82 protein-coding genes and 6 pseudogenes (1 of these 88 only partly in view) are annotated in these 112539 nt (G+C 71.5%); 51 read left to right on the top strand and 37 right to left on the bottom strand.

The genetic code is table 11. The annotated features are described in order from the left end of the window. Positions 1-96, top strand: the end of a protein-coding gene (locus ACWCPF_RS24350; RefSeq protein ID WP_451047181.1) for a hypothetical protein. It extends 960 nt beyond the left edge of the window; 96 of the gene's 1056 nt are visible here — the last part of the coding sequence; the start codon falls outside the window, past its left edge; its stop codon occupies positions 94-96. A gap of 376 nt (positions 97-472) precedes the next feature. On the opposite strand, the gene ACWCPF_RS24355 is transcribed toward ACWCPF_RS24350, so the two are convergent. Next, positions 473-1642, bottom strand: coding sequence for an acyl-CoA dehydrogenase family protein (locus ACWCPF_RS24355; protein ID WP_451047258.1), 1170 nt, complete (start codon positions 1640-1642; stop codon positions 473-475). 774 nt (positions 1643-2416) lie between these two features. Here ACWCPF_RS24355 and ACWCPF_RS24360 point away from each other — a divergent pair. Both ACWCPF_RS24360 and ACWCPF_RS24365 read left to right on the top strand, forming a co-directional pair. Then, a complete protein-coding gene (locus ACWCPF_RS24360) occupies positions 2417-3634 on the top strand; it encodes a type III PLP-dependent enzyme (protein ID WP_451047259.1) in 1218 nt (405 codons plus the stop codon). After that, the gene (locus ACWCPF_RS24365) at positions 3631-4188 is read left to right on the top strand and encodes a GNAT family N-acetyltransferase (RefSeq protein ID WP_451047182.1); all 558 of its coding nucleotides are present in this window, start codon (positions 3631-3633) and stop codon (positions 4186-4188) included. The genes ACWCPF_RS24360 and ACWCPF_RS24365 overlap by 4 nt, the downstream gene beginning before the upstream one ends. A gap of 110 nt (positions 4189-4298) precedes the next feature. Here the strand turns inward: ACWCPF_RS24365 and ACWCPF_RS24370 are convergent, their stop codons facing one another. After that, positions 4299-5639: a glutamine synthetase gene (locus tag ACWCPF_RS24370; protein ID WP_451047183.1), complete on the bottom strand. Its 1341-nt coding sequence runs from the start codon at positions 5637-5639 to the stop codon at positions 4299-4301. Between the two features lie 408 nt (positions 5640-6047). Between ACWCPF_RS24370 and ACWCPF_RS24375 the strand changes: the two genes are divergently transcribed. From ACWCPF_RS24375 to ACWCPF_RS24405, 7 genes are all read left to right on the top strand, one after another. Further along, the gene (locus ACWCPF_RS24375; RefSeq protein WP_451047184.1) at positions 6048-6362 is read left to right on the top strand and encodes a DUF5132 domain-containing protein; all 315 of its coding nucleotides are present in this window, start codon (positions 6048-6050) and stop codon (positions 6360-6362) included. A 261-nt stretch (positions 6363-6623) separates the two neighbouring features. Continuing rightward, positions 6624-8870: an ATP-binding cassette domain-containing protein gene (locus ACWCPF_RS24380; protein WP_451047185.1), complete on the top strand. Its 2247-nt coding sequence runs from the start codon at positions 6624-6626 to the stop codon at positions 8868-8870. Between the two features lie 103 nt (positions 8871-8973). Next, entirely contained in the window at positions 8974-32898 is a 23925-nt protein-coding gene (locus ACWCPF_RS24385; RefSeq protein ID WP_451047186.1) for a non-ribosomal peptide synthase/polyketide synthase, read from the top strand. A gap of 3 nt (positions 32899-32901) precedes the next feature. After that, positions 32902-33117 carry an MbtH family protein gene (locus ACWCPF_RS24390; protein ID WP_451047187.1) on the top strand — a complete coding sequence of 72 codons (216 nt, stop codon included), beginning with the start codon at positions 32902-32904 and terminating at the stop codon, positions 33115-33117. Between the two features lie 10 nt (positions 33118-33127). Next, positions 33128-34357 carry a cytochrome P450 gene (locus tag ACWCPF_RS24395; RefSeq protein WP_451047188.1) on the top strand — a complete coding sequence of 410 codons (1230 nt, stop codon included), beginning with the start codon at positions 33128-33130 and terminating at the stop codon, positions 34355-34357. A 3-nt stretch (positions 34358-34360) separates the two neighbouring features. Then, positions 34361-35131: an SRPBCC domain-containing protein gene (locus tag ACWCPF_RS24400; RefSeq protein ID WP_451047189.1), complete on the top strand. Its 771-nt coding sequence runs from the start codon at positions 34361-34363 to the stop codon at positions 35129-35131. A 35-nt stretch (positions 35132-35166) separates the two neighbouring features. After that, positions 35167-35358: a hypothetical protein gene (locus ACWCPF_RS24405; RefSeq protein WP_451047190.1), complete on the top strand. Its 192-nt coding sequence runs from the start codon at positions 35167-35169 to the stop codon at positions 35356-35358. Between the two features lie 73 nt (positions 35359-35431). On the opposite strand, the gene ACWCPF_RS24410 is transcribed toward ACWCPF_RS24405, so the two are convergent. The 5 genes from ACWCPF_RS24410 to ACWCPF_RS24430 all read right to left on the bottom strand — a co-directional run bounded on the left by ACWCPF_RS24410 (position 35432) and on the right by ACWCPF_RS24430 (position 42437). Continuing rightward, a complete protein-coding gene (locus ACWCPF_RS24410; protein ID WP_451047191.1) occupies positions 35432-36796 on the bottom strand; it encodes an NAD(P)/FAD-dependent oxidoreductase in 1365 nt (454 codons plus the stop codon). After that, the gene (locus ACWCPF_RS24415; RefSeq protein WP_451047192.1) at positions 36793-37857 is read right to left on the bottom strand and encodes an oligopeptide/dipeptide ABC transporter ATP-binding protein; all 1065 of its coding nucleotides are present in this window, start codon (positions 37855-37857) and stop codon (positions 36793-36795) included. The genes ACWCPF_RS24410 and ACWCPF_RS24415 overlap by 4 nt, the downstream gene beginning before the upstream one ends. Continuing rightward, complete coding sequence (locus ACWCPF_RS24420; protein ID WP_451047193.1) at positions 37854-39713, bottom strand: dipeptide/oligopeptide/nickel ABC transporter permease/ATP-binding protein; 1860 nt, start codon at positions 39711-39713, stop codon at positions 37854-37856. The genes ACWCPF_RS24415 and ACWCPF_RS24420 overlap by 4 nt, the downstream gene beginning before the upstream one ends. Positions 39714-39801: 88 nt before the next feature. Next, positions 39802-40788, bottom strand: coding sequence for an ABC transporter permease (locus tag ACWCPF_RS24425; protein WP_451047194.1), 987 nt, complete (start codon positions 40786-40788; stop codon positions 39802-39804). A 50-nt stretch (positions 40789-40838) separates the two neighbouring features. Continuing rightward, positions 40839-42437, bottom strand: a complete 1599-nt coding sequence (locus tag ACWCPF_RS24430; protein ID WP_451047195.1) for an ABC transporter substrate-binding protein — start codon at positions 42435-42437, stop codon at positions 40839-40841. A gap of 155 nt (positions 42438-42592) precedes the next feature. On the opposite strand from ACWCPF_RS24430, the gene ACWCPF_RS24435 reads away from it, so the two are divergent. From ACWCPF_RS24435 to ykgO, 5 genes are all read left to right on the top strand, one after another. Further along, positions 42593-44326 (top strand): DUF885 domain-containing protein, encoded by a 1734-nt coding sequence (locus ACWCPF_RS24435; protein ID WP_451047196.1) that lies wholly within the window; start codon positions 42593-42595, stop codon positions 44324-44326. Between the two features lie 165 nt (positions 44327-44491). Beyond that, the gene (locus ACWCPF_RS24440) at positions 44492-44869 is read left to right on the top strand and encodes a DUF5132 domain-containing protein (RefSeq protein WP_451047197.1); all 378 of its coding nucleotides are present in this window, start codon (positions 44492-44494) and stop codon (positions 44867-44869) included. 9 nt (positions 44870-44878) lie between these two features. Further along, positions 44879-45646 carry a thioesterase II family protein gene (locus ACWCPF_RS24445; RefSeq protein WP_451047198.1) on the top strand — a complete coding sequence of 256 codons (768 nt, stop codon included), beginning with the start codon at positions 44879-44881 and terminating at the stop codon, positions 45644-45646. A 277-nt stretch (positions 45647-45923) separates the two neighbouring features. Beyond that, entirely contained in the window at positions 45924-47093 is a 1170-nt protein-coding gene (locus ACWCPF_RS24450) for an alpha/beta fold hydrolase (RefSeq protein WP_451047199.1), read from the top strand. A 262-nt stretch (positions 47094-47355) separates the two neighbouring features. Next, the gene (gene ykgO / locus ACWCPF_RS24455) at positions 47356-47478 is read left to right on the top strand and encodes a type B 50S ribosomal protein L36 (protein ID WP_358807815.1); all 123 of its coding nucleotides are present in this window, start codon (positions 47356-47358) and stop codon (positions 47476-47478) included. Positions 47479-48051: 573 nt separating this feature from the next. Here the strand turns inward: ykgO and ACWCPF_RS24460 are convergent. The 3 genes from ACWCPF_RS24460 to ACWCPF_RS24470 all read right to left on the bottom strand — a co-directional run bounded on the left by ACWCPF_RS24460 (position 48052) and on the right by ACWCPF_RS24470 (position 51028). Beyond that, complete coding sequence (locus tag ACWCPF_RS24460) at positions 48052-48921, bottom strand: universal stress protein (RefSeq protein WP_451047260.1); 870 nt, start codon at positions 48919-48921, stop codon at positions 48052-48054. Positions 48922-49464: 543 nt separating this feature from the next. Continuing rightward, complete coding sequence (locus tag ACWCPF_RS24465; protein WP_451047200.1) at positions 49465-50211, bottom strand: NAD(P)-dependent oxidoreductase; 747 nt, start codon at positions 50209-50211, stop codon at positions 49465-49467. Between the two features lie 34 nt (positions 50212-50245). Next, a complete protein-coding gene (locus ACWCPF_RS24470) occupies positions 50246-51028 on the bottom strand; it encodes an MBL fold metallo-hydrolase (protein ID WP_451047201.1) in 783 nt (260 codons plus the stop codon). A gap of 130 nt (positions 51029-51158) precedes the next feature. On the opposite strand from ACWCPF_RS24470, the gene ACWCPF_RS24475 reads away from it, so the two are divergent. The 4 genes from ACWCPF_RS24475 (at position 51159) to ACWCPF_RS24490 (ending at position 55023) form a co-directional block, all read left to right on the top strand. Beyond that, positions 51159-52091: an AraC family transcriptional regulator gene (locus ACWCPF_RS24475; protein WP_451047202.1), complete on the top strand. Its 933-nt coding sequence runs from the start codon at positions 51159-51161 to the stop codon at positions 52089-52091. A gap of 203 nt (positions 52092-52294) precedes the next feature. Further along, positions 52295-53569 (top strand): glycosyltransferase, encoded by a 1275-nt coding sequence (locus ACWCPF_RS24480; RefSeq protein WP_451047203.1) that lies wholly within the window; start codon positions 52295-52297, stop codon positions 53567-53569. Positions 53570-53617: 48 nt separating this feature from the next. Next, positions 53618-53899 carry a hypothetical protein gene (locus tag ACWCPF_RS24485; protein WP_451047204.1) on the top strand — a complete coding sequence of 94 codons (282 nt, stop codon included), beginning with the start codon at positions 53618-53620 and terminating at the stop codon, positions 53897-53899. Next, positions 53896-55023, top strand: coding sequence for an ArnT family glycosyltransferase (locus tag ACWCPF_RS24490; protein ID WP_451047205.1), 1128 nt, complete (start codon positions 53896-53898; stop codon positions 55021-55023). Before ACWCPF_RS24485 ends, ACWCPF_RS24490 begins: the two co-directional genes overlap by 4 nt. A 484-nt stretch (positions 55024-55507) precedes the next feature. Here the strand turns inward: ACWCPF_RS24490 and ACWCPF_RS24495 are convergent, their stop codons facing one another. The 9 genes from ACWCPF_RS24495 to ACWCPF_RS24535 form a co-directional block, all read right to left on the bottom strand. After that, positions 55508-56584, bottom strand: coding sequence for a maleylacetate reductase (locus tag ACWCPF_RS24495; protein ID WP_451047206.1), 1077 nt, complete (start codon positions 56582-56584; stop codon positions 55508-55510). A gap of 1 nt (position 56585) precedes the next feature. Continuing rightward, positions 56586-57491 (bottom strand): dioxygenase family protein, encoded by a 906-nt coding sequence (locus tag ACWCPF_RS24500; RefSeq protein WP_451047207.1) that lies wholly within the window; start codon positions 57489-57491, stop codon positions 56586-56588. After that, on the bottom strand, positions 57488-59077 hold the full coding sequence (locus ACWCPF_RS24505; RefSeq protein WP_451047208.1) for an MFS transporter: 1590 nt from the start codon (positions 59075-59077) through the stop codon (positions 57488-57490). The genes ACWCPF_RS24500 and ACWCPF_RS24505 overlap by 4 nt, the downstream gene beginning before the upstream one ends. Positions 59078-59089: 12 nt before the next feature. Further along, a complete protein-coding gene (locus tag ACWCPF_RS24510; protein WP_451047209.1) occupies positions 59090-59536 on the bottom strand; it encodes a hypothetical protein in 447 nt (148 codons plus the stop codon). Then, positions 59529-60521, bottom strand: coding sequence for an alpha/beta hydrolase fold domain-containing protein (locus ACWCPF_RS24515; RefSeq protein ID WP_451047210.1), 993 nt, complete (start codon positions 60519-60521; stop codon positions 59529-59531). The genes ACWCPF_RS24510 and ACWCPF_RS24515 overlap by 8 nt, the downstream gene beginning before the upstream one ends. Further along, on the bottom strand, positions 60511-60912 hold the full coding sequence (locus ACWCPF_RS24520; RefSeq protein WP_451047211.1) for a metal-sulfur cluster assembly factor: 402 nt from the start codon (positions 60910-60912) through the stop codon (positions 60511-60513). The genes ACWCPF_RS24515 and ACWCPF_RS24520 overlap by 11 nt, the downstream gene beginning before the upstream one ends. Next, positions 60912-61988, bottom strand: coding sequence for an amidohydrolase family protein (locus ACWCPF_RS24525; RefSeq protein ID WP_451047212.1), 1077 nt, complete (start codon positions 61986-61988; stop codon positions 60912-60914). The genes ACWCPF_RS24520 and ACWCPF_RS24525 overlap by 1 nt, the downstream gene beginning before the upstream one ends. Positions 61989-62144: 156 nt before the next feature. Continuing rightward, entirely contained in the window at positions 62145-62567 is a 423-nt protein-coding gene (locus ACWCPF_RS24530) for a GlcG/HbpS family heme-binding protein (protein ID WP_451047213.1), read from the bottom strand. Then, positions 62564-64237, bottom strand: coding sequence for a GMC family oxidoreductase (locus ACWCPF_RS24535; RefSeq protein ID WP_451047214.1), 1674 nt, complete (start codon positions 64235-64237; stop codon positions 62564-62566). Before ACWCPF_RS24535 ends, ACWCPF_RS24530 begins: the two co-directional genes overlap by 4 nt. A gap of 460 nt (positions 64238-64697) precedes the next feature. On the opposite strand from ACWCPF_RS24535, the gene ACWCPF_RS24540 reads away from it, so the two are divergent. From ACWCPF_RS24540 to ACWCPF_RS24550, 3 genes are read left to right on the top strand one after another with little or no spacing between them, the layout of a single operon-like run. After that, complete coding sequence (locus tag ACWCPF_RS24540; protein WP_451047215.1) at positions 64698-65999, top strand: Rieske 2Fe-2S domain-containing protein; 1302 nt, start codon at positions 64698-64700, stop codon at positions 65997-65999. Further along, positions 65996-66976 (top strand): PDR/VanB family oxidoreductase, encoded by a 981-nt coding sequence (locus ACWCPF_RS24545; RefSeq protein WP_451047216.1) that lies wholly within the window; start codon positions 65996-65998, stop codon positions 66974-66976. Before ACWCPF_RS24540 ends, ACWCPF_RS24545 begins: the two co-directional genes overlap by 4 nt. A gap of 14 nt (positions 66977-66990) precedes the next feature. Then, a complete protein-coding gene (locus ACWCPF_RS24550; RefSeq protein ID WP_451047217.1) occupies positions 66991-67377 on the top strand; it encodes a nuclear transport factor 2 family protein in 387 nt (128 codons plus the stop codon). 53 nt (positions 67378-67430) lie between these two features. Here the strand turns inward: ACWCPF_RS24550 and ACWCPF_RS24555 are convergent, their stop codons facing one another. Further along, positions 67431-68126, bottom strand: a complete 696-nt coding sequence (locus tag ACWCPF_RS24555) for a TetR/AcrR family transcriptional regulator (RefSeq protein WP_451047218.1) — start codon at positions 68124-68126, stop codon at positions 67431-67433. A 4-nt stretch (positions 68127-68130) separates the two neighbouring features. Between ACWCPF_RS24555 and ACWCPF_RS24560 the strand changes: the two genes are divergently transcribed. Further along, positions 68131-68295, top strand: a complete 165-nt coding sequence (locus ACWCPF_RS24560; protein ID WP_451047219.1) for a hypothetical protein — start codon at positions 68131-68133, stop codon at positions 68293-68295. Further along, positions 68292-69059, top strand: a complete 768-nt coding sequence (locus ACWCPF_RS24565; RefSeq protein ID WP_451047220.1) for an IclR family transcriptional regulator — start codon at positions 68292-68294, stop codon at positions 69057-69059. Before ACWCPF_RS24560 ends, ACWCPF_RS24565 begins: the two co-directional genes overlap by 4 nt. Before the next feature lie 105 nt (positions 69060-69164). Here ACWCPF_RS24565 and ACWCPF_RS24570 read toward each other — a convergent pair whose 3' ends face one another. After that, entirely contained in the window at positions 69165-70367 is a 1203-nt protein-coding gene (locus tag ACWCPF_RS24570) for an FAD-dependent monooxygenase (RefSeq protein ID WP_451047221.1), read from the bottom strand. A 163-nt stretch (positions 70368-70530) separates the two neighbouring features. Here ACWCPF_RS24570 and ACWCPF_RS24575 point away from each other — a divergent pair, with 163 nt between their 5' ends. From ACWCPF_RS24575 to ACWCPF_RS24615, 9 genes and pseudogenes are all read left to right on the top strand, one after another. Then, positions 70531-71304, top strand: a complete 774-nt coding sequence (locus ACWCPF_RS24575; RefSeq protein WP_451047222.1) for an IclR family transcriptional regulator — start codon at positions 70531-70533, stop codon at positions 71302-71304. 348 nt (positions 71305-71652) lie between these two features. Then, on the top strand, positions 71653-72660 hold the full coding sequence (locus tag ACWCPF_RS24580; protein ID WP_451047223.1) for a PDR/VanB family oxidoreductase: 1008 nt from the start codon (positions 71653-71655) through the stop codon (positions 72658-72660). 57 nt (positions 72661-72717) lie between these two features. After that, a complete protein-coding gene (locus ACWCPF_RS24585) occupies positions 72718-73938 on the top strand; it encodes a cytochrome P450 (RefSeq protein WP_451047224.1) in 1221 nt (406 codons plus the stop codon). A 19-nt stretch (positions 73939-73957) separates the two neighbouring features. Next, positions 73958-75041, top strand: a pseudogene (locus ACWCPF_RS24590) (S-(hydroxymethyl)mycothiol dehydrogenase). Continuing rightward, positions 75038-75166 (top strand): annotated as a pseudogene (locus ACWCPF_RS24595) (MBL fold metallo-hydrolase); the annotation flags it as partial. The pseudogenes ACWCPF_RS24590 and ACWCPF_RS24595, both read left to right, overlap by 4 nt. A gap of 420 nt (positions 75167-75586) precedes the next feature. Beyond that, positions 75587-76075, top strand: coding sequence for a hypothetical protein (locus tag ACWCPF_RS24600; protein ID WP_451047225.1), 489 nt, complete (start codon positions 75587-75589; stop codon positions 76073-76075). A 78-nt stretch (positions 76076-76153) separates the two neighbouring features. After that, a pseudogene (locus ACWCPF_RS24605) lies at positions 76154-76702 on the top strand (thioesterase II family protein); the annotation flags it as partial. 34 nt (positions 76703-76736) lie between these two features. Continuing rightward, positions 76737-77201 carry a hypothetical protein gene (locus ACWCPF_RS24610; RefSeq protein WP_451047226.1) on the top strand — a complete coding sequence of 155 codons (465 nt, stop codon included), beginning with the start codon at positions 76737-76739 and terminating at the stop codon, positions 77199-77201. A 49-nt stretch (positions 77202-77250) separates the two neighbouring features. Further along, positions 77251-77781: pseudogene (locus tag ACWCPF_RS24615) on the top strand (hypothetical protein); the annotation flags it as partial. Positions 77782-77822: 41 nt separating this feature from the next. Here the strand turns inward: ACWCPF_RS24615 and ACWCPF_RS24620 are convergent. Next, complete coding sequence (locus ACWCPF_RS24620) at positions 77823-78485, bottom strand: O-methyltransferase (protein WP_451047227.1); 663 nt, start codon at positions 78483-78485, stop codon at positions 77823-77825. A gap of 66 nt (positions 78486-78551) precedes the next feature. Between ACWCPF_RS24620 and ACWCPF_RS24625 the strand changes: the two genes are divergently transcribed. From ACWCPF_RS24625 to ACWCPF_RS24640, 4 genes are all read left to right on the top strand, one after another. Beyond that, positions 78552-79202: a TetR/AcrR family transcriptional regulator gene (locus tag ACWCPF_RS24625; protein WP_451047228.1), complete on the top strand. Its 651-nt coding sequence runs from the start codon at positions 78552-78554 to the stop codon at positions 79200-79202. 588 nt (positions 79203-79790) lie between these two features. Continuing rightward, on the top strand, positions 79791-80177 hold the full coding sequence (locus ACWCPF_RS24630) for a nuclear transport factor 2 family protein (protein WP_451047229.1): 387 nt from the start codon (positions 79791-79793) through the stop codon (positions 80175-80177). A gap of 334 nt (positions 80178-80511) precedes the next feature. Then, positions 80512-81066 (top strand): GNAT family N-acetyltransferase, encoded by a 555-nt coding sequence (locus tag ACWCPF_RS24635; RefSeq protein ID WP_451047230.1) that lies wholly within the window; start codon positions 80512-80514, stop codon positions 81064-81066. Between the two features lie 308 nt (positions 81067-81374). Continuing rightward, positions 81375-81614 (top strand): hypothetical protein, encoded by a 240-nt coding sequence (locus ACWCPF_RS24640; RefSeq protein WP_451047231.1) that lies wholly within the window; start codon positions 81375-81377, stop codon positions 81612-81614. A gap of 364 nt (positions 81615-81978) precedes the next feature. Here ACWCPF_RS24640 and ACWCPF_RS24645 read toward each other — a convergent pair whose 3' ends face one another. The 4 genes from ACWCPF_RS24645 to ACWCPF_RS24660 all read right to left on the bottom strand — a co-directional run bounded on the left by ACWCPF_RS24645 (position 81979) and on the right by ACWCPF_RS24660 (position 84912). Then, entirely contained in the window at positions 81979-82566 is a 588-nt protein-coding gene (locus ACWCPF_RS24645) for an exonuclease domain-containing protein (protein ID WP_451047232.1), read from the bottom strand. 441 nt (positions 82567-83007) lie between these two features. Continuing rightward, positions 83008-83703 (bottom strand): hypothetical protein, encoded by a 696-nt coding sequence (locus ACWCPF_RS24650; protein ID WP_451047233.1) that lies wholly within the window; start codon positions 83701-83703, stop codon positions 83008-83010. A gap of 40 nt (positions 83704-83743) precedes the next feature. After that, on the bottom strand, positions 83744-84277 hold the full coding sequence (locus ACWCPF_RS24655) for an isochorismatase family cysteine hydrolase (protein ID WP_451047234.1): 534 nt from the start codon (positions 84275-84277) through the stop codon (positions 83744-83746). Positions 84278-84387: 110 nt separating this feature from the next. Further along, the gene (locus ACWCPF_RS24660; RefSeq protein WP_451047235.1) at positions 84388-84912 is read right to left on the bottom strand and encodes a hypothetical protein; all 525 of its coding nucleotides are present in this window, start codon (positions 84910-84912) and stop codon (positions 84388-84390) included. A 205-nt stretch (positions 84913-85117) separates the two neighbouring features. Here ACWCPF_RS24660 and ACWCPF_RS24665 point away from each other — a divergent pair, with 205 nt between their 5' ends. Together ACWCPF_RS24665 and ACWCPF_RS24670 are read left to right on the top strand one after the other, a co-directional pair. Next, entirely contained in the window at positions 85118-85360 is a 243-nt protein-coding gene (locus ACWCPF_RS24665) for a nucleotidyltransferase domain-containing protein (protein ID WP_451047261.1), read from the top strand. Between the two features lie 284 nt (positions 85361-85644). Continuing rightward, on the top strand, positions 85645-86418 hold the full coding sequence (locus tag ACWCPF_RS24670; protein WP_451047236.1) for a cupin domain-containing protein: 774 nt from the start codon (positions 85645-85647) through the stop codon (positions 86416-86418). Between the two features lie 238 nt (positions 86419-86656). Here the strand turns inward: ACWCPF_RS24670 and ACWCPF_RS24675 are convergent, their stop codons facing one another. Further along, complete coding sequence (locus tag ACWCPF_RS24675; protein ID WP_451047237.1) at positions 86657-87508, bottom strand: helix-turn-helix transcriptional regulator; 852 nt, start codon at positions 87506-87508, stop codon at positions 86657-86659. A gap of 85 nt (positions 87509-87593) precedes the next feature. On the opposite strand from ACWCPF_RS24675, the gene ACWCPF_RS24680 reads away from it, so the two are divergent. The 5 genes from ACWCPF_RS24680 (at position 87594) to ACWCPF_RS24700 (ending at position 92120) form a co-directional block, all read left to right on the top strand. After that, positions 87594-88376 carry an SDR family NAD(P)-dependent oxidoreductase gene (locus ACWCPF_RS24680; protein ID WP_451047238.1) on the top strand — a complete coding sequence of 261 codons (783 nt, stop codon included), beginning with the start codon at positions 87594-87596 and terminating at the stop codon, positions 88374-88376. 288 nt (positions 88377-88664) lie between these two features. Next, on the top strand, positions 88665-90080 hold the full coding sequence (locus tag ACWCPF_RS24685) for an amidase (RefSeq protein ID WP_451047239.1): 1416 nt from the start codon (positions 88665-88667) through the stop codon (positions 90078-90080). 105 nt (positions 90081-90185) lie between these two features. Next, the gene (locus ACWCPF_RS24690) at positions 90186-90929 is read left to right on the top strand and encodes a class I SAM-dependent DNA methyltransferase (protein ID WP_451047240.1); all 744 of its coding nucleotides are present in this window, start codon (positions 90186-90188) and stop codon (positions 90927-90929) included. 114 nt (positions 90930-91043) lie between these two features. Beyond that, a complete protein-coding gene (locus ACWCPF_RS24695) occupies positions 91044-91301 on the top strand; it encodes an nSTAND1 domain-containing NTPase (RefSeq protein ID WP_451047262.1) in 258 nt (85 codons plus the stop codon). Between the two features lie 159 nt (positions 91302-91460). Then, complete coding sequence (locus ACWCPF_RS24700) at positions 91461-92120, top strand: WD40 repeat domain-containing protein (protein WP_451047241.1); 660 nt, start codon at positions 91461-91463, stop codon at positions 92118-92120. Between the two features lie 85 nt (positions 92121-92205). Here the strand turns inward: ACWCPF_RS24700 and ACWCPF_RS24705 are convergent, their stop codons facing one another. Then, positions 92206-92844: a TetR/AcrR family transcriptional regulator gene (locus ACWCPF_RS24705; protein ID WP_451047242.1), complete on the bottom strand. Its 639-nt coding sequence runs from the start codon at positions 92842-92844 to the stop codon at positions 92206-92208. A gap of 77 nt (positions 92845-92921) precedes the next feature. Between ACWCPF_RS24705 and ACWCPF_RS24710 the strand changes: the two genes are divergently transcribed. After that, positions 92922-94379 carry an amidase gene (locus ACWCPF_RS24710; RefSeq protein ID WP_451047243.1) on the top strand — a complete coding sequence of 486 codons (1458 nt, stop codon included), beginning with the start codon at positions 92922-92924 and terminating at the stop codon, positions 94377-94379. A gap of 164 nt (positions 94380-94543) precedes the next feature. On the opposite strand, the gene ACWCPF_RS24715 is transcribed toward ACWCPF_RS24710, so the two are convergent. Further along, positions 94544-95494, bottom strand: a complete 951-nt coding sequence (locus tag ACWCPF_RS24715) for an amidohydrolase family protein (RefSeq protein WP_451047244.1) — start codon at positions 95492-95494, stop codon at positions 94544-94546. 191 nt (positions 95495-95685) lie between these two features. On the opposite strand from ACWCPF_RS24715, the pseudogene ACWCPF_RS24720 reads away from it, so the two are divergent. Further along, positions 95686-96601 (top strand): annotated as a pseudogene (locus ACWCPF_RS24720) (sensor histidine kinase). Between the two features lie 18 nt (positions 96602-96619). Here ACWCPF_RS24720 and ACWCPF_RS24725 read toward each other — a convergent pair. From ACWCPF_RS24725 to ACWCPF_RS24735, 3 genes are all read right to left on the bottom strand, one after another. Then, positions 96620-97354, bottom strand: coding sequence for a class I SAM-dependent methyltransferase (locus tag ACWCPF_RS24725; protein WP_451047245.1), 735 nt, complete (start codon positions 97352-97354; stop codon positions 96620-96622). A 232-nt stretch (positions 97355-97586) separates the two neighbouring features. Next, the gene (locus ACWCPF_RS24730; protein ID WP_451047246.1) at positions 97587-98495 is read right to left on the bottom strand and encodes a GNAT family N-acetyltransferase; all 909 of its coding nucleotides are present in this window, start codon (positions 98493-98495) and stop codon (positions 97587-97589) included. A gap of 59 nt (positions 98496-98554) precedes the next feature. Then, positions 98555-99880, bottom strand: a complete 1326-nt coding sequence (locus ACWCPF_RS24735; RefSeq protein ID WP_451047247.1) for an MFS transporter — start codon at positions 99878-99880, stop codon at positions 98555-98557. A gap of 748 nt (positions 99881-100628) precedes the next feature. Between ACWCPF_RS24735 and ACWCPF_RS24740 the strand changes: the two genes are divergently transcribed. Next, the gene (locus ACWCPF_RS24740) at positions 100629-103376 is read left to right on the top strand and encodes an AAA family ATPase (RefSeq protein WP_451047248.1); all 2748 of its coding nucleotides are present in this window, start codon (positions 100629-100631) and stop codon (positions 103374-103376) included. 112 nt (positions 103377-103488) lie between these two features. On the opposite strand, the gene ACWCPF_RS24745 is transcribed toward ACWCPF_RS24740, so the two are convergent. From ACWCPF_RS24745 to ACWCPF_RS24755, 3 genes are all read right to left on the bottom strand, one after another. After that, positions 103489-104637 (bottom strand): RNA polymerase sigma factor, encoded by a 1149-nt coding sequence (locus ACWCPF_RS24745; RefSeq protein ID WP_451047249.1) that lies wholly within the window; start codon positions 104635-104637, stop codon positions 103489-103491. A gap of 197 nt (positions 104638-104834) precedes the next feature. Continuing rightward, the gene (locus ACWCPF_RS24750) at positions 104835-105494 is read right to left on the bottom strand and encodes an MSMEG_1061 family FMN-dependent PPOX-type flavoprotein (RefSeq protein ID WP_451047250.1); all 660 of its coding nucleotides are present in this window, start codon (positions 105492-105494) and stop codon (positions 104835-104837) included. 75 nt (positions 105495-105569) lie between these two features. Next, complete coding sequence (locus ACWCPF_RS24755; protein WP_451047251.1) at positions 105570-106250, bottom strand: cysteine hydrolase family protein; 681 nt, start codon at positions 106248-106250, stop codon at positions 105570-105572. Between the two features lie 660 nt (positions 106251-106910). Between ACWCPF_RS24755 and ACWCPF_RS24760 the strand changes: the two genes are divergently transcribed. Both ACWCPF_RS24760 and ACWCPF_RS24765 read left to right on the top strand, forming a co-directional pair. Then, positions 106911-107843, top strand: coding sequence for a LysR family transcriptional regulator (locus ACWCPF_RS24760; protein ID WP_451047252.1), 933 nt, complete (start codon positions 106911-106913; stop codon positions 107841-107843). Positions 107844-107948: 105 nt separating this feature from the next. Then, positions 107949-109109 carry an NAD-dependent formate dehydrogenase gene (locus ACWCPF_RS24765; RefSeq protein WP_451047253.1) on the top strand — a complete coding sequence of 387 codons (1161 nt, stop codon included), beginning with the start codon at positions 107949-107951 and terminating at the stop codon, positions 109107-109109. Between the two features lie 113 nt (positions 109110-109222). Here ACWCPF_RS24765 and ACWCPF_RS24770 read toward each other — a convergent pair whose 3' ends face one another. Continuing rightward, positions 109223-109705, bottom strand: a complete 483-nt coding sequence (locus ACWCPF_RS24770; protein WP_451047263.1) for a winged helix-turn-helix transcriptional regulator — start codon at positions 109703-109705, stop codon at positions 109223-109225. 164 nt (positions 109706-109869) lie between these two features. Here ACWCPF_RS24770 and ACWCPF_RS24775 point away from each other — a divergent pair, with 164 nt between their 5' ends. Then, positions 109870-110295 carry a tautomerase family protein gene (locus tag ACWCPF_RS24775; protein ID WP_451047254.1) on the top strand — a complete coding sequence of 142 codons (426 nt, stop codon included), beginning with the start codon at positions 109870-109872 and terminating at the stop codon, positions 110293-110295. A 144-nt stretch (positions 110296-110439) separates the two neighbouring features. Continuing rightward, positions 110440-112101 (top strand): acyltransferase, encoded by a 1662-nt coding sequence (locus ACWCPF_RS24780; RefSeq protein WP_451047255.1) that lies wholly within the window; start codon positions 110440-110442, stop codon positions 112099-112101. 138 nt (positions 112102-112239) lie between these two features. Here the strand turns inward: ACWCPF_RS24780 and ACWCPF_RS24785 are convergent. Beyond that, positions 112240-112539, bottom strand: a pseudogene (locus ACWCPF_RS24785) (hypothetical protein); the annotation flags it as partial.

Genomic DNA, 112539 nt, shown 5'->3' on the forward strand with positions numbered 1-112539 from the left:
CTCGACCGACTCTGCGACGAGCCACAACAATCCGAGGTAAGGCACGCGGCGACGGCCCTACGCGACCTGCTCCTCCCACAGACCCCTGACCGGTAACCGCCGACACGCGCACTCAGTTGCGGCACTCCATCTTCCGCCCTGCGGCACGACGGCCCGGAGCAGCACCACAGCTCCCTGGCCGGCTCTGCCGCGGCGTCGGCGCTTCACCCTCGGCGGGCCGGGTGTTGCTGATGTCGGTCGCGCTTCCCCTCCCCGACCAGGCTGCAGTCTCGCGCACTGCATCCGGTCGTCCTCGGGCCGGCCGGACCGCGCCCTCGGCGAGGCCGCGAACGTCGCTGCCCGCACGGGCACCGTCCTCGGCGCGTGCGACCGTCGCATCGTCGGGCGCCGCGGCCATGCCGAAGCCGTCGTCGCCGTCGCCCGCTCGGCACTCGTCACGACATGGATTTTCCGATCGGCTTCAGAGTCAGGTTCAGGGGGCCAAGGTGAGGTCGCCGTGGTCGGACTTGGCCAGCGACCGTCCGATGACCATGCGCTGAATCTGGTTCGTGCCTTCGAAGATCTGAGTCACCTTGGCCTCCCGCATGTACCGCTCGGCCGGGAACTCGCGCGTGTAGCCGACCCCGCCGAGCACCTGGACCGCATCGGTGGTGACACGCATCGCGTTGTCGGTCGCGACGAGTTTCGCGACCGACGCCTCACGGCTGAACGGCAGTCCCGCGTCCTTCAACCGGGCGGCATGGAGCGTCGCAGCACGCGCTGAGAAGACCGCGGCCTCCATGTCGGCGAGCAGGAACGCGACTCCCTGGTGGTCGATGATGCGTGATCCGAACGTCTCCCGATCGCGCGCATAGGCGACCGCGCAGTCAAGCGCGCCCTGGGCGAGACCGACCGCGACGGCCGCGATACCGAGCCGGCCGGAATCCAGGCTCGCGAGAGCGATACGCAGGCCGTCGCCCTCGGCGCCGATGCGCCGCTCGACGGGGACACGGACGTCCCGGAGCACCATGGTCGCGGTCGCGGACCCGGTGAGGCCCATCTTCCGTTCAGGCACATCAGCGGTGAGGCCCTCGGCGCCAGCGGGGATCATGAAGCACGAGACACCCGTGCGATCTTCCGAGGTGCGGGCCATGACCTTGTAGTAGTCCGCGTGGCCGCCATGGGTCGTCCAGGCCTTCGCGCCGTTCAGGACGTAGTGATCGCCGTCCAGACGGGCCCGGGTCCGCATCGCGGCCGGGTCCGAGCCGGCGTGCGGCTCCGAGAGGCAGTAGGCGCCCAGCAGCTCGCCACCGAGCATCGCGGGCAGCCACTCCTGCTTCTGCTCCTCGGTACCCATCGTCGCCAAGCCGAAGCACGACAGCACATGCACCGAGACGCCTACACCGACCGTAACCCACACGGACGCGAGCTCTTCGACGACCTGTAGGTACACCTCGTAGGACAGACCGCTGCCACCGTAGGCCTCGGAGTACGGCAGACCGAGCAGGCCGACGCGTCCGAGGAGCCGGAAGACGTCACGAGGGAACGCCTCGTTCGCCTCATCGGCATCCACCCGCGGCGCGAGTTCATCGGCCGCCAGCTTCCGGACCAGCCTGATGAGGTCAAGGGACTCCTCGTTCGGTAACAGACGACGCGCGCTCATGGCACCTTCCAGCTGTCGGGGCGAAACATCGTGCGGCGGTGCAGAACGCGCCGATGCCCGCGGCGTCCGCGCGTTCGATCGCGCAGGCGGCCTGCCGCAGGGACCGGACGTGCCCTCGTGCACCACCACGCGCTGCAACGCAGCAGCCGCAGCACCTCATCACAGCTCATCCGACCCACCTCTCACGCCGGCTGATCAACCAGCTACCGCAACGAGACGGGCAAGACACCGGACACGGGCGACCTCGCCAACCTCACTGAACGAGAACGCACCGGCATCCGTCGACACCTGATCGTCAAGGCCATGGAGGCTCACACCGACGCCGTTTGGGTGGATGAGGCCGGGCTGTGGTCGCATCCCGACCAGGTCGACATCCGTACTCCCAGGACGAGACGGGACGAGCCAGGACAAGACGGGGCAAGAGGCGGCGCGGCTCATTCGGGGACGCGTTCTTCACCTGGCTGGGGTTCCTGCCCGGGACCGGCTAGGGCGCGCTGCGGGCGGGCCGCGCAGGGTGCACAGCAGGTGCAGGAGCAGGCCCCAGAAGTGCATAGAGTGCGGCGTGGAGGGAGTCCAGGTCAGGCGTCACAGCCGACCTTCGGGCTCCCTCGCTTCATCTCATGCGTGCCAGCAGGCCCTTGGCATCATTCATCCAGCCGGACCGGGAGTTCAAACGTGAGGCCTCAGACCACCGACGTGCGCCAGATCGCCGAACCACGCCGGACGGCCGACCACGGCAGAACCGGCCATCACACCCCGACCGCGCCGGCCTCCGTGTACGCATCCACCGCGCCCTTCCCCGACCCGCGCGGACACCCTGCCCTGCGCGCCGCGCTCGCCGCTGCCGTCGAGGACACCATCGTCTACGACCTGAGCGGCATCGGCCGCCAGTACGCCGCCCTGTGCGCCGAACTGCCCGGCGTCGCAGTCCGGTTCGCGATGAAGGCCTGCCCGGTGGACGAGGTCCTCGGCCACCTCGCCCGGCTCGGCTCCGGCTTCGACGCGGCGAGCCCGCAGGAGATCGCCCAGGCGCTGCGTACCGGGGTGGCCCCCGGGCTGATCCACTACGGCAACACCGTCAAGTCCGACCGCAACATCGCCGAGGCCTACCGGCTGGGCGTGCGCGACTTCGCCACCGACTGCCTGGAGGACGTCGCCGCGATCGCCGAACACGCCCCTGGATCACGGGTGTTCTGCCGGATCGCGACCACCGGCGAGGGCGCGCTGTGGGGCCTGAGCCACAAGTTCGGCTGCTCGCCCGAGGACGCCCCGCGGGTGCTCGGCGCCGCCCGGAGCGCCGGGCTGGTGCCCTCCGGCCTGTCGGTGCACGTCGGCTCCCAGCAGATGACCGCCGAGGCCTGGGTCGCGGCGATCGACTCCCTCGCGGCGGTCCTGGAGGCGCTCGGCCGGCACGGCATCACCGCGGACCTGATCAACCTCGGCGGCGGACTGCCCGCTCTCGGCGTCCTCGACCGGCGCGGCCGGCCGCTGGAACCGCCGCTGGACAAGATGTTCGTGGTGATCCGCGAGGGCATGGAACGGCTGCGCGCCGTCAACGCCGCTCCGCTGGACTTCCTGGTGGAGCCCGGCCGCCACCTGGTCGCCGACCACGGCGCGATCCGCGCCCACGCGGCGCGGCTCACCTCCCGACACCGGCTCGACGGCACCCGCGAGGACTGGCTCTACCTGAGCTGCGGCAAGTTCAACGGCCTCTACGAGATGGACCAGTTGCAGTACCGCCTGGAGTTCCCCACCCACCCCGGCGGGCCGTTCGCCGACGCTGTGGTGGCCGGCCCGACCTGCGACAGCGACGACGCGTACGCCAAGGTCGGCACGGTGCGCGTTCCGCGTGCGATCGCCTCCGGCGACCCGGTGTGGGTCCACTCGTGCGGCGCTTACGCCGTCGCCTACGCCACCCGGGGGTTCAACGGCTTCGCGCCGCTGCCGTACACCTGCGTCGGCGGCCCGGCTGCGGACGGAGGAGGCGCATGACCGACAACCGGATCCGGCTGCTTCAGGAGGAGGACTGGGACGAGGTGGTCGCGCTGGAGGAACGCGCGTACGCCGCGAGCGGTCTGTCCGAGGGGCGGGAGGCGCTGCGCTCCCGGCAGCGCGCCTCGCCCTCGACCTGCTTCGTGCTGGAGCACGCGGGTGGCTTCGGCGGCTACCTGCTCGCCTTGCCGTACCCGCTGTTCCGCTGCCCGGACTTGAGCCGGGCCGAGGAAAACGAGGCACAGGACAGCGACGGGACGAGCAACCTGCACACCCATGACCTGACGATCGCCGAGCGGGCGCGCGGCCGGGGCCTGGCCCGCCGGATACAGCGGCATCTGGAGGAGATCGGGCGGGCGGCCCGCTACCGGACCCTCTCTCTGGTCGCCGTACGTGGCTCCGAGGCGTTGTGGTCCCGGCTGGGCTACCGAGCCCGCCCCGAGATCGGGCTGCCCGCGAGCTACGGCGCCGAGGCGGTCTACATGGCGAAGCCGCTGGAACCTGCTGTCACCGCTCCGACGCTTAGGTCCTCCCCCAGAGTTCAAGTGGACTGATGCAGACCATGCTTCTCACGGTGGCCGGCACCGTCACCCATGCACGGGCACGGCCGAGGAACTGCTCCTCACGCGCTGCGGCCGCATCCTGCTGTGCTCCGTGAAACCTGTCAGTAGCGCCAGCGGACGGCGTCGATGACGGCCGCATCCGTGTGCCCCGCGAACAGCTCGGCCTCCGCCCGTCGGACGGCCAGCACGGCCTCGTACAGCTCGGGACCGAGCGCCTGCCGCAGCAGTGCGGACTTCTCGTACGCGTCGATCGCCTCCGGCAGGCTCGCCGGGAGGCGCTCGACGGCGCCGAGGACGGCGGGGTCGCTCGGAGTCTCGGGCGGCAGGGGCAGGCCGGACTCCAGGCCGGCGAGTCCGGCGGCCAGCACGGCGCCGACCTCCAGGTACGGGTTGGCGGCGGCGTCGAAGCACTTGAGCTCGGCGTTTGCCTGCCCGGCGGCGGAGCCGGTGATCAGGCGAAGCGCCGCCTCACGGTTCTCCAGGCCCCAGCAGCGGTAGGCCCCGGCAAAGCGGGAGGGGACCAGCCGCAGGTAGGAGGCGACGCCGGGCGCGCCGAGGGCGAGCAGCGCGGGCAGCTCGGCCAGCACGCCCGCGAAGAACTGCTCGGCCTCGGGGTGCAGCCCATGGCGGCCGGGGCCGCCGTGCCCGAGGTTCTGCTCCTGTCGCCACAGGCTGAGGTGCAGGTGGCCGCCGTTGCCGACCGAGCCCTCCGTGAAGACGGGCGCGTACGAGACCCGCAGGCCGTGCCGGGCGGAGACGGCCCGGATGGTGTGGCGCACCAGCATCGTGGTGTCGGCCGCCTCGACCGGCCCCTCCGCGCCGACCGAGACCTCGAACTGCCCGGCGGCGTACTCGGGGTGGAGCTGGAGCACGGCCAACCCCTGGGCGGTGAGGGCGCGCAGCACCTCCCGCAGGTAGTCGGAGTGCTCGACGAAGCGGGTCATCCCGTACCCGGGCCCGAGCGCCGCGGGGGTCCCAGCGGCGTCGGCCACCACCCACTCGACCTCGATCCCGGCGCGCACCGAAAGCCCGCGCCGCTCGACGTCCTCGGTGACCCGGCGGGCGAACCCGCGCTGGCAGCCGGGGTGCGGGGCGCCGTCCTGGGCGTAGCGGTCGGCCGGGGCCCAGGCCCAGCCGGGCTGGGCGGCGAGCGGGGTGAGCCGGTCGAGGTCGGGGACGAGCCGCAGGTCGCCCACCGGGCCGGTGCTCGAAGACGCCACGGTGAAGGAGTCGTCCACCAGGGAGACGTCGAAGCACGGGACGGCGCCGACGCCGTACTCGGCGGCGTGTTCGAGCTGGGCGAGCGGGACGGACTTCACCCGGGTGAGCCCGGCGTTGTCGACCCAGCCGAACACCACCCCGTCGATTCCGTCGGCGGCGAGCTGGGCTTGGGCCGCCCGGGCCTGGGCGGCCCGCTCGGCTCGGGGGTGCGTGGTGGCCATGGCGGCCATGCTGGCGTTCGCGGCAGCCGGTGTGCCAGTGGCCGGCTGGGAGTTCACTCGTCCGTGAACCGTCGGAGCCGGATGTCGGTGACTCGCCGCGGCACTGCTTGGTGAATGCACTCACCGCAATACGTAGCGGTCCGAAGAGGGATAGCACTCGCATGAGTGAAACTCGCTGGCACCGTTTGGCCTCGATGGACATGACTGGACTACGGTGACCGAGGAGCGGACGGTTTATCCCATCGACTTGTCCCATCGACAGTAAATTCAGCCCGACAGGGAGCCCCGCACGGGCTTATCGAGAATTCCGGAAATGGGTGCCTCCGCCTTCCCCGCTGTGCGTGCTCCGGCGTTCGCAGTGCCCTGGGTTTCCTCTGTCATACATCCGCGTAGAGAAGTGGGAGCATCATGCCGCCCGTCGTTCCGCCGTTTCTGATCGGTCTCCTCGTCGCGCCACTGGCCAAGCGTGTCCTCAGGCCGCTGGTGCGCGGTGTCGTCACGACGTCCGTCGGTCTTGTCATGGAGGTGAAGAAGGCGGCCCAAGAGGCCGGAGAGAACATTCACGACCTCGCGGTCGAGGTGGCTGCCGAGATGGTGGCGGCGCAGATCGCCTCCGGTGACGACCACCGGCCCACCGAGGGTGCGGCCTCGCACGGCGAGAAGGAAGAGGCCAGGACTCCGAAGATCCGTACGACCGCGGCCGCCGCCGCGAAGGCGCAGTGACGCGCTGATGCGCGGCCCGGCCCGCCGCCTGAGCGCGTCTTCCGCCGACCTCGGAAGACGGGTCCTCGCGGCGGTCGGCCTCGGGCTTTTCGACCACGCCTCCGCCCTCTCTCGGACTTTCCGCTCCGTCGCGGTAATCCGCCGTGCGCCGAATTCCGCCGCGCTCGTCGACGGATTACCCGTGACCTCCGCAAACAGGTGATCGTACGCATGTCATCGCTACTGGGTGCCGCAGCCGGATTCCGGTCCGCGGAAGGGGACGTGAGCCCGCGCTCGGTCACTCCGGGCCGCCAGCGCTGGGACGTCAAGCCGGTGCTCGGACGGCCACGGACGGCCGAGATCCTCGCCGCCGCGCTGCGCCGCATTCCCGGGATCACCGAGGCCCGGGCCAACCCGGTCACGGGCGGGGTGCTCGTCCGGCACGATGCACGGCTGCGTGCCGCGGACGTCGGCCGGATCGTCCGCAGAGCCGTCACCCTGGTCGCGCAGGATTCGACCGGAGCGGGACGCCCGGCACCGGCCCCACCCGTCGCCGCACCGGTCCCGCAGGCGGACCGCGGCGGGGTCGTGCGACCGGTGCTCGCCGTCGGCGGCGGGGTCGCGGCCGGGATCGCGTTGATCAAGGGGTCGGCGCTGAGCAGGCAACTGGTGGCGGTGGGCGGGGTGGCCGTGCTGACCACGGCCGTCCTGCGCAAGGCCTGGCGCAGAACGGTCGACGCGTCCCGGGAAGCGGCCGGGCCCGGCGTCGAACGCCACCCTCTGGTGGAGATCGTCGGACCGCACCGACGCCGTCTCTACGGGGCCGTTGCCCTGTCCGTCGCCTGCCAGGCCTCGGAGATGGCGCTCGGTACCTTCCTCGGCTGGACCGGACTGGTCCTCATCAAGGGGCAGGCGGCTCCGCTGGTCCACCTCGGCCTGACCACCGCGTCCGCCCAACTCTTCGGTCTGGCGGGGCTGATGACCGTCGCCTGTGCCGCCGTGGCGGGCCTGTCGTACGCCTCGAACCTCCAGTGGCGCCGGCTCGGCCAGGACATCGAGCACGACTGGCGCAACCGGACGTACGCACATGTGCAGCACCTCGAACTGCGGCACCTGGAAGGCGAGCGGACCACCCGGATCGCCGGCGCGCTCACCGACGACGTCCGTCAGCTGGGCACCTTCTTCGCGGGCTCGGCGGGCGACCTGCTCCAACTCGGCACCAGCATGGCCCTCCTGGTGCCGCTCTTCCTGCTGCTGGCACCGCAGATCGCCTGGATCGCGTTCCTGCCCATCCCCGTCATCGCCTGGCTGTCGTTCCACTACCAGGACCAGGTCGCGGCCGACTACGCCGTCTCCGGCGAGCAACGGGCCAAGCTGCACAGCCAGTTGGTGAACACGCTGGAGGCCGGCGCCACCGTCAAGAGCTTCTGCACCGAGGACTACGAGGCCGAGCGCATCGACCGGCTGAGCGGGGAGGTCCAGGACAGCAACGGGCGTACAGACCGGAGCACGATCCGCCACGCCGAGATCGTCCGGGTCTGCACGACCAGCTCGATGGCCGGAACCCTGCTGATCGGCGGCCGGGCGGTGCTCGACGGCAGCCTGCCGTTCGAGGTGTTCAGTCCGCTGATCGGGCTGCCTCAGATGGTGCTGCTGCGGATGAACCGGCTCGGCGGCATCGTCGACCAGTACCAGCGCACGATCACCGCCTACGACCGGGTCCAGCGGCTGCGCGCCCTCCCCGTCGAGCCCGACGGCACCGGCGGACCGCTCGACGCCGAGAAGGTGCGCGGGGAGATCGTCCTCGACAAGGTGACCTTCGCCTACCCCGACCGGCCACCGGCGCTGAAGGACCTCTCGCTGACCGTCTCCGCCGGGCAGGTCACCGCCCTCGTCGGCGCCACCGGCTCCGGCAAGACGACGATCGCCAAGCTGCTGATGCGATTCCAGACCGCGGACGTCGGCAGCGTGCTGCTCGACGGGCGGGACGTGCGCGAGCTGTCACGGCACGACCTGCGCCACGCGATCGGGTTCGTCGCCCAGGACCCTTTCCTCTTCGACGGCACCGTCGCCGACAACATCCGCTACGGCAGCTTCGGAGCCTCGGACGAGGCCGTGACCGAGGCGGCCATGAAGGCCGAGGCGCACACCTTCGTCGCGACGCTGCCGGACGGCTACGACACGGTGATCGGCGAGCGCGGCGCCGCGCTGTCCGGCGGCCAGCGACAGCGGATCGCGCTGGCACGCGCGATCCTCAAGGACGCGCCGGTCGTGATCCTCGACGAAGCCACTTCCGCCGTGGACAACGAGACCGAGGCCGCCATCCAGCGCGCGCTCCGCGTCTTCGCGGCCGACCGGACGGTGATGATCATCGCCCACCGGCTCTCCACGGTCCGCCACGCCGACCTGATCTACGTCATGGACAAGGGCGGCGTCGTCGCCGAGCAGGGCACGCACGACGAACTCCTCGCCCAGCACGGACTCTACGCATCCCTCTGGCAACTCCAGGCCGGCGAACCCGCCGCCTGACCGCAGCAGCCGCCCTCGGCCGACCGACCGTGTGACGACACCACGGTCGGCACGGTCCTGCGTGCCCCCCACCACGCCTGCCCAGACCTTCGGAGGTACCCCCATGTCCCGTCGCGATGGTGACGCCCTTCCCCTGACAGCGGCCCAGCGCGAGATCTGGCTGGCCGAGCAGAGCTCCCGGACGCCGATCCCGGGCTACCGCGTCGGCGAGTGCCTGGAGATCCACGGGCCGGTGGACCGGGAGCTGTTCGAGACCGCGCTGCGCCGGGTGGTCGACGAGGTCGACGCCCTGCACGTGACGTTCGTCGACGACGGCGAGGGCCCGCGCCAGGTCCTCCGGGAGAGCTGGGACTGGGCTCCGGCGCACCTCGACCTCAGCGCGGAGCCCGACCCCCGGGCGGCGGCCGTGGCCTGGATGGAGCGGGACCTGCTGCGCCCGCTGGACCTCGCCCGTGACCCGCTGTTCGGCCACGCGCTGATCAAGGCCTCGCAGACGGAGTACCTCTGGTACCTCAACTACCACCACGTGGTGCTGGACGCGATCAGCAGCTCCATGCTCCGGCAGCGGGTCGGCGAGGTGTACTCGGCACTGGCCGAGGGCGGCGCCGTGCCGCCCTGCCCGTTCGGCTCGCTGCGGGACCTGGTCGACAGCGACGCCGCCTACCGCGCCTCCGCCGACTTCGCCGCCGACCGCGCCTACTGGACCGAGCGCTTCGCCGACCTCCCCGCCCCGACCCGGCTCACCGACGCCTCCGCGACCGACCCGCACCGCGCCCTCCGGCTGGCCGAGGAGCGGGAACTGCGCCGCCCGGACGCCCTGCGGGCGGCGGCGGGACGCTGCGGCGTGCGGTGGTCCCGGCTGGTGGTCGCGGCGACGGCGCTCTACGCCCACCGGCTGACCGGAAACCAGGACGTGGTGCTCGCCCTGCCCGTCACCGCCCGTCGGGGCGCCGACCGAGACCTGACGGCGGTGCCGGGCACGACGTCCAACGTGGTGCCGCTGCGGCTGACGGTCCGGCCGGACATGCCGTGGCGCGAACTCGTCGCCGAGGCGGCGCGGGAGGTCGAGACGGCCGTCGCGCACGAGCGCTACCGCAGCGAGGACCTGCTGCGGGACCTCGGCGCCCCCGGCAGCATCGGGACGGCGTTCCCGCTGATCGTCAACATCATGGCCTTCAACTCCAGGCCGAGCTTCGCCGGGCACCCGGCCTCCGTGCACCACTTCGTGTCCGGGTCGACCACCGACCTCGCCGTCTGGGTCTTCGACTACCGGGACGGCAACCCGCCGCTGCTCCGGCTGCACGGCTCGCCGCAGGCCTACGGCCCCGACGACCTCGCCGGCCACCAACAGCGGCTGCTCGCGCTGCTGGACACCCTCGCCGACCGCGACCAGGACGAGCCGGTGGGCCGGATCGAACTGCTCACCGCCGAGGAGCGCCGCGAGCTGGCGGAGCTCGGCTCCGGACCGGTGGCGCAGGCCCCGGCCACCAGCCTGCCGGAGCTGTTCCGGGAGCACGTCCGGGCGACTCCGGACCTGGTCGCGCTGGTGTGCGGCGACGTCTCAGTGACCTACGCGGAACTCGACGCGCGGGCCAACCGGCTGGCGCACGCGCTGATCGCCCGGGGAGCGGGCCCGGAGCGGCTGGTGGCGGTGGCCCTGCCACGCTCGGCGGAGCTGGTGGCGGCGATCCTCGCGGTGCTGAAGACCGGCGCGGCCTACGTGCCGGTCGACCCCGAGTACCCGGCCGCCCGGATCGCCTACGTGCTCGACGACGCCCGGCCGGCGCTACTGGTCACGGACTCCCGCAGCGAGGGGCGGCTGCCCGAGGCCGGCCCCTGCGACCGGCTGGTGCTCGACGATCCGGAGACGGCCGCCCTGGTGAGCGACTGCCCGGCGGCCGACCCGATGGCGGCCGTCGACCCCGGACTCCCGGCCTACGTCATCTACACCTCCGGTTCCACCGGCAGGCCCAAGGGCGTGCTGCCGACCCACGGCGGTCTGCTCGACCTGCTCACCGACCTCCGGCAGGTGCACTTCGCGCCGGTGCTGAAGGAACGGCAGCGGCTGCGGGTGGCGCTCACCACCTCGGTGTCCTTCGACGCCTCCTGGAACCAACTGCTCGCCCTGTTCGGCGGCCACGAGCTGCACGTCCTGGAGCACGCGACCTGGACCGACCCCGACGCCCTCGTCGCCTACGCGGCGCGCTGCGGACTGGACTACCTCGAAGCCACCCCGTCCTACCTCCAAGTACTCGTCTCCCACGGGCTGTTGAACGACCAGCAGTGGCGCCCGGCACTGGTCGGGGCGGGCGGCGAGGCCGTGCCGGAGCGGCTGTGGGAGCAACTGAGGGCGGCGGAGGGCGTGTCCTGCCTCAACCTTTACGGACCGTCCGAATGCACCGTCAACTCGGTGGTCGCGCCGTTGGAGTCGAGCCCACGCCCGGTGATCGGCCGGCCGGTCGCCAACACCCGGCTGTATGTGCTCGACGGGGCCCTGCGGCCGCTGCCGGCCGGTGCGGCGGGTGAGCTGTACATCGCGGGCGCGGGGCTGGCCCGCGGCTACCTGAACCGGCCGGGGCTGACCGCCGGGCGGTTCGTCGCGGACCCGTTCGGACCACCGGGATCGCGGATGTACCGCACCGGGGACCTGGTGCGCTGGGACGCGGCCGGGAACCTGGAGTTCCTCGGCCGCACCGACGACCAGGTCAAGATCCGCGGCTTCCGGGTCGAGCTCGGCGAGATCGAGGCCGTTCTCGCCGAGCACCCGCAGGTCGCCCGGGCCGCCGTGACGGTGCGCACCGAGGAGGAGTCCCGGCTCGTCGCCTACGCGGTGCCCGAGCCCGGCGCCACCGTGACCGGCGCCGCCCTGCGCGACCACCTGCGGGACCGGCTGCCCCGGCAGCTGGTGCCGGCCGCCTACGTGCTGCTGGACGCGCTGCCGCTGACCCCGAACGGCAAGCTCGACCGGCGGGCCCTCCCGGCGCCCGGGCGACAGCCCGCCGCGCCCGGCCGCGCACCGCGCACCGCGACCGAGCACCTGCTCGTCGGGCTGTTCGCCGAGGTGCTCGGCGTGCCCGAACCCGGGCCGGACGACAGCTTCTTCGACCTCGGCGGCCACTCCCTGCTGGCCACCCGGCTGGTCGCCCGGGCCCGCTCGATCCTCGGAGTGGAGCTGCGGCTCGGCGACCTGTTCGACGCGCCGACGCCGGCGGAACTGGCGGCGGCCGTGGATGTCGCGGGCCGGGCGCGTCCGGCGCTGGGGCTGCGCGAGCGGCCCGACGCGATCCCGTTGTCCTTCGCGCAACGCCGGTTGTGGTTCCTGCACCGCATGGACGGCCCGAGCGCCACGTACAACATCCCGCTGACGCTACGACTGTCCGGGAACCTGGACCAGCGGGCCCTGGAAGCCGCCCTGGCGGACGTGGCCGAGCGGCACGAGAGCCTGCGCACCGTCTTCCCGACCGTCGACGACGAGCCGTGCCAGCGGGTGCTGGAGCCGGAGGAGGCCCGGCCGCGGCTGCGGGTGACCGAGCTCGGCGAACGCGAGCTGCCGCAGCGGCTGGCACAGGCGGCCCGGTACGGCTTCGACCTCGCCGAGGAGCCGCCGCTGCACGCCGAGCTCTTCCGGCTGGCGGCCGAGGAGCATGTGCTGCTGCTGGTGGTGCACCACATCGCCGGCGACGGCTGGTCGATGGGGCCGCTCTCGCGCGACCTCACGGCCGCCTACGCGGCCCGCGCCGAGGGCGCGAAGCCGGAGTGGTCGCCGCTGCCGGTCCAGTACGCCGACTACGCCCTCTGGCAGCGCGAGCTGCTCGGCGACGGCTCGGACCAGGACAGCCTGTTGAACAGCCAACTCGCCTACTGGCGCGAGCAGTTGGCGGGACTTCCGGAGCAGGTGGAGCTGCCGTTCGACCGGCCCCGGCCGGCCGCGATGTCCTACCGGGGCGCCCACCTGCCGGTGCGGATCGACGCCGAGCTGCACCAGGGCCTGCGCTCGCTCGCCCGGGACGGCGGGGCCAGCCTCTTCATGGTGCTCCAGGCCGGACTGGCCGCCCTGCTGGGCAAGCTGGGCGCGGGCTCCGACGTCCCCGTGGGCACGCCGATCGCCGGACGCACCGACGAGGCCGCGGACGACCTGGTCGGCTTCTTCGTCAACACCCTGGTACTGCGCACCGACCTCTCCGGCGACCCGTCGTTCACCGAACTCCTGGGCAGGGTGCGCACCGACGCGCTGGCCGCGTACGCGCACCAGGACGTGCCGTTCGAGCACCTGGTCGAGGCGCTGAACCCGGCCCGGTCGCTGGCGCACCACCCGCTGTTCCAGACCATGCTCGCATTGCAGAACGCGCCCCTCGGCACGTTCGACCTGCCCCGGCTGCGGGTGGCGACCGACCTCGTCCACACCGGGACCGCCAAGTGCGACCTGACCTTCATCCTGGCCGAACAGCCGGGTGAGGACGGTCTGTCGGGCGTCGTGGAGTACAGCACCGACCTGTTCGACGAGGCCACCGTGACCGGGATCGTCGAGCGCTGGCTGCGGCTGCTGCGTACCGTCGTCGCCGACCCCGGCCGACGGATCGGACAGGTGGACGTGCTGTCCGCCGACGAGCTCCGCGCACTGTTCCCGGCGCGTACCGACCGGAGCGAGGCACCGTCGGAGAGCAGTCTGACCGCGCTGTTCGAGCGGCAGGTACGGGCGAACCCGGCCGCCGTCGCCCTCACGGACAGCGAAGTCACCCTGACCTACGGCGAGTTGAACGCCCGCGCGAACCGGCTCGCGCACACCCTGATCGACCGCGGGGTGGGCCCGGAGCAACTGGTGGCGCTGGCCCTGCCGCGCTCGGCCGAGCTGGTCGTGGCGGTGCTCGCCGTGCTGAAGGCGGGCGGCGTCTACCTGCCGGTGGACCCGCGCTACCCGGCCGCCCGGATCGCCTACCTGCTCCAGGACGCCCGGCCCGCGCTCCTGGTGACCACGAGCCGGACCGGCGACCTGCCGGGCGCGGACCGGGTGGACCGGCTGCTGCTGGACGCCGCCGACCTGGACGGGCTGCCGGACACCGACCCGGAGGTCCCCCTCGACCCCGGCAACGCCGCCTACGTCATCCACACCTCCGGCTCCACCGGCAACCCCAAGGGTGTAGTGGTCCCGCACCGGAACGTGGTGCGGCTGTTCGGCGCCACCGAGAAGCTGTTCGGCTTCTCCGCCGACGACGTCTGGACGCTCTTCCACTCCTACGCCTTCGACTTCTCGGTGTGGGAGCTGTGGGGTCCGCTGCTGCACGGCGGCCGTCTGGTGGTCGTGGACCACGAGACCAGCCGATCGCCCGGCCGCTTCCTGGAGCTCCTCGCCAGCGAGCGCGTCACCGTGCTCAACCAGACGCCGTCCGCGTTCTACCAGCTGATGCAGGCGGACGCCGAGCAGCCGCGTGAACTCTCCTTGCGGACCGTCGTGTTCGGCGGCGAGGCCCTGGAACACGCCCGGCTGGCGAGCTGGTACGAACGGCACCCGGAAGACACGCCGCGGCTGGTCAACATGTACGGCATCACCGAGACCACGGTGCACGTCACACACGCGGCGCTCGACCGGGCCGCGACCGCCGCCGGCGAGATCGGCGTGGCCGTCGCGGACCTGCGGACCTACGTGCTGGACGCCCACCTGAGGCCGGTGGCGCCGGGCGTGCCCGGCGAGCTGTACGTGGCGGGCGCCGGCCTGGCGCGCGGCTACCTGAACCGGCCCGGCCTGACCGCCGGGCGCTTCGTGGCCGACCCGTTCGGACCGCCGGGATCGCGGATGTACCGCAGCGGCGACGTGGTGCGCCGCGCGGCGGACGGCAGCCTGCGTTACGTCGGCCGGGCCGACCAGCAGGTGAAGGTGCGCGGCTACCGGATCGAGCTCGGCGAGATCGAGGCGGCGCTGGCCGCGCACCCCGGCGTCGCCCAGGTCGCCGTCCTGGCGCGGCAGGACCGGGCCGACGACACCCGGCTGGTCGCGTACCTGGTGCCTGCCGCGGGTACCGCACCGAGTTCGGCCGAACTGCGCGCGCACCTGCGCGAGCGGTTGCCGGAGTACATGGCGCCGTCGGCGCTCGTCGTGCTGGACGCGTTGCCGCTGACCGCCAACGGCAAGCTGGACCACCGGGCCCTGCCCGCCCCCGACCTCGCCCCGGCGGCCGCCGCCCGCGCGCCGCGCACCCCGCAGGAGCAGGTCCTCTGCGAGCTGTTCGCCGAGGTCCTGGGCGTGGCGTCGGCCGGCGTCGAGGACGGCTTCTTCGACCTGGGCGGGCATTCGCTGCTCGCCACCCGCCTGGCCGCCCGGATCCGCGCGACGCTCGGCGTGGAAATGCCGCTGCGCACCCTGTTCGAGGCGCCGACCCCGGCCGGCCTGGCCGCCGCCCTGGTGGCGGCCGGACCGGCGCAGGCCGCCCTGGCGCGGCGCGAGCGCCCGCAGGCGATCCCGCTGTCGTTCGCGCAGCGGCGGCTGTGGTTCCTGCACCAGCTGGAGGGCGCCGGCGCGAACTACCACATCTCCCTCGGCTGGCGGCTGTCCGGGGAGCTGGACCGGCGGGCCCTGGAGGCCGCCGTGGCGGACGTGGTGGCCCGGCACGAGAGCCTGCGCACCGTCTTCCCGGCGGTCGACGGAGTGCCGTACCAGCAGGTGCTGGAGGTCGAGGCAGCCCGCCCGAGGCTGCTCGTCGGCCGGACCACCGAGGCCGAGCTGCCGAAGGTCATGGAGGAAGCGAAGGCCCGCCGGTTCGACCTGGCGGTCGATGCGCCGCTGCGTGCCGGGCTGTTCGAGCTGGCGGCGGACGAGCACGTGTTCCAGGTGGTGCTGCACCACATCGCGGGTGACGGCTGGTCGCTGGGCCCGCTCGCGCAGGGCCTGACCACCGCCTACGCGGCGCGCTGCCGCGGCGCGGAGCCGCAGTGGGAGGAACTGCCGGTCCAGTACGCCGACTACACCCTGTGGCAGCACGAGCTGCTCGGCGACGCCACCGACGGGGACAGCCTGTTCGCCCGCCAGGCGGCCTACTGGACCCGGCAGTTGGCCGGCCTGCCCGAGCAGCTCCAGCTGCCCGGCGACCGGCCCCGCCCGGCGGTCGCCTCGCACCGGGGCGGCTCTGTGCCTGCCGGGCTGGACGCCGAGCTGCACCGCGGGCTGCGCGAACTCGCTCGCGCGCACGGCACCAGTCTGTTCATGGTGCTTCAGGCCGGCCTTGCGGTGTTGCTCAGCAAGCTCGGCGCGGGCGACGACATCCCGGTCGGCAGCCCGGTCGCGGGCCGGACCGACCAGGCGCAGGACGAACTGGTCGGCTACTTCGTCAACACCCTGGTGTTCCGTACCGACACCTCGGGCGATCCGACGTTCGCCGAACTGCTGGGCCGGGTCCGGGAGACCGCGCTCGCCGGCTACGCGCACCAGGACCTTCCGTTCGAGTACCTGGTCGAGGCCCTCAACCCGGTGCGGTCGCTGGCGCACCACCCGCTGTTCCAGGTCATGCTGGTGCTGCAGAACGCGCCCCGGGCCGACTTCGCGCCGCCCGGGCTGCGCGTCGGCGACCTGCCGTCGACGTCGACCACCGCCAAGCTCGACCTGATCTTCACCCTGTCCGAGCGGCACGCGCAGGACGGCACCCCGGAAGGGATCGACGGGTCCGTCGAGTACACCGGCGACCTGTACGACCCGGCCACCGTCGAGACGATGATCCAGCGGTGGGAGCGGCTGCTCCGCGCCGTGGTCGCCGACCCGCGGCTCAGGCTCAGCCGGTTCGGCCTGCTCACCGCCGAGGAGCACGGTGAGCTGACGGCGCTGGGCACCGGCCCGTCGGCCCAGGCCTTCACCGAGAGCCTGCCGGAACTGTTCCGGGCTCAGGTGCGCGCGACCCCGGACGCCGTGGCGCTGGTGGGGCCGGAAGCGTCCCTGACGTATGCGGAGCTGGACGCGCGGGCGAACCGGTTGGCGCATGCGCTGAGCGCGCGGGGCGCGGGGCCGGAGCGGCTGGTGGCGGTGGCGCTGCCGAGGTCGGCCGAGCTGGTGGTGGCCATCCTCGCGGTGCTCAAGACCGGCGCGGCGTACCTCCCGGTCGATCCGGAGTACCCGGCCGCGCGGATCGCGTACATGATCGACGACGCCCGGCCGGTCCTGTGGGTGACCGACGCCCGCACCCGGGGCCGACTGCCGGAGACCGGTCCCGCCGGGTGGCTGGTGGTCGACGACCCGGAGACGGCCGTGCTGGTGGCGGGCTGCCCGGCGACGGACCCTGCGGTGCCCATCGATCCGGGCCATCCGGCCTACGTCATCTACACCTCCGGTTCCACCGGCAGGCCCAAGGGCGTGGTGGCGACGCACGGCGGCCTGCGCAACCTGTTCGCCGACCAGTGTCCGCTCATGTTCCGGACGGGGGAGCGGCTGCGGGTGGGGCTGACGACGTCGGTGTCGTTCGACGGCTCCTGCGACCAGATGTTCGCTCTGTACGCCGGCCACGAGCTGCACGTCCTGGACGAGGCGACCTGGTCCGACCCGGACGCCTACCTGGGGTACGCCGCGCGGGTCGGGCTGGACACCGTCGGCGGCACCCCCTCCTACCTGCAAGTCCTCGTCGCACATGGCCTGTTGGACGATCCGCGGTGGCGTCCGTCGGTGGTCGGGCTGGGCGGGGAGGTCGTTCCCGAGCAGCTGTGGGAGCGGCTGCGGGCGGCCGACGGGGTGTCCTGCCTGAACTACTACGGGCCGTCCGAGTGCACGGTGGACTCGACCTTCGCACCGCTGGAGTCGAGCCCGCGCCAGGTGATCGGCCGACCGCTCGGCGGCGTCCGGCTGCACGTGCTCGACGCCGCGTTGCAGCCGGTGCCCGCGGGTGTGCCGGGTGAGCTGTACATCGCCGGTGCGGGGCTGGCGCGCGGCTACCTGAACCGGCCGGGCCTGACCGCGGAACGGTTCGTGGCGGACCCGTTCGGCCCGGCCGGCACGCGGCTGTACCGCACCGGTGACCTGGTGCGATGGAACCCGGACGGGAACCTGGAGTTCCTCGGGCGTGCCGACGACCAGGTCAAGGTCCGCGGCTTCCGGATCGAACTCGGCGAGATCGAGGCGGCCTTGGCGGAACACCCGCAGGTCGCGCAGGCCGCCGTGATCGTCCGGCAGGACCGGGCAGGGGACACCCGCCTGGTCGCCTACCCGGTGCCCGCCACCGGCGCGGAGCTTCGACCGGAGGACCTGCGGGCGCACCTGCGCGAGCGGCTGCCCGACTACATGGTGCCGGCCGCGTTCGTCACCCTCGACGTCCTGCCGCTGACCCCCGGCGGAAAGCTGGACCGGCGCGCGCTGCCCGAGCCCGAGTACACGGCGTCGCGGGCCGGCCGGGCCCCGCACACTCCTCAGGAACACGTGCTGGCCGGGTTGTTCGCCGAGGTGCTGGGCCTGCCTCAGGTCGGTGTCGACGACGACTTCTTCGACCTCGGCGGGCACTCCCTGCTGGCCACCCGGCTGGTGGCCCGGGCCCGTGCGGCCCTGGGCGTGGAACTGGCACTGCGCACCCTCTTCCAGACCCCGACGGTGGCCGGACTGGCCGCCGGTCTGGGCGGCGCGGACCGGGCCCGGCTCGCCCTGGCGCGGGCGGAGCGGCCCGAACGGGTGCCGCTGTCGTCCGCGCAGCGGAGGCTGTGGTTCCTGCGCCAGCTGGAGAGCGCCGACTCGGTCTACAACATGCCCCTCGCGTGGCGGCTCTCGGGACCACTGGACCTCGCGGCCCTGGAGGCGGCGCTGGGCGACCTCGTCGACCGGCACGAAACCCTGCGCACACTCTTCCCCGCCGTGGACGGCGTGCCCTGCCAGCAGGTGCTGGCCACCGGACAGGCGCACCCGAGCCTGTCGGTCACCCCGGCCGACGAGACGGACCTGCCGCACCTGCTGACGACGGCCGCGGCGCGCGGATTCGACCTCGCGGCCGAACCGCCGCTGCGCGCCCAGGTGTTCGAGGTCTCGGCGGACGAGCATGTGCTGCTCCTGGTGATGCACCACATCGCCGGTGACGGCTGGTCGCTGGGCCCGCTGGCCGCCGACCTGGCCACCGCGTACGCGGCACGCCGCCAAGGCGGGGAACCGCAGTGGGCCCCGTTGCCCGTGCAGTACGCCGACTACACCCTGTGGCAGCACGAGCTGCTCGGCGACCCGGCCGACCAGGACAGCCTGTTCGCCCGCCAGCAGGCCTACTGGACGCGGACGCTGGCGGACCTGCCGGAGCAGATCCGGCTTCCCGCCGACCGCTCTCGCCCCGCGACCCCCTCGTACGCGGGCGGCCACCTCGCGATCGAACTGGACGCCGAACTCCACGCCGGGCTGGTCCGGCTGGGCCGGGAGCACGGCGCCAGCGTGTACATGGTGTTGCAGGCCGCCCTGGCAGCGCTGCTGGACAAGCTCGGTACGGGAACGGACATCCCGGTCGGCAGCCTGATCGCCGGCCGGACCGACGAGGCCCTGGACGACCTCGTCGGGTTCTTCGTCAACACCCTGGTGCTCCGCACGGACACCAGTGGCGACCCGACCTTCGCCGAACTGCTGGGCCGGGTCCGCGAGGGCGCGCTGGCCGCCTACGCGCACCAGGACCTGCCGTTCGAGCAGGTCGTCGAGGCCCTCAACCCGGACCGGTCGCTCGCCCGTCAGCCGCTGTTCCAGGTGCTGCTCGCGCTGCAGAACGTGCCCCGCACCGAGTTCGCGCTGAGCGGTCTGACCGCCGAGATCGTCCTGGTGCGGACGCCGACGGCGATGTTCGATCTCGGCTTCCACCTGCTGGAGCGCGGCGGCACCGGCGGTCCGGCCGAGGGCATCGTCGGGCGGGTCGAGTACAGCACCGATCTGTTCGACCCCGCCACGGTGGAGGCACTGGTCGCCCGCTGGCTGCGGCTGCTGGCGTCGGCGGCCGCGGCGCCGGACCGGCCGCTGAGCCGGATCGACGTCCTCACCCCCGAGGAACGGCACGAGCTGCTGGTCGCGCGCAACGACACCGCCCGCCCGGCTCCCGAGGCCGGCCTGCCCGCTCTGTTCGAGGCGCAGGTCCTGGCGACTCCGGAGGCTCCGGCGGTGGTGTTCGAGGACACCGTGCTGACCTACCGGGAGCTGAACCGCAGGGCCAACCGCCTGGCCCACGCGCTGATCGCGCGCGGAGCGGGGCCGGAGCAGGTCGTCGCACTGCAGCTGCCGAGGTCGGCCGAGCTGGTCGTCGCCGTCCTCGCGGTGCTCAAGACGGGTGCGGCCTATCTGCCGGTCGACCCGGACTACCCGGCGGCCCGCATCGCGTACATGCTCCAGGACGCGCGGCCGGCCGTGCTGCTCGACGACCTCGCGGCCGTCACACCGGACGGGGACCTGCCGGAGCACGATCCGGCCGTCGCCGTGGACGCGCGCCACCCCGCCTACGTCATCTACACCTCGGGCTCCACCGGCCGGCCCAAGGCCGTGGTGATGCCCGCCGCCGGACTGCTGAACCTGCTGGCGTGGCACCACGGCTCCGTCGGCGGTGAACCCGGCACGCGCACCGCGCAGTTCACCGCGATCAGCTTCGACGTCTCGGTGCAGGAGACGCTCTCCGCGCTGCTGTACGGCAAGACCCTCGTGGTGCCGACCGAGGAACAGCGCCGCAGCGCCGAGCTGTTCGCCCGGTGGCTGGACCGGCACGGGGTCGAGGAGCTGTTCGCGCCCAACCTCGTGGTCGAGGCGCTGGCCGAGGCCGCCGAGGAGGCCGGACTGGAGCTGCCGAAGCTGAGGATGATCGCGCAGGCCGGTGAGGCGATGCGCCTCGGCGGTGCCCTGCGCCGCTTCCAGGCCCGTCGGCCGGGCCGGGAGCTGCACAACCACTACGGGCCCGCCGAGACCCATGTGATCACCGCCTACCCGTTGCCGGCCGACCCCGCCGACTGTCCGCTGCCGGTACCGATCGGCCGTCCGATCGCCAACTGCCGGGCATACGTGCTGGATCCGGCGCTGCGGCCGGTCGCCCCCGGCGTGCTGGGCGAGCTGTACCTCGCCGGTTCGGGCCTTGCCCGCGGCTACCTCAACCGGCCCGGGCTCACCGCCACGCGGTTCGTCGCCAACCCGTACGGTCCGGCCGGCGCGCTGATGTACCGCACCGGTGACCTGGTCCGCTGGCGCGCCGACGGCGAGCTGGAGTTCGCGGGCCGGGTGGACCACCAGATCAAGATCCGCGGGTTCCGGGTCGAGCCGGGCGAGATCGAGGCCGAGCTGACCGCGCACCCGGGTGTCGCCCAGGTCGCGGTGCTCGCCCGGGAGGACCGGATCGTCGCGTACGTCGTCCCCCTGGCCGGGGCCGGGGCGACCGCGGCGGCGCTGGCGGCGCACCTGCGTGACCGGGTGCCCGACCACCTGGTGCCGTCCGCGTTCGTCCTGCTCGATGCACTGCCCCTGACGCCGAACGGGAAGCTGGACCGGGCGGCGCTGCCCGCGCCCGAGCCGGTGGCCACGGCGACGGGCCGGGCGCCGCGCACCCCGCAGGAGCAGATCCTGTGCGAGTTGTTCGCCGAGGTGCTGGGCGTGCCGCGGGTCGGGGTCGACGACGGCTTCTTCGACCTGGGCGGGCACTCCCTGCTCGCCACCCGGCTGGTCTCGCGGGTCCGGGCGACCCTCGGGGTCGAGCTGGAACTGCGCAGCCTGTTCCGGGCGCCGACACCCGCCGGGCTCGCGGCCGGACTGCACGACGCCGGCACCGCCCGGCAGGCCCTCGTACCCCGGCCCCGCCGCGAACCGATGCCGCTGTCGTTCGCCCAGCGCCGGCTCTGGTTCCTCCAGCAGTTCGGGGCCCCGAGCGCCACCTACCACATGCCGCTCGCCCTGCGGCTGTCCGGCGCCCTCGACCGAACCGCGCTGAGCGACGCGCTCGCCGATGTGGTGGCCCGGCACGAGACCCTGCGCACGGTCTTCCCGCACACCGCCGGAGTCCCCTACCAGCGGGTGCTGGACACCACCGAGGTCGCCGTCCCGCTGACCGTGCGCGCGGCCGGCGAGGCGGAGCTGCCCGCCCTGCTGCACGAGGCGGCGGTACGGGCATTCGACCTGACCTCGGAAGTACCCCTGCGGGCGGAGCTGTTCGCGCTCGCGCCGGACGAGCACGTGCTGCTGCTGGTCATGCACCACATCGTCGGTGACGGCTGGTCCATGGGCCCGCTGGCCCGTGACCTCGCCACCGCCTACAGCGCACGGCGAGGTGGCGGGGCGCCGGCATGGCCGCCGCTGCCGGTGACTTACGGCGACTACACCGTGTGGCAGCACGAGATCCTCGGCGACGAACACGACACGGACAGCGTGTTCACCCGTCAGGTCGCCTACTGGACCGAGGCGTTGGCCGGGCTGCCCGAGCAACTGCCGCTGCCTGCCGACCGGCCGCGCCCGGCCACCATGTCGTACGGCGGCGACCTGCTGGAACTCCGGATCGACGCCGAACTGCACGCGGCGCTGGTGGAGTTGGCCCGGAAGTCGGGTGCGACCCTGTTCATGGTGCTGCAGGCCGCGCTCGCCGCGCTGTACACGCGGCTGGGCGCGGGCACGGACATCGCGATCGGGAGTCCGATCGCGGGGCGTACCGACGAGGCGCTGGACGATCTCGTCGGGTTCTTCATCAACACACTGGTGCTGCGCACCGACACAAGTGGTGATCCGAGCTTCGTCGCGCTGCTGGGGCGGGTGCGGGAGACGGCGCTGTCGGCGTACGCGCACCAGGACGTGCCGTTCGAACACCTGGTGGAGGCGCTGAACCCGTCCCGCTCGCTGTCGCACCACCCGCTGTTCCAGACCGGGCTGGTCGTGCAGAACGCGCCGGGCGGCGACTTCGAGCTGCCGGGCCTGAAGGTCTCCGGCGTGACCGTGCTCACCGGGACCGCGCGGCTCGACCTGACCTTCGGGTTCGCGGAGGAGCACGGGCCCGACGGCGCGCCGGCCGGGCTCAGCGGCGCGGTCGAGTACAGCACCGACCTGTTCGACCGCCCGACGGTCGAGGCCCTGGTCGCCCGGTGGACCAGGCTGCTGGCCGCGGTCGCCGCCGCGCCCGACCAGCCGATCGGCGGGATCGACCTGCTGTCGGCCGAGGAGCGCCGCGAGCTGCTGGCGGCCGCCGAGGGCGGGGCGGCCGGGGTGAGCCTGCCGGAGCTGTTCGCGACGCAGGTGACGGCGACGCCGGACGCGGTCGCGCTCGTCTGCGGCGAGGTCGAGGTGACGTACCGTCAACTCAACGCTCGGGCCAACCGGTTCACGCATGCGCTGATGGCTCGGGGCGTGGGTCCGGAGCAGGTCGTGGCCGTCGCCCTGCCGCGGTCGGTCGAGTCGGTGGTGGCGGTCCTGGGTGCGCTCAAGGCCGGGGCCGCGTACCTGCCCGTGGATCCGGCGTACCCGCAGGCGCGGATCGCGTTCATGCTGGACGACGCGCGGCCGGCCGTCGTCGTCGACGATCCCGCGACAGTGACCGAAGGGAACTGGCCGGAGACCGATCCGGGTGTCGTGGTGGACGCCCGGCACCCGGCCTACGTGATCTACACCTCGGGTTCGACGGGCCGGCCCAAGGGCGTCATGGTGAGCCACACCGGAGTGTCGGGCCTGGTGGCGGCGCAGGTCGACCGGCTCGGCGTGGCGCCGGGCAGCCGGGTGCTCCAGTTCGCCTCGCCCAGCTTCGACGCGTCCTTCTGGGACCTGTGCGGTGCCGTGCTCACCGGCGCCGCCCTCGTCCTGGCCCCCGCCGAGGCCCCGCTGGAGGCCCTGACGGACCGTCGGCTAGACGTCACCCATGTGACCCTTCCGCCCTCGGCCCTGGCGGCGGTGGAGAGCACCGACCTCACGGCCACCACCCTCGTGGTGGCGGGTGAGGCCTGCGCGCCCGAGCTGGTGGCCCGGTGGGCGCCGGGCCGACGGATGATCAACGCATACGGTCCAACGGAGACGACGGTGTGCGCGACCATGAGCGACCCGCTGTCCCCGGGCTCCGGCGTACCGCCGATCGGCCGGCCGGTCGCGGGCTTCCGGGTGTACGTCCTCGACGAGCGGCTGCGCATCGTGCCGCCGGGCGTGACGGGGGAGTTGTACGTCGCCGGCCCCGGCCTGGCGCGCGGGTACCTGAACCGGCCCGGGCTGACGGCCGGGCGGTTCGTCGCCTGCCCGTTCGGCCCGGCGGGTGCGCGGATGTACCGCACCGGGGACGTGGTGCGCCGCCGGACCGACGGCGAGCTGGAGTACGTCGGCCGGGCCGACGACCAGGTGAAGGTGCGCGGCTTCCGCGTAGAACTCGGCGAGGTCGAGGCGGCGCTGGCCGAACACCCCGCCGTCGCCCAGGCCGCCGTGCTCGCCCGGGACGACCGGCTGATCGGCTACGTCGCGGCCCGTCCCGACGCGGCCGTCCGCCCCGCGGAGCTGGCGGCATACCTGCGTGACCGGCTGCCCGACTACCTGGTGCCGGCCGTCTTCGTGGTGCTGGACGTGCTGCCGCTGACGCCGAACGGGAAGCTGGACCGGGCGGCGCTGCCCGCGCCGGAACCGGGCGCGACCGCCGGCGGCCGGGCGCCGCGCACCCCACAGGAGCAGATCCTGTGCGAGTTGTTCGCCGAGGTGCTTGGCGTGCCGCGGGTCGGGGTCGACGACGACTTCTTCGACCTGGGCGGGCACTCCCTGCTCGCCACCCGCCTGGCTGCACGGGTGCGCTCGGTGCTCGGCGTGGAGCTGGGGCTGCGCGCCCTGTTCCTCGCGCCCACCGTGGCGGGCCTGGCCGAGGCGCTGGCCGGAGCCGGCCGCGTACGCCCGGCGCTGACCACGCACGAGCGGCCCGAGGTGGTGCCGCTGTCCTTCGCCCAGCGTCGGCTCTGGTTCCTGCACCGCATGGACGGCACCGCCGCCACGTACCACATCCCGCTGGCGCTCCGGCTGACCGGGACGCTCGACCGGGCTGCGCTGGACGAGGCGCTGGCCGACGTGGTGGCCCGGCACGAGAGCTTGCGGACGGTGTTCCCGGAGGTCGACGGCGTACCCTGCCAGCTCGTCCTTGACCCGGCCGAGGCCCGGCCCCGGGCGCGGCTGACCGAGGTGTCGGAGGCCGAACTGTTCGAGCGGCTCGCCGAGTTCGCCCGCCGGCCCTTCGATCTGACCTCAGAAGTGCCGTTGCGGGCGGAGCTGTTCGCGCTCGCGCCGGACGAGCACGTGCTGCTGCTGGTGATGCACCACATCGCCGGTGACGGCTGGTCCACCGGCCCGCTGGCCCGCGACCTGGCCGAGGCGTACGCCGCCCGGTGCGAGGACCGTGCGCCGCACTGGCCGTCCCTCCCTGTGCAGTACGCCGACTACACGCTGTGGCAGCGCGACCTGCTCGGCGACGCCGCCGACCCGGAGAGCCGGTTCGCCGAACAACTCGGCTACTGGAAACAGCAGTTGTCCGACCTGCCGGAGTTGCTCCAGCTGCCCACCGACCGGCCGAGGCCGGCCGTCGCCGGCTGGCACGGAGACCATCTCGGCCTGGAACTGAGCCCCGAACTGCACGCGGCGCTGGTGGAGTTGGCCCGAAAGTCGGGCGCGAGCCTCTTCATGGTGCTGCAGGCGGCGTTGGCGGCGCTGTACACGCGGCTGGGCGCGGGCACGGACATCGCGATCGGGAGTCCGATCGCTGGGCGTACCGACGAGGCGCTGGACGATCTGGTCGGGTTCTTCGTGAACACGCTGGTGCTGCGGACCGACACGAGCGGTGACCCGAGTTTCGCCGAACTGCTCGGCCGGGTGCGGGAGTCGGCGCTGTCGGCGTACGCCCACCAGGACGTGCCGTTCGAACACCTGGTGGAGGCGCTGAACCCGTCCCGCTCGCTGTCCCACCACCCGCTGTTCCAGGCCGTCCTGGCGGTGCAGAACGCTCCGATGGGCCGGTTCTCCCTGCCCGGCCTGGACGTCGCCACCTACGCGGTGGCCACCGGAACCGCCAAGTTCGACCTCGGTGTGAGCCTCGTCGAACAGTTCGGTCCGGACGGCAGCCCGGCGGGGATCGTCGGCGCGGTGGAGTACGCCACCGACCTGTTCGACCGCTCGACGGTCGCAGCGCTCGCCACCCGCTGGACGCGCCTGTTGGAGGCGGTCACCGCCGACCCGGACCGGTCGATCGGACGGATCGAGCTCCTCGACGCCGACGAGCGGCACCGTTTGCTGGAGCGGGGCGACGCGACCGCCCGGGGGGTGGCGGCCGTCCCGGTGCCGCAGGCGTTCACGGCGCAGGTGGCGGCGACACCGGACGCCGTCGCGTTGGTGTGCGGCGATGCCGAGTTGACGTATCGGCAGCTGAACGCCCGGGCGAACCGGTTCGCGCATGCGCTGATCGCCCAGGGTGTCGGGCCGGAGCAGACCGTGGCCGTGGCCCTGCCGCGCTCGGTGGAGTCCGTGGTGGCCGTCCTGGGCGTGCTGAAGGCCGGGGCCGCGTACCTGCCCGTGGATCCGGCGTACCCGCAGGCGCGGATCGCGTTCATGCTGGACGACGCCCGTCCGACCGTGGTGATCGACGACCCGGCGACGGTGACCGACGGAGACTGGCCGGACACCGAACCCGAGATCGCGCTCGACGTCCGGCACCCCGCCTACGTGATCTACACCTCGGGCTCGACCGGCCGCCCCAAGGGCGTGGTGGTCGCTCACGGCGGCGTCGCGAGCCTGGTCGCCGGACAGATCGAGCGCTTCGCGATCGAACCCGACAGCCGGGTGCTCCAGTTCGCCTCGCCCAGCTTCGACGCCTCGGTGTCGGAGATCTCCACCGCCCTGCTGCGCGGCGCGGCCCTGGTACTGCCCCCGACGGCCGACCCGGTCGCCGCGCTGACCGACCGGGACCTCGCGGTCACCCACGTGACCGTGCCCCCGTCCGTCCTCGCCGCCGTGCCGGAGGGCTCGGTGCAGGTGTCGACGCTGGTGGTGGCGGGTGAGGCGTGTCCGCCGGAGCTGGTGGCCCGGTGGGCCCCGGGCCGTCGGATGATCAACGCGTACGGACCGACGGAGACCACGGTGTGCGCGACCATGAGCGACCCGTTGTCCCCGGGGGCGGGCGTGCCGCCGATCGGCCGTCCGATCGCGGGCGCCCGGGTGTACGTGCTGGACGAGCGGCTGCGACCGGTGCCCACGGGCGTCGCGGGGGAGCTGTACGTCGCGGGCGCGGGACTGGCGCGCGGCTACCTGAACCGGCCGGACCTGACGGCCGGACGCTTCGTCGCCTGCCCGTTCGGGGCCGGTGCGCGCATGTACCGCACCGGAGACCTGGTGCGCTGGCTGGGCGACGGCGAGCTGGAGTACGTCGGCCGGGCCGACGACCAGGTGAAGGTGCGCGGCTTCCGCGTCGAGCCCGGCGAGGTCGAGGCGGCGCTGGCCGAGCACCCCGGCGTCGCCCGGGCCGCCGTCCTCGCCCAGGACGACCGGCTCGTCGGCTACGTCGTCCCGCGCCAGGACGAGGTCCGCGACAGCGGCCTGGAAGCGGACCACGTGGGCGAGTGGCAGGACATCTACGACGCCCTGCCCATCACCCCCGAGGAAGCCGGCTTCGGCCAGAACTTCGTCGGCTGGAACAGCAGTTACGACGCGAGCCCGATCCCGGTCGAGCAGATGCGGGAGTGGCGGGACGCCACCGTGGCCCGCATCCTGGCCCTGCGCCCCCGCCGGGTGCTGGAGGTCGGCGTCGGCACCGGACTGCTGCTCTCGCAGATCGCACCGCACTGCGAGACCTATTGGGCGACGGACTTCTCCGCCACGGCGGTCGACGCGCTGACCGCGCAGGTCGCCCGACAGGACGACCTGGCCGAGCGCGTCGTGCTGCAGACCCGCCCGGCGCACGACACCGACGGCCTGCCGGCCGGGCGGTTCGACACCATCGTGATCAACTCGGTGGTGCAGTACTTCCCGTCCGCCGACTACCTCGCGGACGTGATCGGGAAGCTGATGCGGCTGCTCGCCCCCGGCGGCACGCTCTTCGTCGGCGACGTCCGCAACCTGCGGCTGCTGCGCCCGCTGGCCACCGCGGTCCAACTGCACCGCACCGGTGCCGACGGCGACCCCGCAGCGGTGCGCCGCGCGGTGGAGCAGGCCGTCAGGGTGGAGAAGGAACTCCTGGTCGACCCGGACTTCTTCACCGTCCTGCGGGAGCACGGCACGGACATCGGCGCGATGGCCGTGGAGGTCAAGCGCGGACGCCACCACAACGAACTGACCCGCTACCGCTACGACGTGACGCTGCACAAGGCCCCGGTCGTTCCGGCGGCCCCGGGCCGGACGGTAGAGCTGGAGTGGGGCCGCCGGCTCGCGGGATTGGCCGAGCTGCGCGAACTCCTCGCCCAGCCGCCCGCCGACGTGCTGCGGATCACCGGAGTGCCGAACCGTCGAGTGCTGCGCGAGGCCGCCCTTTCCCGAGCGGTGCAGGACGGCGACGGCTCGCTCGCCGAGCTGCTGGAGCGGCTGCACGGCCCGGAGGAGAGCGAAGTCCCCGACCCTGAGGACTTCCGGGCCATCGGGCTGGAGTTCGACCGCTGGGTGGGCGTCACCTGGTCGGCCACCGCGCCCGACGCCCTCGACGTCGTCTTCGCCGACCCGCGGGCGCAGCACGGCTCCCCGGTCGAGCCGTACCGGCCGGCCGGGACCGCCGGCAGGCCGCTGTCGTCGCTGACCAACCGCCCCACCGGCAGCCGGGGCGCCGGCGCCCTCATCGGCGAACTCCGCACATGGCTGCGCGGGCGACTGCCCGACTACCTGATCCCGTCGGCGTTCGTGGCGCTGGAGACGTTGCCGCTGACGGCCAGCGGCAAGCTCGACCGACGCGCGCTGCCCGCGCCCGACCTCGGCCCGGCCGGAGCCGGGCGGGCGCCGCGCACCCCGCAGGAACAACTCCTCGCCGAGCTGTTCGCCGAGGTGCTCGGCCTGGCCCAGGTCGGCGTCGAGGACAGCTTCTTCGACCTGGGCGGACACTCCCTGCTGGCGACCCGCCTGGCCTCCCGCGTCCGGGCGACCCTCGGCGCGGAGCTCGAAGTCCGGACGCTGTTCGAGACGCCGACCGTGGCCGGACTGGCGGCCCGCCTCGACGGCTCCGGCACGGCGCGGCCCGCGCTGACCGCCCGGCCCCGACCCGAACTCGTGGAGCTGTCCTTCGCCCAGCGCCGCCTGTGGTTCCTGCACCGGATGGACGGGCCCAGCGCCACCTACAACATGCCGCTCGCGCTGAGCCTGACCGGCGAACTCGACCGCCCGGCGCTGCACGCCGCGCTCGCGGACGTGATCGCCCGGCACGAGAGCCTGCGCACGGTCTTCCGCGAGACGGACGGCGTGCCGTACCAGGTCGTGCTGAGCGCCTCGCAGGCACACCCGGAGCTGCCGGTCGTCGAGCTCGACGAAAGCCGGCTCGCCGAGCGGCTGGCGCAGACGGCCCGGCGAGGCTTCGACCTGGCGGCCCAGCCGCCGGTCCGGACGGAGCTGTACGCGCTCGCGCCCGACCGGCACGTGCTGCTGGTCGTGGTCCACCACATCGCCGCCGACGGCTGGTCGATGGGGCCGCTCTCCGGCGACCTCGCGGCCGCCTACACGGCGCGCTGCCGTGGCGAGGAGCCGCAGTGGTCCCCGCTGCCGGTGCAGTACGCCGACTACACCTGCTGGCAACGCGACCTGCTTGGCAGCTCCGCCGACCCGGACAGTCTGTTCGCCCGGCAACTGGCCTACTGGAAGGACGAGCTGGCGGGCATTCCGCAGCAGGTGCAGCTGCCCGCCGACCGGCCCCGGCCGCCGGTGGCCTCCCAGCTGGGCAGCCGGGTCGTGGTCGGCCTGGACCCCGAACTGCACCAGGCACTGCGGGACCTGGCCGCGGCGCGCGGCGCCAGCATGTTCATGGTGCTCCAGGCCGGCCTCGCCGCGCTGCTCACCCGGCTCGGCGCCGGCACCGACATCCCCGTGGGCAGCCCGATCGCCGGCCGTACCGACCAGGCCCTGGACGACCTCGTCGGCTTCTTCGTCAACACCCTCGTGCTGCGCACCGACACGAGCGGCGACCCCGGCTTCGCCGAACTGCTCGACCGGGTGCGGCAGAAGGCACTCGCCGCCTACGACCACCAGGACGTGCCGTTCGAGTACCTGGTCGAGGTGGTCAACCCGGCCCGTTCGCTGTCGCACCACCCGCTGTTCCAGATCATGCTGGCCCTGCAGAACGCGCCGGTGGGCGAGTTCGCGCTGCCGGGCCTGTCGACCGGCCACCTGGAGGCGTCGACCGGGACCTCCCGGGTCGACCTGACGTTCAGCCTGGCCGAGCAGTTCCGCCCGGACGGCGGCCCCGACGGCCTGGTCGGCGCGGTGGAGTACGCCACCGACCTGTTCGCCCCGGCCACCGTGGAGCTGCTGTTCGAGCGCTGGGCACGGCTGCTGCGCGCGGCGGTCGCCGACCCCGGTCGTCCGATCAGCCGGATCGACATCATGTCGGACGAGGAACGCCGCCGGCGGCTGTTCGAGTCCACCGGCGTCGCGTTCGAGCTGCCCGAGGCCGCGCTGCCGGAGCTGTTCGCCCGCCAGGTGCGCGCCACCCCGGACGCGGTGGCCGTCGTGGCGGGCGCCGGCGAGCTGACCTACCGGGAACTCGACCAGCGGTCCAACCGCCTCGCGCGGGCACTGATCCGCCAGGGCGTACGACCGGAGACACCGGTCGCGGTGCTGCTGGACCGCTCGGCGGACCTCGTCGTGGCGCTCCTGGCGATCATCAAGGCGGGCGGCGCCTACGCGCCCCTCGACTCGCGCTTCCCGCAGTCCCGGATCGACCTGATCCTCCAGGAGGCCGGGGTCGAGCTGGTGCTCACCGAGGAGGCGCTGACCGCGTTGCTCGACGGTGAGCCCGACTCGTCCGGCATCGAAGTGCGCTGCGATCAGCGGCAGTTGGCGTACATCATGTACACCTCCGGCTCGACCGGCCGGCCGAAGGGCGTGGCCGTCACCCACCGCGATGTGGTGGGCCACGCGCTCACCCCCGAATGGCGCGGCGGCGGACACGAACGGGTGCTGATGCACTCCCCGACCGCTTTCGACCTCTCGACCTACGAGCTGTGGGTGCCGCTGCTGAGCGGGGGCCGGGTCGTGGTCGCACCGCCCGAGCGGCTCGACCTCGACCTGCTGCAGCACACGATCAGCACGCACGGGGTGACCGGACTGTGGCTGACGGCCGGCCTGTTCCGGCTGGTCGCCGAGGAACGGCCGGGCCTGCTCGCCGGGGTCCGCGAGGTGTGGACCGGCGGTGACGTGGTCTCCCCGACCGCCGTCGCCCGCGTGCTGGCCGCCTGCCCCGGTATCGAGGTGGTCAACGGCTACGGGCCCACCGAGGCCACGACCCTGGCCACCTGCCACCCGGTGCGCACCCTCCCCGAGCACGCCGCGACCGTGCCGATCGGCGGGCCGATGGCGAACATGCGCGCCTACGTGCTCGACGACCACCTGCGGCCGGTGCCCACGGGCCTGGTCGGCGATCTGTACCTCGCGGGGACGGGCGTGGCCCGCGGCTACCTCGGCCGACCCGGCCTGACGGCTGAGCGCTTCACCGCCGACCTGTACGGGCCGCCCGGGAGCCGGATGTACCGCACCGGCGACCTGGCGTGGTGGCGGGCCGACGGCACACTGGAGTTCGCCGGACGGACCGACCATCAGGTCAAGCTCCGTGGCCTGCGGATCGAGCCCGGCGAGATCGAGGCGATCCTCGCGAGCTGCCCTGGCGTCGCCCAGGCGGCCGTCGTCGCCCGCGAGGACCGGCCCGGCGACAAGCGGCTCGTCGCCTACCTGGTGCCCGCCCCCGAGGGCGCGCCCGAGGCGGGCGAGCTCTCCGGGCGGCTGCGCCGTGAACTGCCCGACTACATGGTGCCGTCGGCGTTCGTCACCCTGGACACGCTGCCGTTGACCGCCAACGGCAAGCTGGACCGGGCCGCCCTGCCCGCCCCCGAGTACGGGGCGCAGGGCGCCGGACGCGGCCCCAGGACGCCGCGGGAACAGCTGCTGTGCGGCCTCTTCGCCGAGGTCCTCGGCCGCGAACAGGTGCACATCGACGACAACTTCTTCGATCTGGGCGGGCACTCGCTGCTCGCCGCCCGCCTGGCCGCCCGCGTCCGCGAGACCCTCGGCCTGGAGCTCGGTCTGCGCATGCTGTTCGAGGCGCCGACCGTGGCCGGTCTCACCGAACGCCTGGTCATGGACGACCCCGACGACGCCTTGGACGTGGTGCTGCCGCTGCGTTCGACCGGGGCCGGCACGCCGCTGTTCTGCATCCACCCCGGCGGCGGCATCAGCTGGTCGTACAGCGGGCTCCTGAACCACATCGGCCCCCAGCACCCGGTCTACGCCATCCAGGCACGCGGCCTCGGCCGCCCCGAACCCCTCCCGGAGTCCTTCGAGGAGATGGCGGCCGACTACGCCGACCAGATCCGCAAGATCCAGCCCGAGGGCCCCTACCTGCTGCTCGGCTGGTCCGCCGGCGGGCTGATCGCCCACGCGCTCGCCTGCGAGCTGCAGGCGCGCGGCGAGCGGACCGCGCTGCTGGCCATCCTCGACGCCTACCCGGTGAAGGACGTGCAGTTCGACGAGATGCCGGTGCCCACCGAGCGGGACGTGCTCGTCGGTGTGCTCGACGTCGACCCCGACGAGCTGGGCGACCGGGAGCTGACCTACGGCGAGGTCGCCGAGGTCCTGAACCGGCGGGGCAGCGCGCTGCAGGGCCTGACGGAGCAGCAGATCGAGGTCATCGTCCACATCATGATCAACAACGCGCAGCTCGCGGTCGACTTCGTCCCCGCCGGGTTCGACGGCGACCTGCTGCTGTTCAACTCCACGATCGACCGCGACGGGGACGACGCCGGGCCCGCGACCTGGCGCCCGTACATCGCGGGCCGGATCGAATCACACGAGATCACCACCCGGCACAACAAGATGACCGAAGCCGGCTCGCTGGCCCAGATCGGACCGATCCTGGCCGCCCGCCTCGCCGAGGCCACCGGTGCCACCACCCGTTCCCACCAGGAGGACTGACCCATGACCAACCCGTTCGAGGACCAGGACGGCACCTTCCTCGTGCTCACCAACGACGAGAACCAGCACTCGCTGTGGCCGCAGTTCGCCGACGTCCCCGACGGCTGGAGCGTCGCCCACGGCCCCGACACCCACGCCGCCTGCCTGGAGTACGTCGAGCAGAACTGGACCGACATGCGGCCCAAGAGCCTCGCCGACGCCATGAACGCCCAGCGGTAGCACGGCCGACGTGACCTCCACCGACACCCTGTCCACCGATACCCGGGCCGGCGACCTCGCCGCGGCCCTGCTCACGCCCGAGGCCCGCCGGGACCCGTACCCGGTCTACGCCCGCATGCGCCGCGAGGACCCGGTCCACCGCAGCGCCCAGGGCATCTGGTACCTCACCCGGTACGCCGACGTCGAGGCCGCCCTGAGCGACCTGCGGCTCTCCAGCGACCGGGACAGGATGACCCGTGCCTACAGCGCGCTCGGCGGCGACCTCAAGGCCTTCAGCCGGCTCACCGACCGGCTCGGCCGGGTCATGAGCAACACCGACCCGCCGGACCACGCCCGGCTGCGCAAACTGGCCAACCGGGCGTTCACCGCCCGGCGCGTCGAAGCCCTGCGCGACGGCATCCAGCGGATCGTCGACCGGCTCGTCGACGAGGCGGTCGCGGCCGGGCCGGCCATGGACCTGATCGAGGCGGTCGCCGCCCCGCTGCCGATGTCCGTCGTCTGCGAGCTCTTCGGCATCCCGCCCGAGGACCTCCCGCAGGTCAAGACCTGGTTCCACCGCTTCGGCCGGCTCAGCGAGGACATCGACAAGTCCGAGGCGGCGATCGAGCAGTACGAGGAGTACCTCGCCCGGCTCGTCCGCCGCCGCCGGGCCGACCCAGGCGACGACCTCATCAGCGCCCTGGTCGCCACCCAGGCGCAGGACGACCGCCTCACCGACTCCGAACTGCTGTCCACCTGCTTCGTCCTGATCACCGCCGGCGACGAGACCACCACCCACCTGATCGGCAACGGCATGCTCGCCCTGCTGCGCCACCCCGACCAGCTGGCGCGGCTGCGCGCCGACCCGGCGCTGATCCGCACAGCCGTCGAGGAACTCGCCCGCTACGACACGCCGACCCAGGCGATCGTCCGGGTCGTCGCCGAGGACATGGAGATCGGAGGGCGGACGCTGCGCGAGGGCGAGCTGGTGTACCCGTTCCTCGCCGCGACCAACCGGGATCCCGAGCGTTTCGAGGACCCCGACCGCCTCGACCTGACCCGCCCCGGCAACCGGCACCTCAGCTTCGGCAACGGCCCGCACTTCTGCCTCGGCGGCCCGCTGGCCAAGCTCCAGGCGGAGGTCGCCGTCGGCACGCTGGTCCGCCGGCTCCCGCACCTGGGGCTGGCCGACGGCGCGGCCCTCGACTGGCGGCCCAACCCGCTGCAACGGCGGCTCACCGCGCTTCCGCTCACCTACTGACCCATGAACGACGACGAAAGAGACGTGACCATGGCCCGAGAACTCGAGGTCCGCCGGGAACAGGACCTGCCCGCCACGCCCGAACAGGTCTGGGACGCGGTCGCCACCGGCGCCGGCAACCTCGGCTGGCTCTACCCGATGGAGGTCGAGCCGCGCGTCGGCGGAAAGGTCACACGCGGCGACAGCACCGTCGTGGCCTGGGAGCCGCCGCGCCACTTCGCGGTCCGGGCCACTCAGGACGGCGGCTTCTCCAACACGCTCACCTACCGCATCGAGCCGGCCGACGGCGACACGAGCCATCTGCGGATGGGAATCCACTGGGTGCACACGGGCGTGGTGGACGACACCTGGAACTGGGACACGAAGGCGGACGCGGCCGAGAAGCACGTCGACTTCTACCAGCACTCCCTCCCCGAGTACCTGAGGCACTTCGCCGGCCGCCCGGCCGTCTACGTCAGGGCCGCCCGTGGCGAGTGCACCGAAGATCCCGCCGACTTCGCCGCCCTGCGCCGGCGCCTCGGCCTCGATGACGGCGCGGCCGTCGGCGACCGGTTGTCGCTCGACCTCCCCGGTGCGGACGGCGGCTCGACGGAGGTGGTCGTGGACTGGCTGAGCCCCGACTTCGTCGGCCTGCGCGGCCCCGACGCGCTGTACCGGTTCTTCAACGGCAGTTCCTGGAACTGGCCGATCTGGCTGGGCCACCACGTGTTCGCCGAGGACGCGGACGAACAGCAGGCCACCAAGGGCTGGAACGCCTGGCTCAACGGCTCCTGAACCCCACCGCACGACACACGACCGAAGGACCTCTGGTGGAAACACTCCTCTACGCAGCCGAACTCGTCCGGGAAGACGGCGCCTACAAACTCGTGGTGCAGGACGTGGTGCGGGATACGGTCCAGGTCACCCCGGTTCCCGAATCCGCGGTGGCCAGGCTCCCGGCCTTCCTGTCGGTGCTGAGTTCCAAGCTCGGCTCCGCGTCGGCAACACGCGGGCGCTGGTAGACAGCTTCCGGATCGATGAGGTGCCGGTGCCGTCCCGCACATCGACTGCCGGACGGCACCGGCTTCGCGAAGGTCAGCCCATGACGGTTCGAGAGGCGGCGCCCTCGGCCAGGGGCCGCGTCCGCGAGAAGGCACCCAGGTCGACGACGACACCGGTGTGTTCCCCCGTGTACCGCAGCGGATCGCGGTCGTGGTCGTGGCCGGCCTCGACACGGTCGACCAGCGTGGCGAGGAACCGGCCCGCCAGGGGAGCGTTCTTGAACTGGTTGCCGCTCGTGCCCATGGCGACGTAGAAGCCGGCCAGATCGGTGCGGTCGTAGATCGGGGACCAGTCGTCGGCGGCGTCGTAGACACCGGCGACGCCGGTCGGCCGGTTCGGGACGCCGAGGAGCGGGAATCGGCGTGCCGCCCTGGTCACCTGGGTCTCGAACCGGGCAGGCGTCGGGTGCGGGTTGCACGCGTCGGGATCGTCGAGCCACTCCCTGGGGTCGCAGGCGGGCAGCGTGCTGCCGATGAGGAGGTGTCCGCCGGAGGGGCGCAGATAGGTCCCGAGGTCGACGTCGGCAACGATCGGGCCGGACCTGGTCGCGATGCCGCCCGGGCCCGCGGCGGTGCCGTCGCCCTGACGGACCGGCGCGGCCACCTGATGGACCTCCTGGCGCAGCGGGCGCACGCCCACGGTGAACTCGGCCCCGACCCCGGCCAGCCGGTTGAACGCTCCCGACCAGGGCCCGGCGGCGTTGACCACCACCGGTGCCGTGATCGCGGTGCCGTCGGCGAGCCGGACGCCCGCCACCCGCTCCTCGCCGCGCAGCACACCGACGGCCGCGCGCCGGAAGAGGAAACGCACCCCGATACGGGCCGCCGCGTCCGCGAGATTCTGCGCCGCGAGCCGGGCATCGTCGACGAAGCCCGCGTCCGGGGTGAACAGCGCGCCGAGCTCTCCTTGCGGGCCGGCGAAGAAGGCATCGTCGAGCAGGGACCGGGGAGGCCCGTAGCGTCCCGCGTCGATACCGGGGATCCGGCTGCGCAGCGTCGCGGCGTCCCAGCGCTCGTACGGCACGCCGGCCCGCTCGAACAGCGCGACGACCTCCGACGTCCCGGAGCCCGGTGCGTCGAGGAGTACCGCTCCGGTCCGCCGGAACGCCGCCAGAGCGGGGCCGCGCACGGTGCCCAGGTGCTCCGCCCATCGCGCCCAGCAGTGCCGGGATTCCCAGGCGGTGGCGACACCGTCCCAGGTCGAGTAGTCGAAACGGATGATCGCGCTCGACGCGCTGGTGGATCCGTGGCCGACGCCGCCGGACTTGTCGACGACCACGACGCGCCGACCGGTGCGGGCCAGTTCCAGCGCCACCGCGGCACCGATCACACCGGCCCCCACGACGACCGCGTCCGCGCCGGACGGAGGCCTGTCCGTATCCCCATCCCCGGTCGTCATGTCGGCACGTCCTCGGGGGTTCGCGGAGTCCGGTCACCGTTGTCGTCCGGGGGAACGCGACGGGCCTGGGGCGGGTGGTCGTCGGTGCGGTAAGGGAAGTGGCAGGCGGCGCGATGCGGCTGACCGGCCGCGTCCCGCTGCGGGTCCCGTGCGGCGCACACCTCCCGTCCGGGACGCCGGTTCGGTCCGACGGGGCAGCGTGGGTGGAAGCGGCACCCGGTCGGTGGGGACGCGGGGTCGGGGACCTCTCCGGGCAGGAGGGGTTCCTCGTCCGGTCGTCGTCCGGCGTGCAGGCTCGGCACGGCGGACAGCAGCGCTCGGGTGTAGGGATGCCGCGGGCCGCGCAGCAGGTTCTCGGTGGCGGCGGTCTCGACGATCCGACCGAGGTACATCACGGCGACGACGTCCGACACATGGCGGACGGCGGCGAGGTCATGGCTGATGAACAGCATGGCGAAGCCCATGCGCCGCTGCAGATCCCGGAGCATCGTGAGCAGCGCCGCCCGGACCGACACGTCGAGGGCCGAGGTGATCTCGTCGGCGATGAGCACCGCCGGATCGACGGCGAGCGCGCGGGCGACGGCGACGCGTTGGCGTTGGCCGCCCGAGAGCTGCCGCGGCAGCCGTGCGGCGCAGCCGGCGTCGAGACCGACCAGTTCCAGCAGTTCGCCGACGCGCTGTTCGCGGCTACGGCGGTCCAGCCGGACGAAGGCCCCGGCCGATTCGGCGAGCGACTGCCGTACCGTCATCCGCGGGTCCAATGCCGTGTCCGGGTCCTGGAACACCAGTTGGACCTGTTGCCCCAGCTGCCGCCGGTCGGCCACCCGGCGCCCACCGTACTCCCGCCCTCCGACGGTGATCCGCCCGGTGCACGGGGCGTCCAGCCCGACGACCGCTCGTGCCAGAGTGGACTTTCCCGAACCGGACTCGCCCACGAGGCCGACCGTCGTGCCCGAGGGAACGTCCAGCGACACGCCGTCCACTGCTGTGATCGGCCCGAGCGGTCCGTGATGGCGAACGGTGACGTCGTACAGCGCCAGCCCCGACCCTGTTGTCCTCACTTCTGTGCCTCCTCGGTCTCATGCCGTCCGCGGGACGGCGCCGCGGGCAGCGGCTGCCAGCAGGCGATCTCGTGCTGCGGGCCGAGCGGGGACAGCACCGGGCTCTCCACCGCGCACCGGTCCAGCCGATGCGGACAGCGGTCGTGGAACGGGCAGCCCGGGGCCGCACCGTACGGATCGGGCGGCCCTCCCTCGATGGTGCGCAGGGGGTGGTCGCGGTCCGCGGCCAGGTCCGGGACCGAGGCGACGAGCATCCGCGTGTACGGATGCCGTGCGCCGGTCGCCAGCTCACGGGCGGGAAGGTTCTCCACGATCGTTCCCCCGTACATGATCAGAACCCGGTCGCAGGCGTCGGCCACCAGGGCGATGTCGTGGCTGATGAAGAGGATCGCGGTGGCGTCGTCGCGCCGGACACGGCGGAGCAGGTCCATGATCTGCCGCTGCACGGTGACGTCCACGGCTGTCGTGGGTTCGTCCGCGACGATGAGGTCGGGCCGCATCATCGCGGCGGCGGCGATCGCCACTCGCTGGCGCTGACCGCCGGAGAGCTGGAAGGGACGGGACCGGAGCAACCGGTGTCCGGCGGGCAGCGCGACCCGCTGAAGCTGGGCGAGGGCCTGCTCGACGGCCTGGGCACGGGGGGTGCGGTGGTGGGCGCGTACGGCCTCCGTCAGCTGCGTTCCGATGCGGAGCGACGGGTTGAAGGACGAGGCCGGGTTCTGGAAGATCATCGCCATTCCCGTCGCCAACTGCCCGCGTCGTGCGGTGCGTGACGACGACTCGGCGTCCGCGCCGAGGAACCGGTGCCTGCCCCAGGTCGCGCGGGCGCCGTCCGGCAGCAGGTCGGCAATGGCGAGCGCCGTCAGCGACTTGCCGGAGCCGGACTCGCCGACCAGGCCGACCATCTCACCGTGCCGCAGCGCGAGGGTGACACCGCGGACGGGCCGGACCACCCCCTCCCGCGTGGGAAGGGCGACCCGCAGATCTACCACCTCCAGCACGTGGTCCGCGGTTTCCGGAAGGCCGGTGCGTGCCGGGTGCGGCGCGGATTCTGCCGGCTGCCGTGGGCGGGTGCCTCGCGCGACGGCTCCGGCCAGCATCTCGCCGAGCAGTTGGAAGGCCACGGCGGCGTAGGCGATGGCGAGGCCGGGCGCCACGGCGGGCAGAGGCTCGGTGTAGATGCGCTCCAGGCCCTGACTGAGCAGCAGTCCCCAGTCGTACGAGGGGGGCTGCACCCCCAGTCCGAGGAAGCTCAGTCCCGACAGGGCCACGAGCGCCGAGCCCGCGGCGACCGCGATGTTGAGCATCAGCGGTTCGGCGATGTGGGGCAGGACATGGCGCAGAAGCAGCCGGTGGCGCCGCAGGCCCAGCACGCGCGCCGCCGCCATGAAGTCGGTTCCGGCCACTTTGGCGGCGAGGGTCTGGGTGATCCGCGCGAAGCCCGGTGCACAGGCGATGGCCAGTGCGCACACCGCCCCACCCGCGCCCGCGCCGAAGAGGGCCGCGAAGAACATCGCGACGAGGAGCGCGGGGAAGGCCAGCAGGAGGTTGATCAGAGCTCCCAACATGCGACGGGCGCGCCCGCCCACGACGGCGGTGAGGGCCCCGAGGGTGATCCCGGCCGCCGCGCCGAGGAGCGTGGCCGCGACGGCCGGCAGCAGGGAGAGCCAGGTCGCCGAGAGCAGCCGGGCGAAGAGGTCGCGCCCGAGATGGTCCGTACCGAGCGGATGGCTTGCCGTGGGCGCCCGCAGCACCGCCGACGGGTCCGGACGTTCGGCGGCCTGCCCCCACAGCACCGCCCCCGCGACGGCCAGTACGACGAGCGAGCCGAGCATCGCCAGGGTGACCACGCCCATCGGCGTGGACCAGCCCGAGCGGGTCGCACGAGACCGGCCGGCGGTGGCACGCGGCGTGCGCGGAGAAGGGGAGGACGAGGCCATCGGATCACGTCTCCCGGATGACGGATCGGGGGTCGAGCAGCGCGAGGGCCAGATCGACGAGGAAGTTCACCACGAGGACGGCCGAGCCCAGCACCAGGACCGACGCTTCGACGACCGCGTAGTCCTGAGCGGTCACGGACCGCGCCATGGCCGACCCGATGCCCGGCCAGGCGAACACCTTCTCGACCAGGACCGTTCCCGCGATCAGCGCCGGCAGCAGGTTCCCGGCGACCGTCAGCGACGCGGTCAGCGTGTTCGGCGCCACATGGCGCAGATAGAGCGGGACGGCGGGCAGCCGTTTCGCGCGGGCGGCACGCAGATAGTCCGTCTCGAGAACCTTGAGCGTCTCCACCCGTACGATCCGCAGGAGAACCGCCGTCGGAGCGAGGGCCAGCGCGAGCACGGGCAGCACATAGGACTGGGGACCGAGGTCGCCGGCCACCGGAAAGAGGCGCAGGGCGACCGCCAGTCCCGCGGTGAGACCCGTCGCGAGCACGAAGTCCGGCACGCCCGCCATGACGGAGGTGGTGGCGGTGAACGCCAGCTCCGCCCGAGGCCGCCGCCCCGCGCGTGTCCACACCGCCGCGAGCAGCCCCCCGGGAAGGGCGACGACGAGGACGCAGACGAACGCCAGGAAAGCCAGCAGCAAGGTGCCCGGCAGACGTGCCCTGATCAGGTCGGCCACCGGCTCGCCGGTCACCAGGGAGACCCCGAGGTCCCCGTGGGCCAGGTGCCGCAGATACCACCAGTACTGTGCCGACAGGCCATGATCCAGGCCGAGTTCGTGTCGTTTCGCCGCAACCAGGTCCGGCGGGGCGTCCACGCCCAGCGCGGCCCGGACGGGGTCACCGGGCACCAGCCGGATCATGGCGAAGCAGGCGGTGACGACGACGAAGAGGGAGACGATCAGCCGCACCGCGCGTCGGCAGCAGAACACCGCCCACGGGTGGCGCCGGGCCAGGGCGCCGAGCCGGGCGGACACGGTCGTCATGGGGGACCTCCTCGACTGGTGGTGGTCGGCCGATGCGGCGCGCGCCGCCGCTATCTGTGCAGGCGGATGCTGGTCGGCACGATCTGGCCGCCGGGCGCGACGGCGAAGGTCGTCCGGTGGCCGTACACCGTGCTCGTGCCGTCGGCGACGGGCAGCGCGTCGGCCGAGCGGAACAGCGCCGCGACGGCCCTGTTCCAGTCCGCGCAGCTTGCCGCGCCCGGCGCGCGCAGCGCGAGGGCGACGAAGCGGTCGTAGACGCGGTTGACGACATGTGCGAAGTTCAGGCCTTGCGAGGGCGGCGGACCGGAGAAGTACGGGACGAGCTGAGCGGGCAGCGGCGGACCGGGCGAGCTGCCGACCACGACGTCGAAGTCTCCGCTCTGGTACATGGCCTGCACCACCGCGTTGCCGCTCTCGATGACGACGTCGACGTCCGCGCCCAGCGCCTGCCAGGTGACGGCCATCAGTTCGGCGACCGACGGAAGGGTGGAGCCGAAGTCGGCGCTGCTCAGCAGTCGCAGCCGCAGCGGCCGGCCATCCTTGACCAGCCCGCCCCGTGCGTCTTTCGTCCAGCCGGCGGCGCCCAGGGCCCGCACGGCACTGCGCGAAGGCAGGTTCCGGGCGGCCATGTCGGCGTGGCAGACGGAGCCCGCGGCGGTCAGATGGCTCGCGGGCGTTCCGTCGCCGCCGACCGCCACATTGGCGAGGCCCTGGCGGTCCAGGGCCCCCACCAGTGCCTGACGCAACACGGGATCGCCCAAGGGGCGGCCGGACCGCTCGTTGAAGAAGGTCAGCCCCACCACCGTCGGCACCTGAGCGGTGGCCAGGCCGTGGCCGGTCAGCCGCGCGCGGTCCGGGCCGGTCACCGTCGCGATGTTCACCCCGCCCGTGAGGAGCAGATTGGCCGCCGTGGACTCCTGCGGCACCACCGACACCACGATCCGCGCAGGCTGGCCCGCGACCGCGTTCGTCGCTCCGCGCGGACCCCACGCATACCCCTTGCGCCGTGCGAAGAGGTACGGGCCGCCGGAGGTGTAACCGCGCAGCACATACGGCCCGGTGCCCTGCGTGCTCCTGTCCAGCGCGCCGGGATCCGCCAGCCCGGCGGGGCAGACGACGGGAAGCAGACCGATCGTCCGCACGATGAAGCTGTACGGCGACGCCATCCGCACCGACACCGTCCGGGCCGCGTCGTCGGCCGACACCGTGAACGGCACACCGGGCAGTGCCGCCCGGGCGCCGACGAGCCGATTGCGGGGATCGCTCGCATAGCTCAGTGACCGGGCCACCCCCGAGGCCGTGAGGATCGTGCCGTCGGAGCAGGTCACACCCCTGCGCAGGGTGAAACTCGCCGAAGTGGCTGCGGCCCGCCACTGCTCGGCCAGGCCCGACACCACCTGCCCGTCCGGCGCCACGGTGACCAACGAGTCGTAGGCATAAGGAGCCAGGGCAGAGCCGAACTGCGCGTACGGGTGGAAACTCGGGGTCTCGGACGCGGTGGCGATCGTGACGGTTCCGCCCCGGACGACAGGGGTGCGGGTCGACGACACGTCGCCACCGCCACAACCGGCCAGCAGGGCTGACGCGACGGCGGCGGACACCACCGCCGCCGACCGGGCCCTGGGCAACGACACGGTTCGGCGGCGCATGATGGTCATCGTGCCACCGAGATCGACGGCGCCGACCGGCCTCTCCCGGGCCGGACACGAACGGGGCCGACGAATTCCCCCGTTCGAGTGAGGCCCCCGACTCGCGGTCGATCTCCGCTTCTGACGGTGCGTCACCCGGCGCGCACACTGGCCCCATGGCGAACCACTCATCGGACCTCCCGGACGGCTCGGACGGCCTGGCGGCGCGGGAGGTCGACCGACTCGCGGCCTCGTACTGGGACTTCCTGCTCGCCCGCGAGCCGTCCCTGCGGACCCGACGCGGTCTGCCCGTCGAGTCACTGCCGGGGGTGTCCGCCGCGGAGGCCGACGAACGCGCCGGATTCGCGGCAGGGATGCTGAACCGGCTGGACACGCTGCGGTCCGCGGTGCCGCCCGGTCCCTCCGCCGACACCGCGGACTTCGTGCGGGCGCTGGCCGAACAGGAAGCGGAGGCGGGCCGCTTCCACTGGCTCACGCCCACCGCCACGCCCTACCAGCTCTTCGGCCTCCAGCAGTACGGTGACACGGTCTTCCGCCCGTTCCGCTTCGAGCATCGGGCCGACACGGACCGGTACGTGTCCCTCGTCCGGGAGCTGGCCCGCTGCGTCGCGACGATCGGCGACAAGGCCGCCGGGCAGGCCGCACGCGGCTTCCGCATCCCGGCCCCGGCGCTGGCCGGGGTCCACACCACCCTCACCCGGCTGCGGGCGTCGGCGACGCTGTACGTCCGAGCGGACGCCGAGCGGCTCACCCGACTCGACGCGGCGACCCGGGGCCGACTGCACGACGCGGTGGCGGGGCTCGTGGCCACCGAACTGGAGCCGGCGTTCGACCGCCTCCTCGCCCTCGTGGACGACCCGGACTACCTCAGGGCGGCACCGCAGGCCGTCGGATGGGCCCACTACCCGGAAGGCGACGCGGCGTACCGGGCCTTCGTCAGGACGTACACCTCCGGCGACACACCACCCGAACGCCTCCACGAACTCGGCCGGGAGCAGTGCCGCGAACTCGGCGAGCGGATGCGGGAGATGCGAGCCACGCTCGGCTTCTCGGGGACCGAAGCGGAGTTCCACGCACGCCTCGCGACCGAGCCCCGCCTGTACGCCGCCACCCCGGAGGAGGTCGAGGCCCGCTACCGCGGACACCTCGACCGCCTGACGCCGCTGCTGCCACGCTGGTTCACGGTCCTGCCCCGCGCCCCGTACGACGTGGCCCGCCTCGACCCGGCGCTGGAGGCGTCGATGACGTTCGGCTACTACGACCCGCCGACCGCCGCGCAACCGGTGGGCCGTTACCGCTACAACGCCTCGGACCTGGCGCACCGGTCACTGCTCGGGGCGGCCCCGCTGATCTACCACGAGCTCGCGCCCGGGCACCACTTCCACCTCGCCCGTCAGGCCGAGAGCACCGCGCTGCCCGATCTGCGACGCGAACTGGTGCCCTTCAGCGGGTTCCAGGAGGGCTGGGCGGAGTACGCGGCAGGTCTCGCCTGGGAGATGGGGCTGTACGACGACCCGTGGGACGCGTACGGACGCCTGGCGCACGAACGGTTCACGGCACAGCGACTCGTCGTCGACACCGGCCTCAACCTCGGGACCATGACGCTGGATCAGGCGCGCGCCTTCATGCGTGGCCACGCGGCGGCCGAGTCCGAGACGCAGATCACCAGCGAGTTGCTGCGCTACGCGACCGACATGCCGGGACAGGCGCTGACGTACCGGGCGGGTCATACGGAGTTCACGGCATTGCGGGCAGCGTGCGAACGCGGCGCCGGCACCGCGTTCGACGTGCGCGCCTTTCACGAGGCCGTGCTGGCCGGCGGCACACTGCCGTTTCCCGCCCTGCGTCGGCGGGTGGAGAGAGAACTGCGCGGGGCATCCGGCCGATGAGGCTTCCAGGGGAGGCCGCTCTACTCGAATGGGTGAAGGCCACGGGGAATTCGTAGCCGTTTGCTCGCGCTTGGATACTCTCTGTGATGGAGGGTGCGGGTCCGCTGATGCGGAGTGCGTCCATCTGATCATCATCTCCTCGACAGAAGAGAAGGATGTTGTGCCATGCCGCCTGTAGTACCTCCTTTCCTGATCGGTCTGATCGCCGCATCGCTGGTGAAGAGGCTGGGCAAGCCTTTGGTGCGAGGGGTCGTCAAAGCGTCCGTGGGCCTGGGAATCGAGGTCAAGCGGGCCGTCCATGAAGCCGGCGAGGGAATCCATGACATCGCTGCCCAGGCGACTGCTGAGGTGCTCGCAGCCCAGAGGACACCGGGAGCCGGACACGGCGTCGGCGCACGGGAGGACGGCACCGCGGGCCGCGCCGCTGAGGCCGCCAAGTCGGCGCCCGCAGCGGCGGAGGCCCACAAGGGACGCACCGGCGGTCAGGACAAGCCCGTCGGCAAGGCCCGTAGCGCCGGTTCGGCCGCCGCCAAGGCGCACTGAATCTGCCCGATGACGTCGACCGACGCGAAGAAGTGGTTCCGTGTCCACCGGCGTGCGGTGGACCCCAGGCTCCGACTGGTGTGTCTCCCGCACGCCGGCGGCACGGCACAGCTGTTCCACGGCTGGCCCGCGCTGCTTCCGGCGGACATCGAGGTGCTCGCCGTGCGGTACCCCGGCCGCCAGGACCGGCTCGCGGAACCCTGCATCGAGGACATGGCCACCCTGGCCGACACGATCGAGGACGCACTGCGGCCCTGGCTCGACCGCCCGCTGGCGCTCTTCGGGCACAGCATGGGCGCCTGCGTCGCCTATGAGGTGGCCCTGCGGTTGGAGGCCCGCGGCATCGTCCCCGAGCACCTGCTGGTCTCCGCACACGAAGCCCCCCAGTGGGCCGAACACGTGGCGCTGCACGACGCCGACGACGAGACCTTGATCACCCATGTCCGGGCCCTCGGAGACCTGCACTCGGAGGCCTACGACATCCCGGAGCTGCGTGACCTGCTGCTGCCCGCCCTCCGTTCGGACTACCGGCTGATCGAGGGCTACCACCCCCCGAATCCGGCTCCGGTCAAGGCGCCGATCACTGCGTACGTCGGCCAGGACGATCCGAGTTGCGTGCTCGACGGGGTCCTTGCCTGGTCCGGGCTCACTGCGCCGGGCTCCTTCGAACTGCGCCCGTTCCCCGGGGATCACTTCTACCTCGTGGCCCGGGAGGCCGAAATGGTCGCGGATGTGGCAGCACGCCTTGCGCACGCGGGAGACGCCGGTCGGCCCTGACGGCGGATGCCCGTACCGAGAACCTGGACGTTCGGACGTTCATGGCGCACACCCACAGGTCCGGGAGGTGCCGGAGGTCCCGGACTGTGCGCGGTCGGTTCCTGGCAGGGTCCGCAGGACGTCGGCGGCTGCCTGCCCGGCTGTGAGACGGAAGGCGGGGCCGGCCCGGCACCGCGCATGGCGCCCTCGGGGTTCCCAGGGGACGATGGTCGTACCGGTCGCTGAGCCGTGCGATGTCCCCGGCAGCGGCCGCGAAGGCCGGGACGGAGAAGGGACCATGCGACCGGGAACACGTGCCGCCGACGCGATACTCCGGCTGCTCAGCCGGGACTGGGCCGGGCTGGGCATCGCTCTGCTGCCGGCGGCCGCGGGTGCGCGGTGTGTATCCAGGGGGACCGGCCGGCGGATTCTCGGCGGTGTGCTGTGGGCCGTGGCCCTCGCACTCGGTCTCGGGTCGGTCCGCCATCTGCTGCATGTGAGCCGGATACGGGTGCGGTATCCGCCGCCCGGACGCATGGTCGACGTGGGCGGCCACCACATGCATGTCCTGGCCGAGGGAGACGGCGGAGCGAGACCCACGGTGGTCTGGATGCCGGGCGGCCATACCGGGGGGTACGCCGTGTACCGGCTGCACGCGCTGGCGCGGGAACAGATGCGTTCCGTCCTGGTGGACCGTCCGGGGTCCGGCTGGAGCGACCCGGGCCCGTTCCCGCGCACGACGGCGACAGAAGCCGTCGAACTGCTCACGGCGCTGGAACGGGCCGGTGAGAAGGGGCCCTACGTCTTTGTGGGGCACTCGTTCGGGGGGCTGCTCATGGCCAACGCCGCCAGGCGCCGCCCCGACCTGGTGGCCGGACTGGTGCTGCTCGATCCCACCCCGCCCGACGCCGTCGCCTTCGGCCCGGCGCTTCCGGGCTTACGACGTGCCCCGAGGGACCAGAGCGCCCTCGCGCTGCGCCACCTCTTCGGTCTCCACCCTCTCGCGGACAAGAAGGAGACACCCGCCTCCGACGACCCGACGCGGGTTCTCACCATGATCGAGCTCAGGACCAAGGCGAGCTGCGCGGCGGCATCGATCCTGCGAGAGCTGTCGCCGGACGGCATCACCAGAGACGGCTGGCAGACGGCCGTACACGACGGCGAGCTCGGCTCGCTGCCCCTCCTCCTCGTGGCGCCACGCGATCTGACGGGCGGTGGCGAGATCTTCGACGCGGTCGACGATCCGGAGGAGAGCGCCCGGCTGCGGCACTTCTTCCTCACCGTGAGAGAACGGTTTCTCGCAGCTTCCAGCAGCGGGCGGAGGATATACACCCCAGAGGGAACCGGCCACGACTTCCCGGATCGCGTACCCGATTTCGTCGTGCAGGTGGTGGACTCGCTGCTGAACGACCTGGACCACGCGGACCATCCGGACGAGCGCGGGCCGGGGGCGGCGAAGCCGTTCTGATCCGGTTGCGCCCGAGGTCCGAGCATCGTGCTTTTGGCGGGGGCGAAATTCCGGCCCAGCCTTGCCGACCCCCAAATGCTATTGGTCGGGACGTGGACGGGTCCCTGGCCCGAGAGCCGAGTCCAGCGGTCCGCTGGTCACGATCAGCAAGGAGCACGGCGCGACGCCTTCCCAGCCTCCGGCACGCCAGCGGAATAGCGCACCCCCTTCTCATGTTGACGTGACCACATTCAGTCGGCGACTCAGGAAGGCCAGGGTCCATATGAAGGTCCGCAACTCGCTGCGCGCGCTCAAGGCGAAGCCGGGAGCCCAGGTCGTCCGCCGTCGCGGACGCACCTTCGTGGTCAACAAGCGCGACCCGCGCATGAAGGCCCGCCAGGGCTGACATACGCCTGAACAGGGCCTCGTGGCAGCTCGGGCCCGGAGTGAGAGATCCCGACCTTGCGGCAGTCTTGCCTGCCGGTTCCCGAACCTACGTGAGTCGGCGGTGGTTCAGCCTTTCACTCGAGCCCTTGGTCTCAGCAGCTGTTCAGGCGGCTTTGCTCAACTCCTGACGATCAGTCGGCGTAGCTAACTGATCGTCAGGATGGGGTGTTCCCGACGACCTGCGGGAACGGGCTCCAAGTACCACCTGATCGTCGACCGCCACGGAACCCACTCGCCGTCACAGTCACCGGCGGCGTTCAGACCGTCGAGCTCCAGGCAGAAGACGTCCTCGGCGAGCTGGTCGTGAAGCTCGCCTCCCACCGCGACGACAGGGCGGCCCGTGTGCCTTCTGCGTCCACCTCCGGACCGTGGGGCGCGTCCGCGTGCCGCACGGCAAGGTGCCGGGGAGGGCCCGGAGGACGTTGTCCAGGCGGCCCCATTGCGTACGAGACGGGACAGACGTCGGTCGGGCGGCAAGGTTCACCGGCTATTTGACCTCGCGCTCGGGGCCTGCTCGTCGGGGTGGCCGGGCTCACTCATGGGGGACGACGGCGATGGGGCAGTGTCCGTGATGGAGGGCGGCGTGGGCGACGGGACTCAGGTGGGGTGTCACACCGTGCCGGTGAGTGCGACGGCCGACGACCAGGAGCGTGGCCCCTTCGGAGGCATGCAGGACGGCCTTGGCGGGGCTCGCGAGACGGATGCCGTCGGTCACGTCCACCTGCGGGTACTTCTGCTGCCACGGGCGCAGGACCCTGCCCAGCTCCTCACGCGCGTCCTTCGTCATTTCCTCGCTGACGTGGTGGTCCACTCCCCAGGGGGTGCGCGCGTGGAGCGGCACGCTTCGGCCGTGGACGGCCAGGAGGGGAACACCCCTGGCGGCGGCGCTGTGGAACGCGAAGTCGATTACCTCGTCGCAGGATTCGCGCAGTTTCAACGCCACCACCACGCGACCGGCAGGCGCGGAGGCAGTTCCCTCGTCCCGGGTTTCGGCGCGAACCACCACCACCGGCCGCTCGGCCCGTGCCACGACCGGCATGCTGACGTCGCCCATGAAGTAGCTCGCGATGGACCCCAGCCCATGCGAACCGAGCACGAGCATCTCGGAATCGGAGGCCGCATGGAGCAGCGCCTCCTGGGCGTCATCGGCGACCAGGTTCCCGACTACGGTCAGGTTCGGGTGGTGGGCCTGCAACTCGGCTTGCGCGGTGTGGACGAGGCGCTTGGCCCAGTAGTTCTGATCGACTTCCGAGGGAACGCCGGCCGGTTCCGGCGCGAGCATGGGCCACGCGTGCAGCAGGCGCAGCGTGAGTCTGCGCTTCTCGGCCTCGTCGGCGGCCCACCGGGCAGCCGTGAGGCTTCCGGGTGAACCGTCGAGGCCCACGGTGACGACTGGTTGCATGGCGGCGGCCTCCGTCTCGTACGAAGCTGGATACGACGGTGGATCACGCTGAACGACTCCGATGGCGTGCATGCTCCGGACGTCGCAGGCATGCCGACCGCGGTACTGCTCTCCTTCGAGGAGTACCTCAATCCCCTCCTCGGCGCATGTGGAGCCGCGGCGGAGGGACGGCGTCGGCGGGTCCAAAGCTCCATGCGCGGGGTTCCACGTCACGCGACAGGCCGTGGGAGACGCAGATGAAATGGTTGGTCTCGCTGCTCGGTGCTCGGTGCCGGCCTCGTATTAGTCGCTCTGCGGGACATTTCCCTCGCGCTCTGTCATATGGCGCGCCGCGGTGGGCTGAGCCGCCTCGTGATGACGGCACTCCGGCGGCTCGCCCGGCCGCGTGGTCGGGCTCGTCGGGCCGCTGGCCATGGTCATGGTGGTGGGCATGTGGGCGGCCGTCACCCTCGTCCTGGTGGAACCTGGTGGGTGACCTCGCAGCACAGGGGTAGAACGTGCGAAACGACGACGACTGCTGTCCCCTGCTCGGACAGTTCCGGATCAGGAAGCCTGGCCGTCCAAGGTGTGGACACCCACGACGCGGGTGTCGCCTCCGCCACCGTCAACAACATGCAACAGGTCGGCGGCTCCATCGGTACGGACATGGTGACCGATCGTGAAGCGGCGGTTGAGGTGTCGTGGGTTCTCGATCTCGTCCACAAGGGCCACGGCGTAGTCCTCGTAGGTGACGCGAGCTTGGCCGTCGTCGCCGGTGACCGGATGGTCGAGGCCGCTGCGGTAGGCGCCGGTGCGTGCGCCTGGGGCGAAGTGCACGGGCGGCGGGGAGAGGTATGTCCAGGTGACGTCGTCGCCGAGGGCGAGGTAGGCGTCGAGGGCCTGGATCTGGCCGGCTGCGTGGGGCTTGAACTCCTCGGGGAAACCGGGAGCGTCGAAGAAGCGCACACCCTCGTCGTTGAGGAGGCTCGCGCCACCGCCCATGTGCACGATGCGCGGGCCGGCCGGACCCAGGGCACGCACTGCCGCGACGACAGTGGCAACGGCGTGGGTGTACAGACGGGCGTCCGGCCCGCCGACGGTCAGCACCAGCGCGTCCGCGTCCTTGGCCAGGTCAGCTACCGTCCCGGCGTCGGTGACATCGCCCGACACCGCCCGCACGCCACTGGGCACCGAGCCGATCCGGGTGAGATCCCGGGCCACCGAGGTGACCTCGTGCCCCCGTGCGGCGGCCTCGGCGACGACACGCGAACCGGCCTTTCCCGCGGCTCCGAACACCACGATCCTGCTCATCGTCCTCGTTCTCTTTCCTGTCGGGTACGGCAGATCAGGCGCCCTGCGCGCCGAAGAGGTACTGGTTGCCGATGTCGATCAGGAACGGGCCGCCGTAGGACGGGTAGCGCTCCACGATCGCCTTCTTGTACGCCTCACCGTCGTCGGCGAGCAATTCGCGCGCGGCGGTCAGGTAGCCGCGCAGCTCGGTGTAGACGGCCGGCTTGGCGGGCAGACCGTGCCCCGCCAGGATCGTGTCGTACGAGGTGGCGGCTGTCAGGGTGTCGAGGGCCTTCTGCCAGCCGTCGATGTCGTTGTTGCCCAGGAACAGATGGGTGGCGTGGTACACGAGGTCCTGGGCGACGAGGACGCCATGCTCGGGCAGCCCGATGACAAGCTCGTCGGCCGCCTCGCCGCCCGCCATGGCCTGGTAGACGAACGGGACGCCGTCGATGACCTCGGTACCCGGGCTGATCTCCACGGTCGGCGTGACGTCGGCGACCGGGATGAGCGTGCCGGTCGGGTCCTGGGCGTCCCCCTGCGCGGCGATCTGATCGCGCACGGCAGGCAGCGCGTGCACGGGCGCTCCGAAGCGGGCCGCGCCGTGGAAGTGGTCGGGGTGGGCATGGGTGATGATCAGCCGGTCGATCGGCTTGCCCAGTTCCTTGGCGTAGGCGACGACCTCGTCGGCGTACCCCAGCGCATACTGCGCGTCGACGGCCACGATCCGGGCCGGAGTCTCGATCAGCTGGGTGGTGACATTCAGACTGTCGTCCGGTGCCATGTAGCTGTGCACGCGGACGGTGCCCTTGTCGATGACCGTGACAGTGCCGTTCATGTTGCTCTTCTCCCTGGTCGTGCGGCATCCGAACAACCGCCATGGGTTCCACTGTCGCCCGTGAGCCAGGGCCGTGCGAGATACGCTGAAGACACCTGATGGTCAAAGACGGACATGAGTGAGGTCTCCCATGTCGGCCTCCGAAGTCGCCGCCACCACCCGTGACGGGCCGATCCCGGGCTTCTCCTTCAACCCTCCCGCCGCCCCGGTCGAAGGGTTCGAGCTGATCGAGCTGGCGAGCCTGCACGAGCGGATGGGCGACGGCGGCCTCCAGCGCGTCCACCGCGTCGACTTCCACACCGTCACCCTGATCACCGAGGGCAGCGGGGAACACGCCGTCGACTTCGTCACCTACCCCTGCCGTCCCGGCACACTGCTGTGGATCCGCCCCGGCCAGGTCCAGCGCTTCGGCCGCCCCGGCACCATGCAGGGCACCCACCTGCTGTTCACCCCCTCCTTCCCACCGAGCCTGGCCGGCACAGACCGCCTCGTGCACGGGTGGTACGGCCCTGTCTGCCGGCAGCTGGACACAGGCCACGACTACGCGACCCTGTCCGCCCTGCTGGCCAGGCTGCGCGCCGAGTTCACGCGCCCGGACGGCACCGCCTCGCAGGAGATCCTCCAACTCCTGCTGGCCACCGTCCTGTTGCACATCGACCGACTGCCGCAGCCGGGGACGAGCGGTGACCGGCACGCGGGCGGCGAGGTCTACGCCCGCTTCCGCGCGGAACTGGAACGCTCCTACGCGACCACCCGCCGCGCCGAGGACTACGCCCACCGTCTCGGCTATACCGTGAAGACCCTCACCCGCGCCTGCCTCGCCGCGACCGGGCAGACCGTCAAACAGGTCATCGACGCCCGTGTCGCCCTCCAGGCCCAGCGGCTGCTCGCCCACACCGACGAGCCGGTCGCGGTCATCGCCCGCCGCCTCGGCTTCTCCGAACCCACCAACTTCGGCAAGTTCTTCACCCGCCACACGGGGACGACGCCTGGCGCCTTCCGCGGCATCCACGGGGTCGGGACGGGCGCACAGGGCTCTCTCGGTGGGTTCTCGGGCCGCTGACCTCGTCCTCCCAGCTTCTGTCGCAAGTATCGGCGAGGTGCCGCGCCGCCTGCCGGCGAAGGCGCTGACAGCGGACTCTCCGTCAGTTCCCGGCTGACTCCCCGTGTTTCCCCTGCGGCACAGGTCAGAGTCGACCAGCGCGCCGCAAGGACGCGGGTGTGCACGGGAGCCGCCCCCACCGACCCCCATCAGTCGAGGAACCCATGACGCAAACGTTCAGTGGCTTGCGTACCGCTCGGAGCTTCCAGCTGCCGACACCGGCCGACGCCGCGGAGCCGGCCGCAACGCGCACGCCGACCGTCGAGATCGTCATCCCGGTCTACAACGAGGAACGGGCCCTGCCCGGCTGTATCCGGACCCTGCACGCGCGACTTCGCGACGAGTTGCCGTACCCCTGGCGGATCACCGTGGCGGACAACGCCAGTGTCGACCGCACCCTCGCCGTGGCCAGGGAACTCTCCGAGGAGTTGCCCGGCGTCGGAGTCGTCCACCTGGAACGCAAGGGGCGTGGCCTCGCGCTGCGCACCGTCTGGGGGACGAGCGACGCCGAGATCGTCGTCTACATGGACGTCGACCTGTCCACCGGCCTGGACGGGCTGCTGCCACTCATCGCCCCCCTGGCCAGCGGGCACTCCGACCTGGCCATCGGCAGCCGCCTCGCCTCCGGCGCACGTACCGTGCGCGGCCCGCGCCGTGAGCTGATCTCCCGCTGCTACAACGCCCTCATCCGGCTCACCCACGGTGCCCGCTTCAGCGACGCCCAGTGCGGATTCAAGGCCGCCCGCACCGAGGTGCTGCGCCCGCTGCTGTCGAAGACCCAGGACGACGCCTGGTTCTTCGACACCGAACTGCTGCTGCTCGCCGAGCACAACGGACTGCGCATCCACGAGGTCCCCGTCGACTGGGTGGAGGACGTCGACACGCGCGTCGACGTCGTCGGCACCGCGGCCGACGACATCAAAGGCCTGTGGCGGATGGCCCGGCTCAAGGCGTCCGGCGCCGCTCGCGTCCCCGTTCCGGCCCGTCCGCGACCGGCCGCCGAGCACCCCGATGCGGTCCTGGCCCCGGACACGGACCGTTCCCAACTCACCTGGCAGATCGCCCGCTTCGCGGTCATCGGCCTCGCTTCGACGGCCGGACAGGCGCTGCTGTACTGGCTGTTGCGCGGCTGGTGGCAGCCCGCCCTCGCCAACTTCGTCTCCCTGCTGGTGCTCACGCTCCTCAACACCGAGGCGAACCGCCGACTCACCTTCCGCTACTCGGCGGACGGCATCGGCGTCGGGCGCGCCCACCTGGGCGCGGGCGCGCTGTTCGTCGTCGGCTACCTCGTCACCTCGGCCGCCGTCCTGCTCTTCCGAGAGGCAGTGCCGGACGCGTCGGCGGCTGCCGAAACCCTCGTGCTGGCCGTCTCCTCGGTCCTGGTGACCGGCATCCGCTTCCTGGTGCTGCGGCTGGCCGTGTTCCGCCGCGCGTCCTGAACCCCCCTCCCGAGACCCGAGACCCGAGACCTGAGAGCGAATCTCCCCGTGACTCACACCACCGAGGCGCAGTCGGGCACCGTCACGCGCCTTCCGTCTGTCAGCCGCGCCTTGCCGCGTCGGGCGGCCCCGATCACGCTGGGCGTGATCCTCGTGCTGTCCGCGCTGCTCTACGGCTGGGCCCTCGGCTCTCTCGGCTGGGGCAACACCTACTACTCGGCCGCCGTGAAGTCGATGGGCCGGAGCTGGACGAACTTCCTGTTCGGCGCCTTCGACCCGGCCGGAGTCGTCACGGTCGACAGGCCCCGGCCGCGCTCTGGCCACAAGTGATCAGCAGCAAGATCTTCGGCCTGCACGGATGGTCACTTCTCCTGCCCCAGGTGGTGGAGGGCGTGGCCGCGGTCTTCGTACTGCATCGCACCGTCCGTCGCTGGGCCGGTGAGGGCACTGCGCTCCTCGCCGCCTTGGTGATGACCCTGACCCCGATCACCGTGGCCATCAACCGGGACAACAATCCCGACACGCTGTTGGTGCTCTTCCTGGTCCTCGCCGCCTACGCGCTGACGCGCGCTCTGCAGTCCGAGTCGGGCCCGCACGGCACGTGGTGGCTGTGCGCGAGCGGGTTCCTGATCGGTTGCGGCTTCCTCACGAAGATGATGGCGGCCTGGATGGTGCTGCCGGCGCTCGCCGCGGCCTGGTTGGTGGGCGCGACCGGCACCTGGCTCGTACGGGTCGGACGGCTGCTGATCGCCGGTGCTGTGGGTGCCGTCTCCTCGCTGTGGTGGGTGGCGATGGTGGCCTGGTGGCCGGGGGAGCAGCCGTACGTCGGCGGCAGCACCGACGGCGGAGCCTGGGACCTGGTGACCGGTTACAACGGGCTCGGCAGGATCTTCGGTGAGAGTGCGGGCAGCGGCGGCATGGGCAGCATCGGCGGTGCCTTCGGCGGCGAGGCGGGGCTGCTGAGGCTGTTCAACGACCAGGTGGCCGGCCAGATCAGTTGGCTGCTGCCGGTGAGCGCGGTGGCGCTGATCGTCGCTGTGGTCGGCGCGGTGCTGCGCCGGCGTGGAAGCAGCTCGGCGGGCGAGGCACTGCCGGGCTCCGGGTGGGTGTTGTGGGGGACCTGGCTGGTGGTGTGCGGGCTGGTGTTCTCCACTCAGGAGGGCACGTTCCACCCGTATTACACGACCCAACTCGCCCCGGCCATCGCCGCGTTGACGGCCGGTCTGGTCATCGCGCTGGTGCGGGCGCACCGGGCCGGGGCGCGCTGGGCGCTGCCGGTGGGTGCCGGGACCGTACTCATGACCATGGCATGGGCCGTGACCGTGATTCACCGGGTTCCGTCCTGGCACGGGTGGCTGGCCTGGGTGGTGCTCGTGCTGGGGCTGGTCGCCGCAGGGCTGCTGACGGCCGCGACGCTGAAGCCGCGACTGGCGCTGGTCGGAGCAGGGGGTTGAGCTGGTTGCCCGCGAGTGCCAGAACAAGCGCGCACATCGTGGTGAGCGCCGCCGTCAGCCGCGGGTGATCGCGGTGCAGGAACAGGGAGGCCGCCCCTATGGCGCCGGTCACCACCACGAGGGTGTCCGGCGCTCTCAGTTGCGTGGGGCTGTCGGGGGGCAGGGCGCTCCCGATGACGCCCATGGCGAAGGCGGCCAGGGCCAGGGCGCCGTCCGCCGCACGTGGATGGCGGTGCGCTTTGTTGCGCCAGTCGCTGATCATCATGTGTCTCTCAGCCGTGTCCCTTGGTGTCGCCCGTCTCTCCAGCATCTCCGATGCCGCTCGTGGCCTACCGCTCCGTACGAGAGCAGGCGGTCAGAGCAGGGCCGGGATGATGGTCATACGGGCGAGGGACGCGTCGAAGAAGACGGCCGAGGCGAGACCGAGGCCCATCATCTTGATCATCTACTCGCTCATTCCGATGTCCCTGCGTAGGACACGGTCCTAGTCCTGCTGGCCGTCCATGGTGTGCGGGTCCGCGCCCTGCCATGCGGCTCGGAGCAGCCGTCGCAGGCTGTCCGGAGTCACCGGGCGCGGATTGTTCGCCGGGACCGCTTCCAGGATCACGGGCACGGCGTCGTCGATGTCGGACTCGTCGAACCCGTGGTCGCGCAGCGCCTTCGGCGCATCCACCGCGCCGCGCAGCCGCTGCAGACCTTCCAGCGCCGACGTGTCGCCGAACGCGTCGGCGATCCGGCGTTCGGCCTGCGGTGCGGCGGGTGCGTTGAACGCGAGGACGTACGGCAGTACGACCGCGTGCGTCTGGGCGTGCGGCAGGTCGTATCGGCCCCCGAGCACATGACAGATCTTGTGATGCAGCCCCGACCCCGCCGACGAGAACGCCACCGCCGACAGATAGGCCCCGTACAGGACCTGCTCACGGCCGTCCAGTCCCCCTGGATCGGCCACCACCGCCGGCAGCCCGGTCGCGAGCGCCCGGATGCCCTCGCCCGCCAGCGCCCGGTCCACCGGATCGGTGCGCGGCGCCCACAGGGAGTCCACGCAGTGCGCCAGCGCGTTCAGCCCCGAGGCGACGCTCAGCGCCGTCGGCAACGACAGCGTCAAGGTCGCGTCGTACACGATCGAACGCGGCAGCACCCGCGCGTCCACGCCGGTGGTCTTGCGTGCGCCTTCGGTCAGTCCCCAGACGCTGGTGGCCTCCGATCCCGCGTACGTCGTGGGAACGGCCAGGATCGGGATCCCGGTGGTCAGCGCGACCGCCTTCGCGAGACCGGTCGTCGAACCCCCGCCGACGCACACCAGGAGATCCACCTCGTGCGCGGCTGCCGCGGCGCGCGCCCGCTCCGCCGAGGCGACCGGAACATGCATCACCACCTCGTCGTGCCGGTGCACGACCGGCACCTCCGCGGTGACCTTCGCGGCCAGGTCCGCCTCGGCCGGCGAGGCGATCACCATCACCCGTGAGGCGCCCAGCCGTTCGGCCTCGGTGCGCACCGTCGCCGCGGCTTCGCCGGGTGCGAAGCAGACGCGCTGGGGCAGCGTCTCATGCTCGAATCGCACGTCAGCCCTCTCCTCGGGTTCGTGCGAGCACGATGTCGAAGCGCACCCGGGACCAGCTCCGCCCGGACAGATCGCGTCCGTCGGGGGTCGGCGTGCCGGCCGGCTGTCGCTCGAACGGCTTGACGAGGGACGGTTTGACGCCGAAGACGGCGTCGGAGTCCAGCAGTTCGTCGCCGGCGACGAAGATATGGGTGACGAGGGTGCGCAGTCCCGGGGCGGTGGCCTTGAAGTGCAGGTGGGAGGCGCGCATCGGAGAGCGGCCCGTCCGGTCGAGCAGGCGGCCGACGGGACCGTCGTGGGGGATGGGGTACGGCGTCGGGGTCAGGCCCCAGAACGCGTAGCCGCCCGTGTCGTCGCTGTACAGATGGGCTCGGCCCGCCAGGTGGCCGTCGTCGTACTGAACGTCGTAGAAGCCGTCCTCGTCCGCTTCCCATACGTCGAGGCGTGCGCCGGGCACGGGGTTGCCGTCGGTGTCGGTGACCGTGCCCTCCACCCAGCAGGGCTCTCCCGGGGCGCCGGCGGCCAGGTCGCCGCCCCGGGGGATCTCGGGGGAGTCCGCCACGAAGAACGGGCCGACCACGGTGGCTTCGGTGGCGCCGGTGGTGGCCTCGTGGTTGACGTTGATGGTCTGCATGGAGGCGCCGAGGACGTCGGACAGCAGCACGAATTCCTGGCGGCGGTCGGTGGTGATGTGGCCGGTGGCGGTGAGGAAGTCGATGGCGTGCTGCCATTCGGCCTCGGTCAGGCGGACCTCGCGGATGAAGGAGTGCAGGTGGCGTACGAGGGCCTGCGTCAACTCTTTGAGACGCGGATCCGGGGTGCTGCGGAACGACGCGAGTACGGTCCGGACGAGCTCGTCCTCGACCGCGCGCTGCCGGTCCGGGACCGCGGGAGCGGTGGTGGTCATGCTGAGGTTCCTCCTGCCGTCGGCATGGATGTGGGGTTCTCTCTGATGCGGGTGGGACGCATGCCCGCGACGACCACGACGGTGAGCACGAGCACGACGCCCGCGGTGACGCGGTAGCCGAGGGCGACGGCATGGGAGAACGACTCCGCGACGGCCGTCCGGGCCTCGGCGCCCCGCGTGGCGGCGAACGCCTCGGCCGGCGTCGTGCCCGCGCCCCCGAGCGCCCTCGGGAGCCGGTCGGAGAAGCCGGTGGCGATGGCCGTGCCGACCACGGCGACACCGAGCGCGCTGCCGAACTCCCTTGCGGCGCTGTTGAGTCCCGACCCGACCCCCAGGCGGTGCGGTGGGAGCCCCGTGACGACGGCGTGCGAGAGCGCGGGGAGGGCCAGGCCGTTGCCGAGCGCCGCGACCAGGGTGTACGCGGTGAGCACGCTGAAGGGTGTGGTGATGGTCGCCGTGGACAGCAGGAGCAGCCCGGCGGCGATGAGCAGCAGCCCTGTGCAGACGGTACGGCGGGCGCCCCAGCGGTCGGTCGTGCGCAGGCCGATCCGGGTGGCCACGACGATTCCGGCCGCGAGCGGCAGCCCTGCGAACCCCGCCAGCAGCGGGGAGTAGCCCAGGCCGTACTGGAGGAACTGGGCGTTGACGTAGAAGAGGGCGAACATGCCGAAGAAGACGGCGGTCACCCCCACCGCTCCCGAGCGCACCGCTCGCACACGGAAGAGCCGGGGGTCCAGGACGGGCCGCGCGGTGCGCAGTTCGGTCAGGACGAAGCCGGTCAGCGCGACGGCGGCGGCCGCGAAGGCGGCCAGGGCGGCGCCCGAGGTCCAGCCGCGTGCCGGGCCCTCGATGATGCCGAACAGCAGGGCGACGGATCCCGTGACGAGCAGGGCCGAGCCCGGAGCGTCGACTCCGGTCGACGTGCGGGCGGGGCGCGGCGCGACGAGTGCCGCAGCCGCCAGCAGGACGGCGGCGAGGGGCACGTAGACCCAGAAGAGCGCGGGCCAGGGCAGGTACTGCAGGATCAGCGCGCCACCCGCGTTGCCCAGGGCGCCTCCTACGGGCTGGGCAGCCCCCCAGACGGCGACGGCGGTGGCCCGCCGCCCGGCGGGAACGCCGTGCAGCAGCAGGGACATGGAGGCCGGCATCAGCAGCGCGGCGCCGGCCCCGGCCAGGGCTCGCCCGGTGAGCAGCAGGGCCACGTCCGGCGCGAGCGCCGACACGGCGCTGCCCGCGGCGAGCAGCCCGAGACCGCTCAGCAGCGCGCCCTTGCGGCCGAGTCGGTCCCCCAAGGCCCCGGCGGGGACCAGCAGCGCCGCGAAGACGATGACGTAGGAGTCGACGATCCACAGCAGTTGGGTGGGCGACGGGTGCAGGCCGCTCGACGACAGCTTGGGTATCGCGAGGTTGATGGCGGCGACGAGCGACTGGACGGCCATCACGCAGCCGCACATCACCAGCAGGACGCCGCGCGTCCCGCGAGGCGGGGCGACTGGGACGGCGCGCGCCCCGACCTCGGTGCCTGCCGTGAGCGGGTGATGTTCTTCCGGGGCGTCCGGGGCGTCCGGTGCGGGGAGGCTGGTCACGCTGACGGCCGCCTACCTGAGCGGGCGCCGCGCGCGTCGCCCGTGGTCGACGACGACCGCGAGCAGGCCGCCGGCCAGAGCGAGGTTCTTGAGGAAGTCGCCCTGCTGGCGGGCGCGTTGCGGGCCCTGCGGCTGGGTCCAGAACGGGAAGGCCGCGACGGTCGTGGGCGCCAACGAGCCGGCCAGCGCCGCGGCGGCGGCCACGGGGGCCAGGCCGGCCGCAAGGGCGGCTCCGGCGGTGACGTGGACGGCCGCGTTGGCGCGGACCAGTTGACGGTCGGTGAACCGGTCCAGGAGCGGCACCGCACGGCGGCACCGCTTCAGGAACGGCTCCGCGCCCTGGGCCGGGCCGTCCGGGTGCCGCCACACCTGGCGGCCTCCGGAGACGAAGACGGCGGCCAGGGCGAGACGGCTCAGGGCGCGGCCGACGTCGTCGTGGCGCGGCGGTGTGTCAGGCATTCCAGGGGTCCGTTCGCAGATGGCGGTCGAAGAAGCGCTCGATCAGCGCGGGGGTCAGCAGCACGGAGCCTTCGGCGTCCGGGGCACGGGAGGAGCGCACGGTGGCCGTCCTGGGGCGCAGTTCCCAGTCGCCGGTGTTGAGGAAGCCGTGGTCGGCGCCGTGCACCAGCAGCAGATGGGACTCGGAGCCCGCGGCGAGCAGGGCGTCGTGGAGCCGACGGCTCTGCGCGGGCCCGATGATCAGGTCGGCGTCGCCGTGCAGCAGCAGCACGGGCGGCACACCCGGACGGACCTGCCGGGCCGGGCTCGCCTCGGCGGCGGTGGCGGCCCGGTCCGACGGACGTCCGCCGAGCAGACCCCACGCCGGGGCGGACGGGTCCACGCCCAGGACTCCGCCGGGCAGGGCGTCGTCGTTCAGGGACAGCAGGTCCGTCGGGGGATAGCCCGCCACCACGGCCCGTACGGCGGGCGCGGCGTCGGCGGCGCAGGCGGCGAGCAGGGCGAGATGTGCGCCGGCCGAACTGCCCCACAGCCCGATCGCGGACGGATCGAGGGCGTACACGTCCGCGATGTCCCGCAGGTGGCGCAACGCGGCGCGGACGTCGTGCAGTTGGGCCGGCCAGCGGGAGACCGCGGTGGAGCGGTACTCGATGTCCGCCATGGCGTAGCCGCGTTCGGCGAAGAGGCGGGACAACCGGGGTCCCTGGCCCCGCCGTTGGCTGCGCCAGCCGCCGCCGGACAGCCACACGATCACCGGCATGGGCGTGGGCGTGGGCGTGTGCGTCGGCGCGGACGGCGGCAGATACAGGTCCATCCGCAGGCCGCCGCCGTACACGAGGTCACGCACCACCCGGGCGGGTGCCGCGTCGATCCGCTCGGGGGGACGCGGCGCCCGGCTGAGGCCTTCCATGAAACGGCCCATGACGGCGGCGTTGTTCGCCGACACGGCTGCCAGGTCGGGGAGTCGTGTGTTCTCACCGGGCATCGGCGCGGCCCGTCCTGACCGGCGTCAGAGGCAGGAGCCTCGCACGCCGCTCGGTCCGGTGCTCGGCGAGCCGCCGCTGGTAGTGCGGGGCGAGCATGTCCGGCGTCCACTCCATCTCCGTGTCGAGCGTGACCTCGACGCCGGTGACCCCGGGCAGTCGGCCGAGCCGCTCGCGTGCCTCGTTGGCGAAGGCGCCCAGCAGCATGCACGTAGCGTCGGTGAGCCCGAACTTCACGCCGATCCGCTGACCGCCCGCGCCGTCGTCGATGACCTCTATGCCGCTGATCAGCCCCATGTCGTCCATCCCGGCCGGGACGCCGGCGGTGATGCTGCACGGGTCGACGATCGTGTTGAGCACTTCCCGGACCCGGGCCTCGCCGATGTCGCCCATCACGCCACCGCCGGGGACTCGGCCAGCAGTCGGCCGCGGTCCCAGGCCGGGACCAGTTCGTCGGTGTCGAACTCGTCACCGGCGATCGTGGCCCGCAGCTTGTCCTCGTCGATGCCGTGCAGCCGCAGGAAGTTGCGGCCCAGGATGTCCTTCTTCGCCTCCAGGGTCAGCGGCTCCACGCCGTGTTCCTCGATCAGGTCCTGAGGCGTCTCGAAGTTCCAGAACGCCTCGATGATCGGGCGCGGATGGACCGCGATGACTCCGGTGCCCCAGATGATGCGCTGGGCCCCGTGCGGTACGGCGAGGAAGGCGCCCATGGCCTCGGCGAAGCGGCGCGGCGCGGTGCGGGCCAGCGCGGAGGTCACCTCCAGGTTGACCACCACGTTGGGGGCGCACTCCATCAGCATCGCCGTCTCCTCGACGAACGCCAGGCCGCCGTGCACCACCTCGAAGGTGAGGTCGGGGAACGCGGCCGCGGCGCCCTCGATGTCGTCGATGCGCAGGGCGTGGGCCGGGCCGGGGCCGACCGGGAGCGCCTTGTGGATTCCGATCACCTTGATGCCGCGTTCCCGGGCCCGCTCGAACACCGGGTAGCAGACTTCCGGGTTGCTCATGTCCAGGGAGGTGACCCGGCCCTCGACCAGGTCGATCGGGTACAGCTTGAGGGCGTTCACCCGGTGCTCGTCGACCAGTTCGTCGACCCGGTCCACCGCGCCCGGCCGCAGCGGGGACACCGCGCCGTAGACCAGCACCCGGTCGGGCCACAGCTCGCGCATCGCCAGCCCCGAGGACAGCGCGGAACCGCCGTCGCGGAAGTGTCCGTAGATCGGCGTCTCGTGGTAGACGACGACGTCCGTCTGGCTCTCGGCGAGGATCGCCCGGCCGATCGCCTCGGCGCCCGCGCCGTGGTCCAGGTAGACCGACTTCGCGACGGCGTACTCCGGTCCGCCCCACTTCGCGTGCAGCCGGTACATGTGCTCGCCGATCGCCCGGCCGAACGCCGGGTTGACGCAGTTCTCCGGCAGGAAGTTGTAGTCGTGCGCGACGCCCTCGACGATCAGGGTGTTGTCGATCATGTGCTGCTCCATCTCCTGGTGGTGTTCGCTGTGAGCGGGTCGGGCGAAGTCCGCTGCGGTTCGGCAGCGCCCCGAAGGGGCGCGGGGAACTGCGCGACCGGCCACGATGGCGCCGCAGCTAAACGACGGCACATCGCGGCACTTCCAGCGGAGCGCCTACGCCAGTAGCTCCGCGATGGTCTTCAGCGCCTGAACGGCGAGGCGGTCGTCGGTGTCGCCGTCGGCTCCGCCGACGCCCAGGGCGCCGATGACCTCGCCGTCGTCCACGGTGATGGGCACCCCGCCCGGCACCGGGAGGAGTTGGGCGTCGACGAGGTGCACGGGCGCGACCGCCATGGCGGGCGAGGCGGCGAACCCGGCGAACGCCGCTGTCGGCAGGCCGGTGACGGCGGCGGTGTAGGCCTTGCGGCGCGCCGTCTCGACCCCGATGGGGCCGACCCCGTCGTCGCTGAGCAGCACTTTGGTGACGCCGCTGCGGTTGACGACGACCACGCAGATCCGCAGGCCCTCGGCCCGGGCGGCCTCCAGCGCGGCCTCGGCGGCACCGTGCGCGAGGGCGTAGGTCAGGGGCTCCCTCATCCTGCGGTCCTTTCACGGAGCGGGGTGGCGTTCGCGTCGGAGCCGGCCGCCGGGATCCCGCGGATCAGGTCGGACGCCTTCTCGGCGACGGCGACGACGGTGGCGTTGATGTTCGCGCCGGGCACGTTCGGCAGCACCGACGCGTCGACCACGCGCAGTCCGTCGATGCCGCGCACCCGCAGCTCGGGGTCGACGACGGCGTCCTCGGAGACGCCGATGGCGCAGGTGCCGCAGGCGTGGTTGGCGGAGAAGCCGCTCTGGCGCAGATAGCGCTCGAAGTCGTCGTCGGTGCGCACGTCGGGGCCCGGTGCGAGTTCCGCCTTGATCATCGGAGCGACCTCGGCGCTGCGCAGGATGGCCAGCGTGGTGCGGACGGTCTCCCGCAGGGCGACGACGTCCTCGGGCTCGGTGAGCAGGTTGAACCTGATGCGCGGAGCGTCGGCCGGGTCGGCGGAGCGCAGCCGGACCTCGCCGCGGCTGCGGGGCGTCCCGACGGCGTTGAGGGCCACGCAGTGGCGGTTCTTCAGCGGCCGGACGCCGGGGAACCAGGGCCGGGCGTCGAAGCCGCCGCCCAGGATGCCGAGGAACCCGTCGGGACGGTCCAGCTCGGGGCGGGTGCGGACGTAGGCGGACAGGAACTCGGGCATCTGGGCCAGCGGACCGCTCCCGGCGACGAGCCAGCGGAGCGCGTCGCGCACCAGACGGTCCGCGCGCAGGTGCTCGTGGAAGGTCACCGGGTCCCCGACGTCGAACAGCACCGGCGCGGCCGGATGATCCTGCAGGTTGGCCCCGACTGCGGGCAGCTCCACCGCCGTGTCGACGCCGGCCTCGCGCAGGTGGTCGCTCGGGCCGATGCCCGAACGCATCAGCAGCTGCGGCGAGTTGAACGTGCCGGCGCAGAGCACGACCTCGCGGGCCGCCCGGATCACCCGGCTGCGTCCGCCCTTGACGACCCGGACGCCTGTCGCACGGCCCCGCTCCAGCACGACCGTGTCCACCAGCACCCCGGTGAGCAGGGTGAGATCAGGGTGCCGGCGCAGCGCGGGGCGCAGATAGGCGGCCGCGGTGCTGTGGCGTCGGCCTCGCCGCAGGGCGTTCTCGTTCTGGCCGGCGCCGGTGGGGTCACCGCTCTGGGTGTCGTCGGGGAACTCGATGCCCAGCGAGCGGGCGGCGCGGTCCAGCCGCTGCCCGAAGGGCCCCCGGCGGTGGAAGCTCGACACGGTGACGGGGCCGTACCTGCCGTGATGCTCGGTGTCGCCGCGCCAACTGCTCTCCGCGCGGCGGAAGTAGGGCAGCAGATCGTCCCAGCCCCAGCCCGTGGCACCGGACTTGACCCAGTCGTCGTAGTCGAGGCGGTGCGCGCGGACATGGGTCGAGCCGTTGATCGAACCGGTCCCGCCGACCAGCCGGCCGCGGGGGACCGGGATGCTCCGGCCGTCCAGTCCCGGCTCGGGCTCGGATGCGTAGCCCCAGCTGATCCCCTTGCGGCCGGACAGCAGGCCGACTCCGGCGGGGAGTTGAACCAGCAGGCTGCGATCCGCGGGCGGGCCGGCCTCGATCAGCAGTACGCGTGTCCCGGTGTCGGCGGACAGGCGGGTGGCGAGGACGCAGCCGGCCGAGCCCGCGCCGACGACGACGTAGTCGTACTCGGCGTCGTGCCCGGTGCTCATACGGAAGGTCCAGACATCATCGTCTCCTTCGGCTGTGGACGAACGCGCGGTGGAGGCGGGGTGGGGGAGCGAGGGGGAGGGAGTCGCTCGCGCGGCGCGTTCTCAGGTGTGATCGCGAGGTGGCAGGCAGTCGTTCGGGCGGCTCGTCACCTCGATGCCGGGTCAACGTAACAGGGCGTCCGACGATCCGACAGGGGTCTGCAAGTAATTCATCAAAGCAGGTCAGGCCCATTGACAGTTTTTCATCAGCCCCGTAGAACGGCATGAACGCCCCATGAACGCCCATGGGCGGCACCGCTCACCGCGGCTGTCCGAGCGTGCCGGAAGAGCCGCCGCACGCTCATGCGAAGACGCCCTGACAGCAGGCAGAAGCCTCGACCGCGGGCCTTCGACCCCAGACCCCTCAAGCAGCCTTCGTACACACGTCCCCGCTGCCTCAACGCCGAGGAGATGGTTCAGCATGACCGACACGACCGTGACCGACACGGGAACCGGCTACGGCCGCAAGCCCTCCTCTCACGACGCCCGGCTGACCGAGGTCGGCCCCGGGACGCCGATGGGCGAGGCACTGCGCCGCCACTGGCAGCCGATCGCCAGTTCCACCGCGCTGACCAGCGACGTCCCGCACCGCGCCCGGATCCTGGGGGAGAACCTGATCGTCTTCCGGGACGGCGAGGGCAACCCGGGCGTGGTGTTCGAACGGTGTGCGCACCGCGGCAGCAGCCTCTACTACGGCCGTATCGAGGAGGACGGCATCCGCTGCTGCTACCACGGCTGGAAGTTCGATGTGCAGGGCCACTGCCTGGACCAGGCGTGCGAGATCGACGGCGGCAGGCGCCGCAATCTCGCACGTCAGCCGTGGTATCCGGTGGAGGAGCGGTACGGGCTGGTCTTCGTCTACATGGGACCGCCCGAACACAAGCCCCCGCTGCCGCGCTTCGACAGCCTGGAGCCCCTGGGCGAGGGCGAGAGCTACTACACCAGCTGGGCCGTGCCCGGCGCCGAGGTCGTCGGCCTGGACCAGGACTTCAACTGGCTCCAGGTCTTCGAGAACGCCGTGGACCCCGTGCACGCGGCCTGGCTGCACTCCAACCACAGCGGATACCAGTTCGCGGGCACCGGCACGGTCGGCTTCCCCGAGAACTACTACGACCACCGCACCGCCGGCGAGCGCACCACCTACCACCGCACCGAGCACGGCGTCGGGTACGTCTGGCGCTACCAGGACACCAAGGGCGAGGGCGGCGCACTCGTCGACATGGAGTGGTCGGCGCAGTGCCTGCTGCCGAACATCCTCGCCCTGCCCGACTTCGTCAAGTCCACTCCCGACGGCCGCAACGACATGCTGCTCTGGATGGTCCCCGTCGACGACACGCACCACCGCCTGCTCTTCTCGATCCGCGCGACCGGCCCGGAGCGGGCCACCTCCTTCATGTTCGGCATCAAGCAGAACGGCAAGAACGGCTGGGAGCTGACCGAGGAGGAGAAGCAGCGCTTCCCCGGCGACTACGAGGCCCAGCGCTCGCAGGGCGACATCACCCAGCACTCCGAGGAGACCCTGGCCCCCTCCGACAAGGGCGTCGTGATGCTCCGGCGCATGCTGCGCACGATGGTCGACGACGTCGAGGCCGGCCGCACCCCGCTCGGCGTCGACGCCCCCGGCGCCCCGGTCCGCCGCGTCGAGGCCGGCCTCTCCATCAGGTCGCAGCAGGCGGACGACACCCTGGACGAGGCGGCGGCCCCCTCGGCGGTCGGCCCGTGAGCACCGACTGGACGGACGTGGTCGTCGTGGCCCGGCACGACGCCACGCCGAGGATCGCCGTCTTCGACCTGGCCCGGGCGGACGGCGGCGAGCTGTGGGAGTACGAGGCCGGCGCCCATGTCGACGTACAGGTCGGCGAGGCGGCACTGGTCCGGCAGTACTCCCTGTGCGGACCGCCGGGCCGCCGCGAGCAGTACCGGATCGCGGTCCTCGACGAACCCGCCTCGCGCGGCGGCTCCCGCGCCATGCACGCCCTCGCCGAGGGCGACCCGCTGCGCATCGCCGCGCCGCGCAATCGCTTCGGCCTGACGTCCGCGCGACGGCACGTGCTTCTCGCGGGCGGCATCGGCATCACCCCGCTGCTGGCGATGGCCCAGGCGCTCGACGCCGTCGGCGGCGACCACCACCTGCACTACTGCGCCCGCAGCCGGACCGAGGCGGCCTTCCTCGCCGAGCTGGAGGGCCGTCCGCGGGTCACCCTCCACTTCGACGACCAGGCCCCGGAGCAGCTCCTCGACCTGGGACGCGACCTGGGAGAGCCCCTCCCCGGGACCGCGGTCTACGTCTGCGGTCCCGGTGGATTCATGGACTACGTGCTGGGGCGGGCGGCCGAGCTGGGCTGGCCCGAGTCCGCCCTGCGCAAGGAGCGCTTCAGCGCCTCGCCCCCGTCCGCTCCCGCGCACGACGGGGGAGGCAACGGCGCGGGCGGGAACGGCGGATTCACCGTGCGGCTGTCCTCGACGGGAGCGGAGTACCTCGTCCCCGAGGACCAGAGCGTTCTGGACGTGCTGCTGGCGAACGGGGTCAAGGCGCCCTACTCGTGCGGACAGGGCATCTGCGGCGAGTGCGTCGTGAGCGTGCGCGCCGGCGAGCCCGACCACCGAGACGACGTCCTGACCGACGAGGAGCGCGCGGAGGGCCTGTTCGCCCCGTGTTCCTCGCGGTCCCGGTCCGCCCTCCTGGAGCTGGAACTGTGACGACAACGAACCCGATGACTCCCGAGTCGCCCGAAGAGGCCGAGGCCGCCTGGCGCGCCGCCCAGACGCTCCCGGACCCGGAGCCGGCGATCCGTGCCCTGCTGCACCCCGACTGCGTGATCGTGCACTCGGCGGTGGGCCACATCCACGGCGCGGACGACTGGCTGCGGTATGCGGCACGTCTGGGCCGCACCAGCCAGGTGGACACCTACGACCTGACGATCCAGCGGTTCGGCTCCACGGCCGTGGTCAGCTGCCTGCAGGAGATGCGGGTCGCCTTCGTGCCCGAGCTCCCCCCGTTCGTCATCCAGGCCGCCGTGAGCCGGGTCTGGGTGGAGGCCGAGTCCGGCGGCTGGCAGCTGGCGCATCTCCAGCTGGCCCGGCGGCTGCCACCGGGCTGAGCATCCGGGCCCCGGAAGCCCGGGAGTCCGGTGCGCCCGCAGAACGGCCGCGGTCAGTCCTGGGGCTCGCCGTTCACCGGCGAGCCCTCCTCCCGCGTCGCCTCGGCGAGGGCGGCGATGATGCGGCCCACCTGCTCCGCGTAGTGGTCGGTGAACTCCGGTGAGGCAGGGTCCTGTCGGGTGAGCTCGCGCGCGATCCACGGGATGGCCACCGGAGCGATCGAGGCCGCGAAGAAGACGAGAGCCACGGCCCCGACGTCGAGGTCACTGCGGAACTCACCGCGCGCCTGCCGCTCGCGGAGTTCCTCGACGTGCTTGAACAGCTCGGCCGCCCGCTCGTCCTCGGCGGGTGGGCGGGTGCCGGGGTCCTCACGGGTGAGGGTGTGCACCCACGGCGGGTCCTCATGGGCCCAGTGGACATAGCGCCGCACGGCCTCCGCGAAGGTGTGGGTCTGACTGACCTGCATCGACTCCTCGAGCCACCGCTCGCTCAGCGCCTCGTACAGCCCGCGTTTGCCCCCGAAGTAGTAGGTGATCAGCTGATGGCTGACGCCGGCCGCCTCGGCGATCCGCACGACCCTGGCTCCGTCGAAACCGTGGGCGCCGAACTCCGCGCCGGCGGCGGCAAGAATGGCCCGCCGGGTGCCCACCGGGTCCCGCTGGCGGTCGGGATCCTTCGGACTCCTCCTGCGCTGCCGCCTGCCGGACCGTTCCTCCGGCTTTCCTGACGTCGTCTCCTCCGCTGCCACAAGGATGACCTTACCTGCGGTCCTGGTGCCCGCGGTCGGCCGCCGGGGCGACCGGTACGGCGCCGACCGCGTCGATCTGTGGTGCATTCTGCTCGCCCGCGCCTCCGGCGCCGTCCGCAGCGACCGAGGGCTTGACGTGCGGGGAAGGGAACCGATGATGGCGAAGTGAGGACACAGAACGGCGAGTCGGTGCTGGCGAGGGCCGTGCGGATCTTCGAGGTGTTCACACCGGAGGAGTCGGCCCTGACCGTCTCGGAGATCTCCCGACGCACGGGGCTGCACGTGGCCACCGCCTCGCGGCTGGTGGCCGAGCTGGTGTCGTACGGGTTCCTGGCCCGGGACGCCGATCGGCGGGTCCGGGTCGGCATGCGCATGTGGGAGCTGGCCACCCGGGCCTCGCCCACTCTGTCGCTGCGCGACGCGGCCATGCCGTTCATGGAGGGCGTCCACGACGTCGTAGGCCATCATGTGCAGCTCGGTGTGCTGGACGGCGACGAGGTGCTGTTCCTGGAGCGACTGGCGGCGCCGGGCGCGGTCGTCAACTACACCCGCATCGCGGGCCGCCTTCCGTTGCACGCCTCCTCCAGCGGCCTGGTCCTGCTCACTCATGGCCCCGCCGAACTGCGTCGGCAGGTGCTGGAGGGGCCCCTGCGCCGCTACACCGCGGACACTCCCGACACCGCCGCCCGGTTGCGGGGCGTGCTGGCCGAGGTGCGTCGGCAGGGGTACGCGTACTGCCCGGGGTATGTGCATCCCGACGCCCTGGGCGTCGCGGCGCCGGTGCGCGATGCACGCGGTGAGGTGGTGGCCGCGCTGGCGGTGATCGTCCCCAACGAGGCGGGGGCCTCGTCGGTGGTGCCGGTGGTGCGGACGGCGGCACGCGGGATCTCCCGTGCGCTGGAGGCGGGCGGAGGTGCGTCTCTCACCGGTTGAGAATGCTGCCGCTGGTGTCCGCCGTCGCCGGTGCCCTGGTGGACTCACGGACGTCCGCCAGGCCTGGCGGCGACGGCTGATTCACCCGCTGACTCACCTGCTGACTCACCGAAGGAAGGCGGAGGACGCCTCCTCGGCGTCGTAGCCGTAGATCCAGCCGTTGCCCACCAGGGGGTCGGACCCGGCGAGGGCGGTGTCGCGGGCCTGCTGTTCGGGCCCGTCGGGCAGGTGGTTGATGTCGCGGCGGCCGTGACTGACCTCCTGGAGGCGGGTGGTGCGTTCGATGCGCGCCGACTCGTACTGCTTCAGGGCGTGTTCGGGATCGTCGGTGGTCGCGGCGAGGCAGCGGGCCAGTACGGCGGCGTCCTCGATGGACTGGGCCGCACCCTGGGCGAAGAACGGGAACATCGGATGTGCGGCGTCACCGAGCAGCGTGATCCGGCCACGGCTCCAGCGCTCCAGGGGTGCCCGCTCCAGCAGCGCCCAGCGGCCCGGTGCGCCCCCGGCCGCGATCAGTTCCGTCACCCGGGGGTCCCAGCCGGCGAACTCGGCGTGGAACTCCTCGACCGTGGCTGTCGCGCTCCACGACTCGTCGGTGTAGTCCCCGGCAGGGGCGGCGGCGAAGACGTTGACGGCCTCGCCGCCGGCCAGCGGGTAGTGGACGAAGTGCCGTCCGGGCCCCAGCCACAGCGTCTGGGCGCTCCGACGCGCGAAGTCAGGGACGGCCGCGGCGGGCACGATGGTGCGGAAGGCACACAGGCCGGAGTACTCCGGCGGCGCGGGTTCGGCCACCGCGCCGCGGACGACGGAGTGCACACCGTCGGCGCCGATGACGACATCGGCCTCGACCCGGCTGCCGTCCGCGAAGTGCAACAGCGCGCCGTCCGGGCTCGTCTCGACGGCGACGCACCGGGCGCCCAGCCGAAGCCACTCGCCGGGCACCGCCGCTTTGACCGTGTCCAGCAGATCGGCCCGGTGGGTGACGTAGGTGCGCTCACCGTAGAGCCGCTCGCACGCGTCGCTGAGCTTCTCCACCGACAGCACCCTGCCGTCCGCCCAGCGACGGAACTCCCAGCCCCAGTCCAACGGCACGGCCCGGCGCAGAAACCGCTCCATGACGCCGAGACGGCGCAGCAGCCGTACCGCGTTGGGCGCCACGACCAGTCCGGCGCCGACCTCGGTCAGCGCGGGCGCCTGCTCGTAAACGGTGGCGGTCAGCCCCGCACGGCGCAGGAAGGCGGCGGCGGCCAGACCGCCGATGCCACCCCCGACGACGGCGATGCGCGGGCCGGGCACAAGAGCGGGCATGAGGCCACTCCTCTTCTTTGAGTTCTTCGGGTTCTTCGGGTTCTTCGAGGGCGAGGGTCCTGGTGACACCTCGATCCTCACCGGTGCTCCGTACCGCCGAGAACGGTTATGTTCATTCAATGGACATCCTTTTTCGGCAGGCTTCACCGGGGGTGGAGACCTGATGCCCCGTACGAGTCAGCCCGGCCGGAGCGTGGGTTCGCGGCTGTTCGAGGTGCTCTTCGCGTTCCGGCCCGGCCGGTCCCGGCTCACCCTCGCCGAACTGACCCGGGAGACCGGCCTGCCCCATGCCACGGTGCGCCGGCTGGCACTGGAACTCGTCGAGGCCGGGGCGCTGGAGCGGGCACCGGACGGCGCGTTCATCGTGGGCATCCGGCTGTGGCGGCTGGGCACGCTGGCGCCGCTGAGCGTTCCGCTGCGCACCGCCGCACTGCCGTTCATGGACGACCTGCACACCGCGCTGCGCCAGCACGTCCAGCTGGCGGTACTGGAGGGCACCGAAGCGGTGCTGGTCGAGCGGCTGTCGGCGGGCAACGCGGTGGACGTCGTGTCGAGGCTCGGCGGGAGGCTGCCGCTGCACAGCTCCGGCGTGGGCAAGGTGCTGCTCGCCCACGCCGGCCCCGAGCTGGCCGAGCAGGTCATCGCGCCGGGCCTGTCGGCGTACACCGAGCGCACCGTCACCGATCCCGCGCGGCTGCGGACGATGCTGGCCGAGTGCCGTGAGACCGGCGTGGCTGTCGTCCGGCAGGAGACGACCCCGGGGGTCGACTCGGTGGCCACCCGTGTCCTCAACGCCGACGGCGAGGTCGTCGCGGCACTGTCGGTCGTCGTGAGCACCGGTTCGGTCGACCTGCGGGCGGTACGGCCGGCGGTCATCGCCTCCGGCCTGGCCGTGTCCCGCAGGCTGGGCTGGCATCCGTCGGCCGGAGTGCGCTAGAGGCCCAGGGAAACTGGCCGGATCAGCCCGGCGAGTGGCTGTCACGCGGTCCCCTGCTGGGCTCCTGGGTTGGCCGGATGGCCCTTACCCTCGCTCCGACGCAACACGCGGATCTTCCCGCCGTATCCGCTGCCGTTGCGCCCCGTGAGGCGGTGGCCGCGCCGGCGGTGATCGTCCCCGACGAGGCGGGGGCCTCGCCGGTGGTGCCGGTGGTGTGGACGGCGGCACGCGGGATCCCCGTGCGCCGGGGGTGGGCGGAAGTTCGTCTCTCACTGGTTGAGAATGCCGTCGCGGGTGCCCGTCGTCGCCGCGCATTCTGCCTGCAACCCAACGACGGGAGGCGACAACGTGGTCGGAACCAGTGTGGTTGCGGATGCCGGGTCCGGCGTTCGCGCAGGGCGGTCCGCGGCGGGGAACGGCACGACTCTGACCGTCTCGGCGAAGGAGGAGGTCGCCGAGGGCGTCGTGTCCCTCGTCCTCGCCCATCCGGACGGTGCCCGGCTGCCGGACTGGACGCCGGGTTCCCACATCGACGTGGTGCTGCCGGACGGGACGACCCGGCAGTACTCCCTGTGCGGCGACCGATGGGACGCCCACACCTACCGGATCGCCGTGCTGCGCGAGCCCGCGAGCCGCGGCGGATCCGCTCAGGTGCACGACCGGCTGCGTCCGGGGGACCGCGTGGGGGTCGGCGGACCGCGCAACCACTTCCCCCTCGTGCCGTCGGAGAAGTACCTCTTCATCGCGGGCGGCATCGGCATCACTCCACTGCTGCCCATGGTGCGCCAGGCCGAACTGCTCGGCGCAGACTGGCAGTTGCTGTACGGCGGCCGGACCCGGGCCTCGATGGCCTTTCACGAGGAGCTCACTGAAGCCCACAGCGAGCGGGTCCATGTCGTCCCGCAGGACGAGCTCGGGCTCCTGGACCTGGCGGCCTGGCTGGGCGCCCCGCGCCCGGACACCAAGGTGTACTGCTGCGGCCCCGCCCCGCTGCTCGCCGCCGTCGAAGCGGCATGCGCCGGCTGGCCGCCGTCCGCCCTGCGGGTCGAGCGGTTCACCTCCGCCGCGCAGGCAGCGCCGGCGCGCGAGACGCCCTTCGAGGTCGAACTGCGCCGCACCGGACGCACCGTCACCGTCACCCCGGAGGTCTCGGTGCTGGACGCGGTGCGCAGCGTCGGCGCCGACGTGCTGTCCTCCTGCGAGGAGGGCACCTGCGGAACCTGTTTGACACCGGTGCTGGAGGGACAGCCGGACCACCGGGACTCGGTACTGGCCGACCACGAACGGGCGGCGAACGACTGCATGTTCCTGTGCGTGTCCCGCTCCTGCGGTGACCGACTCGTCCTCGATCTCTGACACCGAATCTCTGACACCGAACTCTGCCCCCTTCACTTTCTCTCCCAAGGAGCCGTGATGACCGAGGCGCTGGAGCGTGCCGTCGTACCGCCCGTCAGTGACGCCGACCCGTTCGCCCATGAGGTCCTCCTGGACCCCGAACCGCTGCACCAGGCTCTGCGCGAGGCCGGTCCGGTCGTGTACCTGTCGCGCTACGACGTCCACGCGCTGGCCCGTTACGAGCAGGTGCACTCCGCGCTGGTGGACTGGCAGCGCTTCGAGTCGGGCTCGGGTGTGGGCCTGGCCAACTTCCGGCACGAGAAGCCGTGGCGCCCGCCGAGCCTGCTGCTGGAGGCGGACCCGCCCCGGCACGACGCCCCGCGCCGGATCCTGCGCGAGATCCTGGCCCCGCCCGCCCTGCGCCGCCTGCGCACGACGTGGGCCGCGGTGGCCGAGGAACTCGTCGATCAAGTCCTCGACGAGGGAACCGAGTTCGACGCCTTCACGGCGCTGGCGGAGGCGTTTCCACTGCGGGCCTTTCCGGACGCGGTGGGTCTCGGACCGGACGGCCGGGAGAACCTGCTGCCCTACGGCAACATGGCCTTCAACGCCTTCGGCCCGCGCAACGACCTCGTCGCGGCGGACGCGTACCGGGTGGCCGAACTGTCGGCATGGGTGAACGCGCAGTGCACCCGGGAGGCACTGAGCGAGGACGGCTTCGGCGCCCGGATCTGGGCCGCGGCCGACCGCGGCGAGCTGACCCACGAGCAGGCGCCGTTGGTGGTGCGCTCGCTGCTCACGGCCGGTGTCGACACCACGGTGCACGGCCTGGCGGCCTGCCTGTACGCTCTCGCCACCCATCCCGAGGAGTGGCAACGGCTGCGGCAGCGGCCGGAGTTGGCGCGTGCGGCGTTCGACGAGGCGGTGCGCTGGCAGTCGCCGGTGCAGACCTTCTTCCGTACCGCGACCACGGACGTCACCATCGCCGGCACCCTCGTCCCGGCAGGCACGAAGATCCTCATGCTGCTCGGCGCGGCCAACCGGGACCCGGACCGCTGGCACGACCCCGACCGCTTCGATCTCACCCGTGACCCCTCCGGCCACGTCGGCTTCGGCATGGGCCTGCACCAGTGCATCGGCCAGCACGTGGCCCGCCTGGAGGCCGAGGCGCTGCTGACCGCCCTGGCCCGCCGTGTCGAGCGGATCGAACTCGCCGGCACCCCGCACCGGCACCCCAACAACACCCTGCGCGCGTGGGCGTCCCTGCCCCTGCGCGTCCAGCCCGTCCAGCCCGTCTGATCAGGAGGGAAACCCAGCAATGTCCCAGCAGGTACGAGGTGTTGTCGCGCGGGCGAAGGGCGAGCCGGTCGGCATCGAGACGATCGTGATCCCCGACCCGGGGCCGGGCGAGGCGGTGGTACGGATCCAGGCGTGCGGGGTCTGCCACACCGACCTCCACTACCGTGACGGCGGCATCAACGACGAGTTCCCCTTCCTGCTCGGCCATGAGGCGGCCGGCGTCGTGGAGACGGTCGGGGAAGGCGTGACCGACGTCGCGCCCGGCGACTTCGTGATCCTCAACTGGCGTGCCGTGTGCGGGAATTGCCGGGCCTGTCTGCGCGGACGGCCCTGGCACTGCTTCGACACGCACAACGCCCGGCAGAAGATGACCCTCACCGACGGCACCGAGCTGTCCCCGGCCCTGGGTATCGGCGCCTTCGCCGAGAAGACTCTGGTCGCGGCCGGCCAGTGCACCAAGGTCGACCCGGCCGCGTCACCGGCCGCCGCGGGCCTGCTGGGCTGCGGCGTGATGGCCGGCCTCGGCGCCGCGATCAACACCGGCAACATCGGCCGCGGCGACTCGGTCGCCGTCATCGGCTGCGGCGGGGTCGGCGACGCGGCCGTCGCAGGGGCTCACCTGGCGGGCGCGGCGAAGATCATCGCCGTGGACGTCGACGACCGCAAGCTGGAGGCAGCCCGCGGTCTGGGCGCCACACACACGGTCAACTCGCGCGAGACCGACCCGGTCGAGGCGATCCGCGAGCTGACCGGCGGCCACGGCGCCGACGTCGTCATCGAGGCGGTCGGCCGCCCCGAGACCTACCAACAGGCCTTCTACGCCCGCGACCTGGCCGGGACGGTCGTCCTCGTCGGCGTACCCACCCCCGAGATGACTTGAACTGCCGCTGCTGGACGTCTTCGGCCGCGGGGGCGCGTTGAAGTCGTCCTGGTACGGCGACTGCCTGCCCTCCCGTGACTTCCCCGTGCTGATCGACCTGTACCTCCAGGGCCGTCTGGACCTCGATGCGTTCGTCAGCGAGACGATCGCCCTGGACGGCGTCGAGGACGCCTTCGCCCGGATGCACCAGGGCGACGTCCTCCGCTCCGTGGTCGTCCTGTGACGCCCGCCCGCATCGAGCACTTGGTCACGTCCGGCACCTTCAGCCTGGACGGCGGCACCTGGGACGTCGAGAACAACGTGTGGATCGTGGGCGACGACGAACAGGTGATCGTCATCGACGCCGCCCTCTCCGACATGCGCCGGATCAGCTTGGCCGGAATTTCGGCGGGCATCAGCGAGGGCTGGTGCCTCGCCTGACGAAGCTGCCGTGGATTCCGAGCGAACAGCAGTGGCTCGACCTGCTGGACATCGCGCGTGAGGAGCCCATAGGCAACCGCGTCATGCTCGCCCTCGCCTACGACGCGGCCCTGCGGCGCGAGAACCTACTCGGCGTCGACCCTCGCCCGCGATGCCGTGGCCAGGGGCTACAACGACGTCGGCTGCTTCGCCAGGAACGTCCGCACCATCGAAGTCCTCGTCGACCGCGATGCGGTTGCCTCCGGCGCCGCCGCCAGCGGCGATCGTGTCGACCTGGTGAGCCGTGCTGAGAACCCTTGAGCATTATCCAGGTGTGGGCCGGCACGAGAAGATGCCAGAGTCGCCGTCGTGACCTTGATGAACGTGCTCGTCGACTTCGCCCGGACCGGCAGTATCGGCCCGCTTCACTGCGGCATGCCGCTGACCGAGGCCGAGGATCTCCTGGGTCCGGGACGCCCGCACCCCGCTATCCGGATGAGACCGGATATCGACGGCTACCCCCACGCTTGGGACGGCCTCGAGCTGGTTGTCACCCAACGCCTTGTGAGCGGAATCGTGATCAGTCTCCGGCGAGGCTCGACGACCAAGTTGCCGCCGCTGGTCTTGCCCGAATCAGAGTCCTACCCGTCCACAGTGCTCCGAGAAGACCTGATCGCCGGCCTTGATGCAGTCGACTGCCGCCACGTCGTCAACGACCGCCTCACGTTCGGAATGCAATCCAGCATCCTTACCCAACCCGCTGACGTCTGCGCGGTGTTCTTCACGCCTGGCCGTGACGACGACGTGCCCCATCGTGAACGCCTCTATCTCGGCGTGATCCACAAGCACACCGCTTGAATCTTTTTTTGGTGTTGTCGTCGCCGACGGGGCCGGGTCCAGGCTGATCACTGTAGGGGTTGCTGAGTACCCGGCGGCTCGGCGTCGTTCTTTTTCCCCGTTTCCCAGGCGCTCGCTCCGGTGGTGGACGTCCTGTCGGTGCAGTACCCCGGCCGGCAGGACCGTAGGGATGAACCCGGCATCACCGACATGGCTGTTCATGCCGATGTGCTGACCAAGGAACTCCTGCCGTGGCTCGACCGGCCACTCGCCTTCTTCGGACACAGCATGGGTGCGGTCCTGGCCTTCGAGGTGACGCGGAGGTTGGAGTCCCAGCACGGCGTCACCCCGGTGCGGATCTTCGCCCCCGGGCGCCGCGCGCCGTCGAGCCACCGCCATGAGACGGTGCACCTGCGCGACGACAACGACGTGATAGCAGAAATGCGTGAACTCAGCGGGACGGATTCGAGGATCCTCGGGGACGAAGAAATCCTCCGCATGGTGCTGCCCGCAATCCGCAGCGACTACACCGCTATCGAGAACTGCCGCGCGAAGCCCGAGGACGTCGTAGGAACGCCTATCACGGTACTGACCGGCGACGCGGATCCGAAAACACTCTCTGAAATAGGTGATGTTCAAGCCGGATAAGGTGCCCTCGAAGTCAGGCATGAGGGGGATCGCGTTGGAGCGACGGAAGGCGATCGGGATCGGGGCGGGGCTGGCGGTCCTGCCCGCCTGGTGGGCCCTGCGTCAGATGGCGAACGGGGTCGAGGGGGACTGGCGCACCGACACCGCACCGCTGGAGCGCGCGTTCCCGCTGCTGGGCCCGCTCACCGACGCCAAGTGGGTGAGCAGCCGGGACAGCGACCGGGGCGTACCGTCGCCGGAGCTGGTGATCTCGGGCTTCGCCCGGCTGGCACAGGGGACACTTGCCAAGCTGACGGCGGCCCATGCCTTCGTCTCCGAAGCGCCGGCAGATGACTTCTCCTCGTGGTTCGAGAAGCCGCTCAAGGGCGAGGGGCCGGAGAACCCGCAGTGGGTCCGGTCACCCGAGCTCGACCGCGACGGCAGCGGCCACTCCACCAAGCTGTGGTTCGACCGTCGCAGCGACACCGTCCGCTTCTGGGCACTCAATCCGTACGGCTAGGGTCTCTGTGATGTTGTGATCAGTTGGTGGGTTCTTCCCTGAGCCGTACCTGCCGATCGGTGAGTTCGGCCCCCTGTCCCGAGAGGCTGCGGGAGCAGTTCGAGGGAGTGATCTGGCGGTTCTGGTCCAGTGGCCAGTGGCGGCCAGTGGCGGGAGATGCCCGCAGAGTTCGGTCCCTGGCCACTGCCTGCGGAAGTTTTCGGGTCTTGCGGAACGCCGGTGTCTTCCTCCGTTCTGCTGGGAGGCGTGATCGCCGCGGCAGCCGGCGCGGGCCCCGCAGATGGGGGCGGCCCCCAGGAACAGCACGGACCGGCCGAGCGGCGACGCATCCGACGCCGGCTCCGCCTGAAGCAAGCTCTGCTCGACAGGTCCCGGGGCGGCCTGACCAGGCCTCGGACCAGGCCCGGTGCGGTCGCCGCGGACAGGGCCTAGTCGTCGCGTGGAAACCGCGCCTACCTGCGCAGACGCACCATCAAAGCCGTCATCCCCGAGAAGAAGGACCTACAAGCAGCGCAACAACGTCGAGCCGCTGATCAACAAACTGAAGCCTTGGCGAGGGATCGCTACCCGATACGACAAGTAGTTCAGCTCGATCCGGCCGGTTGTGCTTTGCCGCGCCGTTCAGAGGCGGCAGCTGATCTCCATGCCGTCCTCGACGGGGAACGTCACGCTCTGGTATCCGTTCGCCGGGTTGCGTACGTAGTCGAGGTATGGCCGCAGACTGCTCAGGCCGACGTCGTCGGCCACGACGAGTGTGCCGGGCCGCAGCCGCGGCTCGAGAAGCCGCAGGACGGGCAGGCACAGCTCTTTCCAGCCGTCCAGCAGGACGAAGTCCGCGGGGTCGTCGAGGTCGCGGAGGGTGTCGCGGGCGTCTCCCTCCAGCATGGTGATCAGGTCGTCCAGGCCGGTCTCGGTGAAGGTCCGGCGGGTTGCGGCGATCTTGTCCTTGCTGAGTTCCGTGGTGATGACGCGTCCGGTGCCGTTGTCCCGTACGGCCGCGGCCAGGTACAGCGTGGAGATCCCGAAGGACATGCCGAACTCGACGACCGTGGCCGGGCGGACGGCCCGGACCAGGTTGTACAGCAGTTCCCCGCCTCTGGCGGAGATCGGCATGTAGACCTCCGCCACGGCGTCGGCCTGCTCCTGGGGTGTCAGCGGTGCGAACCCGCCGGGCAGCTGCGCGTTGACGCGCGCGGCGGTGACGTCGTCCTGCTCGGCTCGCTCGAACATCCGGCTGAGGGCCGCCTCGATGCGGGGGTCGGCAAGCGTGTGGGTGTGTGTCATGCGAGCTAGAGTAGACGCAACGTTGCGTCATTTCTAGAGGCGATACTCTGATCGACGGGAGGCGAAATGGCATCTGCGACAAACGCCGCCGAGGCGAGCAGCACCGGCGGATCGGGGCGACGTCACCACGGCAACCGGCACGGACGCAGCGAACAGGCCCGGCTGGCAGTGCTGCAGGTGGCCGACGGCCTGCTCGTAGAGAAGGGTTTCGCGGGCGTCACGATGGAGGGCATCGCCGCACGGGCCGGTGTGGCCAAGCAGACGATTTACCGCTGGTGGAAGAGCAAGACCGATGTCCTGATGGACGCCTTCCTCCAGGACGCGACCGAGGACCTCGCAGCTCCCGATTCCGGCGACATCGCCCTCGACCTGCGCGACTATCTGCGCCGACTGGCGTGGTTCCTCAGCGAGTCCGACCCCGGCGCCGTTTTCAAGGCGCTGATCGCCCAGGCGCAGCACGATCCGGTGTTCGCCCAGGACTTCCGGTCCCGATACCTCGACGGGCAACGCCGCCGTGACCGCCTGCCGTTGGAGCGGGCCGTGGACAGGGGACAGCTGCCTGCGGACCTCGACATGGCGGCCGAGACGGACCAGCTCGTGGGCCCTCTCTACTACCGCGTGCTGGTGACCGACGAACCGATCAGCCACGAATTCACCGACGGGCTCGTCGACGCGTTCCTCCAACGGCACAAGTTGACGACGCGGACGAAGTCCTGACCGATCAGCGCACCCAGGGACTGTGGGATGTCGTGATCAATGTCTCCGATCCGAATCCGCCGCCCGGAAGGCGGATCCGGCAGGAAGACGAGCGTGACGCTCAGGCAACTCAGCGACAAACAGCGGCAGTTGATCGAGCCGTTCCTGTTCGATGGGCGAGTACAGCCCGTACCCCGAGCGGTTGCGGGACCAGTTCGAGGGTGTGATCCGGCGGTTCAGGGCAGGCGCGCAGTGGCGGGACACACCGGCAGAAGACCAAGGGCTTCAGCGAGTCGACGGGTTTCCACCAGCAGTCGCACCGAGGAACTTCCCAGAGACCCCGCGACCAGCCGCCCCTGCCCCCAACCTCCTCCGGAAACGGACATCTGCTCACGAACTGCCCTCTGAGTCGGCGAAGAAGGGGACGGCCGGAAGGGCTCGTCCGGGGAGGGGCTGGGCGTGACGTCACAGACGTTCCCGGTGGGGCCTGGAGGAAACGCGCTGTTGACGTCTCGACAGGTGGCGACCAGCCGGCCCGGTAGCCGAGCTGTGCTCTGCGCGTGGTAACTCGGTTGCGATGGGCTTGGTCACCCGGGCGAAGATGCCTGCATGAGCCAAGAGATGGATGAGGTACGCGAAGCGATCGCAGGCGAGCTGCGTCTTATAGACCCCAGCGTGCGTGCATCACACTCGCTCGCCCGACAGTTGCTGGACCCGGACTTCGTGGAGGTCGGCGCTTCGGGGCGGCGGTGGACGTATGACGAGATGCTCGCCGCGATGCCCGAGATGGACGGTGCGGCAGAAAGCGGTCCGCGCTATGAGCCCTCGAACTTCACCGGTGTCCTGCTGGCGCCTGGGCTGGTGCACCTCACCTACGAGACCACGTTGGATGGAAACCGGGCACGGCGGAGTTCGCTCTGGCGCCAGCAGGGTGCGGCCGCGACGTGGCAGATGTACTACCACCAGGCCACGCCCATCCCGCCTGGCAGCATGTAACTGCGGGCCTCGGACGGTGATCGTGTGTTGTCACTTGCATGGGAATAGCGGAGCGTCTCGTGCTGGATCGACTGCGGCAGTTTTTGAGCAGGTCGCTCCCAGAACTTTGGTGCGTCCGTAGGGCGGGCCGTCGGCGGAGAGCTGACGACCAGGCAGGATCGAGGCGATGTCGATGTATCCCTTGCTACTCAGAGCTCGTGAGTTATGGGAGGACCTAGCCCGGGTGCCGGCGTCGTTCGCGCCGACAGGTGGTGTCAATGTAGTGGTTTCCCCAGAATCAGGGCTGTGCCCAGTCGGCTGGGTCGGGGTGGTAGCTCTGGGCGACTCAGCGATCGTGACCGTACCGACTGAGGGCACCGCCCTGATCGTTCGCAAGGCGCTGGCACGACTGTCGGTGAAGGCCATCGCGGACGGCACTTCGGTTCGTAAGGCTCTACCTGTTGCGAGGGCGCTCGGCCCGGCAGCGCTTTCGTATCTGTCACCCGAGGGCTTTCGTCGCGCGGAAGCTGGTGCGCTGTTGGTGGAACAACTGCCAGCCGCTCACCCGGAGCTGCGGCGTCTGGAAATCTCGGCTGGCGACGAAGACGCTGGGGAGGCAGCGCTGGACGAGATCACGTCGCCGGCCTTCGTGGTCCGCGAGCAAGGGCGAGTAGTCGCGGCTGCTGGCTATCGGGCTTGGCCGAGTCGGACCGCTCACATCGGCGTACTGACCGCGCCAGCTGTGCGTGGGCGGGGACTGGCGCGGGTGACAGGCTCAGCGACGGCCGCACATGCCCTCGCCGCCGGCCTGCTGCCGCAATGGCGTGCGCGGCCTCTTGCCTCCCGGCGTGTTGCGGCCTCTCTGGGCTTTGAGGAACTGGGCTTCCAGCTGAGCATCGAGATCGTCTAGTCGTTGAAGACGGGCATGCCGAGGTCGACCTGTTGGGGTCGACCGTCGGTCGGGGTGTTCCTGGGGCTGCTGAGTGTGGCCATCGCAGCGTCGAGGCTGACCTGGAGTCCTTCGACTTCGCCGAGCCAGCCGCTGGCGCGGGCCTCGCGGACGTGCTCGTGGAGGTCCTGGATGATCTCGATGAGTCGGGATCGCTGGCGGGGTCGATCTGGAGGACTGGGCAGCGGATGCCCCGTTGGCTGAACGAAGCCTGGAGATTCGCCAGTTCAGCGGGCGCATGGAGTTCTCGGGCACTACGGTCACCGGTCGTGATGAACGATGTTCCTCGACGAGATGTGGCGACCCTGGTGGTGCCTCAATGGGGTCGGCTGGTGGAGATCGGCGACCGGTACGAGCCCTACCGGCTGATCGATCCCGAAGGAGCGCCCGTCGGGGCGGTCGCCGTCTGGTGCCGCCATGGTGTGAGCGCGTCCTCGGCCAGCCAGCGGCGCACGGTGGAGGCGGAGACGGGGCCGGCGATGCCCCGGACCGCGAACCGGCCGCGCTAGCAGTGGACCGTGTCCAGGTGCAGGCCGGTCTCGCGGGCGCTGCGCGCGTGGGGGCGTCTGCGGGCGGCATGCAGCACCACCTGCGCGCCTATCCGCCGCCGGTGTTCGGTCCTTTGGCCGTGGGCCATTTTCTTCAGTCGCTTGCCGCTCAGCAGGGCGCAGGATTGGTCGGCCGGGCGGCGGCAACGGGCGAGGCGGACAGGCCGATCGGGAGAAATGGATCACGGCAGGACCTAGCCTGCCGTATCCGGGGAGCGGCCTGTCCGGCACGACGGGCACCATGCCTTCGCCCCCGGAACACACCCCCTCGCCCCCGGAACACACACCTCTCCCTCGAAGCGCGCCTCGACGAGCAGGCGCGAGGCTAGACGGTTCTGGCCGTGGCCGGCCATGCCCCGCGGCCCAACAGATCGAGGACGAGTGCGGCGATGTTCCACGCGTCGTCCTCTCCGCTGTGATGGCGCCCATCGAGCGGCAGTCCGGCTATCCGTAGAGCGTGGTCCATGCCGGGCTTCTTGCGCAGCCCGTAGGCCGCGGTGAACACGGCCTTGGCGTTGGTGTGGGTGCGCTCAGTTGGATAGCCGAACGGATAGGCCACCCCGTCAGCCTGACTCTGCCGAGCGAATTGCCGACGGTCGTACTCGCCCCAGCTCGCCCAGGGGCGCTCCCCGGCCTCGTACTCCTCGACGAGGATCCGGCATGCCTCGGCGAAGGAGACGCCCCGTTCCACCTCAGCTTGCGTCAGCCCGGTCAGTTCAGTGCAGAAGTCGCTCACCGCCGACCGGACAGGGCGGACCAAGACACGATGCCGAGACACACGGCGCCTTGCCGACACGTCCACGACGGTGAGGCCGATCTCAATGATCTCGTTCACAGAGCCGGGCGGCGGCTGCCCGTCCCAGCAGGTGGCTTCCACATCAATGACGTTCAGCAGGGCGGATTCGTGGCGCATGGGGCCGAGGGTAGGGATGCTTGCCGGGTTCCGACACCTCAATTTCTGCATGTCCACGCCGTCACCGCCAACGCTGACTTCTGCGACGCGAACCTCACGCCTTGATCTGAACCAGCCCAGCTGAGCCAGATCCCCCGCAGCACCCGCTCGAAGGTCTGCGTCGTCCCTCGGTACCCACGGCATGGCCCCCGGACCGGCTCGCCCAGGCTCCGGTCTTTGGTGTTCTCAGCCATCCGACCATCCGACCATCCGACCATCCGCTCGGCCTGGTCTGCGTTGGAACGGTGCCGGGCCTCTTCGCCCGGGCTCACATGGACCGGAAAGCTCCAGCCTTCCAGAACATCGAGTTGGCCACGCACGGGTACTTCTCCGACTCCTCGGTCGGTCAGTTCGGACGCGTGGGGCAGTCGCCTTCGACGGCTGCCCCAGGTTCCTCGCATCTCAGGCCGGGACCCGAGCGGCGATCTCGGGAGCGAAGAGGGTCGCTGGTGTGTCCATCAGTTGGGCGACCCGGAGAAACGCGGTGGCCAGCACCGGATCCGCGACCGCGGCGGCGCGCAGGCGGTCCAGGTAGGCGCCCGGTTCCGGGTCGAGTGCGGATCGGTCGCCGACCGCGTCCGCGAAGCGCAGATCGTTGGCCGCGACCGTGGTCCACGGCACGTCGATGACAGCCGCCGACTCGGTGAAGAACTGGGTGGCCATGTCGTCGGACCCGTCTTTCAGCAGGCGGCCGAGGATGGTTGCCTCCAGCGCGGCCACGGTCATGCCTTGGCCGTAGATCGGATTGAACGAGCACATCGCGTCGCCGGTGACCAGGAAGCCGGCCGGGAAGCGACTCATCCGGTCGTAGCGCCACCGGGTGCTCGCCGGGTAGCGCATCTTCACCGGGTCGCCGAGCGGGGCAGAGGTGCGCAGGAGTGTGGCGACATCCTGGCAGTCCAGTTCTGCCGCCCATGCGACCATGCCGTCGTCGTCCATCGGCGGGACCGTACCGAACGAGCCACTGATGCTGAGGGCCCAGACGTCGTTCTCCTGGGCGAGGGCGAAACCACCGCGCGTGTTTCCGGGGTACGCGGCGATGGCGGTGCCGTATCGGCCGTCGAGCTGGTCCTGCGTGCGTCGGTAACGGCGCGTCACGTACGTCACCTGGGTCTCGAGACGGAGTTCGATCAACTCCTCAAGCCCTGAGTGCGCAGGCGCTCATGCCCGAAGCCCTCTCGCGAGGGGGCCGCAGGACTGCGAGTTCGGGTTCCTGCCGGGACTCGTCGTCGGTGGCCGTGACGTCGGAGCCGAAGACGACCTTGTAGCCACGTTCGTATGCCTGCCGGGCCGTGGTGCCGCAGCAGTAGTTGGCGAGTGTTCCCGTGACGATGACCGTGTCGCGGCCGAGGTTGCGCAGCATCGTGGCGAGCGGGTTGACGCAGAAGGCCCCGTAGGAGGGCTTGCGGATGACGGCTTCGTCGGGGTGGCGGCCCATAGGGGCCCACACCTCGGCAGGGCCCGGTCGGCGCCAGTCGGTGTCGGCATGTGGGAGGAACCGCAAGGCGTGCGGCCGGTCCAGTCCGAGATGGGTGTCGTCGAAGATGGTCCACAGCACCGGGACCGAGGCCGCCCGGCACTCTTCGACCAGTCGGTGTAACCGGGGTGCCATCCGGGTGGCCGCGGGCATCCGGTAGGGACTCCAGCCGGGCCGGACGAATTCGTCTTGCACGAAGGACCGGCCGGTGACGGCCCCGTGGAGACGGGGCGGCCGTCACCGGGCTACTTCAGCGCGAGTTGCCTTCCGCACGGAAGCGCCGCCGCTCACGGGAGGTTCCGCGTTCACGGGAAGTACAGGGCCGCCTTTTCCAGGACATGGCTCGTGAAGATGCCGCCCCACATGATGCCGCCCCGGTACATGGTGGTGCGGACGGCCTCGGGGGTCGTCTCGACGGTGATCGGCCGGGCCACCACCGACGCGTCCCGGGTACGGCCGTCCGCTGCGGCCCACTGCGCGGCCGACGGGTGGACGTTGGGGCTGATCAGGGCGGGGAGGGCCATCGTCGCGTTGCGGGCGCCGGGGATGCCACCGCGCAGGCGCTTGGAGTAGGCGAGGGCCCATACGGTGAACTCGGCGATCGCGGCCTCGTCGACCCGGGGGACGACGGCGCCGTAGACGAACAGCTTGCACTTGGTGTTGAACCAGCGGGCCTTGCGGTCCGACCGGCTGCCGACCACGACCAGGTGGCCGGCCCATGTCTCGGAGGCCAGCGCGCACCCGTCGGCGGCGAGCCGCCTGCGGAGCGCTTCCAGATAGGCGGTGGCCGGGTCCGCCGGCGGCGCCGCGTCGGTTCGCTGCTCAGTCATGCGTCGATCCTCCAACATGCCTGTGTCATACGGAAGATGAGGCACCGGGCGTTAAAGCCGGTCGCATACGGTGTCCACGCGCCGCTGGCGTGCGGTTCACGCCGTCTCCCGGGAGCCGGCCCGGTGAAGCCGTGCCAATCGCCAGGCGAAGGGGGCGGGACGGCCTCTACCGTGATGCGGTGAGTGCGCGCTCGCGGACGGATCGCTGCACTACGGATCGGTGGTGGACGGCGGTTCCTTTCCGGCTGAGGCACTCGCCGGACACGGGTCGATCGCCGGGACCGCAGTGCGGTGCGAGTCGGCGGAGTGGGCGGTGCGCTGGCATACGGGATATGCGGCTCGTGCTGTCGATCGCCATGATGTGCCGTTGCTGTGCCAGCGGTTCGGGATCGCGGTGCCTGAGGGCTTCGAGCCGCTTGTGGGGCGTCCGCCCGAGCATCCCGCGTAGGCGGCACAGGACGGCCTTTCCCCGGACTCGTCGCCGAGCCGGCGCGGATTGCCATCACCTGCGGTTTTTCCTCGATTAACAGCAGATGAGAACAGTTGTAGATCACTGGATCCAGCGGGAAGGTGATCATGACGAAGTCAGAGTCAGCAGAGGTCTCGCGCGCGCCTCGAGTCTTGAGTATTCACCGGGGAGACACTCTCAAGTTCGTCAAGTCGCACCCGAGTGAACCGGGAAAGGGCGTCAGTGTGGCACCCTTCCTCGGGCCGGAGGATGGCGCCAATCACTTGACGATCGCGATCGTCGAACTCGAGCCCGGCGGTCATGTCATCGGACACCGGCACCCGTTCGAGGAGTCGTTCTTCGTTCTGGAAGGGAACCCGCTGCTCGCGGTCGCCGACCATAATTACGCCCTGCGTCCACAGGACTTCGGGTTCGTGCCCTATGCCGTGGGTCACGCTTGGAGCAACCCGTCCGATGAGCGTGTGCGCATGTTGCGTGTGCACGCTCCGCAGCCGCGCCCCATTGACGGTAGGGGGATGTGGGGGGTGTTCGAGGCGCCGGAGACGCAAGTGCCGACACAGGGCGTAGACGTTGATGAGCTCGACCCGGCCAAGCCGTATGTCGGTCACTTCGATCAAACGGACATGGCGCCGCCCGGGTCGATCTCCATGCCGGGCTACCACGGCGCGAACGTACAGAACGTCCAGATCCGGATGATGGTGGACGATCTCCTCGGGACACGCAACCATGCGATGTTCATCGTGCAGTTCACGCCCAGTGTCGTGGACGACGCCCCATTCAAGACCGCGAAGGAACACTTCCACCCGTTCGAGGAGACCTACTACTTGCTCTCCGGTCAGACGCGAGCCTTCTGTGACGGCAAGGAGGACCTTGCCGGGGTCGGCGATCTTGTCTTTGCGCCCGTCGGCGCGTCGCACGGCTTCGCGGCGCTCGGCACGGAGCCGCTGTGTTGGATCGAGGTGCAGTCACCGGCGCCGCCGGCGAGCGGCGGATTCACCTTCCACAACGATTGGGCGAATCACACCAATATTGGTTGATCGTCGATACCCGCAGTGCGGGGCGTGGTACCCGGCCCACGTCCCTGCCAGCGGCTCGTGCACCAGCCATCGCCGTAGTGCCTCGGATCTCTCGCGAACCCGGACGCGGCCCGCAGGCTCCCGCCGGTGTCCTGGGCGGGACAGCCCGTCGCCGGCGGGACGAGGGACCGAGCGGGCCGCGCTCGACGCTCGACGGCGCCTCGGCAATCCCGGCGCGCCGCAAGGTCCGGCGTCCGCGCTACCGCAGGCGGTCGCCGGCGTCGGCTCCCAGCACGTTCAGGAGCGCCAGCGCCTCCGCGTCAGAGGATCCCGGCGGCGCGCTGTAGAGCACGAGGTACTGGTCGCGGTCCGTGAGCGCGAGCTGGTCGCAGTCGACGGTGATCTCGCCGACGACCGGGTGACGGAAGGTCTTCGTGAGCACCGGCGCGGTCTGTACGTCGTGCCGCTCCCACAGCCGGGCGAAGTCGGCGCTGGTGTCGCGGAGTTCGTCGACGAGGCCGGTCACCGCGGGATCCGTCGGGTAGCGGGCGAGGGTGGTCCGTAGCTCCATGACGACGTGGTGGCGGAATTCGGCGGCGTCGGAGATTCCGTACAGCGGCGTGTCGGGTCGCGCCGGCCCGAGGAATGCCCGGCGCGCGAGATTGCGGTCCTCGGGGGCGAGTTGGGCGAAGTCCTCCATGAGCGCGGCGGTGAGGTCGTTCCACGCGAGCACCTCGAACGCTGCGGAGACGACGAACCCGGCCGTGTGCGGCAGCCGTTCGAGGAGCGCGAGGATGCTCGGGCGGACGTCGCGCCGGTGCAGCCGGGTGCGGGTCGGCGCGGTGCCCGCGAGGACGTGGAGGTGGTCGGACTCGGCGTCGGTGAGCCGCAGCGCGCCCGCGATCCCGGCGAGGACCTCGCCCGACGGCCGCGGCGCCCGGCCCTGTTCGAGGCGGACGTAGTACTCCGTGGAGATGTGCGCGAGGACCGCGGCCTCCTCCCGGCGCAGCCCCGGTGTCCGGCGGCGCGGTCCGGAGGGGAGGCCGACGTCCTCCGGCCGAAGCCGCTCGCGACGGCTGCGGAGGAACGCCCCGAGCTCCTGCTTGTCCATGCCCCAAGTCTGCCCGCCGCGCGGCACCGGATCCTGGTACCGCCTGTACCTGCCTCCGGGTCCTGGAACCGCGCACGCTGTCGGCATGACAACCAACGACAACACCAACCCCGTCGGCCTGCTCACCGGCAAGGTCGTGCTCGTCACCGGGGCCAGCCGTGGCATCGGGGCGGCCGCGGCCCGGCTCTTCGCCACCGAGGGCGCTGCCGTGGTGCTCGCCGCCCGTAGCACGAAGGCCCTCGACGACATCGTCGCCGAGATCCGCGCCGACGGAGGCACCGCCGACGCCGTCACCCTCGACCTCGCCGATCGCACGAGCATCCGCGCGGCCGTCGACCGCGTCGAGGAGTTGCACGGACGGCTCGACGGCGCCTTCAACAACGGCGCGACGATCCAGCAGCCCGGGCCGCTCGACGCCACGAGCGACGCGGACGTCGACGAGCAGTTCGCCGTGAACTTCCGCTCGCACTGGACGGCCATGAACGCCGAGGCCGCACTGATGCGGCGAAACGGCGGCGGGGCGATCGTCAACACGTCGAGCATCGGCAGCCGCCGCGCGAACCCCGCCCTCCCCGCCTACGGCGCCATGAAGCGCGCGCTCAACAGCATTACCGAGACCGCGGCCGTCACCTGGGGCCGTCAGGGCATCCGGGTGAACGGCATCACCCCCGGCGGCACCGCCACGGAGATGATCGACGCGTGGGAGGCGGCCACCCCGGGCATCGTCGAGCGCCTCACCGCTGCGATCCCGCTCGGCCGCATGGCCGAACCCCGCGAGGTGGCCGAGGTGGCGGCGTGGCTGCTCAGCGACCGCGCTTCGATGGTGACGGGCGCGATCGTGCCCGTCGACGGCGGGGCCGGCGCCTGAGAGTCCGCAGCGCATTCCGAGCAAGGCGGTCCCGCCGGCCTCATTTCATGATCCGGCAGACCGCACTGGGCCGGATCAGAGGCCGCATTGGGCCGGATCAGAGGCCCGGGGCGGGCGAGCCGTCCGGCCGGTTCGACCGACTGCGACAGATCCGATGGGACGGACCCGGGGCTCTCTGCGTCTCACGGAGTCCGGCGCACCGCAGCCCACTGACGAATGCCTCGCATGTTACCTGGCGGTAAGGAATGATGGTGGGCGACCACCCAGACGGCAGGGGCTGAGGCAACGGTGACGACTTTCGACGAACGGACCATCGTGCACGCTTTCCGGGACGACGCCCTGGGAGAGCACGACGCCGTCGGTCTCGCCGCGGCGATCCGGCGAGGCGAGATCTCCCCCGCCGAGGCCGCCCTGGCCGCGGGGGAGCGGGTGCGGGCGGTCGACGCACGGCTGAGCGCGGTCCAGGCGCACGTCGACAGCCCGGCGCCAGCCGCCGCAACAGGCGGTGTCTTCGCCGGGGTGCCGACCTTCGTCAAGGACAACACCGACTACCAGGGGCTGCCCACGGGCCACGGCAGCGCCGCCTTCCGGCCGAGGGCGGCGCGGCGGCACGCACCGTTCACCCGACAGCTCCTCAGCAGCGGCGTCACGGTGCTGGGCAAGAGCCGGCTGCCCGAGTTCGGGTTCAACGCGAGCACCGAGTACGACGGCGCGGAGCCGGTGCGCAACCCATGGAACACGGGCTACTCGGCGGGCGGTTCGTCGGGCGGCAGCGCCGCGCTGGTCGCCGCCGGCGCGGTGCCGATCGCGCACGCCAACGACGGCGGAGGCTCGATCCGGATCCCCGCGGCCTGCTGCGGACTCGTCGGCCTCAAGCCGACTCGCGGCCGTGTCGTGGGAAGCGACCTGGGCCGCCGGCTGCCGATCGACATCGTCTCCGACGGAATCGTGAGCCGTTCCGTACGGGACACCGCAGCGTTCCTCGCCGCCGCGGAGACGCACCGACGGGGTTCCGGACTGCCGCCCCTCGGCCTCGTCGAAGGCCCCTCGGAGCGACGGTTGCGCATCGGGTTCCTGCTGGACTCGCCGAACGGGGTTCACTCCGACGCGGCGACCCGGGCAGCGGTCACGGAGACCGCGGCCACGCTCGGACGGCTCGGACACACCGTGGAGCCGGTGGAGCTGGCCATGGACCCGAACTTCACCGACGACTTCCTGACCTACTGGGGAATGCTGTCCTTCCTCCTCGGTGTGTCGGGCCGGACCCTCGGCGCGGACTTCGACCGGCACCGCATGGACGGCCTCAGCCGGGGGCTGCGCGAGGACTATCTGCGCAGCTGGCGGCGGACTCCCGGCGTGCTGCGACGGTTGAAGCGCGCGAAGCTGGCGCACGCGGCGGCCTTCCGCGGACTCGACCTCGTGCTGTCGCCCGTGCTCGCCCACACCACGCCACCGCTCGGCCACCTCAGCCCGACCGTTCCCTACGCGAAGCTGATCGAGCGGCTCGTCGCGTACGTGGCGTTCACCCCGCTCGACAACATCGTCGGCACTCCGTCGATCTCGCTGCCAGCCGCGAGCGCGACGACGGACGGACTGCCCATCGGCGTCATGTTCTCCGCCCGCCCCGGCGATGAACGGAAGCTGCTGGAGATCGCGTTCGAACTGGAAGCCGACCACCCCTTCCGACGCATCCAGGACCAGTGACATCGCCCCTGTCCGCCACCGTCCGCTACGGCCGTGGAAATGACAGAACAAGCGGTCTGGGAAAGTCGGTGGACATTGCATGGGTCAGCGGCGAGCGTTGTCGGAATGCATCAGGAGAAGATCTGGGACGCCGATACCGCCCAGCGCTATGACACGCCCGGTGCCGGAATGTTCGCGCCCGAGGTCCTGGAACCGGCTGTGGACCGTCTCGCCCAGCTTGCAGGCGGCGGAGAAGCCCTTGAGCTTGCCATCGGGACCGGCCGTGTAGCCGTCCCGCTCGCGGAGCGAGGAGTCTGTGTCACCGGGATCGAGCTGTCGCTCCCGATGGTGGAGCAACTGCGAACCAAGGCCGACGAAGCAACGATCCCCGTCATCGTGGGTGACATGGCGACCACCGTCGCTCCTGGGAAGTACGCCCTCGTATACCTCGTGTACAACACGATCTCCAACCTGCTCACCCAGGATGAGCAGGTGCAGTGCTTCCGTAACGCGGCCCGCCACCTCGCACCTGGTGGCCGGTTCGTGATCGAGCTCTGGGTACCCGAGTTGCGCAAACTCCCGCCGGGCCAGACGGCTACCGTCTGGCAGTCCGAACCCGGCTATATCGGGTTGGACACCTACGACGTGCTCCACCAGCACGTCGTATCGCACCACTTCCGCTTCGACGAGACCCAGCAGGCGCGGCTGTTCCGCAGCCCTCATCGCTACATCTGGCCGGCCGAACTCGACCTGATGGCCCGGCTGGCCGGATTCCAACTGGAGACCAGACATGCGGACTGGGCCGGCGCCGAATTCACCGCCGAGTCACGTTCTCACGTCTCCGTCTACCGGATCCCACCCGCGGGGTAGCTCCGCATGGCCGCGATCGATGCAAGGCTCGCGCTCGCCGACTGCTGAATCGCCCTCGGCTCGGCGTCCGACCATGCGGGATGCGGCCCACCGGCCCTGTTGATCCGCCTGGCGATGCCATGTCAGGACCGAGGCCACGTCTGCCATTACCGCCGTCCGGCCTGGTCGGCGTCTTGTGCCGGACACTGTCCGGGCTCGCTGTGCGCGACGCCTGGTCCTCGCGCACGTCCTGCGCACCGACCTGCTGCGGATCGGGATCCGCTGGTTCATGAGGCCCTGCTGACTGCCTGGCCCCGGCGGCGGGGCTGGATCGACGAAGACCGTGAACGCCTGCGCACGCACCGCAGACTGACCGAGGCCGCCCGCGCCTGAGAGGAGTTGGGCCGCGACCCGGGGGCTCTGTACCGGGGAAGCCGTCTCGTCACTGTCGAGGAATGCTTCAGCAGCCGTCCAGTCGAGGATCTGACCGCCCTGGAGCACCAGTTCCTCACCGCCAGCACAACTGCACGTGAGCGGGAAAGGCACGCGGCAGTGCGTATCACCCGGCGTCTGCGCACGCTCAATGCCGCATTGTCCGCCCTGCTCGTCCTTGCCCTCACCGCCGGGCTGGTCGCCTGGCAGCAGAGCCGGACCAGCGAGCAGCAGCGACAGGCCGCCGACTCTGCCCGGAAGGTCGCTCTGTCCCGGCAGTTCGCCGCGCAGTCCGCCGCCCTCATCGGCACCAACTCCGACCTTGCCCCCCTGCTGGCCATCCAGGCCTATCGGACCAGCCCGACCGCCCAGGCCGTGGAAAGCGTCTACGCTGCCGCCGCTGTACCACTCCGGCACAGACTCACCGGGCACCCTGGCGCTGTGGTCACGGTCGCGTTCAGTTCGGACGGCCGCACCCTGGCCACCGGCAGCGACGACAACACGGTGCGGCTGTGGGACTTGGCCACCGGCGTCACGCAGGTCACGCTCGCTGGACACACCGGCGCTGTCTTCTCGCTGGCGTTCAGTCCGGACGGCCGCACGCTGACCACCGGCAGCACAGACCGGACCGTACGCCGGTGGAACGTGGACCGATCCACACCCACCTCAGCGATCAGCGAGATCTGCCGCGCCATCGGCCGCAGCATCACCGCCGAGGAACGCTCGGTCTACATGCCGGACGAGCCACCACACGCCACGCGCCCAAGCTCAAGTTCGTGATCAGCCGGTCGGCATCGGCAAGTCAGGGTCAGACACGGCTCTGAGCTCGGCGGTGTTGCGCGCGAGGCGATCGGCTCCACGAGTGTCAGACGGCCTCTCCGGGGCGGCTGCTGGTCCGGAGGCGTGCCCAGAGGTCGACCACATGCACATGCAGGGCGTCCTCGGCCTCCTCGGTGGTCAAGTGCCCTATGAGCACATGGCTGGTCAGGCCGTCCGCGAGGGCGAGCAGGGCCCTGGCCTCGCGCTGCGGATCCAGCTTCGCAGCCGCATCGTCGACCGGGACGCTCTCGCCAGCCTCCGTGATGAGGCGGCCGAGGAGGTCGTGGAGAGCCGCGTAACTGATTCTGAGTCTGGCGGCGAGCGGCTCGCTGACGGCGGCCTGGGCGACGAACGCGAGCCACACCCGTGCCTCGGCGCGGTGCTCTCTGCGGAGCAGGGCGACCTCGGTGACCGCGTGACCCAGGGCAGAAGCGGCCGACTGGGCCGGGCTGCTGGACAGGCGGGCCCTTACACGTTCGGTGATGCGCCGGCCGACGTGCTCGACGGCGAACAGGAGCATCTCCTCCTTGTTGCGGAAGCACCGCTGAACGGCCCCCAGGGAGACCTCCGCCCGGGTGGCGACGTCGCGCATGGTCACTCCCTCGGGTCCGTGCGCGTCAGCGAGGACGCACACGGCCTCGGCGATCCGTCGGCGTCGGCTCTCGTAGTCCACCTGCTTGGGCATGTTCGGGCGCCTCCTTTTTCCAATACGAGCGTATCGCTTCTGGGTTATGGTTCCGACGCGAACGCTTCGACACACGAATGGGGAGGGCAAGAATCGTGCGGGACGCTCTATGGAAGATGCCGGCCGCGGCCCAGGCGGCGGCCGTCCGGAACGGAGACGTTTCGGCCGTCGAACTGGTCGACAGCCACCTGGACCGCATCGCCGACGTCAACCCGCAGGTCAACGCGGTCACTCAGCTGATGGCCGAGCGCGCACGTGAAGCCGCGGCGCAGACGGATCTACGTCGGGCCGCAGGCGAAGAGCTGGGGCCACTGGCCGGGGTGCCGTTCACCGTGAAGGAGACCACCGCCGTCGAAGGCGTGCCGACCACCATGGGAATCGCGCGTTTCCGCGATCTTGTGGCTGCGGCCGACGCACCCCCGGTGGCCCGGCTGCGCGACGCCGGAGCCATACCGATCGGGCACAGCAACATACCCACCCTGATCCTGGCCGGGATGCACACCCGCAGCGAACTGTTCGGCGACACCGTCAACCCGTGGGACCGGAGCCGGACTCCGGGAGGCTCCAGCGGCGGCGACGCGGTGGCTGTCGCCACCGGCATGGCCGCGCTCGGGCTCGGCAACGACTCCGGCGGATCGGTACGGATCCCGGCCTCGTTCTGCGGCGTGGCGGGACTGAAGCCCACCGCCGGACGATTCCCCGCCGACCACCGGATTCTCGGCCCCGACGACCCGGGACCGGCCTCACAGATGCTGGTCACCGACGGACCCCTGGCCCGAAGGATCGCCGACCTGCGGCTGGCGTACGAGGTGCTGGCCGGGACCGACCCCCGGGATCCGCGGGCCGTACCGGTGCCCGTCCACGGTCAGCCGCTGCCGGGACCGGTGAAGGTCGCGGTCGTAGCCGATCCCGGCGGCCACGGCGTCCACCCCGCGGTCCGCGCCGCCGTCGCGGCCGCGGCCGACGCGTTGCGGGACGCCGGGTACGACGTGCGGGAGGTGGCGGACGTTCCGCGGCTGGACGAGGCACTCGATGCGTACCACCGGATCGTCGTGACCGAATTCGCCCCGACATGGCCGGCGGTGCGCACCCTGCTCGGCGAGGGCGGAGAGCGCTACATCGAGATGACGATGGAGAAGACCCCGCCCGCGACCGCAGCGGAGTTCATGCAGCTGATGGGGGTCTGGCTGGGCATCCGCCGCTCCTGGGCGGAGTTCCTCGACGAGTACCCGCTGCTGCTCGGGCCGGTGTTCACCGAGCCGGCCGTGGAGCCGGGGCTGGAGTCCCGCGACCAGGCAGGGCGCGACCGCGTCGGCTCGGGCATGCGCCTGTGCACGGTGACCAGCTTCGCGGGCGTCCCCGGGGTCGCCGTACCGACCGGAGTGACCGACGGCCTGCCGTCCGGCGTGCAGCTCGTCGGGCGCGCGTTCCGCGAGGACCTGTGCCTGGACGCTGCTCAGGAGATCGAGGACCGCCTCGGAGTGCTCACACCGATCGACCCTCGCCCGGCAGTCCCGGCGGCCGCGCTGCGGTAGCCATGGGCCCTGCGCGGACGGTGGTCGAGTGACCGCTCAGCCCCGCACCAGCCGCGACAGGACCGATGCATGCCGGACCATGCCGGACCAGGCCGGACCAGGCCGGACCAGGACGCTGCCACGGCATCCGGCCGGCCCGTGCAAGCCCGGGGTGATGGCGCGATTCAGCGAGCTGGATCGGGCAGCCCGAACAGCGCTGCGGCGTTGTCGTGGCACACCGCCCGCAGCCACTCCTCTCCAAGGCCCAGTCGCTCCAGGGCGTGGAGCTGCTGCACGTACGGGTAGGGGATGTTGGGGAAGTCGGAACCGAGCAGGATGCGGTCGCCGAGCCCGGACAGCCTGGGCAGGGCCCTGCGGGGGAACGGCATGAGCGCCTCGGCGAAGTCCGTGAACGCCATCGTGGTGTCGAGCCGCACCTCCCCGTACCGCTCGGCGAGGCCGAGGAACTCCTCGTACTCCGGCATCCCCATGTGCGCGACGATCAGCCGCAGCCGGGGGTGCCGCGCGAGCACCTGGGCGATCGGCCCGGGGCCGGTGTGCTTGCCCGGTGCGGGCCCGGAGCCGCAGTGGATCACCACGGGAATGCCGGCCTCGGCCAGCAAACCCCAAGCAGGATCGAGGAGTTCGTCGGCCGGGTCGTACGCCCCCACCTGCACATGCGCCTTGAAGACGCGCGCGCCCGCCACGACGGCCTCCCGGACGTATGCCTCGACACCGGGCTCGGGGTAGAGGGTGGCGGTGTGCAGACAGTCGGGGGTGCGGTGGGCGAAGTCGACCGCCCAGCCGTTCAGCCACCTGGCCATGCCCGGCTTGTGCGGGTAGAGCATCGCGGTGAAGGCCCGAACGCCGAACTCCTGGAGCAGGGCGGTGCGTTGAGTCTCCTCTTTCCGGTAGGTGATCGGCCACTCGAGCCCACCGGTCAGCGATCCGAGCGCGTCGAAGTAGTCCCAGACCTTGTGGAGGACCCGCTCGGGCATGAAGTGCGTGTGGACGTCGACCAGTCCGGGCAGACCGAGCCGACCCCAGAACCGGCGCACTTCCCGGGCCTCCTCGCCCACCGGTGCCTCGCTCATGACCTCTCGCGCGTCGCCGGGTGCGCTGCGGTGAATGCTCATGGCACCCACCATCGGCTCCGCCGAGGTCGCGGGTCCACTCGTTCGCGCTGAGATCCGTGTGGAAGCTGTCACCCGCCTCTGCTGCGCCCGCGTCGCGCTTCGTGGTGTCGTACCGGAGGAGGAGCCGGGGGCCTGCCGTGTACTGCCCGGAGCGCTACACAGGGCGCCGACACACCGCCACCGACGTGGTCATGGCCTTGGGGCTGCTCGGCTGTGTGGCCCTCGGCGCCTCGATCGTCGTACCCGGCTTCAGCCAACCGCGCGACGACTGGCCCGCCGTCGTCCTCCTGTACCGGCTGGCCGCCGGCACCGATCCGAGGGCCACGCGCCTCTACGGTGTCGTGACGATGGCCGTGGTGGTCGTCGCCGCCGTGTCCGACCGGCCCACGACCGAGATGCTTCTGCTGCGTTCCGTCGGCCCCGTGCTGTGGCTGATGCTGCCCCTGGTCGGCGGCAGCCGGGACCGCCTGCGGCGTGACTACGTGGACTCGGTGCAGGCGCGCGCCGCGTACGCCGAGCGCACCCGCGAGGAGGAGGCCCGGCTGCGGGTCGTCGAGGAACGGATGCGGATCGCCCGCGAACTCCACGACGTCGTGGCCCATCACATGGCCGTCGCCAACGCACAGGCCGGCACCGCCCGCCATCTCGCGCCCACCCGCCCCGAACAGGCACAGCGACTGCTCGACGAGCTGACCGCCACCACGTCCTCCGCGCTGCTCGAACTCCGTGCCACCGTCGGGGTGTTGCGCCAGGGTGGCGATGCCGACAGTGACTCCTTGGAACCCGCCCCCGGCCTGGACCGCCTCCCCGAGCTGATCGCGACGTGCGAGTCCGCCGGCCTCGACGCCACCGTCGTCACCGAGGGAGAACCGCGGGCCCTGTCGCCGGGCGTGGACCTGACGGCATACCGGCATCTCAGTCACCAACGACGGGACCGCCCCCGCCCCCTCGCTCCCCGGCGGCTACGGTCTGATGGGCATGCGTGAGCGAGCCCATTCCGTCGGCGGCAACCTGCACGCCGGCCCTCGCCCCGAGGGCGGCTTCGAAGTCGCCACCGCACTGCCGCTGCATTCGCTCGCCCCGGAAGAACACGAGGCGATCCCCTGACCGAGAGCCCGTGGCGTGCTAGACATCGCGCCGGAACAGGGCCGTCCAGAGGAAGGGTTCGCCGAAGTACGCGGACTCGGTCGGTTCGTCGCGCATGAGCCGAAGTTCGACCTCTGTGAGGTGGGAGAAGATCCGGCGCAGGGAGTGTGGGGTGTAGGCGAGTCCGCCATGGAGGCGGGCGTCACGGTAGAAGGCCGCGTCGGGGAGCTCGGATCCTCCGCTCTCTCCGGCTGTGAAGCAGGTGAGTGCGAAGCAGCCGCCGGGTGCGAGAAGTCGGTCGAGCAGGGCGAGGTAGCTGATGCGGCGGTGGGGCGGCAAGTGGTGGAAGCAGCCTGAGTCGTAGATCAGGTCGTAGCGTCCGCTCAGCTCGGTGCCGGCGAGGGCGAAGGCGTCTCCCCGGTGGAACCGGATGCGGGCTCCGGTCTCACGGGCGCGCTCCTCGGCCCAGTCGACGGCCGCCGGGGAGAGGTCGACTGCGTCCACCTGGAAGCCGAGGGAGTCCAGATACAGGGCGTTGCGTCCGGGGCCGCAGCCCAGGTCCAGCGCCCGGCCCGGGGTGATGAGCCGGCGGTCGAGGTACGAGGCGAGATTCTCGTCCGGCTTGGCCTCGAAGAACGGCACCGGCTTGGAGCGGTCGGCATAGAAGGCGTCCCACCAGACGGCTGCGTCGCTCGTCCAGCGGTCGGCGTCCGGCGTGAACAGGTCGTCCAGGAGTTGCAGCACGTCCTCGACGGTGCGGATGTTCCGGTCCATACGGCCCCTTTCGCGATGGGGAGACCGTACGGCGGGAGAGCATGAATTCCCAGCTCAGCGTGTATGGCGTGACGGCGTGCACGGCCGGTGGGGAGGCGGGGAGCGGCGTCCCCGAGCTGCGCTCAAGGCCCTGCATGCGCAGCCACCTCTTCCCCTGCCGAGGGGCGTCAAGGCGGCTTCCAGGGCGGCCCTCAAGCCGGTTTCTGAACCTCCGGCGAGGTGACGCCCTGTCTCACAGATCCTTTCGGAACACGGTGGAGCTGTGCCGGACGGCCATCCCGACGCGCAGGTACAGGTTCAACGCGCCGGTGTCCGAGTGCGTGCCGAGGGTGCAGGCCGGCCGACCCTGCTGATAGAAGGCGTGGAATGCGTTCCGGAGCAGGAGGCGGGCGATACCCCGGTCACGGTGGTCGCGTCGCACCGCAACCTCCTCGATGTAGCCCTCGTCGGTGTCCGGGAGGTCCAGCGAGAGCACAGCGCCCACGAGTTGGCCGTCGGCGAAAGCCAGCGGTGACATCGCGGGGGCGAAGGTGGGGCGCTCGACAGTGTGGCGGGCCCACTCCTCGTAGCTCTTGCGCCGCTGCTGCCACTCGTCGAAGGCGTCCTCGACGAGCTGATGTGCGGCGGGCTCGTCGCCGACCCGGAACGGTCGGACCGTGATGCCCGCGGGCGGCTCGGGCACAGCCGGCTCCTCCTGCATGAGGAACTCCAGCAGCCACTCGGTCACCATCGGCTCGTAGGCGCGCGAGCGCAGCAGGGAGACAGCGTTCGTGTCGCTGTCCGGGACGGTCTGGACGATGCGTGCGCTGCCCGCCTGCCGGGCCCGGGCCTCGGCCCAGGCCAACAGCGCACTGCCTAGGCCACGGCCCCGGTGCTCGGGGTGGACGTCCACCTCGGAGCGCCGGTTCACCCAGGCCCGAGCGACCAACTGCCCCGCCCGGTCATGGATCAGCCGGGTATCCAGCTCCGGGACCAGGCCAGGCCTTGCGAAGTCGCCGGCGATGCGCCCGAGATCGGTCTGCACCCGCCCGAAGAGCTTGCGCTCGCAGGCCGCGACCAGGCGATGGATTTCCCCGGCGTCGTCAGCGGTGGCGGGCCGGGCTCGGTATCCCGGCGTCAGCCCTGGCACGAGATCTGGCATCTGAGGACACTCCCAAGGCGGCGGTATGAACTACAGGCGCGGCAGAGCGAGATACGCACCTACTCCAGCGTCTTCCCCTTCGTCTCGGGGGAGACGAGAGTGACGGCGGCCGCCACCAGCATCAGAGTGATCGTGTAGCCGAGGAAGAGGTCGCCGCGGCCGCTGCCGGCCAGCCACGTCTGAAGGTACGGGGCGGTGCCGCCACAGAGTGCCACGCCGATGGAGTACGCGACGCCGATCCCTGAGGCTCGCACATGCGTGGGGAAGAGCTCCGCGAGGTAGGCCGGCAGAATCGACGACCCGAGCGCGATCAGAATGCCCGCGATGGACATGGACAGCGTGAGCTGCCAGACCTCGTCCTGGATCAAGCGGTTCAGGGGGTAGGTCACTGCCGCGCCGCCGAGCGTGAACATCAGGAGGCACGGCCGTCGTCCTATGCGGTCCGACAGCGCTCCGGCGAGCGGCAGCGTCGCGACCAGGACGGTGAGGGCGATGACGGCAGACCACAGCACGGCGGAGGCCGGGAGGTGTTTCACCCCGATCGCGTAGGCCGGAGCGGCGGTCACCCAGGTGTAGAAGAAGACGCTGCCACCTGCGGCGAGCGCCATGACGCGCAGTGCCGCGGCACGGTTCTTCCACAGGTCCCGTGCGAAAGAAGTACGGGACCTGTCCTGTTCCTCCGCGGCCAGTGCCTGCTCGTACGAGGGCGTCTCGCTCATCGTGCGCCGCAGGAAGAGGGTGATGATGCCCAGCACCCCGCCGACGATGAACGGCACCCGCCAGCCCCAGCCGTCCATCTGCTGATCGCTGAGCACGCTGGTCAGGGTGGCGCCGAGGAGGGTGGCGATGACGACGGCCGAGACGCCCGAGACATAGATGGTGCTGGACCACAGGCCGCGGCGGCGTGGGGGAGCCATCTCCGAGATGTAGGCGTGCGAGGCGGCGATCTCACCACCGTAGGCAAGGCCCTGAAGCAAGCGGGCGAGGACGAGCAGCGCCGACGCGCTCACGCCGATGTCCGAGTACGAAGGCGCGACACCGATCAGCAGGCTTCCGGCGGAGGCCAGGGCGATCGACAGCAACAGGGAAGCCCGTCGGCCGCGGCGGTCGGCGAACCAGCCGAAGAGGATGCCGCCGATCGGTCGCATCCCGAACCCGACAGCGAAGACCACGAGTGTGGAGAGCAGCGCGGAGAGCGAGTTCGTCGGTTTGAAGAACTGTGCGGCGAGGAACGGCGCGAAGACCGCGTAGACGTTCCAGTCGTACCATTCGAGCGCATTGCCCACGCCTGTGCCGAAGATGGTGCGCAGCTTCTGCCTGCGACCGGGGGGCGGTCCTTCGTCGACGTGATCCGCGATTGCCTCGTCGGTGAGGTCGATCTGCATCGGCTCCTCGGGTGTGATCGCTCCGGCCGGCACACGACCTCTGACCTGGTGCCGGGGACGGCTGTGCTCTGTTTGGGTAATCACAGTGGACGACGTCGCTCCTACTCGGGTCAGAACGCTGGCTTGGATCATAACTGGTATTGCGCCAGGTGATTTTACGGTGGGCGAGAGATTTTTCGCTTCGTCGAGCCGGTCACGACGAGTGACGGGATCTCTCGTGGATCGCTCGTGCCGAGCAGGATGATCGAGAACCAGGGTTGGGGCCCCGTCGCCGGGGGAATCCGTCATCACGCGGACGATCACGGTGTGCACGCGCACGGGCTGTCGGTCGTCCGGCAGGCGATGGCGGGCCAAGTGCGGCGGTCGAGGCGGCGGATCTTCACTGCGTCGCAGGCAGGAGGCCTTGAGTGGGTCGTTCGTACCCCGAGCTGAGGAACCGTCGGCTGACAGGTAACATCCGAGTCGCTAAATACCGCGACCGGAGGAAAGTTTTCATGCTGACCCCGATGCCCGCTACATCGAAGCGTGAACGTTCGGCCATGTACGAACGCTCTGTGATCGCGCCGGTCGACGCCGGCCGGAGTGGCGCCGGCGGGCACCGTCGCACGGCAGCGGGGACTGTCTCCTTGCCGCAGGCTCTGGTCCGCACGTCCATGGCCGCGGTGTCGGGCTTTTGGGGGATTCGCGGCCTTCGCGTGGGGACGGGGATGCCGAAAGCCCCGCTGAACCCGGCATCCGCAGGCGCGCGATGATCGGCCGGGACGAGGAGCTGCGGGCTCTGCGCGCGCTGCTGTCGGACGCGGCGGCGGGGCACGGCGGCGCGCTGCTGGTCCACGGCACCGCCGGCGTCGGCAAGTCGGCCCTGATGCGCCAGCTCGGCGCCGAGGCCGCCGAAAGCGGTTTCAGAGTGCTGCGGACCTCCGGGGTGGAGACCGAGCAGTGGCTGCCGTTCGCCGCACTGCAGCTGCTGCTGCATCCGATCGCCCGTGACATCCAGAACCTGCCCGCCGCACACCGGTCGGCGCTGAACGACGCGTTCGACGCCACGCAGACCGAGCCCCAGATATACCGGGTCGCACTGGCCGCGCTCGAACTCCTCGCCGACGCGGCCGACCGGCAGCCGCTCCTGCTGCTCGTCGATGACCTTCAGTGGGTCGACTCGTCCAGCCGGGACGTGCTCAAATTCGTCGCCCGACGCACCGGTGACCTCGCGATCGCGCACATCGCCGCCAGCCGTGTCCAGCCGACCGACGCGTACATTTATCCGGACCTGCGTCTGGAGCCGCTCGACAGGACGGCCGCCGCCGAGCTGCTCGACGCCGGCGCGCCCGAGCTGCCGGAGCCGGTACGGGCGCTCATCCTGGAGCGCGCCGAGGGCAACGCGCTGGCCCTGGTCGAGCTGCCCAAGGCGGCGCAGGGCATGTCCGCGCAGATGGACGACCTGCCGCTGACCCAGCGGCTGGAGGACGTCTTCGCGGCGCGCACCGGCTCGGTGAGCCGGCAGTGCAGCGCCTTACTGCTGGCCCTGGCCGCCGAGCCGGCCGCCCCGCTGAACCGGCTGCTGCAGGTATCGGGTCGCGTCTGCGGTTCGGAGGTCTCCGTGGACACGCTGCAGGAGGCGGTCGACGCGGGCCTGATCACGCTGGTCGGCCGTACCCCCGAGTTCGGGCATCCGCTGATGCGCTCGGCCATCTACACCCGCGCCGCGCTGACCGATCGGCTTGCCACCCACCGCGCCCTCGCGGAGGTGATGGACGACATTCCCGAGTGCCGGCTCGTCCACCAAGCCGCGGCCGCGATCGGCCCGGACGACGATCTGGCCGACCGGCTGGAGCGTTTCGCCGACGACTCCTACGCCCGGGGCAAGGTGGCGGCGGCAGTCCCCGCCCTGCGCCAGGCCGCAGACCTCGTCCTCGACCCGCAGCGCCGGACCGGCATCCTGGTCCGGGCCGCCGAGCTGGCCAGCGAGGTCAACGACCGTGTGAACACGCAGCTGCTGCTGGACCGCGCCGACATGAGCGCGCTCGGCCCGGTGGAGCGGGCCCGCCTCATGATCGTGTCCGACAAGTCCGCTTTCGAACCGGACAAGCCGCACCGGCGCATCCGGGACATGGTCACCGCGGCGGCCGAAGCGTTCGACGCGGGAGCCGGCGACGTCGCCGAGGACCTGTTGTGGCGTGCGGGGATCCGCTGCTTCTTCCAGGACGGCGACGCGCAGGTGCGCGCTCAGACCGCGGCGGAACTGGACCGGTGGAACCCCGATCCGGACGCCCCCCATGTGCTTGCGGTGCGGGGCTATGCCCAGCCGTACCGGTACGGGGCCCACGTGATCGCGCGGCTCGACAGTCTCGAGCCGGACCGCGAGGACGCCCGGATCCTGCACTTCTTCGGCACCAGCGCCATGTCCATCGGCGACTTCGACCGTGCCGGCCGCTACCTGGCGCTGGCGGCCACGGCGTGGCGGTCGCAGGGCAGGCTCGGGCTGCTCGCCCGCTCTCTGTCCGGCAACTATCCGCGGGTGTTCCTCGGCCAGCTCAACCGGGCCCGCGAGGAGTCCGCCGAAGGCCTCGCCCTGGCCGAGGAGACCGGGGAGTGGATGCAATGGCTGGGACTGAAGGCCACGGCCGGCCTGGTGGCCGTGCTGCGCGGTGACATCGAAGAAGCGGCGCAGTCGGTTCGCGAGCTGCGCAGACACAGCCTGTTCGCCGGTATGCGGTACGTCACAGTGATAGCGCAACAGGTCGACGGCCTGCTTGCTCTCTTCGACGGCCGTGCAACGGAGGCCTACGACATTCTCGCGTGTGCGTTCGATCCGACGGACCTGCACTACCACTCGATGCGTCGATGGCTGCTCGCGCTGGACCTGGCGGACGCCGCGGTGGCCGCCGGCACTGTGGAGCAGGCCCGGGAACTGCTGGTCGATCTTCCGGAGCTGGCCGAGCGACTGCCCTCGGAAGCGATGGTGGTCGCGCACGCCTACACCGACGCGGTGCTGGCTCCCGACGACACCGCCGAGGAGCGCTACGCCGCGGCCCTCACGACGCTCCCGGCCGGCTGGACGCTGGCCCATGCCCGGCTGCACCTGCACCACGGCCGCTGGCTGCGCCGGCAACGCCGCAACGTGGACGCGCGCACCCCGCTGCGACTGGCCCGCGACGCGTTCGACCGGATCGGCGCGCAGCCCTGGGCCGAGATGGCCCGCGAGCAGCTGCGCGCCACCGGCGAGTCCAGCGGCCGACGGCACGCCAACACCAGTGAGCAGCTGTCGGCCCAGGAAACGCAGATAGCCGTACTGGCATCACAGGGGCTGACCAACCGGGAGATCGGCCAGCGCCTGTTCATCTCCCACCGCACCGTCGGAGCCCACCTCTACCGGATCTACCCCCGCCTGGGCATCACCAGCCGCGGCAAACTCCCCGCCGCGCTCGCCGCACTCCACGAGGAAGGGCCCGAGGGGGCCGTCGCCGTCCGAGAAGGCGCCCGGAACGCGGGCTGAGCGGGTCGGGCGAAGCCGGGCGCAATGAAGGGGCGCGGGGAAGTGCGCGACCAGCCACGACGGCGCCGCAGCAGAACGCCGACGGCACATCGCGCCACTGCCGGCGGAGCGCTCAGGCGCCCAATGCCTGCCATCCCGGCGCGACCGAGTCTTCGCCGGAGCCGTTGATCGTGTGGAACAGCAGCCCGCGCTGGCGTGCGGGGTCGGTGAGCAGCCCGTGCAGACACCGTCGCCCGTAGTGCAACCGGGACTTCACGGTGCTCGGCGGGATGCTCAGGATCTCCGCGATCTCCAGGTAGGAGAAGTCTTCGACGTCGGCCAGGTAGACAACGATGGCGAGCTTCCGCGGGAGCCGCTCCAGTGCGACTTTCACCGCAGGCTCCGACAGCCGGCCCACGGCCTGCGCCTCGGCGGTCTGGGGAACATGCAACGTCGGGCGCTCTGCGTCTTCCGGCAACCGGCCGACGGAGCGTCGCAGCGGAGAACCCGAGCGCGCCGGGCGCTGTCGCTCGCCGCGGGCATCGAGCGCGGTCTCAGCCAGCAACCGGAACATCCACACCCTGACATCCGTCTGCCAGGTCAAGGTCCCGAAGGACTCGAAAGCCCTGAGGTAGGTCGCATGAATCAGGTCCGTGGCGTTGTCGCGATCGCGGGTCAGCTGCTCCGCGGCCGCGTACAACCGGTTGAGGAACGGCATGGTCGCCTCGTGGAAGAGCGCGAAGAGCTCGGCCGGATCCGCCGCGGTGGCGGCAGGGCCGTCCGAAGTGCCGGTGTTCGCCGAGGTGGCCATCTCGTCGTCCGCGCTGTCGGCGACAGGGATGCGGAGGGACGGCAGGCCCCGGACGGTGCTCGGTCGTTCTCGGCCAGGACGCGGCGTGCTGCGACACCCCGCATCCTCGGCGCTGGACCGGTCGCCGGGGGTGTCGCCGGCGCCGTCCAGAGCCCTCACGACAGGGCCGCGCTCCGCCAGAGTGCGGACGACGATTCCGCCGACGGCCCCGGTTCCGCCGGTGACGACGGCGAACTTGGGTGCGGTGGAGTGAGGTGAGGTGTCGGGCATGGGGAGCTCCAATACCAGTGAGGGGGTACGTGCGTCGGACTTGTCGGTGCGCTCGTTCGCCACAGCCGTGCGGACCGGCTGCACAGGAGCATCTTTGGCCTGCCAGCCGGAACGTGTTGTAAGTCTGACCGCAACACCGGCACCGGTGCCTCTGTCATACGACTGGAGAATCGGACCCGAGGCATAAGTCATGGCGTCCATGGCCGTAGGTAGGTGCACTACCCCTGCGTGCGCTTCCCCGGCGGCGTCACCTCGCAGCAGCCCGGCCGTGGCCGGGGCCGTGCCGTGCCGTGCGTCGCAGAGTAGTAGAGCAGGGCCGCAGGGCGGTAGAGACGGCGGCCTCGGTCAGCGGCCCGGGACTCGGCCGGCTGGTGGTTCAGCAAGGGCAGGTCGGTCCGTTACTCGTACCGGTACTTCAGCGAGTCCGCCTCCGCCTGCTCGATGTCGGCGATCGTCAGCTCCGGCATCCGCAGCTGGGCCAGCGTCACCTCGGCCGAGGCGGGCTGGGCGTCCGCCGACAGCCACTGCTCCGGCTTCCAAGCTCCGCTGCGCAGCAGTGACTTGGGGCAGTGCGGGTAGACCTCCTCGATCCCCAGCACCAGCGCACTGGCCGGTGGCTTGCCCACGGCGGTCAGCTGCGACAGCAGCTCCGGGCGGGTGGAGACGCAGGCCCGGCCGTTCACTCTGAGCGTGGTGGTGCGTCCCGGAATGACGAACAGCAGCCCGGCCCGTCCGGTGGCGATGACGTTCTGCAGGGTGTCCAGACGCTTGTTGCCGGTCGCGTCCGGTATCGCCACCGTCCGTGCGTCCAGGACGGCGACGAACCCGGCGGGGCCGCCGCGCGGCGAGACGTCGCAGTTGCCCTCGGCGTCCGCGCTGGCGACCAGGACCAGCGATGAGCAGCCGATCAACCGCCGGGTCTGCTCGGTGAGTTCGGTCATCTGTTTCCGCACAGCCGCGTCGCTGGGGAGTGCGTAGACCCGGCGCAGCGCCTCCTGGTCGGGGACGGCGTCGAGGCGGAGCGAGTCGAAGGCGCTGCCGGTAAGAGGTGTCGTCATGTCCCCCGACCCTAATGGGCCAGGGCCGACCTGCGATTGATTGATCTCGGTCGGTGAGCGTAGGGACTCGGGCGGTCAGTCGGCGACTTCGGTCGGTTCGGCAAGCCGTGCTTCGAGCGCGGCGGCGTCGAGGAGATGGACGCCGATCCCCGCCAGCTCGGACAGCGCCGAGTCGGTCACCCGGGAGACCGCGTCCCGCACCAGTGCGATACGGAAGTCCCGCTCGGATGCCTGCACGATGCTCGCCCGCGGGCAGTTGGGCAGGTTGCAGCCGGCGAACACCAGTGTGTCGACGCCGAGTTCACGCAGCAGCTCCTCCAGGCAGGTGCGGTGGAAGGCGCCCCAGCGGGGCTTGAAGACCGCGTAGTCGTACGGTCCCAGCCGCTGAGGCCGGCCCGACAGGAGCAACTCCGGATCCAGCGCGGGCGCTCCGTCGGGGAGGATGCCGTCGGCCGGCTCACTGCCCGGCGTGCCCGGCGCGGCGATCCGCACCCCCGACTCCAGCAACTGCCGCCGTACCAGGTCGGCGTTGCCCCCGCCCTCCTCGTACAGGCGCACGACGTGCACGACCGGTCGTCCCGCGGCGCGAAAGGCGGACACGGTCCGCCGCAGTGCGGGGAGGATCTCCGTGGTGCCCGGCACTCCGTACGGGGCTTCGGAGAGGAAGTCGCGCTGCACGTCGATCGTGATCAGGGCGGATGTCGCGAAGCGCGGTGCGGTGTAGGGGTCTTGGAGACCGGGCTCAGCCGTCGTCATGACGCGACCCCACGTGGTCGGCCCGGTGCTGTACCGAGGGGCGTGCTGGTGGAGGAAGCCGATGCGGCGCCGATCACGCGGCTGGACGAGGGCCGGACGGAGGCGGTCAGCGCTGTCGCGATCCCGGCACCCCGTCCGAGACGGCGCTGGCGGAGGGTCGTGGGCCTCCCCGGCAACCCGTACGCCGCCCTGACCGCTGCCCACACGCTCCTCGCCCCGCTCCTGGCCGGCCTCACCGGACGCCCCTGCCGGACCTGCTCCGCATCCCGCTCACCGGACGCCCCCTGCCGGACCTGCTCCGCATCCCGCTCACCGGACGCCCCCTGCCGGACCTGCTCCGCATCCCGCGCACCGGCGACATCCGCACGGCCCCGGCCGCACCCGCCTGATCCCGGTCACCTGGGACGGCGCCACCGCCCACCCCGTCGGCGGCCACCGCCCCGCCTTCCTGCACGGAGCCGCTCTCGCCGACGCCCTCGCCGCCCCCGACTGGCAGCCCGGCCACCCGATACCCCTGATCCTGCTCACAGGCTGAAACGAGAATCACCCGACGCCGGACTCAAGACTCGATCTCGGCGCGCGTACCGACGCGGGCGTCACGCAGACGCGCGGCCTGCCCAATGCTGTACGTCGGCACACCGAAACCCTAGGGAGCCGCACATGCTGCTGCGTCAGCTGGAGTACCTGGTCGCGCTCGCCCGCGAGCGTCACTTCGTCCGCGCGGCGGCAGCCTGCTACGTCTCCCAGCCGTCCCTCTCCGCGGCGATCCGCCGCCTGGAACACGAGCTCGGCGTGCCGATCGTGCGGCGCGGCAGACGCTATGAAGGGCTCACGCCGGAGGGCGAAGTGGTGCTCGCGTGGGCGCACCGCATCCTCGCCGAACGCGACGGACTGCGGCAGGAGTTGTCGGCGCTGCGCGACGGGCTGGCCGGCACGCTCCGCCTCGGCGTGGTGCCCACGGCGCTCCCCACCGCGTCCTTGCTGACGAACCCGTTCTGCGATGCTCACCCACGGGCACGGGTGAGCATCGAGTCCCTGTCCTCCACCGAGATCACGCACGGGCTGGCCGAGTTCGAACTGGACGCGGCGATGACGTACCTCGACGACGAGGCGCTGGCCGGCCTGGGACGTCTGCCCCTGTACGAGGAGCGGTACGTCCTGCTCACCCCGGCCGACGGCCCCCTCGCGGCAACGCCGACCGTCAGCTGGGCGCAGGCCGCCGTCCTCCCGCTGTGTCTGCTCGGCCCACGGATGCGCAACCGCCGCATCATCGACGAGTGCTTCGCCGCGGACGGCGCCACGGCGGTCCCCACGATCGAGTCGGACACCGTCGCCGGGCTCTACGCCCAGCTGCCCGGCGGGCGCTGGTCCAGCGTGATCTCCCACGCGTGGCTGCACATGTTCGGCGTACCCGACGGCATGCGCGTGGTGCCGCTGGACCGCCCCGCGCACGGCCCGCGCGTAGGACTGGTGACCGGCCCCGGCGACCCGCCCTCCGTGCTCGCCGGGGCGCTGCTGGCGGTGGCCCGGGCCGCTGACGTCCGAAAGTCCCTGGACGAGCTCCTGCGCACGTACCTCGACGGACACGGGTGATAGCCGCCGCCTATACGGCTATAGCCAGGATCGCTTTGACCAGGGCGTTTCATGGCGAGGAACGTGAACAGCACCTTCCCGCAACGCCAGTTGAGGAGCCGACACATGGCCAAGGTGCTCTGCGTCCTGTACGACGACCCCACTGACGGATACCCGACGACGTACGCCCGCGACGACCTCCCCGCCATCGACCGCTACCCCGGCGGCCAGACCACCCCCACCCCCGAGGCCGTCGACTTCACCCCGGGCCATCTGCTGGGCAGCGTCTCCGGCGAACTCGGCCTGCGCACCTTTCTGGAGAAGGCCGGGCACACCCTGGTCGTCACCTCCGACAAGGACGGCGACGGCTCCGTCTTCGACCGGGAGCTGCCCGATGCGGACGTCGTGATCTCGCAGCCGTTCTGGCCGGCGTACCTCACCCCCGAGCGGATCGCCGCCGCGCCGAACCTCAAGCTGGCGATCACCGCCGGCATCGGCTCCGACCACGTCGACCTCGACGCGGCCGTCGCGAACGGAGTGACCGTCGCCGAGGTGACGTACTCCAACAGCATCAGCGTCGCCGAGCACGTGGTGATGATGACGCTGTCGCTCGTCCGCAACTACCTGCCCTCGCACCAGGTGGTGCTGGACGGCGGCTGGAACATCGCCGACTGCGTGGCCCGTTCGTACGACCTCGAAGGCATGCACGTCGGCACGGTCGCCGCCGGCCGCATCGGCCTCGCCGTCCTGCGCCGCCTCGCGCCCTTCGACGTCGAACTGCACTACACCGACCGGCACCGGCTGCCCGAGGACATCGAGCGCGAGCTGGGGCTGATCTGGCACGAGAGCGCCGCCGACATGGTCCCGCACTGCGATGTCGTCACCATCAATGCCCCGCTCCACCCCGAGACCGAAGGCCTCTTCGGCGACGAACTGCTCGCGAAGACGAAGCGCGGCGCCTATCTCATCAACACGGCCCGCGCGAAGATCGCCGACCGGGACGCCATCGACCGCGCCCTGCGCAGCGGCCAGTTGGCGGGTTACGCGGGCGACGTCTGGTACCCCCAACCGGCCCCCGCCGACCACCCCTGGCGCACCATGCCCCACCACGGCATGACCCCGCACATCTCCGGCTCCTCCCTCTCCGCCCAGGCCCGCTACGCCGCGGGCACCCGCGAGATCCTGGAGTCCTGGCTCGCGGGCCGCCCGATCCGCGACGAGTACCTGATCGTCGACGGCGGCCGTCTGGCCGGAACCGGCGCGCACTCCTACTCGGTCAGCAACTGAACCGCGGAGGCCGCCGTCCGCCCACCCGGACGGCGGCCTCTCCGCCCACCACCAGCACACGCCGAAGGCAACGGAGGCCACCGCGCCCGGTCTCGCCCCCGACCGGCGGTTCGCTAGCCGCGCCGCCAGGCGGGGTTCAGCCGGATCTCGATGTCGTCGGACGACGTCTCCGGCGCCGGGTCGGCGGTTACGCGGACCCGTATCGGACGTTCGGTGTCCGCCTCGACGAACGACAGGGGCGGGCGGCCTTCCTGCAGGTGCTTGTCGCCCCATTGCATGAGCGACAGGAACACCGGCAGCAGGTCCTCGCCGGCCTCGGTCAGCCGGTACTCGTCGCGGGCCCGGCGCCCCGGGTCCCGGTAGAGAACGGGCGCAACGATCTGCGCGGCCTTCAGCTGCTTCAGCGCCCGTGACACTGCGGGCGCTGAGGTCCCGATCCGCTCCACGAAGTCCTCGAACCTGGTCGTGCCGTAGAAGCATTCGCGGACCACCAGGAACACCGTCTTGGTGTTGAGCAGGTCCAGCACCCGGCCCGCCGAGCATCCGTCGCCGATCGACCAGGCATCCCGGTCGCGCATCCGTTCCTCGAACTTCATCGCCACCCCGCCAGTGTAACTAACGATTGCGTTATCCAGCCCGCGCGTGATTCCATCTCACTAACGACCTCGTTAGCCAGGTGAGATGCAGGCACGCCGGGCACCTGACCTTCTCGGCCGCCCGGTGACGCCCCACCCCGACACTTGAGGAGACGCGAACCGCCATGCCGTTGTGGACCATTCATCACACGCCCGGAATCTTCACCGACGCGGAAAAGCATCGACTCGCCTCCCACATTGCCGACCACTACGAAAAGGCCGGGCTGCCCCGGTTCTACGTGGTCACGCTGTTCCACGAGACCCGGCCCGAGGACTTCTACGTCGGCGGGGAGCCCACCCCGGTCGGGGTCCGCATCGCCATCGACCACATCGCCCGCCACAACCCCGACCGGGAGAGCCGGCGCCGCACCGCTCAGTGGGTCAAGAGCATGCTCCAGCCCCACCTCGAACGGACCGCAGGGCTGCACTGGGAGTTCCACATCGACGAGACCAGCGACGACCTCTGGATGATCAACGGGTTCGCGCCGCCCCCGGCAGGCTCCGACGCCGAGAAGCTCTGGGCCGAGAACAACTCGGCGTCCGCATTCTGATCGCGCCGCCGGTACCGTCCCCGGAACGGACGGACCGCGCCGCCATCGGATCGCCGGTGTGCGCCCGCCAGGTTCGCCGCGACCGGGCCTGCGCACGCACACCCGCCCTTCCGCACGGACGTTCCTCTGCCTAGCGTTCGCCTTATGGATCAGCAACAGCAGGTGCTCGTACGGCACTTCGACCACTGTCCTTGGCTGTTCGCCGAGTCCGCGAGCGAGGAGCAGCGGCTTGCCCAGCGGGAGCGGCAGGAGGCGATCGCCGGGGACAGCGAAATCGGGGAACGGTGTTACGTCGCCGAGTCCGCCGCGGTGTTCCCCGACCGGCTGCGGCTCGGGGACGACTCGTACATCGCCGCTCATGCCTATGTCACCGGAGAGTTGACCACCGGTCCGGACTGCACGCTCAACCCCTTCACCACGGTGCGCGGCACGGTCGTCCTCGGCGACGGTGTGCGGATCGGCGCGCACACCTCACTGCTTGGCTTCAACCACTCCATGGCTCCTGACCGCCCGGTCTTCCGACAACCGCTCACCAGCAGTGGGATCAAGGTCGGCGACGATGTGTGGATCGGATCCCACGTGGTCGTGGTGGACGGGGTGACCATCGGCGACCACTGCGTCATCGGCGCCGGAGCGGTGGTGACGAAAGATCTTCCGGCCTGGACGATGGCCGCGGGGAACCCGGCACGCCCCCTGCGCGATCGGCGGAGCGCTCCCGCCGCGGCACCTCGGAGCCACCCCCTTGCCCGGTTCGCCGACACCGCCCGCGCACAGGCCGCCGACCTCCTCGACCGCTGTTGGGACGGCGGTCACTACGTCGACCGCCCCGGTACGGCGCCCACCGTACGGGCCCACTGCGACGCCGTGGAGATCGCCGACCTGCTGCTGAGCTCGGTGCCGGGGCAACTGTCCGCCGACGAGCACATGAGACGGCTGCGATCGCTCCAGGAGCCGGACACCGGCCTCGTCCCGGAGTTCGGCAAGCCGCTTCCGACGGCGGACGCCGACGGCTTCGTCGGCAAGGGGGAGGAGCTCTACCACATCCTGTCGGTCGGATACGCGCTCGATCTGCTGGGCTCCTCCTTCCTTCATCCCGTGTGCGGGGTCCGGGACATGTCGGCATCTCAACTCGTCGCGCGCCTGGACGGATTGCCGTGGCAGGACGGTGCGTGGGAGGCCGGGGCGTGGATCGACGCCTGGGCCACCGCCGCTCGCTGGAACCAGCGGCACGGCGAGCAGGACAGCGGTGCTCTGGAGGCGCTGTTCGGCTGGCTCTTGACCCGGAACGATCCATGGAGCGGCATGTGGGGCAGTCCGTCGGCGGAGGCCGGGCGGCTGCAGGTCGTCAACGGCTACTACCGGCTGACGCGTGGTTCGTTCGCCCAGTTCGGGCTGCCGGTCCCGCATCCGCATCGGGTCGTGGACTCGGTCCTGGACCACGCCCGCGACCCCCGCTACTTCGGGTCGGCGCGGGAGAACGCCTGCAATGTGCTGGACGTCGTCCACCCCTTGTGGCTGTGCACCCGGCAGCTCGGGACGGGGACCGGGGGAGAGGGCTATCGTACGGCCGAGATTCGCGCCTGGGCCGAGGGACAGCTGACTGCGGCCTTGTCGCGCTGGTGCGACGGCAAGGGGTTCGGCTTCGGTCCCGGGACCGCCGGGCCCGGGCTGGAGCCGGGCCTCCAGGGCACCGAGATGTGGCTGGCCATCGTCTGGTACCTGGCCGACCTGCTGGGCCGGTCCGACGACCTCGGCTACCGCCCGCGCGGCGTCCACCGCCCCGAGCCGCCCCGGCTCATCACCTGACCCCCGGAGCTGACCGGCACATCGGCTGACCCCCGGCGGGCGGCGCCGGGGCAGCACCGCCGGGTGCGTCCCGGCGGTGCTGGACGCAGGGCAAAGCCTCACCGATCGCCTCGCGGTCGGCCTGAGGCCGCGCCGGGGTCAGCCCGCCGCGGGCTGCGGCTCGTACTGCTCTCGCGCAACGGTCGGAGGCTCGCGCCGGAAGACGTCCTTCAGGTAGAGCACCAGGGCCGCGCCGAGCACCCACACCGGGAGGATCACCAGGGCGCGGGCCAGGCCGTCGTCCTGGAACCGGGACAGGCCCTGCATCGCCCGGACGCCCACCCCGACGGGCAGGATCTCGGACAGCGGGCGCAGCCAACCCGGAAGGTAGGCCGCCGGCATGATCCCGCCGCTGCTGCTGTTGCCGAGGATCAGCAGGAGGATCGAGGCGAGACTGAC

Source organism: Streptomyces sp. NPDC001858, assembly GCF_053594615.1.

Coding starts and splice junctions, on each gene's coding strand:
- ACWCPF_RS24355 (WP_451047258.1), bottom strand. CDS start 1,642: ATGAGCGCGCGTCGTCTGTTACCGAACGAGGAGTCCCTTGACCTCATC.
- ACWCPF_RS24365 (WP_451047182.1), top strand. CDS start 3,631: ATGACCGACAACCGGATCCGGCTGCTTCAGGAGGAGGACTGGGACGAG.
- ACWCPF_RS24370 (WP_451047183.1), bottom strand. CDS start 5,639: ATGGCCACCACGCACCCCCGAGCCGAGCGGGCCGCCCAGGCCCGGGCG.
- ACWCPF_RS24375 (WP_451047184.1), top strand. CDS start 6,048: ATGCCGCCCGTCGTTCCGCCGTTTCTGATCGGTCTCCTCGTCGCGCCA.
- ACWCPF_RS24385 (WP_451047186.1), top strand. CDS start 8,974: ATGTCCCGTCGCGATGGTGACGCCCTTCCCCTGACAGCGGCCCAGCGC.
- ACWCPF_RS24390 (WP_451047187.1), top strand. CDS start 32,902: ATGACCAACCCGTTCGAGGACCAGGACGGCACCTTCCTCGTGCTCACC.
- ACWCPF_RS24400 (WP_451047189.1), top strand. CDS start 34,361: ATGAACGACGACGAAAGAGACGTGACCATGGCCCGAGAACTCGAGGTC.
- ACWCPF_RS24410 (WP_451047191.1), bottom strand. CDS start 36,796: ATGACGACCGGGGATGGGGATACGGACAGGCCTCCGTCCGGCGCGGAC.
- ACWCPF_RS24420 (WP_451047193.1), bottom strand. CDS start 39,713: ATGGGCGTGGTCACCCTGGCGATGCTCGGCTCGCTCGTCGTACTGGCC.
- ACWCPF_RS24425 (WP_451047194.1), bottom strand. CDS start 40,788: ATGACGACCGTGTCCGCCCGGCTCGGCGCCCTGGCCCGGCGCCACCCG.
- ACWCPF_RS24430 (WP_451047195.1), bottom strand. CDS start 42,437: ATGCGCCGCCGAACCGTGTCGTTGCCCAGGGCCCGGTCGGCGGCGGTG.
- ACWCPF_RS24435 (WP_451047196.1), top strand. CDS start 42,593: ATGGCGAACCACTCATCGGACCTCCCGGACGGCTCGGACGGCCTGGCG.
- ACWCPF_RS24440 (WP_451047197.1), top strand. CDS start 44,492: ATGCCGCCTGTAGTACCTCCTTTCCTGATCGGTCTGATCGCCGCATCG.
- ACWCPF_RS24445 (WP_451047198.1), top strand. CDS start 44,879: ATGACGTCGACCGACGCGAAGAAGTGGTTCCGTGTCCACCGGCGTGCG.
- ACWCPF_RS24450 (WP_451047199.1), top strand. CDS start 45,924: ATGCGACCGGGAACACGTGCCGCCGACGCGATACTCCGGCTGCTCAGC.
- ykgO (WP_358807815.1), top strand. CDS start 47,356: ATGAAGGTCCGCAACTCGCTGCGCGCGCTCAAGGCGAAGCCGGGAGCC.
- ACWCPF_RS24460 (WP_451047260.1), bottom strand. CDS start 48,921: ATGCAACCAGTCGTCACCGTGGGCCTCGACGGTTCACCCGGAAGCCTC.
- ACWCPF_RS24465 (WP_451047200.1), bottom strand. CDS start 50,211: ATGAGCAGGATCGTGGTGTTCGGAGCCGCGGGAAAGGCCGGTTCGCGT.
- ACWCPF_RS24470 (WP_451047201.1), bottom strand. CDS start 51,028: ATGAACGGCACTGTCACGGTCATCGACAAGGGCACCGTCCGCGTGCAC.
- ACWCPF_RS24475 (WP_451047202.1), top strand. CDS start 51,159: ATGTCGGCCTCCGAAGTCGCCGCCACCACCCGTGACGGGCCGATCCCG.
- ACWCPF_RS24480 (WP_451047203.1), top strand. CDS start 52,295: ATGACGCAAACGTTCAGTGGCTTGCGTACCGCTCGGAGCTTCCAGCTG.
- ACWCPF_RS24500 (WP_451047207.1), bottom strand. CDS start 57,491: ATGACCACCACCGCTCCCGCGGTCCCGGACCGGCAGCGCGCGGTCGAG.
- ACWCPF_RS24510 (WP_451047209.1), bottom strand. CDS start 59,536: ATGCCTGACACACCGCCGCGCCACGACGACGTCGGCCGCGCCCTGAGC.
- ACWCPF_RS24515 (WP_451047210.1), bottom strand. CDS start 60,521: ATGCCCGGTGAGAACACACGACTCCCCGACCTGGCAGCCGTGTCGGCG.
- ACWCPF_RS24520 (WP_451047211.1), bottom strand. CDS start 60,912: ATGGGCGACATCGGCGAGGCCCGGGTCCGGGAAGTGCTCAACACGATC.
- ACWCPF_RS24525 (WP_451047212.1), bottom strand. CDS start 61,988: ATGATCGACAACACCCTGATCGTCGAGGGCGTCGCGCACGACTACAAC.
- ACWCPF_RS24530 (WP_451047213.1), bottom strand. CDS start 62,567: ATGAGGGAGCCCCTGACCTACGCCCTCGCGCACGGTGCCGCCGAGGCC.
- ACWCPF_RS24535 (WP_451047214.1), bottom strand. CDS start 64,237: ATGAGCACCGGGCACGACGCCGAGTACGACTACGTCGTCGTCGGCGCG.
- ACWCPF_RS24540 (WP_451047215.1), top strand. CDS start 64,698: ATGACCGACACGACCGTGACCGACACGGGAACCGGCTACGGCCGCAAG.
- ACWCPF_RS24550 (WP_451047217.1), top strand. CDS start 66,991: ATGACTCCCGAGTCGCCCGAAGAGGCCGAGGCCGCCTGGCGCGCCGCC.
- ACWCPF_RS24560 (WP_451047219.1), top strand. CDS start 68,131: ATGACCTTACCTGCGGTCCTGGTGCCCGCGGTCGGCCGCCGGGGCGAC.
- ACWCPF_RS24570 (WP_451047221.1), bottom strand. CDS start 70,367: ATGCCCGCTCTTGTGCCCGGCCCGCGCATCGCCGTCGTCGGGGGTGGC.
- ACWCPF_RS24575 (WP_451047222.1), top strand. CDS start 70,531: ATGCCCCGTACGAGTCAGCCCGGCCGGAGCGTGGGTTCGCGGCTGTTC.
- ACWCPF_RS24585 (WP_451047224.1), top strand. CDS start 72,718: ATGACCGAGGCGCTGGAGCGTGCCGTCGTACCGCCCGTCAGTGACGCC.
- ACWCPF_RS24620 (WP_451047227.1), bottom strand. CDS start 78,485: ATGACACACACCCACACGCTTGCCGACCCCCGCATCGAGGCGGCCCTC.
- ACWCPF_RS24625 (WP_451047228.1), top strand. CDS start 78,552: ATGGCATCTGCGACAAACGCCGCCGAGGCGAGCAGCACCGGCGGATCG.
- ACWCPF_RS24630 (WP_451047229.1), top strand. CDS start 79,791: ATGAGCCAAGAGATGGATGAGGTACGCGAAGCGATCGCAGGCGAGCTG.
- ACWCPF_RS24645 (WP_451047232.1), bottom strand. CDS start 82,566: ATGCGCCACGAATCCGCCCTGCTGAACGTCATTGATGTGGAAGCCACC.
- ACWCPF_RS24660 (WP_451047235.1), bottom strand. CDS start 84,912: ATGACTGAGCAGCGAACCGACGCGGCGCCGCCGGCGGACCCGGCCACC.
- ACWCPF_RS24675 (WP_451047237.1), bottom strand. CDS start 87,508: ATGGACAAGCAGGAGCTCGGGGCGTTCCTCCGCAGCCGTCGCGAGCGG.
- ACWCPF_RS24680 (WP_451047238.1), top strand. CDS start 87,594: ATGACAACCAACGACAACACCAACCCCGTCGGCCTGCTCACCGGCAAG.
- ACWCPF_RS24690 (WP_451047240.1), top strand. CDS start 90,186: ATGCATCAGGAGAAGATCTGGGACGCCGATACCGCCCAGCGCTATGAC.
- ACWCPF_RS24695 (WP_451047262.1), top strand. CDS start 91,044: ATGCCATGTCAGGACCGAGGCCACGTCTGCCATTACCGCCGTCCGGCC.
- ACWCPF_RS24705 (WP_451047242.1), bottom strand. CDS start 92,844: ATGCCCAAGCAGGTGGACTACGAGAGCCGACGCCGACGGATCGCCGAG.
- ACWCPF_RS24710 (WP_451047243.1), top strand. CDS start 92,922: ATGGGGAGGGCAAGAATCGTGCGGGACGCTCTATGGAAGATGCCGGCC.
- ACWCPF_RS24715 (WP_451047244.1), bottom strand. CDS start 95,494: ATGAGCATTCACCGCAGCGCACCCGGCGACGCGCGAGAGGTCATGAGC.
- ACWCPF_RS24725 (WP_451047245.1), bottom strand. CDS start 97,354: ATGGACCGGAACATCCGCACCGTCGAGGACGTGCTGCAACTCCTGGAC.
- ACWCPF_RS24730 (WP_451047246.1), bottom strand. CDS start 98,495: ATGCCAGATCTCGTGCCAGGGCTGACGCCGGGATACCGAGCCCGGCCC.
- ACWCPF_RS24735 (WP_451047247.1), bottom strand. CDS start 99,880: ATGCAGATCGACCTCACCGACGAGGCAATCGCGGATCACGTCGACGAA.
- ACWCPF_RS24740 (WP_451047248.1), top strand. CDS start 100,629: ATGATCGGCCGGGACGAGGAGCTGCGGGCTCTGCGCGCGCTGCTGTCG.
- ACWCPF_RS24745 (WP_451047249.1), bottom strand. CDS start 104,637: ATGGACGCCATGACTTATGCCTCGGGTCCGATTCTCCAGTCGTATGAC.
- ACWCPF_RS24750 (WP_451047250.1), bottom strand. CDS start 105,494: ATGACGACACCTCTTACCGGCAGCGCCTTCGACTCGCTCCGCCTCGAC.
- ACWCPF_RS24755 (WP_451047251.1), bottom strand. CDS start 106,250: ATGACGACGGCTGAGCCCGGTCTCCAAGACCCCTACACCGCACCGCGC.
- ACWCPF_RS24760 (WP_451047252.1), top strand. CDS start 106,911: ATGCTGCTGCGTCAGCTGGAGTACCTGGTCGCGCTCGCCCGCGAGCGT.
- ACWCPF_RS24765 (WP_451047253.1), top strand. CDS start 107,949: ATGGCCAAGGTGCTCTGCGTCCTGTACGACGACCCCACTGACGGATAC.
- ACWCPF_RS24770 (WP_451047263.1), bottom strand. CDS start 109,705: ATGAAGTTCGAGGAACGGATGCGCGACCGGGATGCCTGGTCGATCGGC.
- ACWCPF_RS24775 (WP_451047254.1), top strand. CDS start 109,870: ATGCCGTTGTGGACCATTCATCACACGCCCGGAATCTTCACCGACGCG.
- ACWCPF_RS24780 (WP_451047255.1), top strand. CDS start 110,440: ATGGATCAGCAACAGCAGGTGCTCGTACGGCACTTCGACCACTGTCCT.